This is a genomic window from Paraburkholderia madseniana (genome assembly GCF_009690905.1).
Classification (GTDB): Bacteria; Pseudomonadota; Gammaproteobacteria; order Burkholderiales; family Burkholderiaceae; genus Paraburkholderia; species Paraburkholderia madseniana.
This window is the reverse complement of record NZ_VOSW01000023.1, coordinates 1-102,160: the sequence shown is the minus strand read 5'-3', so window position 1 is coordinate 102,160 and position 102,160 is coordinate 1. Positions and strand designations below refer to the sequence as shown.

The window sequence follows — 102,160 nt, the reverse complement described above, 5'->3', positions numbered from 1 at the left end:
CCGTCGCCTCGCACGTGATTACGAGCGACTACCCGAAACGCTTGCCGGGCTTCATTTCGTGGTCTTCGCAATACTTATGCTCGTTCACGCGGTGCCAGTACTTCAAAGTGCCTAACACGCTCTAAGCCCGAGAGGCGCGCTTTGAAGCTTTGAAGCTTTGAATTCGGGGCGCTTGCGCGTCTCCTCTCATTCCTCCGGCAACACCGCCATCAACACATCAACAGTCCGCGCCGTCGCGCCACGATGGCGCGCGGCAAACGCCGAAGCTGCACCGCCCATCGCCAGCCGCCTTGCCTTATCGCCGAAGAGCTCGCGCAACGCCCGCGCCAGATCAGCCGGATCTTGCACCTGCACCGCCGCACCCGCCGCGACCGCATCCGCAGTCGCTTGCGTGAAGTTGAACACATGCGGCCCGATCAGCACCGGCACCCCAACCGCGCATGCCTCAATCAGATTCTGCCCGCCCAGCGGCAGCAAACTCCCACCGATAAACGCCAGATCCGAAGCCGCATAGTAAGCGCCCAACTCGCCCATCGAATCGCCAAGCAGCACGTTGACGTCAGAAGGCAAAGCAAGCACACCGCCGCCTATAGCTGAAGCAGCACCCGACGCCACCGTCGCAGCAGGCGCCCATATCGAACGCCGCTCAAGACGCAAACCAGCCTTCTCGACCAGCCCCGCCACTTCATTAAACCGTTGCGGATGACGCGGCACCAGAATCAGCAACGCATCCTCGATACCCAGCGCCGCGAACGCCTGCAGCACCAGTTCCTCTTCGCCTTCACGCGTACTCGCCGCAACCCACACAGGCCGCGTGCCGATCGCCGCACGCCATGCATGACCACGCGCCGCCAATTCCGGCGGCGTGCTCATATCGAACTTCAAATTCCCAAGCACCGCGACATTACGCGCACCGAGTGCAGTAAGCCGCTCCGCATCCGACGGACTCTGCGCCAGCACTCGCGCAAACCCGCCGAACACATCCTTGGTCGCATGGCCGAACTTGGCTGCGCGCTTATACGAGCGCGCCGACATCCGCGCATTGGTCAGCACCAGCGGCACGTCCGCGCGACGGCATTCGTCGATCAGCGTGGGCCACACCTCGGTTTCCATCACCAGACCGAGCGACGGCCGCCACGCCCGCAAAAACCGCCGCACCACGTGCGGCATGTCGTACGGCAGATAACTGCGCAACACGCGGTCGCCAAAAATTTGCTCGCCGGTCGCGCGGCCACTCGGCGTCATATGCGTCAAAAGAATTCGCGCATCGGGACGCGCCTTCATCAGCGCATCGATCAACGGTTGCGCGGCACGCGTCTCGCCCACCGACACCGCATGCACCCAGATCAGCGGTGCATTGTCTTCCGGCAGCCGACCTCGCGAGTATCCGAAACGCTCGGCGATATGCTCACGATAGCCACGCTCCTTGCGCGAACGAATCAGCAAGCGCAGCACGGCAAGCGGCGCGACGATCCACCAGAGCGCGTTATAAATCGCCCTCAGCATCGGGACTCCGCACGCCCGAGCGTGAATCCGAATGCAAGCGCGCGTTTCACCGCACGATCGAAACAGACAGCGGCGCTCAAACGAGAGCCCTGCCCTTCAGGCGCTCGAGAATGCCGAGCGGTGCGCAGTCCGGCTGCGCCATCGCCTTGACCGGCAGGAAGAAGGTCTGCTCCAGCATGAACTGGCCGGACATCACCGCATGCGAAGTCTGGTCGGAGAAACACACCCACACGCTACCCGGCGGAAACGGCATGGTCTCCTGCGGGCTCGACTTCTGATACTCGAGATCGGCCTTCATGCCGTCGTGGAGATTCAGCATCAAATGGTCGTATTCGCTGCGCGGCGACTTGGTCACATGCAGCAGATTCAACAGCCACGCCGAGCCCGGCATCTGCGGTTTGATGCGCGGCAGGAAGCGCTTGGCCATATCCTCGAACGGTTCGCCGACGCGCCACACGCGCGGTGCGCCATGCGGATTCACGTTGGTGAACACGCGCAGAATGCGCTCGCCGTAATTCGGCCGCGACGGAAAGGCGTCAACATGCAGACGGCTGTCGTCCTTACGCCAGGACGTCTCGCGCCCTTCCACCTGATGCAGCCGCAGGCTCGTCGGCGCGACGCGCAACCTGCCGTTGTATTCAGGAAAGAGCCCATCGACCAACGTACGCGCGTTGGACTGATAACGCGCGATCAACGCGCGCACCGCCGATTGCGTAACCGCATCGCCGGCCACGCCATGCAGCGCGCCGCCGTTCGGCTCAAGACTGATGTTCTTGCGGCTCGGATCGGCCAGTGCGGGATCGAGCAAGGCCTGTTCGCCGCCTTCGATGGCAAAGCTCAGGTTCGGAAAGTACAGCACCTTGCCGCGTTCGACGCCGGCCAGCAGCATCTCGCGCGGCACGGACAGATTACGTCCGTGCCAGTCAGCGTTCGCTACTTCGATGATCTGGGTTTCGTTCATGGTCGCCCTTGAAAACGGATGGAGCGTAAGGCGAAGCACACCGCATTACAGCGCTACAGCATTAGAGTAGGCCGAAACCGGCCAGCGCGGACTTCACTTCCTGCAGCGTGGGCGGCTTGCCGGCCGTGCCGAGATTGACGACGTTCGGCGACCAGTAGCCGCCCGTACGCCATGCGGTGGCGAAATTGTACAACTCGACTGTCGGCCGCTTCAGCGCCGCCGCAATGTGAACTAGACCTGTGTCAACGCCGACTGTCGCGGCGGCGCCTTCGATCAGGCCGACCACCGCCGGCAACGACAGCTTGGGCGGCACGATCGCCGCACCGCCGAATTCCTTCGCCAGACGCTCGCTGGTGACGCGCTCTTCCTCGCTGCCCCACGGCAGCACGATCGACGCGCCGCGCCGCACCAAAGACTGCCCAAGTTCGATCCAGGCGGTGTCGGGCCACTGCTTGTCGGCGCGCGAGGTGGCGTGCACAAACACGACGTAAGGCACCGGCAGATTCAGATTCGCTTCCGACAAAGCCAGCGCCGCGCGCCCGGAGTCGATGCCGAAGTCGATCTCGTCGGTGGGTTGCGGCTGCGGGTCGTCCAGCGCCGCGGCCACCAGTTGGCGCGTACGCTCGACCACATGGGTGCGCGGCTCGATCGGCACGCGTTTGTCGTAGAAGAAGCGCACCGGCCATTCGAAGCCCGCGCCGTCGGTACGGTTCGCGAGGCCGACCAGCGGCCCGCGCGCCATGCTCGCGACCCACGCGGTCTTGATGAGCCCCTGGCAGTCGATCACGAGGTCGTAGTTCTCGGCGGCGAGCGCGCGGCGAAACGCGCTGATCTCGCGCCAGTTGTCGACCGAGAGGATGCGCTTGCGCCAGCGCCGCAGCGACACGGGAATCGCCCGCCGCACGCCGCTGACGAGCCCCACGAGGCCCACGAAGCTTTCTTCGACGAGCCAGTCGATCTGGGCCTCGGGATGGCGGCGTCGGATGTCGGCGATCACCGGCATGTTGTGAACGACGTCGCCCAATGACGACACCCTCACGATTAGTATCTTTTGCACGCTCAAGTGTGGGAAAACCGGCTATCCGGCCCGAAGATGCTATGAAAGGACGGCAATTCTATCGCGACACAGGTAAATGGCATGAAAAAACGCGGCGCGGTAAGTGAAACCCGCGCCGCGTTCGACAGCAACCGCGGTTCACGAAGAACCGCGCCGCCGCTGGAGCTTTTAGAACGGCAGCTTCGCGTCCGGCTTCTCCGCCATGATTACGCGGCGGAAGTCTTCCTGGATGCGCTTGAGCGCTGCGTCGCTATCGGCTTCGAAACGCATGACCACCACCGGCGTGGTGTTCGACGAGCGCGCGAGGCCGAAGCCGTCCGGGTACTCGACACGCAAGCCGTCGATCTTCACGACGTCGTCCGCGCCGGTGAACGTCGCGTTTTGCTGCAAACGCGCGATCAGTTCGAAGTTTTCGCCTTCTTCGAGCTTCAATTGCAGTTCCGGCGTGGAATTCGAGTTCGGCAGCGTGTTCAACAGCTTGCTCGGATCTGCCACACGCGTCAGGATTTCCAGCAGCCGCGCGCCCGTGTACAGGCCGTCGTCGAAACCGTACCAGCGGTCCTTGAAGAACACGTGGCCGCTCATTTCGCCCGCCAGCGGTGCGCCGGTTTCGCGCAGCTTCGCCTTGACCAGCGAGTGGCCGGTCTTCCACATCAGCGGTTCGCCGCCCTTCTCCTTGATCCACTTGCCCAGATTGCGCGTGCACTTCACGTCGTAAATGATCTGCGCGCCCTTGTTGCGCGACAGCACTTCTTCGGCGAACAGCATCAACTGCCGGTCCGGATAGATGATCTGGCCGTCTTTGGTGACGACGCCGAGACGGTCGCCGTCGCCGTCGAATGCGAAACCGATTTCAGCGTCCGTTTCCTTCAGCGCGCGGATTACGTCCTGGAGGTTTTCCGGGTGAGCCGGGTCCGGGTGATGGTTCGGGAAGTTGCCGTCGATTTCGGTGAACAGTTCCACCAGTTCGCAGCCGAGCTTCTTGAAGAGCTTCGGCGCGAGGCCACCAGCCACACCGTTGCCGGTGTCGACCACGATCTTGATCGGGCGTGCGAGCTTGACGTCGCTGGTGATGCGATCCAGATAGGCGTCGGCGATGTCGTACTCGGTGTACGTGCCGCTGCCCGCAGAGAAGTTTTCGTCGACGATGCGCTGATGCAGCGCGAGGATCTGCTCGCCGTAAATGGCCGCGCCGCGCAAGACCATCTTGAAGCCGTTGTAGTCAGGCGGATTGTGGCTGCCCGTCACGACGATGCACGAATCGACGCGGCGCTCGCCGCCGTCGAGCTGCAACGGCACGCTGGCCGCGAAATAGCCGACCGGTGTCGGCACCATGCCGACGTTGACTACGTCGACGCCAGCCGCACGCAGACCGTCCGATAGCGCCTGGATCAGATCGGGACCCGAGAGGCGGCCGTCACGCGCCACCACCACGGCGTCGCCGCCTTGCGCCCGCACTTCGCTGCCAAAAGCGAGACCGATCGAACGCGCTGCGTCAGTGTCGAGCGTCTTGCCGATCACACCGCGAATGTCATACGCCTTGAAAATAGATTTGGAGATCATGTTGGCTCACTTGCGTGCAATGGAAAAATTTGACCGGCGTATTGCCGAGGGATCGGTAAAACTACCTGCTAAACCGAGCGATGCGCCCTTGCCGGAAGCGATCCGGTTCCAACTTATAATTGCGCCTTTCGGACATGCCCTAATAGACATCCATTCTAATGCTTAGACGCCCTGCTTTTGCAATGTTGCCGCGACAGTCGGCCAGGTGGGCTGTTACACATTGCGCCCTGGCGCACGTTGCGTCCCCCGCACAACACATGCAACACCTACAACGCGTGCAACCGCATAGGCGAGTGTCCGCCGGATGCTGACGCTCAAACGCTTCGCCAATCCGGACGTCACGCGCGCCTTCACCAACATCGTCTGGCTCGGGCTGGAGCGGCTCACGCAGATCGGCGTGGCGATCGCCATCAGCGGCATGCTGGCGCGCTACTTCGGGCCTGACACCTTCGGCAAATGGCAGTACGCGAACACGCTGCTGCTGGTGCTGTCGCCGATCACCTGGGTGTGCGGGGCGGAAATTCTGGTTCCCACCATCGTCGGCCGGCCGCCAAGTCAACTGGGTACGGTGCTCGGCAGCGCCTTCGCGCTGCGCTTTTCGGTGTCCGTGGCGGCGCTGCTGCTCACGTGGCTCGGCATCGCGCTGCACTTTTTCGACCCGCTGGTGGGCGCCATGCTCGCCGGCCTCGCGGTGACGATGCTGTTTCGCGAACCGTTCGTTGGCGTGATCAATGCGTGGCTGCAAAGCATGACGTACAGCAAGCCGCAGTTGCTCACCAGCATGAGCACCGCGGTGCTGAAGGCCGGTGTCGTCTATCTGATGGTGCGCGCAATGGCAACGCCCGCGCGCTTTGGCTGGCTGTGGGCGGTCGAATCGGCGGCCATTGGCGCGGTTCTGCTGATCTATTACACCGGCCGGCATGGCGGCAAACTCGGCTGGCACCTCGATCGTTCGCTCTTCAAGCACTTCGCGACCGCGGGCACGGTGTTCTGGATCGGGCTGATCTGTATGTATCTGTTCCTGAAACTGGACCGACTGATGCTCGAGCGGGCCATTTCTTTCGCCGACCTCGGGCGCTATTCCGCCGCGCAGCAGTTGAACGAAAACTGGATCACGCTCGCGCTGATGCTTGCGCAGACGATTGCGCCCGCCTTTGTCTACCGCGTACAGGATGCCGCGCAATTGCGCCGCAACGTGTGGCGGCTGACCGCCATGACTGCCGCGCTGATGGTAAGCGGCGCGATCGTGCTGGATTTGCTGGCGGGTTTCATCATCCGCCGCGTGTTCGGACCGGACTTCGAAGGCGCCATCGAGATTTTCCGCTGGGCCGTGTGGCTTTCCGTGCCGGCCGGCATCGAAGCGATCGGCAATCTGATCGTGCTGAAATATCAGGCCAAATTCGTGTTGCTCTCGAAGTGGCTGCTGGCGCTGGCCGTTGCGTTCGTGGTCAATCTGCTGGCGATTCCGCGGCTTGGCGCTTACGGTGCGCTGGTGGGCCTCGCGGCCGGTTATCTCGCCGCCGCGTCAGTTAATCTTTATTACATTCGTTTCAAATTGCGCCCATGACGAATTCATCCGCCGCCGCGCAAATGTCTCTCGACGACGTCGCCGTCCTGATGCCGGCGTACAACGGCCAGGCCGACGTCGACCTCACGCTGGCCTCGTTCAGCGAAAGCGCGTTGATCCATGTATTGATCGTCGACGACGGCAGCACGCCGCCGATCGTCGCGCCGGCGATCGCCAACATGAAGATCGAAGTGCTGCGCATGCCGCAGAACGGCGGCATCGAGCGCGCGCTGCAAACCGGCATCGACGCCCTTGCGCAGCGCGGCTTTCGCTACGCAGCACGCATCGACGCGGGCGACCGCAGCGTGCCGCAGCGCCTGGCCAAACAACGCGTGTTCATGGAGTTGCATCCGCAAGTGGCCGGCCTCGGCATGTGGACGCAGGTCGTCACGCGTGAAGGCAAGCCGCTTTTCATGCTGACGCCGCCCGCCGAACCGAACGAGATCCGGCGCCTGCGCTTCTTCCGTTCATGCCTCGCGCATCCTTCGATGATGCTGCGCATCGACGCAGTGCGCGCGGTCGGCAACTATCGCGCTGCGTATCCTTCCGCCGAAGACCTCGATCTGTTCGTGCGCCTGATGGCGCGCTACGACTGCGCAAACCTGCCGGAACTCGGGCTCTACTACGAGCTGAACGAAGGCGGCATCAGCGCGACCAAACGGCGCCGCCAGGTCAGCTCGACGCTGCGGCTGCAACTGCGCTACTTCAACGTCACCAATCTGTACGACTGGCTGGGTCTCGCCAAAAATCTGCTGCACTTCGTGACGCCTTACCGCGCATTGCAGCGGGTCAAACGCACGCTGCTCGCGCCGCGTGCGGGCCATTGATTCCGTTATGCCGTCATTCACCCTGTCATTCACCGTCGAGCCCGTTCCCGCATGAAGCCTGCCTTGAAATCGACACCCGCGCTACGCATTACACTCGTCTGTAACACCGCCTGGGCAATCTATACGTACCGGCAAGGGCTGATCCGCACGCTGGTTGGGCGCGGCGTCGACGTGACGGTGCTCGCGCCGCGCGACCGCACGTTCGAGCTGCTCACCGCGATGGGCTGCCGCTGCATCGAATTGCCGGTGGCGTCGAAAGGCACCAGTCCGCGCGAGGACCTGCGCACACTTTTGTCGTTGTATCGTTTGTACAGAAACATCCGCCCGCACGTTGTGTTCCACTACACGATCAAGCCGAACATTTACGGCTCGGTCGCCGCGAAACTGGCGGGCGTGCAGTCGGTGGCGGTGACGACCGGGCTCGGTTACGTGTTCATCCAGCACAGCCGCGCAGCGCAAGTCGCCAAGAAACTGTACCGTTTCGCCTTCCGCTTCCCGCGCGAAATCTGGTTTCTGAATCGCGACGACCAGGCCGCGTTTGTCGAGCAGAATTTGTTGGTGCATCCTGAGCGTGCGCGTCTCCTGCACGGCGAAGGCGTCGATCTCGAACAATTCGCCTTCACGCCGCTGCCGGAGCGGACGGAATTCAAGTTCGTGCTGATCGGGCGGCTCTTGTGGGACAAGGGCGTGGCCGAATATGTCGAAGCCGCGCGGCGCTTGCGTGAACGTTATCCTCAGGCGCGGTTCCAATTGCTCGGCCCGGTTGGCGTCGACAATCCGAGCGCAATCACACGCGAAGAAGTGGCCGCGTGGGAGCAGGAAGGCATCATCGAGTATCTTGGCGAGGCGCACGACGTGCGGCCTTTCATCGCCGATGCGGATTGCGTCGTTCTGCCTTCCTATCGCGAAGGCGTGCCGCGCACGCTGATGGAAGCATCGGCGATGGGCCGGCCGATTGTTACGACGGATGTGCCCGGCTGCCGTGAAGTGGTGGCGGACGGCGTCAATGGATTGCTGTGCGAAGTGCGCAATGCCGCGAGTCTCGCGGAGAAGCTGGCGCAGATGCTCGACATGAGCGGCGCCGAGCGCCGTGCAATGGCAGAACGCGGCCGACAGAAAGTCGCGAAAGAATTCGACGAACGCGTGGTCGTCGAAACGTATAAAGACCTGGTGCAGAAAATGACGGGCGTTTTACTTTAACGGAGTAACAGCATGACCACGAAGGGTACGATTCTGGTAACGGGCGGCGCAGGATTTATCGGCTCGCACACATGTGTCGAACTGCTCAACGGCGGTTACGACGTCGTGGTAATCGACAATCTCGTGAACAGCAACCGCGAATCGTTGCGGCGCGTGGAGAAAATCACGGGCAAGGTCGTGATTTTCTACGAAGCCGACGCACGCGACGAAGCGGCGCTCAACCGTATTTTCGACGCACACGCGATCACCGGCGCGATTCACTTTGCCGCGCTGAAGGCGGTGGGCGAATCGGTCGCCAAGCCGATCGAGTACTACAGCAATAACGTCGGCAGTTTGCTGACGCTGCTCGGCGTGATGCGCGATCGCAATGTGAAGCAGTTCGTGTTCAGTTCATCGGCGACGGTGTATGGCGTGCCGAAGAGCTCGCCGATCGACGAATCGTTTCCGCTGTCGGCGACCAATCCTTATGGGCAGTCGAAGCTGATTGCCGAGCAGGTTTTGCGTGATCTGGAAGTGGCGGATGCGTCCTGGCGGATCGCGACGCTGCGCTATTTCAATCCGGTTGGCGCGCATGAGAGCGGGTTGTTGGGGGAGGATCCGGCTGGTATTCCGAATAACCTGATGCCGTATGTGGCGCAGGTTGCTGTCGGCAAGCTCGAGAAGCTGCGGGTGTTCGGTGGCGACTATGAGACGCCGGATGGCACCGGCGTGCGGGACTATATCCACGTTGTTGACCTGGCGCGTGGGCATCTGGCGGCACTGGATGCGCTGGTTAAGCGTGATGCCAGTTTTGTGGTGAATCTCGGGACTGGGCAGGGGTATAGCGTGATCGACGTCGTCAAGGCGTTCGAGAAGGCTTCGGGGCGCCCTGTGCCTTATGAGATCGTGGCGCGGCGACCGGGTGATGTAGCTTCGTGTTTTGCGGATCCGGCGGCGGCATTGGATGTACTCGGCTGGCGCGCGGAGTTTGGGATCGAGCGGATGTGTGCCGATCACTGGCGGTGGCAGGCGGCGAATCCGCACGGATTCGCCTGAGTCGATTTCGCCTGAGTCGATCAAAGCTCGGCGGCGGCGCGCTCTTGCAGTTGTCATGCAAAGCGCACGGGGCGTGCCGCCATTCTTGAGCACGGGCGTGACTCAATGCTTCGTCTTATGCTTGCGCTAAGATGGGCATCTACAAAAATAAATCTGAGGGAGGAAGTGAGACCATGAACATTCATCCAGTGATTCTTTGCGGCGGAAGCGGTACCCGACTTTGGCCGATGTCGCGAGGCGGATACCCGAAGCAGTACCTCAGATTGACCGGCGAAAACACGTTGGTTCAACAAACTGTATTGCGCCTGCGCGGCATCAGGAACGTTGCGGCTCCCATCGTCGTCACGAACAATGACCAGCGCTTTCTGGTCGCTGAACAGTTGCGACAGGTGGATATTGCACCGGCATCGATCGTACTGGAGCCTGTCAGCCGTAACACCGCGCCGGCCATTGCGGTTGCCGCGCTGGCAGCGATGCGCGAATCCGCGGAATCCATCCTGCTCGTTCTGCCATCGGATCATGTCATTACCGGCGAGGCGGCGTTCGTCGAGGCAGCCGAAGCCGCGGCTAAGATCGCCAACGACGGTTATCTGGTCACCTTCGGCATTGCACCAACTGAGCCGCACACCGGTTATGGCTACATCCGTGCGGGTGCACAGCTTGACGGCGACACCCATGCGTTCGCGGTGGACGCATTCGTCGAAAAACCGGATGAGGCCACGGCGCAGCGTTTCCTTCGTGAAGGAGGTTACTTCTGGAACAGCGGCATGTTCATGCTGCGGGCTTCGACCCTCATGGAAGAACTGCGCCTTTACGAGCCAGAAATCGCTGCACAGGCAGAACTGGCGCTCGACGGGGCGCAGCTCGACAACGACTTCACGCGCCTCGACGCTAAAGCCTTCGCCGCCTGCCCGAACATTTCGATCGACCACGCCGTGATGGAGAAAACGAAACGCGCAGCGGTCATTGCCACAACGAACCTCGGTTGGAACGATATCGGCTCATGGACTGCGCTTGCTGACATTGCAGAACACGATGCTCAGGGCAATTCACTTCTCGGCGACGTCCTCACCGAGGCGATGAGCAACTCATACGTGCGCGCGGAGCATCGACTGGTGGCCGCCATCGGTCTCGACAATGTCGTCATCATCGAAACCGCTGACGCCGTACTGGTCGCCAATCGGGACCAGGTGCAGGACGTCAGGAAAATCGTTGCCCAGTTAAATGCGGCGGGCCGCCACGAGTCAGTCACGCATCGTCGTGTGGCACGTCCCTGGGGCTCATACGAAGGCATCGACAGCGGCGATCGCTTCCAGGTGAAACGCATCGTGGTCCGCCCTGGCGCGCAGTTGAGCCTGCAAATGCATCATCACCGTGCCGAGCACTGGGTCGTTGTGAAGGGCACGGCACTCGTGACGAACGGTGACAACGAGATCATCCTGACAGAGAACCAGTCGACCTACATTCCACTTGGAATCACGCACCGCCTGAAGAACCCGGGCAAGATCCCGCTCGAGTTGATCGAAGTGCAATCCGGCGCCTATCTTGGCGAAGACGACATTGTGCGATTCGAAGACACATATGGGCGGGCGGAAAAGGCATAACGCCCATAAGAATCTGACAACTCAATAAGGCGTTGTCACATCAAGGTGTTCGCGTCGCAGTAGTGCGATGGACGGAGCTTTCCTTAAAGGCGGGACGGATTCTGGGTAAGCCCGGTGAAACGATGCCACGCAGCAAGGCGTTCGCCGGGTTGTTTGCGCTGGAGGCTCAATTGAAACCGGATATACCCGCGAACGGCGCAACTGATGATGGCGCCCGGGAATCGATGGCGATAGTACAGTGACGTGCTTGTCTTCATCGCATCACGCTACCAGCTTGACCGGTTACCGTGACACCGCCGCTCGCCGTCCTCGAACTCATCCACGATCTACGCGAACGTATCACCTGAGATACCTCTATGAACCCGTGTTTGAGGACCGGTCGGCATACCCCGGCGGGAGGGTCTCGACATGCGAATCGGGCGCCTGCCTGACGCGGACGACGAGAGACCACACGGCCTGACGTACAGACTGTTTTATGGTCGGGATGGCGAGCGAATCATCGGTTACGACAATGGGCGGGCAAAGGCAGAGCACCGGCATTATCGGGACCGCGAAGCGCCCCGCGCCTTCACCACAGTCGAACAGGTGGTTGCTGACCGTATAGATGATGCGGAACGCGAAAGGAGCGGGAAATGAACAAACTGAATGTGCATGCAGGCACCCTGCGCGATATGGGCGACCGCTTCATCAATGCCTGGAATCGCGCGGAGGCAGGTGATGACATTAAGGCGCAGCACGTAACGTTCTTCACGTGGGAAGCGCTGAGCGCGGCGCTCACGCCCAAGCGTCTGGAACTGCTGCGCCATCTGCACCGGGAAGGCGCGAAAAGCATCAGCGCCCTCGCGAGGACACTGGAGCGCGACTATAAGCGCGTCCATGAAGACGTCACGGATCTGGAAGCAGCTGGACTGATCGTGCGTGAAGGCAATCGGCTGAGCGCACCGTGGGACACGCTGGCGACAGACGTAGCATCATGACAAGGAGCGCGGCAGCGCGTCCTGGCCGGGATATCCCGGCGACGGGAAGCCGGCCTCAAGATGGCCGGCTACTTTTTTGTCAACCAGCAAACCGTCCGTGGAGCAGCACGGATCGTGCCGCCCTGCCGGCGCATTGACTCAGGGTGCTGGTTACCGGCCAGCGTCGTCATCTGATCTGCTAACCGTCGGACTGCCCGCAGGAGCGACTGATGACGAGGCGACTCAGCATGACGACGCGACGGGTCGCTGATTGAGGCAGGCGCATAGTGGTAACGGGGCAACCGGCTGGGAAAATGCCTGATTCTGCACGAGCCCTTAGCGCTGACGGGCTACCACCGGCAGGACGTGATGTGTCGCTTTTTTGCGACACTGGCTCGCGCGCTCTTGCCTGCCGGCGTATTTGTATGATTGAATTACCCTTATCGCAGTACCCGTATTACGTCGCCTCTCATCAGGCAGTTTCACCGGTTCCCGCCCGCTGCTCAGGGCTGAATCGTAATGGTTTGTGCGATGGTCATTTTGTCCATCCTTGTGAAATGAACAAGTGGTCGTGGCTTATCTGACGATCACGGATCATGAAAGTAAAAGCTGTGTTGTTACGGCTGATTGACCAGGAAGATTGCAGCAGTCTGCCGGCGTGTTTGCGTGCGCAGGTTCTGTCTGCAGTATCTTTCTCAACAAAATGGACGCGAAAGACATAGCCATGTGGCTCTTCAACCGTCCAGACGGGAAGTTCGGATATCAGGCGAGCCGCATGCATATGCGGTGAGCATGTATTGTTATGGCTGGAGCCATCCTGCCTGACAGCGTATCCATAGGACTCACCAGACCGCCTGCATCAGCCGCAAGGCTGCACTGTTTTCTGCGGTCGATAAACTCTTCATTTTAATCAGGCATGATTCACCGGTTCCCGCCTGCTGTTCAGGGCTGAATCGTAATGGTTTGCGCGATGGTCACTTTTGTCCATCCTTGCGAAATGAACAAGTGGTCGTGGCTTATCTGACGATCACGGATCAGAAGTAAAAGCTGTGTTGTTACGGCTGAATGACCAGGAAGATTGCAGCAGTCTGCCGGCGTGTTTGCGTGCGCGGGTTCTGTCTGCAGTATTTTTCTCAACAAAATGGACGCGAAAGACACAGCCATGTGGCTCTTCAACCGTCCAGACGGGAAGTTCGGATATCAGGCGAGCCGCATATGCGGTGAGCATGTATTGTTATGGCTGGAGCCATCCTGCCTGACAGCGTATCCATAGGACTCACCAGACCGCCTGCATCAGCCGCAAGGCTGCACTGTTTTCTGCGGTCGATAAACACCTCATTTTAAACTGTAATATCACGTTCGGTGCAGCCCATAGCTGCAGTCAGGATAGTCATACGTTGCTGTAAGTCACCGCTTTCGCGGTGCCGCGACTGACCGTCCGGCTGCCCTGCTTCGAGCCCCGCCTCGCACCCAGCGTCTACACGCCGTTACTGGCATTCTCCGAGCCCCAATCGCAAGCAACCACTCCTGACCCAGGACACGTTGTATGCATTCCGTGCAGATGTCCTGCGCGCACCCGCGGCTCCCTCCGACTCCCAGCAGACATTGCACTGAGAATCTCAAACCGGATCTCGCCGGTTCTCCCAACTTAACTCCAGATTCCCCTGCACATCAGCTACCCATCAACAGCAACCGCAATCCCGGACGGCAGTGCGCTTCGCCGCAGCCCGGGGAGCGCCACCTCTGCCATTGGCATCCGTGGCCCCAACGCAAATACCTGCGAAGTCCGCGCCCAGAGCTGCACCTGATTTCCGCTGGATGAGTATGCCCACCCAGCTTTGCCGCGGAGTGACTGATGACCACTTGCATGCTGCCTCGCCCGCTTCACCCGCTTGACTCGCTTCATCCGTTACACAAACACCCGAGCCACACCGCACCGCACAGTGCAGTGCAGTGCAGTGCAGTGCAGTGCAGTGCGAGGATTGCTGACTGACGATAGCTGTGCGTTTCCCCGCACAGATACGCATGGGCCCGCCCGTGCAATCTCAAAAGGAGCAGAAAAATGAGCTGGCATTCAAACTATATGCACGAAATCGGGTGCGGCAAGCGTAGAGCCCAAGGTGCCTTTGCGAGTCATCGCAACACGATGTGCGAATTCACTGCATTCGCCCGCTTCATACGAACTCTCGGTATCAAGCCCAGGCGCGTGAAGGACACACCCGAGTTCGCAATCCTCCTCTATATCCAGCACTGCGTCGCGAGGGGTGTTGCGCCGGGGACAGTGCGCAATACGGCCACGGAAATCCGGTGCGCCCTTAGGCGCGCCGGCCGCAATATTGACTATCTGACCAACGCCGCGATGGGAATTTCTTCGCGCGACCGCAACGGCCAGAAAAGGGCGTTACTGCCGTCTGAAGTCGATGCGTTCGTCGCGCGCGCCGCGCGATTGAACATGGGGTTCGCATTGCTGCTTCTGCTGCAGCGCCTGCTGGGCCTCCGCCGACTCGAAGCGCTGCGCAGCGCATCGGACCTTCAACTCTGGCTCGACTGCATCACTGCCGGTGACCACACCGTCCTAGTCACCCGCGGCGCAAAGGGCGGCAGGCGGCGAACGGTCACGATCCTCATGCAACGGCGCGAAGAAACAATCCGGGTCCTACGTTCAGCTGTTCAGTACTGCAATGCGAATGGTGGCCAACTGATCACGGGCCGCCGCAACTCGCTTGAGAGCGCCCTGAACAAATTGAAGGCACTCTATACCGCCATCGGCATGACGGGACAGACGTCGTCGCATGCAGCACGTTATTCGTACGCACAGGACAAGGCGCTCGAATACCTCCAAAGCGGCATGGATGAACACGCGGTGCTCATTCATGTGAGCGCCGATCTTGGGCATGGACCATCCCGTCAGTCCTTCACGGCTCGCGTGTACCTGCGTGGAATTCTTTCGCATTTTTCGAGAATCATGCAGGGAAGCCGTTTTATGGGTTGCGCACGATACCTGAGCGAAGTCTTGAACGACCTGCGGAGCCCGAATTCCACCGAAAAGACGCGCAGAAAGTCTCGCTGGACAAGAAAATGAAACCGGTGAGTGATAGTACACGTGTGCGATGCGACATCGATTGCAATTCGCATTATATGGAATCCTCTTCAACCCAAGCCGGACAAAATCTACTGGGAGCACCGCAGTTCACTTTCAGGAAAACGACGCACCCGGCACTAACGTGCACTACCTTTCGTTTGACCTTACCAACCACATTCACGCTATCCACCCTCAACCCCAGAGCCTATTCCTATGCATTACCCTGACCTGAAACAGCAGATCGAGCTCATTGTCAACTCTTACTCGCGAGACGGCCAGTTCGCCCGGCTGATGAATCCCGCGTGGGAGACCTTTGAGGCGTTTATCGCAAGCCAGCACGCCGCTGACCTGAAGAGCCTCGATGAAATCCCGACGTCGCTATTCGCGCCGTTCGTCGCACACTGCGAGGCTTCGCCGATGCCCGACTCACAACTCATCATGGTGCTCGCGGCAGTGCGCACACTGCTGGTTCTCGCAGGTCGCGATCAGCGCGATCTTGCCGGTCTGGTCGCCCCGCGCAAGCGCAAACGTGTGAAAAACGCCGACAGCGGTGCCTATCAGTTTGAATATTTCCCCAAAGACTCTGGCGCGAGCCCGGAAAACGTTGCGGCGGACACCGGGAGCACGAGGAACAGCACGAACGACGAACCTCACTAGCGATGAAATGCGATGACTTTGGCTCCCCAGACATCAGGACCCGCCATGAAAAGTGACACCGCCAATTCCTGCGCCCGGGGGCCGCCGGGCCCGATGGCTATCGACAGCGCGGCATTAAAACGACGTCCCGGCGAGTACATTGACCATCGCGGCGCTCCCAGCCAGAAGGGGCGGGAGCCGGCGTCAGGTCTGTCGCCAACAATCCACCTTCCACACTGCTACAGATGAAACCACAATACATTCTTCTCACCGCACCGAGCACTACCGATAACCTCGAAACGGTCTGCTCGCTGGCGCAGGCACATTTCGGCGGGCAGGTAGTCACCGTCAGCAATCAGCGTGGCAGCAACGCAAATGCTGAACCCGACACACACCGCTTCACACCTGCTCGATTCGAGGAAAGCTACAGGAAGCTTAGCTGCACATCCGGCCGCGCTATCCTCTGCATTGCCCCCTCCGGCTTCGATGCACTGTGCGAATTTGCATGTCAAACGCCCGGAACGCTCGGCGACCTCCACAGCATCGTCATCACACTCACCCCTCGCGATGAGTCCCAGCGTGGTGCGATCACACAGATCGCGAAGCTGACCGAGGCGGGCATGGTGCCTGGGCAACTGCGCATTCTGCGCACCGGTGTCCCGGCCATGAAGTCGGGTCAGGAAAGCACGGGGTGGTTCGAGACCCTCGATACCTACCTCGCCCAGAACCCACAATTCATGAACTGCACCTCGAACGCAGTCATTCAGGAATCCAATGTAGTCTCGGCGCTGGAGCGGGCCCACTTTGCGATCGGTGACGCCATGCGGGAGTCCGTCAACTATGAGACGTTGCTGGCTGAGGCTCACAGCCAGGGCGCGGGCGAGGGTGAGCTGGCCGGGCTGGTCGACCGGATGATTCTCCAGAGGCGATTCCAGGCACTCAAGCCTGCGCTCACGCGAGCGCTCGACATGGTGCTGCCGCAGGCCATCCCGTCTGTGGCCTCCCACGAGCAAGCTGGCGAAGAACGGGCTGCCAAACCGGCCGCCAGCGAAGTCGCGCCGGAGTCAACATCGGCGGGTCACTTCGCCGACGAACCACAGGGTTTCAAGCCGGTGTAGTTCCGCTCACTTACCGGCGCGAAACATGTGAAGTGAGCACGTGCGCCCTCGCGGATGAAGCAAATCCGGAACGCATGATTTTTCCACGTTCTGGACTATGGGTGACGTCGTTCCTGTCACAGCTACTGACCCACAGGATTGCCCGCGAAACGTTGCTCGTCCACCGCGATCATCTTTTGAGGCTCGCGGTGGATGGCGACAATCATGATGGCAATGCGCAATGCGACCAGCCATGCAACTTGACGCTAGCCATCGGGGCGCTATCCATCAAGGGCGTCGCATCCAAGTCCGTCACGTCGGTTCAGATCCCGGGACGCGCAGGAGCGGCGCCATAGGTGGACGATCGTGAAAGGTGCACCGTTGGTACTGAAAATGAGGATGCGGCGAGCGCATGAGATGGGTCGGCGTGCGAATGACGCAGAAGGGAACTCGGGAAGAGATGGGCAGAAGAAACCCGTGCGGCGAGCCGCCCACACCGTCCCGGGTGTGGGCGCAAAGCGGATGGCAAACTACAGCCTATTTTTTAGGTTCGTCAGCCATCGCGCGACGACAACCAGCGGCTGGACATCATCAAGGAATACGACAAGACATTCTGGATAGCGCGGCGGCAGGCAGCTTCGAGCCGGTCGCGCCCGTAGTCCTTGCCCATGCGCAGCACCGCCCAGGCAGGTGCGATAGGCTTGTTGCGGGTGCTTGCGAGCGCCCAGCAGATGCTGAATGACGGCCGCCGTGTGCGGACCGATGTCGGCCGCCCAGTTACGCAGCCGATCCGGATCCCAGCCCTTGGCGACAGCCAGGTGCTCCGGCGGCATGTGCACGTCGATCGTGGTGTGGTACCGACGGCGAGCGCTTTTGCCGTGAGCGGCAATGCGCTGGCCGCGATGGAAAATCTCGACGGTGTTGGCTATGTGACGCATGTCGACCTGTTCGCGCGCATAGCGGTACGGGGCACCGAGTAGTAGTGCTGGTCGAGCTCAACGTGATAGTCCGACGCGTGCGACCTGCCACTCCGCGTACTGATAGCGCCGCTCGGGCAGCGGCCTGAGTGCGGGACAATCGATCTCGTCGAAGACGCTGCGGCGGGAGCCGGGCAATTTCTTGAGGGACCGGTTGTTCAGATCGCTCAGCAACGCGGCGAACGCCCGGTTGGCCTCGTCCAGGCTGGGCGGCGACAATTGTCCTGGCCGGCGACGACGATAGGTCCGATCGGCTCGGCGTCTGGCAGGCGCACTTCGCGCATATGATCGCAGCAAGACTGAAACTCTCTTCAGGTAGTACTTTTCCTACACGGTGATGACCAGATCGGTGTACCTGGACAGATGGCCGTCCGAAGTCACCAAACGTAATGGTTCCGACAGAGCCTGTGCGACCAGAAGCCGGTCGAACGGATCGCGATGAATGTCCGGCAGATCGCGAACCATCGCCGCATGAACCGCCCGCACGGGCAACTCCGAAAAGCCGCTCGCTTCGATCTCGGACACCAGCAAGTTCACGTCCACGTCGAGCTTGCCAAGCCCTGCCTTGATCGACGCCTCCCAAATACTGGCGCTACTGACGAAAACATCGTCCGCGTCCAGTATCAGCTTGCGTGCCGCTTTGGTCAGCTTGCGGTCGTCCGTGACCGACCAGAGGAAAACATGCGTATCGAGAAGCAGTCGCATCAACGGCCCTCGAATGCTGCGATGACGTCATCGGGTAGCGGCGCATCGAAGTCTTCCGCGATCCGAACCTTGCCTTTCAGGCCGCCGAACCGGCGCACCACCTTGGCCCGCTCCATCGGGACCAGGCGCGCAGCCGGTTTGCCGGCCTTGGCAATCACAATTTCCTCGCCGCTGGCTGCGGCATCGACCAAGCGCGAAAACTGCGTCTTCGCTTCATGAATATTGACCGTTTGCATAACTGCTCCTAGTGGACTAAGCCCACTTTAGTCCACATTGTTCCAGTGGTCAATACGTTCCGGTATCCAGCACGCAAGGGATGTGCGCCGACGAGTCGGCGTAACTCACTCATGCCAAACGGCCGTGGGCCGGCAGCAGGCGGCCAGTTTTGGCCGATCGCGACTTATCCTCAAAGCGGTCGCCCGGCCTCTACGGGGGTATGACATTGCACTGAACCGGAGTTTTGGCACAAAAAGGGAGTTCGGATAACCAGGTTAGCCGCCTTCAAGTGCTCGCCAAATGATTCGTGCCTGCGTTCAAAGCCAGGATATTGGTCTGAGAGGCGATCCCCTCGATCATGCCGATGATCTCGGCCACCTTGCGCGATGACTCGGTGATTCCGTCCATCGTTTTGGTGACGCGCGACACCACGGCGCCGCCACGCGTCACCGTAACTGGCGCGCCATGCGCAAAGGTCGGTGGTATCAGTGACCCAAGCCACCGACCTCCGCAGTGTTTAGAGTCGCAGGAAGCTTCGCCGGGGGCGAGGGGGTCCCAAAAAGCTTTCGTCCTCGTCGCAACATGGTCACCTCGCCTGTCACTGCAGCCACATGATCGCGTTTGTCGAGATGCCATCTCCCAGAGCGTTAATGAGGTCGCGTCTTGAATCGAATTCCATGAACCAGCCCAAGACGTTGCCATGAGCGTCACGCGGAAACAGACACACCGCCCAGTGCGCCGGGTCGCGTACGATCCCGTCCATCCCGTCGCCGCCCTGGGGAGCACTGACGAGGTACAGACCATCTACTTCGATGAACGCACCGGAGGGCAGCTTCCCGTCCGCCGGAACCGACTGATACTCGAGACGGCTGATTCGCATGGTGCCCGATTCATGGAAAGCAAATACCATTTCGCATGTGTCCGTGTTCAAGACTGCGCCACCCTGTGTTCAGCATGCGGGAATTGCAACCGGATCCTGATGCCATCGAACTCGAACAGGTAACGTGCATCCCGATCGAGGTCGATGATTTCTGACTCGAGAAGCGCTTCGAGATCGTGTCCTGCCATCGTCCTGCCACGCTTGAGACGCATGGCAATCGCCTCCGCCGTCATCGGTCCTTCGTCGTGCAGCAGCAGCCGGATGATCTCCATGCGTTTCGCAGTAATGGTCCTCAGCAACCCCTCTAACTCATCGAAGAATATGCATGTTGAATCGGGGTGTTGACCGTCGAGGATTGCGTCCATACGCTCTTGCATGGCGTCAAACGAAGTGGTCTCGAGGATAAGAAGTCGCACCGTCATTCCTTCTCTATAGGGAGATGCGCGCCGCTGGTGGCGCACATCGTGACGATATCGCGCCAACTCTGGAGTGCAAGGCGACACGCTTCCGGTACTGTCTTCAGCCCAGGGCGAAGCTGCTGCGCAACGCGGTACGCACATCCTCCGCGGTGATCACCGCAGTGCCTTCGCGTAGGTGCCGCACCGCTGCGGCGTCAATGGTTCGCTGCAACACCGCGTCAGCATCCGCAATCGAATGGCCTTTCAGGCCGGCGACAGCGCAGTCCATCGTGTGGCGTGAGATGGCGAACACGTCGCCCGCCATGATCCTGAAACGCATGCGGACGTAGGACGCCAGGGCTTCATGCCCTGGTACCGAGAACGCGACCTTCTCTTCAAGTCGCCCGCCACGAAGCGCAGCCAGGTCGAGCGCGTCCTGATGGTTCGTTGCGCAGATGTACAGAACGTCCGGCACCCGCCCGTGCGCACCGTCCAGTGTCGTCAGCACCTTGTTTGTGACCGGGGCGACGCCTGACATACGGCGCTCGCCCAGCACATCGTCCGCCTCGTCGATGAAGATGATCGCGGGTCGCAGGTCCTTCGCGTCGCTGACGAGCCTGTCCCACGCGCAAGGGTTCGCGAGCAGTTCGGCTCCCGTCGTCTTCAGGAACGCGTACCCACTGGCTTTAGCGAGCGCCATGGCCGCCTGTGTCTTGCCAGTACCCGGCGGCCCGTAGAACAGCACGCCGCGCGGCAAGCTTCCGCCGAGCCGCTCGAGGCCGTAGGCGTGTCGCAGCCTGAAGGCGAGATCATGCAGATCGTTGCGCGAGACATCCGGCATGATGATTTCGTCGATCGACTTCACGTTTTCAGGAAGCCTGCCTTTCGAGCCCTGTAGGCGTCGCATCGCGCGCATCGCAACATCGAAGCTCAGGCTGCCTTCGCCGATGACGCCCTCACGACGCATGTCAGCCAGCTCGCGCCCGACCGATGCGAGCCGTGCGGCGCTGAATCCCTCCCAGCGCGCTGCGAGATTTGCGAGCATCGGTGCGGTGAGCGCATGGAAACCCATTGCTTCGCCTACCGAGCGACGGAGTAAGGCCTTGCGGGCTTCGAGATCTGGCGGGGGCGCTTCAACCTTGAAGTCAAACCGGCCTTCGCGAATCGCCGCGCTATCCAGTGCGGCGATGTTGTTTGTCGCGGCGACCAGGACGATTCGCGTGCCGCGCAGGCGTACGATCTCAGTGAGCATCACATTCGTGAGGTCCCGGTCCATGTGGTGTGTTCCGTCCCCGCGGGGTTTGACGTAGCTATCAAATTCATCGATGAAGAAGACCCCGTGGCCGAGCTCCAGTGCCTGGGCGAATGCAGCCTTGACCTTCGCCGGCGTCTCATTGATCCACTTGCTTGCGACCGAACCGTAGTCGAGCGCGAAAAATGGCACGCCCAGTTCGCCTGCGAGCGCCTCCGCAAACATGGTCTTGCCGTTGCCGGGCTCTCCGAACAGGAGGATGCCGTTGCGCGCGCGCTCCGGATTTCCGATAACTTCGCGTGCGGCACCCAGCAATCTCGCTTTCGTCTCAGCCATCCCGACGATCTGGGAGAAATCGAAACGCGGTTGCGCGACGAGTTCGTCAAACCTGTAGCCAGGTTCAGCGGCACGAACCGGCTCAGGGGCGGACGCAGGCGCTGCTGGCTGCGACGGCCGCGTCGGTGACGCTGCTCCGGGAGGAAAGACAGCCTGGAAGTAACTGTCGCGCCAGGCGTCGGGGATGTTTGCCCTGCGGGTTGACGGCGAGAGCGGATGGGCCCGTCGGTACAAGACGCGTGCCACCAGCGCGAGCACCAGACCCCCGACGAACGCCGTCAGCCATGGGTGATCCAGATGGACAAGAGATTGAAGCGCCGCCAGCCCGAGCATGAAGAGGGCGATGCGCCGAACGAAGTGATATCTGTGATACAGGAACCAGAACAGCGCCGCCAGCGCGACAGCGACGCCCAGTATCAGGGGGCGGTTTCTGGCATGCATCAGCTTCCCTGAAGCGAGTTCATGCAGGATCGCATGTGCCCAGCCATACAGCGCTGTCGCAAGCACGAAATGCAGGACAAGTCCGGATACAGAACGGACAAGGTGTCTCATGGTTGCTCCTGGTAAAAGTGGAAAGGACGTCCGCTGGTCAGCGCAGCCACGGCTGTAGGAATTCCTCGCACGCCTCGTGAATGATCCTGCGCACGACCTCTTCCCACTCGTGCCGCGTCCAATACATCGTGAACAGCATCTCGATGCCTAATATCGTCGCACCGGTCCTGATCATCGACATCAAGGCGGACACGGCTCCGTATGCGGCGGAGCCGAAGAGCAACTGCAACTGCTCTGCTCCCCACACCGCGGCAAAACATGGGACTAGCACCGTCAGGTACGGACCAGCCAGGCCGATGGCACCCAGGGTGTTCAATAGCCAGTGGAAATACCACGGGATTTCTGCGTAAGCCGGGTCAATGAAGTTCAGACGGGACTGAGGACGATTGCTCTGCATGACGTTTCTCCTTGATGAATGGGACAGGTGGTTCGTTCAGATGCGAAGAACACAGACCCATCGTCGCGCACGAAAAGGCGGATGCAAGTCGGCGAATCGGGACGCGCAGGAACGGCTCTGTGGATGGACGACCGCGAAAGGCGCACGGTGAGCGGATATTGGAGATGGAGACGCGGCGTGCGCACGCGAAGGATCGCGGCGCGGATGACGCAGAAAAGAAACTCGGGAGGGGACCGGCGGAAGGAATCGTGAGGCGAGCCGCCCACACCGTCTCGGGCGTGGGCGTAAAGCGGATGGCAGACTACATCTTATTTTCTACTACGCAGCCATCGCGCGACGACGACCAAGGGCTGGACGTAATCAAGGAATATGGCAAGACATTCTGTCCAGAAGACGTGCCAGTAGGATCGAAGGTTTCCCATGTGTGTTTCCTCGCTTGAATTGGTGAGAATCATTGCGTGGCGCGACAGCTAACGGGGTTGTCCGTCGCACGTCTTCTCACAGCGTTCGAGACAATCGTGCTGCACCGCGTCCGACGTTGACAGTGCGGGAGGGGAATGCGCGATCCATAAGCATATGGCGACGACGCCACTGCTCAACGTCGCCGTCGCGATGGCGAGCAATGGAAGACCGATATTGCCGTTGTCGCATGGAAAGAGATATTGAGCTAGTTTTCGTAAAATATTCATTCGGATTCCATTTTATTGAGTGTTGAAGTGAGACTATTGCGCGGCGGAAGAGACAGATAACCGACGCAATGCCAGTCTCTCTTCTGAATAACTGAACGCAAACGTCACGAGTGCGTGTTGCCGAACGCCTGATTTCAGATCAGCAAAGCACGCGGCCGGATAAAATGAACCTACTTTTTGCGGCTGCAGGTCAGGCGGCACGCTACGGCGACTGGTAGTTTGATGCACTCCATGAAGAGGGCGAGATACTCGCCCCAGAACACGCGCCGGTATCTGTGGATATTGGTCATCGGGTTACCTCAATAGTGACGCACTGCAAGGCGCGGTCCAGTGATGGAAATGAAGATCGCGTTCCTTAATCGTGAGCGCCGCGCGGGCTAAACGAAAGTCGTCTCTTCACCCGCCTGCCGCTCACTTTGCTCAAGGCAAGCGCCGCGTGTCATGTGCCGATTGATCAGTGACGGTGGCGCATTCGTCACCCGGCAGCCGATAACGGCGACACGACGGACAAGCCGCCGTAGCGCACGATGCTCCTGTCGGGCGGAAAGAGATGTTCAGCAAGTCGTTTTTTCATTTTCGTGAGGATCCCAGTCTGGTTGATGTTGGTTAATGACCGTGAATCTGCTGATACAGCCAGCGCACAATCGCGAGCCAAGTGTCAGGGAAAATTCAGCGAATGCAGGAAGACGCCGCCTTTACACGATGAGCCATCGGGCACAATGCGGAAACCGAGGCTTCGCGGCGTTGAAGGCAGTCGGCGGATCGCCGCGAGGCCTATCGAGCTCTACCGCAATAACCTCGTCAGTCTGCTGACCTTGCTCGACGTGATGCGCGCTCGATGTGAAGCAGTTTGTGTCCAGTTCGTCAGCGACCGTTTATGACGTGCCGAAGAGCTCGCCGGCCGATGGGTCGTTTCCGCTGTCCGCGACCAATCCATATGGGCAATCAAAGCTGATCGCCGTGCAGGTGCTGCGCGATCTGGAAATTTCGGACCCGAGCTGGCGGATTGCGACGTAGCGTTACCTCAATCCGGTGGGCGCGCATGATGGTGCTTTGATCTGCGAAGATCCGGCTTGGATTCCGAACAATCTGATGCCGTATGTAGCGTAGCTGGCGTTTGGCAAGCTCAATAAACTACGGGTTTTCGACGGCTAGAATGAAACGTCGGATGGCACGGGCGGGTATAACTATATTCACCTGGCGAATGTGGCGCGCGGACATCTGGCCGCGCCGGATGCTCTGGATGCTCTGGATGCTCTGGTCAAAGCGTGACGCTAATTTAGCAACCTCGGGCACTAGTCCGCACCCTGGCGGCACCTGGCACGGCGAGTGCACGAAAGTAAGGTCGACGCGTTGAATCGGTTCGGCGTTTCACCTCAACAATTCAGGTTCGAAGACAGGCTCGGACAGCGATCAACGCCCGCGATGCCGTGCGCCCGTTCAAACAATGTCATACTCTGGTACAGCTGTTCAGGTGCACGCTATTGCCTGCACAATTGGCGCGAGGCGCCGCTCCAATGGCGCATGCGGCCGCGATAGCGTTTCTCTGGACGACGCCGACGTGTGCGAACGCGCACTGGCTTCAATCTGCGACGTTTCCCGAGTCGCTGGCGATACGGAAGCCGGCTCATACGCTCCAGCCGAGCGCGAATTCGCCGATGCCAGATTGCAAGCACTTCCGGCGGAATGGATGCGGCGATATAACCCGTTACGCCAGCGTCTGTCACCTTGATGACCTCCGCGCCGTTGGAATGAAAGATGAAACGTTTGATTTCCATTTTGTGGTCCTATGAGAATGGCGATCCGTCGCCACGGTGCGCAGCTTGCGAAATTGCCCATTAAGTCAGGAGATCTGATGCCTACGATCTAGCTGCTGCCGCTCGGTCCACCTACGTCTTCGACGCAAGGACAGGTCAAGGATCACATGGGGTCCCCGAAACGCAAGTCGGGGCTCGCACTTGGATGAAGGAGCGGAGCTGCGCGATACCGTGAAGTGAATTCCGGATTGACAGTCAGGGAGCCTCCGGCGATGACAAGGCATTCTCACTTGCCGCACTTCGTCACGCCCTCTAGCGGCCTTTACGAGAAGAACATCACCCCAAGTGCATCAATTAGCGCTCGCGCAAATACTCCGGCCAGCGAGCATACGTTGAGTCGGCGGGTGCCTTACGCGTCACGGATCTAATGTTCTCGATCGGCATCCAGTGCGCGCCGCATTCGAGCTGGGAAACGATATCCCAATATTCGTTCTCGATCGCGAGGCACTGGGCTGCGCGCGCACCATCCGTAATGGCGTAGAGTCGCCATTGGGCTGGCCACTGGCTCTCGCCTTCCAGGCGGAAGCGCAGTTGCCCATCGATAAGGATGTTGAAAATGCCTGGACGGTCAGCGACTGCTTGAATGCGGTCCGTGTACCGCTGGCGAGTTGTTCGCCCAGTTGAGAAGAGACGGCGAGGAGGCAGTGACATGGAAATCTCTGTAGATTGAAGAAGTATCCTCAGTCTCCTATGAGCACTTCGTCATGCAAGCGGGGAAAACGGTCGAATAAATGTCCGTTTGCCTGGCGCTCCGCCATGTTCCAGAGATGTTGTGTGCGTCACCGACAAATCGCCGAGGTTTGGATCCGACGGCGCGTGATTCTGTCAAACGATGTCTTTGCAGTCATGGCTCAAGCAACATCGGCAAGTAGAACGACCTCTACTGAATTGCGAGGCCCCGTCGCCGGCCCTTCCAGCGATTTCGTCGCCGGAGTCACTTCTTCGACGGACGCCGCATTGCGCTGCGCGAGTTCGTCGATCTGGGAAGCGGCCCTGTTCCCCGGTCGTTCCCGTCGCCCTACCCCAACGCGGACGCCTCGGTGCCGTCCGTCGCGCGGGTAGCGTCATCGACTGCGCTCATGGTTTCGTGAATCGTCCTCGGCGCTTTGGACAGGAGCGATGCGGTCCGACATCCTCGCCGCCGAGCCCGAGCGCGGCGCGCGACTGCGCAGTTCCGCCCACCACCGCGAGACCGCGCCGCGTTCACCGGCAGGCGCCGCTTTCGGGCTGCATTCGAGGCCAGAATACCGGCTTGGCAGAGTGGCGTCAGAACTTAAATGGCCTGAACAGATGAGATGCTTTTAGGTAGCGATGCACGACTGCGACTACCGGAATCCAATGACGCTCGATCAAGTGTGGTCAACACTGACGGGTTCCCATCAAGCCGAAACACCGCGACGGCGTCGCGCAAGACGGCCGCCTGTTCTTCCAGCGATTTCGCCGCTGCCGCAGCCTCTTCGACGAGCGCGGCATTGTGCTGCGTAACTTCGTCGATCTGCGAGACCGCCTTGTTGACCTGCTCGATCCCGTCGCTCTGTTCGAGCGCTGACGCCTCGATCTCATTCATGACGCCCGTGACGCGTTGAACCGCGTCCATGGCTTCGTGAATCGTCTTCTGAGCGTCGGACACGAGCGATGCCCCCTGTTCTACCTTGGTGGCAGATTCGCCGATCAATTCCTTGATCTCCTTCGCAGCCGCGCCGGAGCGCTGTGCGAGGCTGCGCACTTCCGAGGCGACAACGGCAAAGCCGCGCCCCTGCTCCCCCGCGCGGGCTGCCTCGACGGCCGCGTTCAAGGCGAGGATATTGGTCTGAAACGCAATCCCCTCGATCATGCCGATGATCTCGGCCACCTTCTTCGACGACTCGCTGATCCCATTCATCGTCTCAGTGACACGCGACACCACGGCGCCGCCACGTGTCACCGTATCCAGTGCGCCCTGCGCCAACAAGTTCGCCTGCTTCGCGTTGTCGGCATTCTGCTTTACGGTCGCCGACAACTGCTCCATGCTCGCCGCGGTCTGTTGAAGTGCCGCCGCCTGCTGCTCGGTGCGCGACGACAGGTCTGCGTTGCCCGAGGCGATCTCATTCGCGCCTTGCGTAATCGCCGTCGTGCTGCCGCGCACCTTCGCCACCGTCTCGACTAGGCCGTCGCGCATCTTCGTCAGCGCGCTCAACAACTGGCCCATTTCGTTGCGCGACTTGCTTTTGATTGCGATCGTCAGATCGCCCGCGGCAATGCGCTCGAAGTGCTTGATGGTTGCATTGACCGGCTTGATCACCGCCGCCGACAAACCAACCCGCGCCATCACGCCGATCACGATAGAAATCGCGCCGATCCCCGCGAATAGCAACGTCGCAAGTTGGGAACGCTGCGCCGCCGTCTCGGCCTGCTTACGCTGGCTGTCCGTCTGCAAGCGCTGCAGCGCGTCGATGGACTTCGAATAGGTCGCGTAGAAGGCATTCGCCGTTTCGCCCTGGATGTTGCGGAAGGTATTGAAGTCGAAGTCGGTCAGCGCCTTGAATTCAGGCTCGATCGCCTTATCGACGAGCGCGCTGCGCGCCTGCTCGACGTTCTGCGCGAGCTTCTTCTCTTCCTCGCTTGCGAACGGGCCGGCCATGTAATTGGCGAAGTCATTGTTCGACTCGACCAGCACCTTATGCGCGGCCGGCAACAGGTCGTCGGTCTGCTTGCCGACGCTGAAGAGCGTCTGATAGGAGCCAAGCGCGAGCTGCACCTGCAGCAGCTTCTCGGAGCTCGCCTTCAAGTGCGACAGCGCCACGGCGCTGTGCTGCGTTTCGTCGAGGCTGCTATTCGCGAGCTTGAGCGCGCCGTAGCCGACACCGATCACGGTCAGCAGGAAAACGACGAATACGCTGATCACTAGCGTCAGGCCGCCACGAATGGTGATGTTGTTAAGCATTGGGTCTCCGGAACGTCTCATTGATCGGCGGCGAACCCCGTGATGCGTCGGCGATCGTCTTTTTCGCCGGCAACTTACACTTCACCGCATCCATGTTAACGACCTGCCGGAGACCTCGTTAAATAGGTGGAATCCATGACAGGCAAGACTTTGCGGACGATTGAAGCTTCACTATCTGGGATTTTCCGCGTGTTCGGCGCAAACGCTGCTTTTCAGGACGCCATGCGTTTCGTTTGTATAATTCGGCGTCTTCGCTCAGGCCCACTTTCATGCTTAGTTTTGCGCTCGGCTTCCTCGTTTCACTGCTGATCACGCTGTTGATCGTGCGCTATGCGCATTTGCATGAAAAATTCTCGACCGATACCGATCTGGCCGGCGTGCAGAAATTCCATGTGCGCCCGGTGCCGCGCATCGGCGGGGCCGGAATTCTGGTCGGCTTGATCGTGTCCGCCGTGCAGTTGCATCATGCGTATCCCGCCGTGTCAGGCGGCATCCTGGGGCTGATCGCGTGCGGCATGCCGGCGTTCGGTTCGGGATTGGTCGAGGATCTGACCAAGCGCGTCTCACCGCTCGCGCGGCTCGTTTGCACGATGGCGGCCGCCGCCCTCGCCTACTTCCTGCTGAATATCGCCGTGACGCGCATCAGCGTGCCGCCGCTCGACTTCCTGCTCACGTATGCGGTGATCTCCTGCGCGGTCACCGTGCTGGCCGTCGCGGCGCTCGCCAACGCGATCAATATCATCGACGGCTTCAATGGCCTCGCTTCGATGGTCGCGTTCATGATGTTCGCTTCGCTCGCTTATGTGGCGTTCCAGGTGTCGGATCCGATCGTGTTGTCGGCGTCGTTCATGATGATGGGCGCGGTGCTCGGCTTCTTCATCTGGAATTTTCCGGCGGGGCTGATCTTTCTTGGGGACGGTGGCGCGTATTTCATCGGCTTCATGCTCGCCGAGCTGTCGATCATGCTGGTGATGCGCAATCGCGATGTGTCGGCGTGGTATCCGGTGCTGCTTTTTATGTATCCGATCTTCGAGACCTGCTTCTCGATCTACCGGAAGAAGTTCATTCGTGGGATGTCGCCGGGAATTCCCGATGGCGTGCATCTGCATATGCTGGTTTATAAGCGGTTGATGCGCTGGGCGGTGGGGGCTAGAACGGCGCGGGAGTTGACGCGGCGGAACTCGTTGACGTCGCCGTATCTTTGGTTGCTGTGTCTGATCGCAGTTGTGCCGGCGACGTTGTTCTGGCGGCATACGTTGCATCTGTTTTGCTTTGTGGTGGTGTTTGCGGCGACTTATGTGTGGCTGTATATGAGTATCGTGCGGTTTAAGTCGCCGCGGTGGATGGTGGTGAGGAAGGGGAAGCGGTAATTAAAAAAGGCGCCTGAGGCGCCTTTTTTATCCATGACAGCAGAACTCACCAGTGCGAGTTCTAGGAAGCTCGCGTGACCGATGTGGTGTTGCCGACACTTCGCAACGCTGGTGCGGTAGCCGGTTGATATTCCGGCACCCAACGGCGTAGATCGCGACGTACCTCGTCGTCGCTTAATACGCGATGCTGCATAAGCCACGGCAACAACTTGTCCAACAGATCGTCTGATACCTCACGCGCACGTGCGGTCCGCAACTTAGGATGCGGCGTACGTGTCGTCGTTTCGTCGCACGCCAGCAGTTCTTCGTAGAGCTTTTCGCCAGGCCGCAGACCAGTAAACACGATCCGGATCTGCTCCTCGCTAAAGCCGTACAAGCGAATCAAATCGCGAGCCAGGTCGACGATCTTCACCGGCTCGCCCATGTCGAGGATGAATATCTCGCCGCCATGTCCCATGCTCGATGCTTGCAGCACAAGCTGTGACGCTTCCGGGATGGTCATGAAGAAGCGCGTGATCTCCGGGTGCGTGACCGTGACAGGGCCGCCCTTCGCAATCTGCTGCTGGAACTTCGGAATGACACTGCCGGCGCTACCGAGTACGTTCCCGAACCGAACTGTCTCGAACTGTGTACGCGAGCTGGTCTGCTGCAAAGCCTGACACGCCATTTCCGCCAGGCGTTTGCTCGCACCCATGACGTTAGTCGGATTGACTGCCTTGTCGGTCGAGATCAGCACGAAATGCTTCACGTCGTGACGAATCGCCGCGCGACCTACCCGATAGGTGCCGAGCACGTTATTACGCACGGCCTGCCATGCGTTTTGCTCTTCCATTAGCGGGACATGTTTATACGCGGCCGCATGAAAGACGATGTGCGGCGTGTGACGCGACATCACCTGATCGAGCAGCAGCGAGTCCTTGGCATCGCCAATGATCGGAATCACCGACACGCCTGAAAAACGCTCGCTCAACTCTTCAGTGAGCCGATAGATCGCGAATTCAGACAGGTCATAAGCAATGAGTTGAGCCGGCTGGAAGCGCAAGATCTGGCGGCACAATTCGGAGCCGATAGACCCGCCTGCGCCGGTAACCATCACAATCTTGTCATGCAGCAGTGCTTCTACATGGGGCGTATCGATAGTGATCGGATCGCGGCCCAGCAGATCTTCGAGGTCGATCTGTCGGACGCGCGACAAAAACGCCTGGCCTTGCGTGACGTCGGTCAGCGCAGGCAACACGAGCGCACGTACGCCGGCGCGAACACATAGCGTCGCTACGCGCCGCTGCACGTCCATCGTGGCGGAAGGAATGGCAATGATTGCGTATTCGGTCTTCAGCGTCTCAGCCAATTGCGGCAATTCGCTTATCGACCCAAGCACTTTGTAGCCATAGATCTCGCGTCCGTGCTTTGAAACATCGTCGTCGAGTAGGCCGACGAGACGCCATTCGCTCGAACGCGACAACTCGCGGGCGAGACTCGCGCCCGCGTTGCCAGCACCCAGCACAACGACCGGCTTACCCTGTGCAACGAGCCCACCGTACAGATAAAACTCTTTGGTCGCACGGTAGAGCGCGCGTGATCCGCCCATCGCGAGAAACAGGAATAGCGGCGACACCACCAACACCGAGCGCGGCACGATCGGCATAGGTTGGACCAGCACCGAAACAACCATGGCGACGAGCGCCCCAGCGATGACTGCTTTCGATATACGTAGGAGATCCGGCAAGCTCGCAAAGACCCACATGCCGCGGTACAAGCCGAAGATACGGAACATGATGCCGTATGTCGGCAGGACCCAGAGGAGCGAGTGCATCGCTCCGACCCGGAAGTCGTCCGGGACCAGGCCGTTAAAGCGGATGACGTACGCGATCAGCCAAGCGGCGGCGACTGCGCATAAGTCGAAAAGGAAAGCGCTGAAAGACAGCCAGGTGGCCTTGTTTCTAAGCATCAGCGTCGTACCTCAGTTATCGGACAGTGTTGATTGGAAACGACGCCAGCGCATATCAACCAAAGCGCCTGCTGCACAGAGGACGGCGATCCAAACGGCCAGCACACACGACTGAAAAATCACTGAGCGGCCAAGTGCATGAATAGCAAGCATTATGCCAGCTACCATTAGTACATACCACGTCAAAGCTGTCCTGGCGTGCCCGACTCCGGAGCGCACCATACGTTGATAGTAGTGCTCGCGGTGCGCTTGCCAAAATCTTTCGCCGCGCAGCAGCCTCCGAGCAAGCGTGATCGAGGCATCAGCGATGAACGGCGCGAACACCAGGATCGGGAACCAGACGGGCCAGACTCCTCCGCGCCAACCCCAATAACCAAGCGCCCCAGCAAGAAAACCCAGCGAGATCGATCCAGCGTCACCGAGAAAAATGCGTGCCGGATGAAAATTAAACAACAGGAAGCCGAGCGCGGCACCCGAGATCGCCGTCGCTGACCACGCCAGTTCCGGCAAAGGATGATCGCTAAGCAGCGCACCGGCCGCGTAACCGGCGAAGCCGAACAGCGCCATACCGCCCGCCAGACCGTCCGCGCCGTCCATAAAGTTGTAAAGGTTAACTAACCATATCATCAAAAACGCAAGAATTACCAGGCTCCACCAGGGGGCGTCGGCGGGAAAAAGTACAACCAACCCGACCACGGCAATCAGATGCGCGGCGAACCTGATCCTCGCAGGCAATCCGCGCCGGTCGTCGATTTGCGAAACCGCCGCCAGGAAAGCAGTGCCGAGAGCGGCATACCAAAGGCTCGGCGCCAGCAGCAAGGTCGCCGCCACGGCCACCGGCACAATGCCCCAGCCGCCGACGCGCGGCGTCGGCACGACGTGTAGTGAGCGGTCGTTAGGGATATCCGTAGCGAGCCGCCAGGCCATGCCAGTTTGGAGCAGTGCCCACAGGATAGCGACGCATGCGCATGCCGCGCCAAGGGCGACTAAGGTTACGGCAACCCACGTAGGGAAGGTCGAAAGGTACGTCAACATGCGCGCCCTCAATGCGTGGATCGATACCAACGGGCGGTTTCGGCCAGCCCCTCGTCGGTGGAATAGGGCGGTTGCCAACCGAGCGTCGTGCGTATGCGCGTGGTGTCCAGCTGCAGAGCGCCGACCAGCCGGTCCACGTGCGCCGAGCGGCCTGTCAGCCGACCTGCGAGATGCAACAAGCCCAACGGCACCGGCAACAAGCGCGCGGTCTTTTGCAGATGCCCAGCGAGCGAACGAGCCAGCTCGGCGACCGTCGGAGCAGCGGCGTCTGCGACGTGAAAGCATTGGTGCGCTGCGCGCGGATCTACCGCACAGTGCATCAGGGCGTCTGCAAGGTTCTCGACATAGATCAGGCTGCGCCGCGCGTCGATCGAAGCTAGCGGCAACGGCACCCCCTTCCAGACCGCGTCCATCAAACGCAAGAAATTGGCGCGTACCTTTGGCCCGTACACCAGCGGCGGGCGCACGATCACGACATCCAAGCCGGACTCTTCGCCGTAGCTCGACAGCGCCTGTTCGGCAGCGAGCTTCGAGCGCCCGTATGCGTCCTGCGGCATCGCTATATCGTCTTCGCGTAACGGACGGCCCGAATCACCTTCGGCCAGCGCCTTAACGCTGCTGACAAAGACAAAACGCCTCACACCATGGCGCCGTGCGGCCCGTGCAACGCGAAGCGCGCCGTCAACGTTGGTTGCGCGAAACGCTGCGTCCGGATCAGCAGAATCTTCGCGCATCACGTGTACTCGCGCCGCCAGGTGCACGACGCAATCCACTTGCAACGTGGCAGGCCATGTCGCGTCGACGTCGGCGAAATCAACGCTGGCATCGACCCACTCGCCCACACCACTTTCAAGCTGCCCTGCACGCCTGACAAGGCCGGTGACCGTGTGTCCAGCGCCAAGCAATGCGCGGCATAGCGCATGACCGACAAAGCCGTTGGCCCCCGTGACGAGCACATGACTCATAGCCACTTCCACCCAAACCGGTTGAAGAACCGGAAGGCTGACGCGGCGAACATCCGGATGTGCGCGGGGCCTTTGCGGGCCGCCCCGCCACCGTGGTGCAGCACGCGCACGACGGGCAGATAGGCGATGCGGGCGATTTCGTGTGTGCGCAGGCTCAGGTCGTAGTCCTCGAAGTAAAGAAAGTAACGGGGGTCGAAGCCAGCGAGTTTTTTGAGCACGCTCGTACGAAAAAACATGAAGCAGCCGCTGACAATGGGGGGATCCCAGACGATGTCGCGCTCGTTGATCAGGTCGTGCATCTCGTAGCGCGCCAGGCGCCGCGCGAAGAAGCGGCGTAAGCGCGCAGGCAGGAAGCCGCGTACGAAGAGGTCTAGCAGCGTCGGATAGCGGCGGCAGAGGTACTGGATGTGCCCTGCTCCGTCGGCGATGCGGGGGGTGAGCAGACCAACTTGTGAGTGGCTTTCGAAGAACTCTACTGCACGTATGAGCGCCTGCCGGTCGAGATCGATATCCGGATTGAGTACAAGGTGATAGCGGCTCGCTGCGCGCTCGATGGCCAGATTGTGGCCGCGACCATAGCCGACGTTGCCGTGCCCTGCAATGACCACGCAGGCTGCGCCATGCGCGCGCAGAGCGTCTAAAGCAGCCGTCATGTCAGGCAGTCCACCATTGTCGACGAGACAGACGTCCAGTCTGAATTCGGGGTGCGTTGCTCTGAGCGACTCGTAAGCGGCGCCAAGGCTTTTCAGCGTCTGCGCGAGATGCTGCACATCCGGCCGGTAGACGACCACTGACACGGAGAGAACTTCAATCTCGTTGCCCGGTTCACGCGTAGTTTTCATGTGGAAAATGCGATGTGTCTTCTAAGCGACACTTTATTTATGAGAAACGGCCATATTTCGATCCGCAAGTGTGCGGAAAATGCTGGCATTCGGCAAGCCGGTTTTCGGTTTGTTACGTTGGACAACGCAGAACTCAGCATTTTCGAACGACTGAGCATACGTCGCATTATGTATCGGTAACATCGCCCGATTTTGAAGGCGCAAGAGCAAAAGGTTGCAGCGCTTCCATTTGCAGCCTTTGACTTGAGCGCATTGAGCGCAGACGGTTAGCCACACGCCTTTCAATGCGCTACGGCTGGCGCACGTTACACCACTTTCGGGAAGTGACGAACACGTTTTTTCTGGACGCAAGCGTGCCGAGGAGTGGCTCCCAACACGGAAAATCAAGCCTGATACGTCGGCATGTACCGCACCGGCAGGATTTGGCACAATGCCGCATTTCTCACGCTGACGCCTCCCGGCGCCGGCAAACGTTTCTACGCGACTGCGAACGTCATCCAGAACATTATTGCTTGAAGGATTTCCATGGCGAATCTACCTATCGTGCCCGTCATCCTTGCTGGCGGTTCCGGAACGCGTCTGTGGCCTCTCTCCAGAGCGCTATTCCCGAAACAATTCCTGCCGCTGACTGGCGAGCGCACCATGCTGCAGGAGACACTCGAACGGCTGGATGGTATTTCGGGACTCCGCAGCCCGATAGCAGTCTGTCACGATGACCACCGGTTCATCGTCGCGGAACAGCTTCGTCAACGCAATTCGCGGGACGCTACCATCATTCTGGAGCCGGTCGGGAGGAATACAGCGCCCGCCATTGCCATCTCGGCGCTGCAGGTATTGAAAAATCAGTCCGACCCGCTCCTGCTCGTTCTGGCCGCTGACCACGTCATCCAGGATGTCGACGCCTTTCATCAAGCCATAGAGATGGCGGCTGAGAGCGCCGAAACGGGAGCAATGACTACGTTCGGGATTAAGCCCGTAGCGCCGGAAACGGGATATGGCTATTTGCGCGCGCAGGCGGAGGAGCAAGGACAGGTGAAGCGGCTCGCCACGTTCGTCGAAAAACCGGACCTGGCTACCGCACGAGCCTATCTGGAGTCTGGAGAGTATTTCTGGAACAGCGGCATGTTCCTGTTTCGGGCATCGGTTTATCTTAAAGAACTCGAAAGGTTCGCACCGGACATGCTGAAAGCATGCCGTGCAGCATTGGACAAGGCCACGAATGATCTGGACTTCGTGCGGCTCGACGTGGAAGCATTTAGCCAATGTCCGGAGGACTCCATCGACTACGCCGTCATGGAGAAAACGGACAATGCGGTAATCGTCGCGTTGGATGCCGGCTGGAGCGATGTCGGCTCGTGGTCGGCGCTGTGGGACGTCGCCGACAAGGACGATGACGGAAACGTCACGAAGGGCGACGTCATTGCGCTAGAAAGTGAAAATTGCTTCTTTCAGTCGTCGGGCGGGAGGCTGGTCGCCGCTGTCGGACTCGACAACCTCATCGTTGTGGACACCGACGACGCCGTGCTCATCGCGAACAAAGATGACGTTCAGCACGTCAAGAAGATTGTCGAAAAGCTGAAGCAGGACGGGCGCTCAGAGGCTGTGCAACACAGGCTGGTGTACCGGCCGTGGGGGAGCTACGACTGCATCGGCCGCGGATCGCGCTATCAAGTCAAGCGAATTACCGTTAATCCGGGAGCCCGTCTCTCCGTGCAGATGCACCACCACCGAGCGGAGCATTGGGTGGTCGTCTCGGGAACTGCACGCGTCAAAAACGGAGGGAATGAAACGCTGCTGACCGAAAACGAGTCGATTTACATTCCTGTGGGAAACGTCCACGTGCTCGAAAATCCTGGAAAAATTCCGCTCGAACTGATTGAAGTCCAGTCCGGCGCCTATCTCGGCGAGGATGACATCATCCGTTTCGACGACCGCTACGGCAGACATGAAAGGAAGTGAAAGCGAACCGCGCCCGGGCGAAGCTCTCGTCGCCCGCAGGCTGATCATGTACCATACGACACTCGGCATTCTTTCGGCGGGAGAAAAATATTCTTGCGCAAACGGCGTGGGCCGTAGATATCCCACGAGGGCAATGACAATATGACTCGTTTCTTTTCGACCGCGTTCCTTAGGGAAATTTTTGCATTCGGAGTCGTCGGCACAATCGGGTTTGTCGTCGACACGGCCGTTCTTTACCTGTTGAAAGGGCATTTCGGCTTGTTTTATGGCCGGGCGGTGTCGTTTGTCTGCGCCGTATTCGCGACTTGGCTCATCAACCGCACATGGACCTTCAAAGACAAGCGCTCGTCGCTAGACGCTAAGTATGAGTTCGCCGTTTATTTGCTGCTGATGCTGATTGGCGGGGCTGTCAATTATTCGGCGTATGCGTTCACTGTCTCGAAACATCCCCTCGCGGCGGCTCACCCGATCATCGGTGTCGCCATAGGCAGCATCGCCGGCATGTTCGTCAACCTCATGACCTCCCGCATGATCCTGTTCAAACACGGCGATCCGACGGATCAGGCCGATGAACCGCTCCGCAGAAAGATGGGTTATCACTGAGCGCCCGACCGTCACCCCCGTGTCCCGCCACCGCGCTTCTGCGCACGAGAGTGGCCCGCCGTTGGTACGCACTGTCAAATACGTCTGCTTGGCGCATTCGAACGGAAACCGACTAGGTCATTGACAAAATGAGGGCTAACCTGCCGGGAAGCACCGCTCCCGGCATCGTCGGACTCAGCCGCGCGACATGGCTGGAGATAACGAACCGGAATGCTCCTGTCAGCCGCCAGCACGCTAATCGCTCTTTTCACGAAATTTAAAGACACTCCTCAAGGGAGCGCCATCTATGCATTCCACGGCCCCACAACATTCCGTCAAGCTCGCGCAGAATTCGATCGCCCCCGAACTCTCCATCATTGTCCCGACGTACAACGAAAAGGCAAATGTCGGAGAACTCGTGCGCCGGCTCAATCTGGCCCTCGGCGATATCGCCTGGGAAGTGATCTTTGTCGATGACAACAGTCCGGACAGGACATACGAGACTGTTAAGCAAATCGCTAGCAGCGATTCCCGCGTCCGCTGCATCCACCGCATTGGACGCAGAGGACTGTCGGGTGCCTGCATCGAGGGCATTCTGTCCAGCGCGGCACCGACAGTCGCAGTCATGGACGCAGACCTCCAACACGATGAGTCCATCCTGCCGAAAATGTACGAGGCGATCCGCAACGGCGCGGATCTCGTCATTGGCACACGGTACTCCGGAGAAGAAGCTTCGAGCCAAGGGCTCTCGCCAATCCGGCAATGGGGGTCAAACCTGGCGACTGGTCTCGCGCGCAAGTTTCTCCATCTCGACGTCAGCGACCCGATGAGCGGCTTCTTCATGCTGCCCAGGACACGTGTCGACGCCATCACCTCGAAGCTTTCGGACGAAGGGTTCAAGATCCTGCTCGACATCATCGCGTCGACGCCGACGCGATTGAAGACCGTCGAAATCCCATATCACTTCAGACAGCGGGTCGCGGGCGAATCCAAGCTCGACAGCCTAGTGACAGCCGAATATCTTGGACTGCTGTGCTCCAAATTGTCGGGCGGCTTTCTCCCAATCCGCTTCCTGATGTTTTTGATCGTCGGGGCCACGGGTATCGCGGTGCATCTGGCAACGCTGCAGGTGGCAACGCACGCCTTCGGATTGTCCTTCCCTTCCGCCCAGTTGACCGCCACGCTGGTCGCGATAGCGTGGAACTTTATTCTGAATAACCAGCTCACCTACCGCGATCGCCGGCTAAAGGGCATAAAATTCCTGTTCGGCATGGCAACGTTCTATGCGGTGTGCAGTCTCGGTACCTTCGCGAACGTCGGTGCAGCCAGTTGGCTCTTTGAACACGAGCCCAATCAGATCTTTGCGGGTCTGGCTGGGGCAATTCTCGGAGCGGTCTTCAACTATGCGGCGTCTTCCGCTCTGACATGGCACAAGTAAGCTAGCGGCCATAGATTCTGGTTAGGACCATCACCTTAGCAACTGCTCCAGTTCACAATGAAAAGATATGTCAACCTTGCCCGCAGAGTGATTGGCCTCGTTAGACGCGATGGCGCCTATCCCCTATTGAAGAAAAGCGTGGCCGTCTTCCGGCGAGAAGGGTTGACCGGGCTGAGAAGACGCGCTGGCAATGGCGCCATTGCCGTCCGCGACTACGCCGAGTGGATAGAATTGTACGACCGTCTCGACGAAGACGCGCTTAGCCTGATGAAGTCAGACATCGCGGCGATGTCTGCGCCACCGCGCATCTCCGTGGTCATGCCAACCTACAATGCCGATCCCTTATGGCTGGCTGAAGCGATTGACTCCGTGCGCAACCAGATCTATCCGCATTGGGAGCTTTGCATTGCGGACGACGCCTCCACGAGCCCGAAGGTACGCCCGCTACTCGAACGATACATGCAGGAGGACGCACGTATCCGCGTCGTGTTTCGCGAGAAGAATGGTCATATCTCGGCGGCATCGAACAGCGCACTGGACCTCGTGACCTCCGACTGGGTCGGGTTGCTGGATCACGACGACATCCTCGCGCAGCATGCGCTCTATTGCGTCGCGAAAGAAATTGTCCGCCGCCCCGATGCCCGGCTGATCTACTCCGACGAAGACAAGATCGATGTAAACGGGCGGCGCCACGATCCGTATTTTAAGTGCGACATGAACATTGACCTGTTCTATTCGCACAACATGATTTCGCACTTCGGCGTCTACCAGAAGCGCCTGCTCGACGAAATCGGCGGCTTCCGTGTGGGCCTTGAAGGGTCACAGGACTATGATCTCGCTCTGCGTTGCCTGGAGCGCATCGGCCCTGATTCGATCGTCCACGTCCCGCGCGTTCTCTATCATTGGCGGGTGCATCCGTCCAGCACGGCCGCGTCGGGAGATGCCAAGCCCTACGCGGTGGTGGCCGGCGAGCGCGCCCTGAATGAGCATTTCGCGCAGCGGGGCATCGACGGTAGCGTGGAAGGTCTTGCGTACGGATATCGCGCCCGCTACCGCCTGCCTGAACGGCGACCGCTTGTCAGCTTGATCATTCCGACTCGCAATGGCGTCAATCTGCTGAAGCAGTGCATTGATAGCATTCGAACCAGGACCACCTACGCTCCATACGAGATCATCGTCGTTGATAACGGCTCCGATGAGAAGGCGACGCTCGACTATCTGCATGGCCTCCTGTCCGCTGACAATATCCGCGTGATTCGCGACGACCGCCCGTTCAATTATTCGGCGCTCAACAACAGCGCGATCGCAAGCGCAAACGGAGAGATCGTCGGCCTCATCAACAACGATATTGAAGTGATCTCCGACACGTGGCTCGATGAGATGGTGTCATTGGCCATTCAGCCAGGAGTCGGCGCGGTCGGGGCGAAACTGCTCTACCCGGACGGAAAAATCCAGCATGCGGGAGTCGTCGCCGGCATGGGTGGCGTCGCAGGCCATGCGCACCGGCTGTTCCCGCGTGACAGTTTCGGATATTTTTCCCGCAATGCCCTCATCAGTTCTTTCTCAGCCGTGACTGCCGCCTGCCTAATCGTGCGCAAGGCGATCTATGAGCAGGTGGGTGGATTGAACGACATCGAGTTGGCAGTCGCGTTCAACGACGTCGACTTCTGCCTTCGCGTCAGAGAGGCCGGCTATCGCAACGTCTGGACACCATATGCGGAGCTGTACCATCACGAGTCGGCAACGCGCGGCAGCGAAGACAGTCCGGAAAAAAAGGCGCGCTTCGCGCGCGAGGTCGCCTACATGCATGAGCGTTGGGGGGACTCGCTCGAGCAGGATCCCGCCTATAGTCCGAACCTGGCGTTAGATCGTACCGATTTTTCCCTCGCCTGGCCTCCTCGGGTCGAATCGCTGTCGCACCGTCCTGCGCCGCACGAGAATAAGGAATTAGCATGAGAATCACTGTCTTCGGCGGCGGGGGGTTCATCGGATCGACGATCGTTGACCGCCTGCTCCGCGATGGTCACGAGATTTGTGTTTTCGAGCGCCCACGTGTCGGCCCTTATCGGCAGTTCGACAATCGTGAGAACGTGCGCTGGATGACGGGCGATCTCACCAGCGTGCACGACATTACGGAAGCCATTGACGGCACCGACATCGTCGTTCATCTTGTCTCGACAACACTGCCGAAAAGCTCGAACGACGATCCCATTTACGACGTGCAGAGTAACCTGGTTGCGACGCTTCAGTTGCTCAACGCGATGGTCGCGAAGAACGTGAAGAAGATCGTATTCATCTCGTCCGGGGGAACCGTATATGGCGATCCCATTTATCTGCCCGTCGACGAAAAACACCCGACCAACCCGAAGGTCTCGTACGGCATCACCAAACTGGCGATCGAAAAGTATCTGCTGCTCTATCAGTATCAATACGGGATCAAGGCAAACATTCTGCGCGTTGCAAATCCTTACGGAGAGCGGCAGCGCGTGGAGACGGCACAAGGCGTGATCGCCGTTTTCCTCGACAAGGCTCTCAGAAAACAGGCAATCGAAATCTGGGGAGACGGCACGGTCACTCGCGACTACCTCTATATCGGAGATGTCGCCGAAGCGTTCGCCCGCGCGGTTAAATACGACGGCACGGAGTCCGTATTCAATATCAGCTCAGGCAACGGCACGAGCCTGAACGAAATCATCGGCAAGATCGAAGCGATACTCGGACACCCGGTTGAGCGGACCTATCGCCCGGGCCGTCCCTTCGACGTTCCTGCCAGCGTGCTCGATAACACACTGGCACAAAGAGAATTGGGATGGCATCCCGAGGTCGACCTGGACGCGGGAATTAAACTGACGGCCGCGTGGCTACGCACCCAGATTCACGAAGGGCGATAGCCGCGGAACGAGATTGATCGCGCGCCGATAAGCGCGATCGGGTCTGCGCATAGCGTCGTATCTCCGTTGAGAAGGCATGCGCCGGTCGCGGCGAGATATCTCGCCGCGACCGGGTTTAACACGCACGTCGGACGACCTGCTCCGCATGGCCGGGCGACTCCCAATTCCACCCGAGGATTACCTTTTGTCGACGACTGTTTGGCGTATTCAGCGAACGGATGCTGTTCCGTTGCTTTTACTCTTTGTGCTGCCCATTGTCGCGGCGCTGCCGGGACTCATGGGTCTTTACGACGCAAACCCGATGCTGTATCTCGGCGGGGTCGCGCGAAACTATCGGCCCGGCCTGATGCAGGGTTTTCCATACCTCGACCCAAACAACGCTTTCACCGCGCAAGCGCTCGGCTATCGCACCGCACTGGACTGGCTCGATGGAATCGTTCCCTGGTGGAACTATTTCTCGGGTGTCGGTTTGCCACTCGCAGCCGAATATCAGCCCGCTGCATTCTTCCCACCGACGTTAATGCTGCTGCTGCCAAACGGCATGCTGTTGCAGCATATCCTGCTTCAGATTATTTCGGGCTGGGGCGCGTACGGCCTGCTACGGCAGTTGGGACTGAGTCGGCTCGCGGCCGCAACGGGGGGAATGCTGTTTGCGTTCAATGGCGCACTCGCGTGGTTCGATCACGCGCCTGCGTTGCCTGTTCCGTTCTTGCCTTGGATGCTGTGGGGGGTAGAGCGTGCGTTCGCCAAAGCCGCGGCCGGCATCCGAGGCGGATGGCGGCTGTTCGCCGTCGCGCTGTGGATGAGCGTCATCGCCGGGTTTCCCGAAACTGCGTATCTCAACGGCCTGTTTGCGTTGGCATGGAGCCTGTTGCGCCTTTGGCAAGCGCGCGGTTGCAGGCTGGCGTTCCTCACGCATCTCGCGTTCGGAGGCGTGGTCGGTCTCGCGTTGTGCGCGCCGCAGATTCTCGCCTTCTTCGAATTTCTGCCTCATGCGTGGCTCGGCGGCCACGGCGGCGGGTTCGCAAATGTCGCGCTCGATCCGGCGGCCATATTACCGAGCCTGCTTTTCCCTTATGTATTTGGGCCGATTGCCGTCGGTGGGTCGGCATGGGACCGGTTAGGGACGATATGGGGCTCGATAGGAGGCTATCTCAGTCTGATCGTGCTTGTCGTCGCGCTATACGGCGCCATACTTCGCCGCACGCCGCTCACCTCGCTGCTTCTGGCGTGGGCGCTCGCGGCACTGGGCAAATCATTCGGCGTCCCGGTGGTGAGCGCGCTGTGGAACCTGGTTCCGGGCGTCACGCAAGCGGCCTTCTTCCGCTATGCGGTGCCGACGTGGGAACTAGCCTTGATCATCCTGGCGGCGCAGGCAATCGATAACCTGCGCGAGCAGACGCACGAGCGAGCAACCCATCGGCGTCAGATTGCGATCCTTTCCGCGCTGCTGTTACTCGCTGGCGCGCTCTATACGGCATCCCTCTGGCACAACCTGCGCGAGATCGTTGCGATACGAAACGCGGCGGTAGCTTCCGTTCTGTGGGGCCTGATAACGGTGGGCGCTTTCGGCACGGTCCTGCTGCGCTACCGTCCGGCCCGGGCTGCCGCCGCGATCAGTGCGATCCTCGTTGTCGACAGCGTTCTGATGTTTTCCGTTGCGACGTTAAGTAACCCTCGCTCGGGCGACGTGGACACGGAGGCGATCAGCTTTTTGCAGAAATCCGTTGGACTGCATCGCATCTATTCGCTTGGCCCGATTCAACCCAACTACGGCGCCTACTTCGGCATTGCAGCGATCAACCACAATTACCTGCCAATCAACCAGCGATGGGTGGACTGGATAACGGCGCATCTCGATTCTCATGCGGATCCCGTCTTATTCACCGGCAACGATCGGGCTGCCGAATCAACGGTGCCGACGCCGAGCCAGGAGCTGGTTCGCAATCTCGAGAACTACGAATGGATCGGCGTGAAGTATGTGGTTGCGCCGAGCGGCGACAATCCGTTCATGGCGGTCCTCCCTAGCAAGACCGACTCGTCATCGCATTCGCCGCTGCAGATGATGCCTGGCGACACGGTGACGGGGACGTTGTCAACGGGCATGACCGACAAGCCTGTGACAATCGATCAGCTTGGCATCCTGATTGGCAACTACAGCAACACGTCGGACGGCATCCTGGCAGCCGAAATCTGCGTTGACGCCCTATGCGCGAGCGGACAGCGGGATCTGAAGGAATCCAACGATAATTCGACGTTCTATATCCCGATGACGCGTGACCTGCCGGTCGAAACCCAATCCATGATCCACTACCGCTTGACGCGTAGTGGCGGCAGCAAGCCCTTGGTGCTCTGGATGTCGGGCGTACGCTCGCCGGCCGAGGACCAGCAAATCAAGGGACCGGCGGGCGCACTGACGGGTCACGGATTGCAGGTGAAGCTCCTTGTAAAAGATGACAAGGCGCCGTTGGCCAAATCCGTGTACGCCGATCAGGTCATGAACATCTACGAACTCAACCAGCCGAAGCCCTATTTCGAAGAGCTTGGGCAATCGTGTCGCGTGACGGCAGAAGGTCGCGAACGCGTGACAGCGGACTGCTCTGCCCCATCGACGTTGCTGCGGCGCGAGTTGTTCTTCCCCGGATGGACAGTCAAGATAAATGGTTCACTTATGCCGATTACCGAGCATAAAGACCTTTTCCAGTCTATCGCTTTACCCGCAGGCAAAAGCAGCGTGGTCTTCCGCTATGAGCCGCCGCATATGATCTGGGCATGGATTGCCATGCTCGTCGGTTTTGGCACGTTGCTATTGCCCGCCATGAACAAGAAATCGCACGAAAGGAAACATCAATGAGGCCGCTCAAGATCGCAGTACTGATTCCTTGCTACAACGAGGAAGTCGCCATCGGCAAGGTGGTCCGTAATTTCAGGGAAGCCCTCCCCGAGGCGACGATCTATGTCTACGACAATAACTCCCGCGATCGGACTGCGAGCGTCGCCGCGCAGGCGGGTGCCATCGTGCGGCAGGAAACCCAGCAGGGTAAGGGGCACGTCGTGCGCAGAATGTTCCGGGACATCGATGCCGACTACTACATCATGGTCGACGGCGACGATACCTACGAGGCAGATCTCGCACCCGAGATGTTGCGCACGGCCATGTCGGGACCTTTCGATCTGGTTAACTACATCCGTAGAGAAACCGAGGACGCGGCCTACCGGGGCGGCCACCGGTTCGGCAACCTCATGCTCACGGGTGTCGTGCGCAAGATCTTCGGCAACCGCGTCAAGGACATGCTTTCGGGCTACAAGGTTTTCTCTCGACGTTTCGTCAAGTCGTTTCCTGCCTTGTCGGCCGGCTTCGATATCGAGACCGAGCTGACCATCCATGCGCTCGAACTGTCGATGCCGATTTCGCATGTCGAGGGTCCGTACCGCGGTCGCCCGGAAGGGTCGGAAAGCAAGCTGAACACATACCGTGACGGCTACCGAATCCTCAAGCTCATCATGAAGCTGATTCGGCACGAGCGGCCGATGTTCTTTTTCGGCTGCATTAGCGTACTGCTGACGTTAATCGCGTTGGTGCTGATCGAACCGGTTTTCGCGCACTACGTGGAAACTGGGCTCGTTCCGCGGCTGCCGACGGCAATCCTGTCCGTGAGCCTCGTGATCCTGTCATCGTTGAGCCTGATGACGGGCATGATATTGGACACTGTAAGCCGCGGGCGTAGAGAAGTGCGAATGCTCGCTTATTTGCAGTATTCGCCGTACGAAGCAACAGACGTGGTTGAGGAATCAACGTCGTAAAGAGCTTTAAGCAAACTCCAATCCGACGGCGCACTCGTACACGAATAAGGTTAACGTGCCGACTGTCGTCCTTACCGACGAAGGGTGTTCATAAGGCGCCGCACTAACTATCGAGTGATACTATTGGCTCAACGGGGTCCGCCTTAACGTTAAAGTCGGCGCCCATACCCACCGTGATAGCTGGTCCGAAGACGTCGTTGGTTAGCAAGTAGGCAGCACGCCCCAGAGCTTCCACCTGTCAGACGCCCAGCGGTCCGTTGCGCCCGCGCTCGGTGCATCGGTCGGCAATGGCCGCTTCTTGCTGTGATACCCGCATTACTTCGTGCGAGTCAACAGCAACCAGCGCGATGCGCCCGCTGTGGAACGATGCGGATGCGATAGAGGTGAAGGTGAATATCCTACGAACCATTGCTAAATGGTGCCGACCGAAACCGGCTTGCTTTTGGAACCAAGCCTCCTTATGTGGTTGCGAGCCGGCTTCTCGACGAGCGCCCACAGCAAAAGTGAAATCGCTATCGCAGCTATCCAATATCCCGTGCAGAGAGCGAAATCGGAGGCCCCTAGGCTGCCTCGATAGCTGTCAAATACCCTCAACAGCAGTTGATGAGATAGATACAGGGCAAAGCTCGCCTCTCCCAAAATGACAAGCGGGCGAGCAGAAATTAGCTTTGAGATTAGCCCATTGCCGAGCGCAAATACCAATATCAACAGCGGAAAAGCGGGCGCGTCGGTACATTCAACTCCAAATATGGCCCACGGCGAAGAGGCAGTGTAACCTGCGAGCCTTTCGATAAAAACGATCAAACCGATGGCACACACCTCAAGCACCGTCCACACAGCCGTCCCGCTAGGCAGCACCCACTTTCTGATTGCGTCGAAGGCCCTTGCAGTCAACATTCCAAGCAAAAACTCTATTATCCGGACAAACGGCGAAATGTAGCCAATCCCTTCAGCAGATACCGCTAGAGGCGTTTGAGGATTAATCAGCGAAACACGATATACGCTTGCCACAGCCAACACACCAAACACGACAAGGGCAACTATCGCGGACTTCCAGTGCCATGTGCTCTCCCAGCGATGACGCAACACTGGAAACATCAGATAGAAAAATGCCTCAGTAGAAATGCTCCAAGAAACCGCATTAAAACTGAAGAAAAATGCAATAATCGGGATCCAAGCGTGAATTAGGAAAATATTCACCAAGAATATTGCCACGTGATGACCATCAGTTCCACCAAAAAACCAACCTTGAATCGGAATCACTACGAGGAATGTGCCAAGCATGAACAGGTGCAACGGCCAAACCCGTGCTATTCGAGCCACATAAAATCGGCGCACGCTTCCGACACTATCGAAGTCGCGATAGGTATAACAAAGGATAAACCCCGAGAGCACGAAGAAGAAACTGACACCGAAGTCATAATGAAAATGCGGAATCCAGTCCATCGAGCGGAATGCACTCTTGCTATGTTCAATAACAATCGAAGCCGCCGCAAAAAACCGAAGTGCCGTCAAGCTATCAAGTTTCTTCATACAACTTCCAACTGGTATACGCCTGCCATGCTCATGCAGGACGGTTCTGAGCCACCGTGAATCGCTCCCCCAAGAGCAGGAACGGACGTTCCTGCAGATGATATGAGATACCGGCAAGCACTAACGTTATAAGGATGCCGACAGCAAGTCGCGCATACGAAGCCGACACGCTCCATAATTCCTTCCGACAACCACAGGCCGAAAAGGTGAAAGACATAGATGCCGTACGCAACCTTGCTGAGATATCGTAACGGCATTCAACCCAGCACTCGCGCGGCAAATTCAGACTGTTTGACGGAGAAGATCAGTGGGCAGCAGGCCGTTACCGCCTGCGGATAGCCAATCACTTCGACCGTCTCGAACAACCCTAGCGCTTCATCGATCCAGATTTCCACCCCTGCGGACAGCAGGAACGCGCTCAAAGCCAGAAACAGGTCAACACCGAAGCAGGCGAGATAGTTCTTGAAGGCTTGGACAGACCTGACGGTCGGGCCGTAAGGAAGTATGACAGACAGCGCGGCAATAGCTCGCAATCCATGTAGCAAAGGCAAGCAAAACTCGTCCTTACGGCTGGTCATCTACAGAATTATGTGAATTTTCCACATATTACCTAATTGTCGGAACACAGACGTCAGCCCCTTGGCAGGTATCCAGGCGGGACACCCACCTATCCAAGCTGATTTTTATAGAGCTTCTTTATTTCGCTGCAACGCCAGCGTTGCAAGACGCCACATTTCTTTTCCACACACCAAGATGCTGCCCCGGCCGAGGTGTTGGGAAATCCTTAACCTGCTTGAATCCTGAAGACTCCAAAGCACTTCCCATCGTAGCCAGATCCGCCCGCGGGGAGAACTCTCCATGTTGATCATTTAGCATCAGCGCGAAACACGCGGCATTTTGAGGAGACTGAGCTAGCCAACTCGTATACGACTCCAGTTTCGGTTCAAGGAGAGCCGGGTCGACTTGAACCATCGGTACCATAAAGCCGGACTTCTTGATCATCTCCAACCCAATTGAATTGACATTCAATATCATGTGACGGGAAAGGAGTAGAACTGGACCTTTATTGAAATCTTCCGTTGCCAGATAACTTGAAACCGACCTGTTCAGATCGCGCCAGGCCATCGCCTCATCACGACCCAGAATAAAATTTGGCTGATTTTCGGGCGGAAAGTCGTTCTGTTGCAGGGACATATGTACCAAGGTGCCACAATCGAGCAATGGGCCGGTCCAAGCGTCGTCACCACCAAAACCTTCGGCGAACGGCTTCGACATTCCCACACAGCGATAGAGATCCTGGTGGGCATAAGCGGCTACCGCAAAAAAGCCTACGGATAATGCGAAATATGCGACCTGAAGCCATCGCAATCCAATTGTTCCAAGCCACGTTGCCACGCAAAAAACCATGACGGTATAGATAGGTGAATCAAATCCAGTCCCCATATTTTGACTTGTCCAAAGCACACCAAAACAGGCAAGACAAAGCGCGGAGCCTGAAAGAATCAAATTACTCGTGACGCCTCTCTTTCTCCGCAAGAGCACAGACGACAGCCCGACAAGGAAAATTGGGACGATAAAAAAGAAGTGAGGCAAACGCATCTGAACAAAAATCCATCGAAAGCGCAGACTCAGATTCGCCCAGGTAAATACCCCTTGCGAATGTCCATATTCCGCTGCATGTGCACCGTAGCCAAACGAAAACAAATATCCAAATACACTGGAAAAATTTCTCACATACCAAGGCAACGCGACTATGAGAAACACAATAATCGATAACACGATATTCTTTAGTGTTTCCCGCGAAAAGCCGCGCGCGAGGTAGAGGTAAATGAGAAACGAAAAAGCAAATGCCGGCAGGAAGGCTAACGCCATCGTCCTCGACAGGATCATGCATCCGAGAGCCGCACCCACCAGCGCGGAATAGGAACTACGTCGGAAGCCGTCAGAAAGGACGAAACAAGCGAAACTGGCAAAGAAGAAAAACGTCGTTGCCGTGACAAATTGAAAACCACGGCTGAACACCACGAAGTTCGACAACGAAGCCAATAGAATGCAAGCGAGCAACGCATGCGGCAATGACGAGCGCCTAAGTACGACAAACATCAATGCCAACGTGCCAACAGCAAAGCCAACATTGCAAAGGAATCCGTAGTTTTCGTTGACTCCAAAAGCAACCATCGCCAATGATGCGACAACGGGCGCGAGCGGCGCGAAACCAAGCGGCGCGGAAAGCGCGTGCAACCAGCCGGTCCAACCACCGTATATCTTGGCTTTTGCAAACGCGACTGATAGCGCCAGGTAGCCAGACTCGTCGATATCCAGTGATTGACCAAACCGATATTTGACTAGCCAGTGCACGGACTGGTAGATAAACAATACCAACAGCGCGGCAAACAGTATGTATATAACAGCGTCACTGCGCCGAATGTTAAGAATTTTGCTTTTCGTCATTATCACATCCAGCGTTGAAGTCGTAAATCCGGCAGTCGCGCAAGCAACAAATTTCCGGGTTGCTGCAGGTTTTCACCACCCGCACCGATTTGATTAAAATCGGAGTTCCGGCAACATGTTCTCAAGCGCTAGCCCTGGTGTTCGAGATAAGCCCTGAAAACCCGATCATAGTCAGTCTGGTGATAGATCTCCTCCCATCGCGGGGAAAAGCTCTCAACCAGATTGTTATACATTTGAACATCCACAGCGTTCAATTGCTCCGCCAGCCGGATATCCTCAGCATCGACATCGGCATAACTGGAATCGGAGACCCTGACATTATGACGCGGAGAAAACCTCATACCGTTCATCGCGAACAGCAACTTGACGGATGCGACGTAGTTTTCCTGCATACCAACCCAATAGTAATTCCGCTTGATCCATTCAGCCGCATCCGTACCGTTGCTGGAAATACCCGGTGTCAGCTGACGGCAGATCCCGTTTATATTATCGGGAGCCTGAACGAGATGACGAAACGTCGGATAATTTTTCTTGAACGAAGCGTTATCCGGATGCGCGCTCGAGCTATGGTATTTATAAAAAGAGACGAGCCTGGAAATGGGATGCCGAATGAACGTCACCAACCTCGCCTGAACCAGATTCTCCTTTTCGACGATCTGGTCGTAGGAAAAATGTCCAGAAACCATTCGACACCGCGCCATACGGCGATCGTTCAACTCCAGCAAATTGCTGTTCAATATCGCCGCGTACTTCTTCCCATCAATGGGTAATTCGACTTTCGAAAAATCGACAAACACATTCTCGGAGGGCTGAAATCTTTCAGCGAGTTCCTCCCGGAAAGATGAACCCGCAGTTTTGGCGACATGGAGGAAAATGATCGGCTTTGCCTGCTCTTTCCTGTCATCGAGGCTACACAGAATAAACGCCTTAGCTCCAAGGTCAAACAAATCGCCAATCATCTCGCTTTTCCTGATATTACATTTAGTCGCCGGACTAATTTCTTGCGCCGACGTCTTTCGCCGCTGTCCAGATAAGCTGGACTTTAACCGTGATTCACCACAAAATTCGTGACACGGAAAGCGCTCACCGTCGTGTATGCCTTGGTGAATCATGCGCCGACGCTGGGATGACAGCGCCAAACCATAGTCGCCGACACGCGCCGCTGCCAGCATCTTTGCTGGCAAACCCGTATTAGACCCCGTCTGACCTCCCTTGTATAGCCACGGCGGGGTCGGTTTGGCTCGGCGGTAAGCTCCGGTAAGCAGGCTCCCGTCATCCCGTGCACCCGTATAAAACCCGGGACCGGGCCGCTATAATGACCGTTTCAATTCGGGGATTTTCCTGAATATGCAATGGCTTAAACGTGGGCTCGTCTATCACACCGATCGGGATGCCCCGGCCGGTACTGTGCGAGCCATGGTTCCGACCCCTTTGCTCATCAACGATCACACCATCCGCATTTTTCTCACCATTTGCGATGCGGATAATGTCGGACGGCCATACTTCGTTGATGTCGACGCATTGGACCCGACAAGGATCGTCGCGAAGTCAACGGGCCCTTTGATGCAAACGGGCGCGCCGGGAGCGTTCGACGAGCGGGGCATCGTGGCTGCGCAAGTGCTGCGCAATCCGGACGGAACCTTGCTGATGTACTACTCGGGTTTTGGACGTTCCGACTCTGTTCGATATCAGATATTCATGGGCCTGGCTCAAAGCTTCGACGACGGCCAGAGCTTTGTGCGGGTACAAGATTCACCGATTCTGGGACCTACCCCGGCGGAATCCATGTTTCGCTGCGCTCCGTTCGTCATGCCGACAGAGCACGGATATCAAATGTGGTACACGGCCGGTTCGACCTGGGAAATCGTCAATGGCAAAGAGGTGCCTCGCTACTCGCTGAAGTATCTTGAATCGGCCGACGGAATCAGTTGGGGTAGCGAAGGCCTAGCCTGCATGAGCTTTGGAGCGGATGAACATGGGATAGGACGTCCCTGGATCACAAAAACGCCAGAGCGCAAGTACCAGATCTACTACTCTATCCGACGGATCTCCCTCGCTGCATATCGCCTCGGTTACGCTGAGTCCGACGACGGACTTCACTGGAACCGAATGGATGACCAGCTCGGACTGGACGTTTCTCCGGGATCATTTGACTCCGACGGCATGTCCTACACCGCTTTGATAACCGCGCACAATAAGACCTACTGCTTTTACAACGGCAACGGGTTCGGTCGTGAGGGATTCGCGGTTGCAGAACTCACCACCCCTTAGATTGCACGAGCAAAACCCAGACATGAAAGGCCCTGACATGGCAGTGTTGACTCACGGAGTAACACAACGGCTTGCGTCCGAAGACGCGATCGACGAAGCGGTAGCTGAAATGCGTATCAATGGCTACACGATACTAGACAGCGGTCTTCCTGCCGATGTTATCGAAAGGCTCAAATCGGGAATCGACCGGATTTATCAGGCGCAGATTAGCGAATTTGGAGATGAGCAAGCACTCGCGAGCATCAGCGACACCGACATCGCGCGCTGTACGCTCGCTTATGATCCCGACTTCCTGACCCTCGCGACCGCTCCAAATCTGATGAAGCTCGCGACCAGACTGCTAGGCAGTGAATTCGTACTCATGCAGCAGAATGGCATCATCAATCGACCTGACCGCCAGAACTATCAGGTGAAGTGGCATCGTGACCTTAGCTATCAGCACTGGACGAGTTCGAAAACGATCGCGTTCAATGCGTTGCTATGCGTCGATGAATTCACGAACGAAAACGGTGCATCCTTTGTACTCCCTGCGACGCATCACATCGAAGAATTCCCCACTGACCAATTCGCGTCTCGCCATGAAAAGCAAATAGCGGCTCGCGCCGGATCGTTTATCGTGCTGGACGCGATGCTCTATCACCGGGGCGGAATTAACGTGTCGACCGACGTTCGTCGAGCCGTCAACCACCTCATCGGCCTGCCGTTCCTCGCACAACAGGTGAATTTGCAGACCGCACTTGAAAGCACTGGAATGCCCGCGCCCACCGATCCGAACGTTCTGAAATATCTGGGCTTTCGATGGTCCCCCGCGACGCACGCCAAGGACTGGCGGGAGCGGCGCATGCCCTCGCGCTAGATTGCGCCGCTAACCCTCCGCCTTCCCTGATGAGCTGTTTCCCTGCCCCGCAACGCAATTTGCGTTGGCGCAGACTTGCTAAACTTTGCGGGGATTTCGGTCAATCGATTCACGAATTGCGCGCTCAAGCCACTCGGCAACGCTCGTCTTCTGCTCTGCTGCGACCTTGAGCACTACCTCCTTTAGTTCGGGAGACACTCCCTCCAGCTGCCCGTAGTATCGCGAGCGCATCGTGCCACCACGACGACCGACGTGGGGCACGTCGGGGTCGATGACCGGCCCTGAAGAACACTTTTCAAAGTCGATGAGGTAGAAGCAATTCCCGAGTACCCAGCTAAGGCTGGGGTCGACCGCTGCGTGAGGAAGCAGGTCGATCGGTGCATGATGCGCCCAAAGGTAGTTGTTTGCGATCACCATGCGCCCATATTCGGTATTGGCCAACCATGGCGCGACCCCTTCGTCACCAAACACCACGCGCCTGCCTTCTTTGGTCACGCGAGTCATCTCGTGAATGGCGCCCTTGATGTCGTCGAAAAGATTGATGCCGCCAAAATGAAAAGCTGCGTCGAAGAAGTCGTTTTCGAACGGCAAGCTGCCCGCATTGCAAACAGAAAGACTCGTGCGAGCAAGTGCGTCTCCCCCTTTCTCGGCGAGCGCCGCATGCGTAGCGACGACCATTTCGGGTGCAAGATCAGACGCATAGACTCGGCCAGTAGGGCCGACTGCATCGAGCGCAGCCAATACATCGTCGCCGTTTCCACAACCGGTGATAAGCACATGCGCGCCATCCGAAACACGCAAACGGCGAATCAAATCGTTTCGGAATTCTGTCTCGTCTACTCGGAAGGTACGGAACATCCACGAGAGAAAGTTTCGGTACACTTGGCGCGCACCTTCAAAATCGTACATCGCAAGGGAAGTCTGCCCCCCCTCTTCAAGCGTCCCGGCGTCGCGAAAATCGGGAATCGGCACATCGCTGTCGAGTCCCGAAAGGAATTGATGTATCCGCCCTGCTCCAGCGAGCCCTTCTGCCTGGATAACCAAACTCGAATGATCGTAGGGTGACACATAATTTTGTAGGGCTGCATACGCGTCAACATCGTGACTCATAGCGTAGTCTCTCAAGTAATGTAATCAGTGTTCGAATATGCGATATCGTGCCTAGTCCGAAACTCGCGACCAAGTCAGCCATTTTGGAATCACCCAGCGATCGGGACGGGCCTGACCAACGCGACGACCTCGTTGACATATCGCTCCATGTCGAAGCAGTCGGCGAGGTGCATCGAGAGCTGCGAGGCCACTTGCGATCTTAGGTCGGCAGAAAGAAGCAATCGGCTCGCTTTCTCAGCCATATCCTCGACGTCGAGGTAGTCCGCAATACATAGGTCTTTCAAACCAGCGCGCTCCAGAAACGACACAATTCCCGTCGTCTTGTCGAAGCAAAGCAAAGGCTTGTTGAAGAACATGGCATCGATTGCGACATTCGGCAAGGGATCAAGCCTTGAGCTCAGCAGGAAAAGATCCGACAACTCGTATGCCGTTTCGATTTCGGTCGTCTCATCGATGATCTCAACAGATCCGGTCAAACCGGCGCGCATGATCTGGTCTTCCAAGTACACCGAATATGCGGCATCCTTTCTTGGCTCATAGCCCTGACCGATCCAGACGAACCGGCATTGATCCTCGCCGACCTTCGATAAGATCTGACGTGCGCACTGCAAGAACAGGTCGACGCCCTTGCGATAGTTCACCGAACCGGCACCGAGTACCACATATTTCCTCGAATGCTCAACGTCAGGCCGCAAGATTGAACGCAGCCTTTGCTGTTCCATTAGCGCGGGCTCATCCTTAACGCGCTTGCCCGGGATGCTGGAACGCCCCTGAGGCAAGACGTGAATCTTCTCCGGCCTGTAGTCGTCGACGAAGCGAACCGCATCCTTGTAAGTGATTTCCGAGGAAAAGACGACTTGTTGCGGAACCGTCATCATGGTCTTGAAAAGCGATGGCGGATCGGGATAACAGGACGCGAATTCGTGAATCAGGCTCACTGTGGGAATCCCGGCTTTCCCCAGCGGCTCGACGACCAACTGCGACTCGATGCTATTTACGATGGCAAAAGCGGGCTTGAAGCAGCGCACCAGGCTCTCGACAACGTGCTCGGCATGCATGCCGCTGAAGCGCGCATAATGTGCCGGCACATAGGAAATAGCGAGTTCCTCAAACAGTGCCTCGAGCATGCCCGGCCCAAGCGAAAGCACGACCACGTTCATGGAGCGGGACAACACCTCCGCCATGTTATAGACGAGAACGGGCGCGCCCGTCAGCGAACACTCGTGAGTCACAAGCAAAACAGTTTCGCGTGCGGGATCGAACGCCTTGTTCTCGGCATATTTGAGCGGCGGGAATCGGTAGATTCTTTTTTCAGCACGGCCGTGATCGATATAGTGCTGAATGGGATCGACACCCGCGTCGCGAACATCGACATTCAGCTTCAAGTAAGCGTCCGGGTCGAAGTCCGACGGCGCCTCTATTCGCTGAGCACCAATCGTTTGACTATCTTTTTTAAATAGACTCTTGAATATTTTCACCTGGTTCACACCAAAACAAAATGTAACGGATTTGAGAATGACACAATCTGGAGCAATTTTATTTTTTGAGCATTACTGCGATTCGATTCCTGGCTTTCCATTTCCATGACAGCCGAACGAATTCGTCCCGAAGTTGGCGAGAAATGGCCTCCTGCTCTAGAAGGGATGTTTCTGCCTTCTCTTTTTCGCGCATCAGCTGCTCAATAACCGCTTGTTGCTTCCCGATCGTCTCGATATGCTCTTCATACCCTGCAAGAAGTTTCTTCCATTCGCTGAATATTCTGTTCTTTTCAGATTCGAGCTTCGCCATCGCCAGCTCCCGCTGCTGCCTGGCATCCAGGTAGTTTTGCAGAGAGTTCCCATGGTAGGTACGCAAAGGCGGAACCTCAGGTGCCTCATTCGCCCCCTTGGCAAAAGCTTTTAAGAAAGCTTCCTTCGAGTAGTAATACTCGAAATGACTCAGCGCGAATTCGCCGTGTTGTTTCAGTAACGGCTCGTTCCATTGCTCGAAAATACGAATAAGCTCCTCGTATCTTCTCCACGTGTAACTATCAGGATAGGTGAGTTCGCATCCACCATGAAACCGGGAGCGGTATGACTCATGCGTGACGACGGGAACGCCGACAGACATCGCTTCAATCAATGCTTTTCCACCACCAAGAGGGAACGAGCTGACATACACATCCACCGAATATTCAATCAGCGCCCTCGACAGCGAAGGAACCCACTCGATGTGGATAAAGCGATCACGACTCACATTCTCGGCATCGAGTGTCTCGTAGATTTTTTGCAGAAACGCTTCGGGCAGCTCCCCGATGTGCACGTGGTAACCGTGCGAGGCATTCAGGATGCAAGCCACCGCGCGTTCATAGGATACAGCGTACGATCCCGACTCGAACTTCGACGCTCGCCCGCATGAACAGCTCGTCAAGGCTCCGCGCTCCAAGAATCTCGTCTTGCGCTCTGACGGTCTGACAGCACTGAGTGGCCAATAACGCTGTTGGACCACTCCGATCTCGTTCCTGCACAGTTCATACGACATGTTGTGCAGATCGACATGCTGAAATGCTTCGCACGTCACACCGAGCGACAAATGATGGTCGCCGTGGTGGATATAGTATCGGTTGATGGCGCCTGGAAAGTGGGCCGCCACGATGGATACGACGTCCTGATTGTGACCCAACGTCAAAATGGTCGAGGGATTCCATTCGCCAAGTTTCGCGGCCAGTGCATCCAGTTTGCTTTCGAGCCCCGTGGCGGTCGCGATAAACACTTCACAGCCGAGCAGGGCCTCCCACTCATGGATCGTGGCGTGATCAATGCGGTTGAACACATCTGTCAAGGCGACACGCACCGGGCCCTCGAACAGTTGGAGGGCCAAATAGTCCTTGATCAGTTCGGCATGCCCACCGGCTCTGACCAGTTCAGATGCCAGAATGACGGTGCCTCGCCCCTCGCTCACACGCTCATAGTGATTGCTATAGTAGGCGTCCGCGAGCATGCGACACAAGGTATCGAGCTCACGACTCGCGAAAACGACTGCGATGGACTCCGGGTCGTTGATGACGTGTTCAACAAACAACTTGATGCGTACCATCGCATCGCCATATTGCGACTGGGAAATACATTTCACGACGGATTCTTGCAATCGGTCGAGATCAAGATCTTGCATTACTCGAAATCCGCGATGATTTCACAAACATACGCTGCCTGCTCGAGCGTCATATGAGGGCCGATCGGCAGACTGAGCTCCGTCACGGCCATTGCTTCGGCAATGGGAAAGGCACCCTTTTCGAACCCGAGGAACCGGTATGCCTGCTGCAAATGAGGAGGAATGGGGTAATGGATCAGCGTCTCGATACCAGCCTCCTTCAGCCTTGCCTGCAACGCATCGCGTCGCTGCGAAAAGACGGGAAACAGATGCCACGAAGATGTGCAATCCGGATGCGGAATAGGCACTCGCACATTCGCGTTTTGCAGGTGGCGCTGATAGAACTCGGCAATTTCTGCGCGACGCTTGTTCCAGTCCTCCAAATACGGCAGCTTGACGGCAAGCGCCGCGGCGTGGATGGGATCGAGCCGGCTATTCACCCCACACAACTCGTTGACGTATTTCACTTTGGAACCATAGTTCGCAATGGTCCTGATCCGCTCAGCGAGTTCAGCGTCGTTAGTCGTCACGCCGCCCGCATCGCCGAATGCGCCAAGATTCTTACCAGGATAGAAGCTCCACGTCACGGCGTCGCCGTGGCCGCCAATTAGTTCGCCGCGGTAGCGGGCACCGTGTGCCTGAGCGCCATCTTCAAGGACGCTAACGCCCGTGCGGCGAGCCAGGTCCAGGATCGGCCCCATTTGCGCCGGCTGCCCGTACAGATGCACGGGCAGAATGACCTTGGTCTTGCTGGTCATAGCCTGCTCGATAAGTTGCGGATCGATATTAAGGGTGTCCGCGTCGGGTTCGACAGGCACAGGACGCGCACCGCACTGCGAAACAGCCAGCCAAGTCGCAATATAGGTATTGGAAGGAACGATGACTTCATCCCCTTCAGACACCCCCATCGCCATCAGGGTGATACGCAGGGCATCAAGACCGTTGCCGACGCCGATCGCAGACCGGGTACCCGTGTACTCGGCAAACGATTTCTCGAATCGCGCGACCTCTTCTCCGAAGATATACCAGCCGGAATCGAGAGCTCGGGCAATGGCCTGATCGAGGTCGGGCTTAAGCTCTAGATAGGCGCTGCGAACATCAAGAAATGGCACTTTCACAATTGTGTTCCTTACTCTCGAATAAAATCGCCTCAGCCGGAAGTTCCGCATCAGATAGCGATTGGCGATGCAAAAACCGATGCCAGCACATCGCTTGAACGACACATCGGCCCTACCGACTGCGAGCGATCTCCGCCTTTGCCAAGGGACCGTGGGCTGAATCGTCTACCGCCCTTGGCTCGCAGGAAAACTCAACGAGAACGGATGGCAGCAAGATATTCGTCGTAATCCCGATAATAGTCAGACTCGTTGAACTCCATTGACGCCAGGACTAGGCACACCGATCCGGGGTCGAAATTCATCTCGGCCGCCCAGATCATGGGTGGGATATGCAACCCTTGCCACGGACGATTCAGGTGAACCATCTTCTTTTCCGCCCCGTCATCGAGCGCAACATCGAAACTGCCAGACAGGCAGATTAGCAACTGGTGCAATTGCTTGTGCGCATGCGCGCCACGAGCCGCCCCGGTCGGAATGTCGTACAAGTAGAAAATTCGCTTGATGTGGAAGGGGACATGACGGCCACCTTCAAGGAAAGTCAAATTCCCCCGCGGATCTGCGATCTTGGGGAAATTAAGAATCTTGCAATCAGAGACCGACATTCTGAGCACCTAATAAATCGACATCGTAATACTCGTGCACGGCGCCCCCACCTCCGTACTCATGCTTGTACTGGTAGAGGTTTTCATTCAGAACCGTGCCCTGACACTCGTTGCTCGTACCGAAGTCGAAATACCGGACTCCGGCCACTGTTGCCTCGGCAATGGCGTGATCGAACACTGCATCAAGCGCAGACACAGAATAAGCAGCCTCGCTCGCCGCAATATATTGCGCGTGCCATGCCGTGCGCGTTTTAAACACCACGACCCCTGCCACGACATGTCCACCGATTGTGGCGCAAAACAGCTCGATCATCCCGGGAAAAAGCCCGACTAACCGCTCCATTTCTTCCGCACTGTGAACGGGAGCCGCGTTGTGCTTGCGAGCCAGGTTATCCGTCAGCACTCGCCACAATGGCCGCACCTGCTCCGCGCCTGCCTGAACCAGAACCGACTTCAGCGCTTTTTTAAGCCCGCGCCTGCGGCGCTCGGACGGCTTGGCGCGATCGTGCAGCTCGATCGTGCACGACAAGTCGCAGCGCGACCGCTGTGCGCCAATCCGGAACAAGGCATAAAGATCGTCCTGCGCCGGCCGAATCTGGTACACATGGGGAACCACCTTGTACCTCAGCCGTTCGTATCCACCCGCCCGATAATGCTTCAGTAGTTGCCCCAATGCCTCGATCATCTTGGCACCGCACAGGGCGCCGTCATGGACAATGCCACCGTAGGTAATACCAGGATGGCTAACGACCATCGAGCGATCAACGGGAGACACAGCGGCAGGAAACACGCCGACGATTACGTCTGCCTGCATGAGCACGGCAGAGGCATCCGTAAAGCGGTCGCCATGGTATGCGAGGAATCGGCGCGTGTGCAGAAACGTGCTATTGACCGCGTTCGTACAGAACGTATCCCACGCTTCCGTCAGCGACGGTTTATAGCAATTCACGTCGATGGTCACGAGATCAACCCCGCGTCGCACGAACCCCGTTTGCCAAAATGACTGGCGCTACAAAGTTTGCGTCCATGGAGTCCACAGAGTAAGTCCACGTCATTGCACCTTATGTCTTTACCTTGAAAAATCGTCGCGCGGATACCTTCGCTGCATCCGGCTGCTCACCCTTGAAAATGCAATCAGGATCCGTGTCCTTAAGGATATTGACTCCGACGCCAAGCCAATTGTCGGCACCGACGACGACATTGTTGGCAAGTGCGGAATTCACGCCGATGAATGTGTTCCTCCCGACCGTGCAGAATCCAGAGATCACCGCATGCGAGGAAATAAAGCAATTGTCCTCGACCACCGAATGATGACCAATGTGATTCCCGCTCCAAAGCACCACGTTGTTGCCAATCTTGACGAACGGCTGGATCGTGTTGTCTTCAAAAACAAAACAGTGTTCGCCGAGGACCACATTAGGCCACACGAATGCTCGACTACTCACGTAACTGGCTGGTCGGTACCCTTTTGTCTTTGCCATATCGTAAAAGCGAGTCCTCAGTCGGTTGAGCTGAGAATAGACGAGCGCCGCGTAGAACTCGACCTCTGCTGGATCGAAGAAACTTTCGACCTCCTCAAACGGCACGACAGGCAAGCCAAACAACTGATCGCGCCCAAGGAATGCCGAGTCGACGGAGAATCCAACGACTTCATATTCCGAGTCATGCGTGAAGCACTCGTAAGCGACCTCCGCGAAGGCACTGTCGCCGAGAATGACCAGCTTTTTCGTCTTCGTCATGTCGTGCTCTCAAGGTCTGACAATGAGGATGTCCTCGCGCCGGTTAGCCATCGGAAGCGCCGGATCCTGGGGCAACACATAGGCATCGAACCCTTGGGCGCGCGCCCGCTGGACGAGCGACATCACGACGGCATCGTCGATCTGATCGTGCTCGACCTTATTGAGTTCGACGACGGGCGCCTCATCCGTCTTCATGTAATCCTTGTGGAATCGCACCCCCGTTTCACTGAGAAAAAAACGCTTGCGCTTCGAGATGTTGGGTATGTCACCGATCAGCATCTGCCCGCCGGGCGCCAGCAACGACAGCGATGCGTCAAGAAAGCGGAAGAAGCTGGCATCGACGAAGACGTAGTGCAGCACGCTGTAGCACAAGATCACGTCGACCTTGCCAGCCTGCTCCGCAATCCAGTCCCGGCATTGCGGATACATCGCGTGCACCTTTTCAATGAAGGGTGCGTCTTCGAGGAGGTTCAACATTTCCTGACTGTCGATCAGCGTCAAGGGATGACCTTTCGCCGCGCACAGATCAATCAGCATCCTGGGCAAGTCGCTGCAGCCCGGACCGATATCGACAACTTTGCGGCCGTCCGTCTTCAGGTTGGTCAGCTTTGCACAAATGTCTTCGAAGATAGCCGCTTCGTAGCCTTGACGATATGAGTCAGGAAACCCGATGCGCTCATATTTGGACATCGACTCGTCCTGCGCGAAGCGCCGAAAATCATCGAAGCCAATATGTTCAAACGGATTGGGTGACGCCATGCTCATTCCTTTACCAATGATACGTTCGCTTTACGCTGCAATGCCCGCGCTAAGTTCCTTGATTTCGAACGCGACATCCTGCCAGACCATAGCCGGGAAGATATTCTTAGCATTCGAGCCAAAGGTGCTTTGAAATACTCGCGCGTTTTCCAGCACGTCGAGATATTGATGAACCTTGTTCTGCTGAACAATGTTCTCGACTCCGACATTGACGGTATATCCACCTTGAGCCAGCGTATTGACGCCGGCGATATCAATGCAATAGGTCTTGCCCGCTTCGAACGACGGCATATCGACGTGGGGAAAGTTGGAATTCATGGCCCCAACGATCTGATTCCCCTTGAAGTCGCGCAGGGAATATCCGATGGCCGGACGTTCAATATTGGTGTTCGCCCTGACAATCACTCTAAGCTTGTACGGCTCGTGCAATTCAAGCAATTCCGTTCTGCATCCGTGCTGATCCATCAGCGTGACGTCCAAAATGGTAGCTCGACCGTCTCCGTAGCGGCTGTGACCGTCGAGGAACGCCACCGATTCTTGCGGGGTGGCATCCTGAACGAAGTCCTCTTCGACTTGAGGCTCGGCCTCAACAACTTTGCCTCTCGAAATCCGATTGATCTCAAGATTCATCTCGCCGACGTAAGCCCCGACCACTTCTTTAGGATCCCCATACGCCACCGTCCGCCCCTGCCTCAGCCACAGCACCTTGCTACAGATATTGCGCACGCTGCTCATATCGTGGCTCACGAACAATACCGTCGTGCCACGGTCCATCAGCTCGCGAAGCCGGACCATACACTTAGCCTGGAATGCAAGATCGCCGACGGCCAGTGCCTCGTCGACGATCAAAATGCTCGGATCCATGCTCGCGGCGATCGCGAATGCAACACGCACGTACATGCCTGACGAATACATCTTGACAGGCTGATCGATGAACATGCCGACGTCCGCGAATGCCACGATGTCGTCATACCGCGCTTCGATTTCCTGCTTGCTGAGCCCAAGCAGCGTCCCATTCATGAAAATGTTTTCGCGCCCAGTGAACTCCGGGTTGAAACCGGCGCCCAGTTCAAGCAAGGCGGCCACGCGGCCGTTCACTTCGACATGGCCCTGCGTCGGGCTTAAGGTGCCGCAAATCATCTGCAGCAGTGTGGATTTGCCACTACCGTTGCGACCGATGATTCCGACCGTCTCGCCCCTCTTCACTTCGAAGGACACATCGTTGAGTGCCCAAAACTCGCTGAAGTAGTGCTTTGGCTGAGCCCCGACCAGCCTCTGAACGCGCGGCATCACGAACTGCTTCAGCCGGTCACGCGGCGTTTCGTAGATCTGATAGCGTTTGGCGAGATGATGGACGCCGATGGCGATATCGTCAGAGGACATCGGCGAACCCCTTTCTTGTCTTCTGAAACCACGCATAGCCCGCCCACGCAACGATACACGCTGCAATCAGGTAGAGCGCAAGCCCCAGCCAGTTAGGCATCTTCCCCCAAACCAGTACATCGCGCGACTGCTCGATGATGAACGTCAGGGGGTTGGCCATGATGAACGGCTGAAAGCGCGGCGGGACCGAGGTCACGGGATAAAACACGGGCGAAAGAAACATGAGGACCGTGGTCAGCAGTGAAATGGTTTGCCCCACGTCGCGTAAGAAAACGCCGAGCGAAGCAAGAATCCACGCCAAGCCCAACGTGACAATAACCAGCGGGAGTAGCACGAGTGGAAAGAACACCACCGTCCACGCGAGGCCGCCGTTGAAAATGAGGATTGCGCATAGCAGCACTGCCACACTGACGCAACCGTGGAACAGCGCCGCACCCATTGCGGAAACCGGAAGCACTTCAATCGGAAACACGACTTTTTTCACGAAGTTGACGTTCGCGACGACGAGCGAGGGCGCGCGGTTAATCACCTCTGAAAACAGGTTCAGCACGATTAGCCCGACAAACAGCAGCACAGCAAATTCGGTCTTGCTCTGCACAGCGCCGGCACCGCCCCAACGAGCCTTGAACACCTCGGAAAACACGAAGGTATAGACCGTCAGCATGAACAACGGCTGGACAAAAGACCATGCCAGTCCCATTGCGGAACCTTTATAGCGGCCAAGCACCTCCCGCCGCGTCATCTGCGCGATAAGCTGGCGGTTGCGCCACAGCCCTGCAACTAAGGAAACAGGCCCGCAAGGTATCGCCGCGTGAGGGTCAACCGTCCGGGTCGTCGGCACGTTCATGCGTAACACTCCAATGTAAACTCCTTCAATGCGTGACGGACGGTGCAACGCGAGCGCTTTGCCCGCACCGTCCATCATGCTCGCCTTGTCATAAAGTCGCCCAGCACGCCGAACGCGAGCAACGTCGCAAGCGAATGGCCAGGCGTCGTAAAGTCAGTGGCGTCCCAGCCGACCAGCCCAGCCGTCTCGCAGGCCTCGCAAGGCCATCATGATGTGCTGCGAGCGCTGGCCGGGGAAGAACGAATAGACCACAAGCCTAACGGGAAGCTTGACCAGCTCCGTGGTTTTCCAGCTCCACGGCACGTATGACCGCTTGAGCAGAGCGATGACATTGCGAAACTGGTAATAGTGACGCAACGGCCCATGCATCGGATACAGGCGTCCAAAAATGCGCACGGGCTCTGCGCCAAGTTCGTGCCGCATACGTATCCACGGTAGCCCCAGAATGCGGTAACCCTTCTGCTTTGCCCGTACACACCACTCCAGATCGACGAAATCAATAAAAAGCGCCTCTTCCATCGACCCCACATCGGACCAGTAGCGCAGATTGATACAGGAGCCAGATGTAATCAGAAAATCGACATCGATTGGCTCGTTGCCTTCAGGCGCCAGCCGTTCGAGCTTCCAGTGACGAAATCTCACGAACGGTGCGACGCCACCGAGACGCGGGTCATCGTACGCAGGCCCGACAAGCGCAACCCGCTCGCCCGATTCGTTAGACCTAGCGATTTCCGCAGGAAGATCCGAAAGCAGCGTGGCCGATGGATCACTGTCCTGGTCAAACAAAAGCGCCATCTGGGCGCCTGCACGCCTCAGCGCCTCGATTCCCTGATTCAGCGCAGTTGCAATGCCAGCGTTCTCGCCGTTCGGCAAATACTCGACTGCTTCCGACAGCCCAAGACTGGCAGCCGAGCGAATGGCGGGGGTATTGTCGACAACGACGCAGCGCATCTTCGACGCGAGCCGATTAGCTCGCTCGATGCACGCTTCGTCCGGATTGAAAAAAACGACTACCGCACCGGCACGGGGCGCAGTCGGCGCCTGGCTCAAGGTGCCGCCATGCATAGCTGCAATGCTTCACGCCAGTCGGGGGCACGCACACCGAATGCAGCGGCAAGCTTGTCATTCGACAAAGACGAATTAGCAGGCCGACTTGCCGGCGTCGGGTAGGCGGACGCCGGAACGGACTTTACGACCGGCTTGCTGTTCAGCGCAGAAAACTTGAAGATCTCTTCTGCAAAGCCATGCCACGACGTGACGCCCGTGGACGTCAAATTATAGATGCCTGAGTGCTCGCGCCACCAAGCCTCCTCATTCGACGCAATCGACTGGCTCAGCACATGTGCCGTAGACGTTGCAATCGTATTCGACCAGGTAGGCGCGCCGAATTGATTCGCGACGACGCTCAACTCCTCCCGTTCCGAGCCGAGCCGCAACATTGTCAGAAGGAAATTCTTTCCGCGCATGCCGTACACCCAACTCGTGCGAAAGATGAGGTACTCACCTCCGACGGCGGCAATCGCCTGCTCACCGGCAAGCTTGCTACGTCCGTACACGTTGATGGGATTGACGACGTCGCTTTCGACATAAGCGCCGTCTTTCGTACCATCGAATACATAGTCCGTCGAATAGTGCACGAGCGGAGCGCCAAGACGCTTCGCTTCCTCGGCGAGCACTGCGGGCGCTTCGGCGTTGAGCCGCATTGCAGTGTCGACATCTGTCTCCGCCTTATCGACAGCCGTATAGGCAGCCGGGTTCACGATCAGTGAGGGCTTCAATTCCCTCACCACGCGGCGAACCTGATCTAAGTCGGCGAGGTCAAGTTCACTGCGACGAGGCGCGATGACTTTGCCGAGACCCTGAAGGCTGCGAGCCAATTCGAATCCGACCTGGCCGTTTACGCCTGTCAGCAAAATTGTCCGTTGCTCAAACGCCGTCATATCATCCTCACGCAAAGCGTTCTGCTTCGCTCAACCGCTTTCCGGCCGCGTCTTTCGCAGCCAACACTGGCTCGAAATCGATCGGCCACTCGATGCCGATTTCAGGATCGTTCCACACGATGCTACGCTCGTGCTCCGGATACCAGTAGTCGGTGGTCTTGTAGAGGAACTGGGCCGTTTCCGACAATACCACGAAGCCGTGAGCAAACCCAGGTGGGATCCAAAGCTGCCGGTGGCTGTGGCCGGACAGCACCACGCCTTCCCACTTGCCGAAATTCGGCGAGCTCTCGCGTACGTCGACCGCGACGTCAAACACTTCGCCCTCGACCACGCGCACGAGCTTCCCCTGCGCATGCTGGATCTGGTAGTGCAGCCCACGCAGCACGCCCCTCGCGGAACGCGAATGATTGTCCTGCACGAACTCGACACCCGGCTCGACCTTCTCAGCAAACTCCCGCGCGTTGAAACTTTCGAGGAAAAAGCCCCTTGCATCGCCGAACACCTTCGGCTCGATGATCTTGACTTCAGGCAACGCCGTAGCGGTTACTTGGATGGCCATGCAACTTGATCCGTAAGAAGGTTTTGCAGATACTGCCCGTAGGCGTTCTTCGCGAGCGGCTTGGCCAGCGCAAGCAATTGCTCACCGTCGATCCATGCCTGCCGGTAAGCAATCTCTTCCGGACACGCGACCACCAGACCCTGACGCTTTTGCAACGTCGCAATGAACGTCGCCGCTTCGATCAACGAATCGTGCGTGCCCGTATCGAGCCACGCATAACCACGGCCCATGATCTCGACATTGAGCGCGGCGTTGGCCAGATAACGCGAGTTGACGTCGGTGATTTCGAGCTCGCCACGCGGCGACGGCTTGATGTCCGCCGCGATATCGCAGACCTGCTTGTCGTAGAAGTACAAGCCGGTAACCGCGTAGTGCGAGCGCGGCTTGGCCGGCTTCTCTTCGATCGACAACGCGCGGAACTGCTTGTCGAATTCGACGACGCCATACCGCTCCGGATCGTGCACGTGATACGCGAAGACGGTAGCGCCTTCGTCTTTCTCGTTCGCACGCTCCAGTTGCTTCGCGAGATCGTGACCGTAGAAGATGTTGTCGCCGAGAATCAGCGCCGACGGATCGTTGCCCACAAAGTCGCGGCCGATGATGAACGCCTGCGCGAGACCGTCCGGCGAAGGCTGAACCGCGTACTGAATGTTCATGCCCCACTGGCTGCCGTCGCCGAGCATGGCTTCGAAACGCGGCGTATCCTGCGGCGTGGAGATGATCAGCACATCGCGAATACCCGCCACCATCAGCGTGGACAGCGGGTAGTAGATCATCGGTTTGTCGTAGACCGGCAGCAACTGCTTGGAGACGACATGCGTGATCGGATACAGGCGCGTGCCCGATCCGCCCGCGAGAATAATGCCTTTGCGCGCCATTGCCGTGCCCTTACGCGCGCTGCGCGTAGTTGGTCTCAACCCACTTCCGATACTCACCCGAAGCGACTTCGTCAGACCACGCCTGATTGTCCAGATACCACTGAACCGTCTTGGCGAGGCCGGTCTCGAACGTCTCAGCCGGCTTCCAGCCCAGTTCGCGCTCGAGCTTGCGGGCGTCGATCGCATAACGGCGGTCGTGGCCGGGACGATCCTTCACATAGGTGATCTGGTCGCGGTACGAGGCGCCTGCCTTCGGACGCAACTGATCGAGCAGGTCGCACAGCGTATGCACGACGTCGAGGTTCTTCTTTTCGTTCCAGCCGCCAATGTTGTACGTCTCGCCCGGCGTGCCGCGCGCGAGTACTTCGCGGATCGCGCTGCAATGGTCGCCGACATACAACCAGTCGCGTACGTTCTGACCGTCACCGTACACCGGCAGCGCCTTGCCGCTGAGCGCATTGGCGATCATCAACGGAATCAGCTTTTCAGGGAACTGGTACGGGCCGTAGTTGTTCGAGCAGTTCGTGGTGAGCACCGGCAGACCATACGTATGATGGTAGGCGCGCACCAGATGGTCGGAACCTGCCTTGGTGGCCGAATAAGGGCTATTCGGCGCGTACGGCGTGGTCTCGGAAAATTGCGGATCGGTAGCGGACAACGAACCGAACACTTCGTCGGTCGAGACATGCAGGAAACGGAACGCGGCCTTGTCGGCCTCGCCAAGCGTATTCCAGTACTGACGGGTGGCTTCGAGCAGCGTGAAGGTGCCGACCACGTTGGTCTGCACGAAATCAGCCGGGCCGTGAATCGAGCGATCCACGTGGCTTTCAGCGGCAAAGTGCAGCACGGCACGCGGCTTGTGCTCGGCAAAGAGCGCATCCATCGCCGCACGATCGCAGATATCGGCCCGCACGAACACATGCCGGGGATTGGCCTGTTGCGACTTGAGCGTACCCAGATTGCCGGCGTAGGTCAGTTTGTCTACGTTCAGCACCGATTCGTCCGACGCATCGAGCCAGTCGAGCACGAAATTGGCGCCGATAAAGCCGGCACCGCCCGTTACCAGGATCATGAATTTCCCTTCTAGATGTTGGCGGCGGATCGGAATCGATTCACCGATCTACGCACCCCGCGTGGTGGAGTCCGAGTTTTTGTCAACGCCCGGCGCCGCCCCTCGCACAGCGGGCAGGCGCTCAAACGCCAATCTTATAAAGCCCTGATTATAAAGCCGCCCGGGGCAAAAACTAGAACCCTAACAACTTGAAACAGCTTGACAAGTTCGGTTTCCGCTGACTACCGAGGGATAGTTTGACGGCGAGCGCCGCCTCCAGAGGGCACCGGCGCAAGGGGGCTGAACCGGCCGGCCACATAAGCGGGGTAGCGACGTTGCGGTGTCGGCCGAGCGGACCTACTACACAAGATAACGGCAGATGCCCGCAGATACCGCCGGTTGCGCCTATTAAGCCGCCAACATCCACCGCAACGTATCCATAAACGGAATCGCCTCAACCTTCGGCACCAGCGAGCGCAGCTTGGCCGGCGACCCAGCCAGCATCTTCACGTCCGTTTGTCGCACGAAAGCAGGATTGACCTGAACCTCGAGCTCATGCCCGGTCAGCTCACTCGCCGCCGACAGAATTTCCCGCAGCGTGTACGGCGTGCCGGTACAGACATTGACCGTTTCAGCAGCGGCCTCCGAGTCAAGCAAAGCCTCATAAGCGTTCGCCACGTAACGCACGTCCGAAAAATCACGCGCCACATCGATATTGCCGAGCTCAATCGCAGGCTCGCGCCGCGCGAAATGCTCGACGATCTTCGGCACGAGGAAGTTCGATGTCTGCCCGCGGCCCGTGTAGTTGAACGGCCGCACGATCAAGATGGGCAGCCGGTCGAACCAGGTCCGCACCATCGTTTCCATGGCCGCCTTGCTGGCGGCGTAGTGATTCACTGGCGTGACGGGGAAGGTCTCGTCGATGGCGTCGCTGGTGACATTGCCGTAAACATTCGCGCTGCTCGCGATCAACAGCTTGCGGGGCGTATGGCCGACAGCCGCACAGGCCTCCAGCAGATTCAGCGTGCCGATCACGTTGACGCGGTAAAAGTCGAGCGGATCGTTATGGCCCACGAAGCTGATCGCCGCCAGATGCACGATGTAGTCGGGCCGCGCGGTTTCGATCACGCGCCGGCAGGCGTCGGGCGACGTAATGTCGAGTCTGAGGCGCGTCGGCGTTTCGGGCTCGTTGCGCCCGGCCACTGTTTCGATCACGGTCTGGCCGCGGCCGAGCAGATTGTCGACCAGATAGCGGCCCGTGAAGCCACTCGCCCCGGTGACGAGTGTGCGGATAGGTTGATTCGCATGAAAAGACGACATGCTTTCTCCGTTCACGAGGGTGATCCTGTTGTGGTGCAATATCGCGCGCGGCCCTTGCGGTGCGCCTGACGCCCCGGGAATGCCACTTGCTGGCCGCTCCCGACGGCGCTTGCCACGATATCCGTGCATCAAACGGGCTATTATGTCACGCTAATTTGCTGCACCGCCCAACGCGGCACGCCTTGTTCGTAACCGCGTGTATCGAACTGTACCGACTTCTTGATGACATCCTCCACCGCTTCCACCGTCGCTTCTCCTGCCGCGTTTAGTGCCGGATCTAGTGCCGTTCCGCAGCCGCACCTGCTACCACTCGCTTTCGGCGACCTGCAAGGCTGCCGAAAGCCGTTCCAGCAACTGCTGGCCAAAGCCGCGCCGCCCGAAGGCACGCCGCTGTGGTTCGCGGGCGACCTGATCAACCGCGGCTCCGAATCGCTCGCCACGCTGCGCGACATCATCGCGCTGGGAGACCGTGCGGTGCCGGTGCTGGGTAACCATGACCTGCATCTGCTGTCGGTGTCGGCGGGGATTCGCAAATCGAAGAAAGGCGACACGATCGACGACATTCTCGCCGCACCGGATGCCGCCGATCTGCTCGACTGGGTCCGCCATCGTCCGATCGCGCATTTCGATAACGGCATGCTGATGGTGCATGCGGGCGTGTTACCGCAATGGGATGCCGCCCTGACGATGGAACTCGCCGACGAATTGCAGCGGGCGCTGCGCGCGCCGAACTGGAAGGAAACGCTCGCGGGACTCTACGGCAACGAGCCGAATCGCTGGACGCCCGGCGTCAAGGGTATCGAGCGGCTGCGCCTGACGTGCAGCGCATTGACGCGCATCCGCTTCTGCAATGCCGAAGGCGCGATGGATTTCAGCAGCAGCGCAGGTCTGAATTCCGCGCCGCCGGGCAACATGCCGTGGTTCGACGTGCCGTCGCGCAAGACCGCGGACATCACGGTGGTGTTCGGCCATTGGGCCGCGCTCGGCTTGACCTTGCGCGACAACCTGATCGGGCTGGATTCCGGCTGCGTCTGGGGTGAGAAACTCTCGGCCGTGCGCCTTGCGCAGAATCCCGCGGAGCGCACGCTGACCCAGGTCGACTGCGAGGCGTGCGGCACGCCAGGCGGCAACTAAGCCGCCCCGTTAAGCCGACCGGCCGGACTGATCGACGGGTTCGATCAGCGCCGACGAAGCGTTGGAAGCGTCAGAGGCGTTGTGCGTGTAGGGCGCGTTGTACGGGTCGGCCGATGAAATCGACGCCGCGATGGCAGCACCGGACCTCGTCATGCCGCCCTGCATCTCCCGCAACGCCGCTGCAATCACCCCTTCCGCTTCCGCCGCCAGCGTGCGCCGATCCGCACCCGGCGCGAGCGGCGCGCCGACATACACGTGCGCGGTCAACGGCCCGCCGCTCAACAGCATGTTCAGCGAATCAGCCAACGTCAGATCGTCGATATACGCCGGCGCGGTGGACTGCCGGCCCTGCGCATCTTCATACATGATGCACAGCGGCTGCACCGGCGCCGAGGCCGACACGGCGGCCTGGAACATATTCGCGTGAAACGGCAGTAGCGCCAGACCGTTCGTCGTCGTCCCTTCAGGAAACACGCACATCAGCTCACCCGCGCCCAGGCGGTCGGCCAGCTCATGCATGATCCGCTTCGCATCGCTGCGCTTCTCGCGCTGGATGAACACCGTGCCCAGTTGCTGCGCCAGCCAGCCGACCACCGGCCACTGCCGGATCTCGGCCTTCGAGACGAACGGCGTAGGCCGCCACGCATTGATCACGTAGATGTCGATCCACGAGATGTGATTGGCGACCACCAGCGCGCCGCGGTCGAGCCGCGCGCTGTCGTTATGCACGACGAGCCGCATGCCGCATAGACGCAGCATTTTCAGCGACCATTCGCGGTTGAGCGTCTGCCGCCCATCCGCACCGGCCTTGGAAAAGCGCGTCCCAACGATCCACATGCCGTGCAGCAGATGGGCGACGAGACGGGCCTTGCGTAACGCGAGCTTCATTGTCTGAGCTTTCCGTAACTGGGCGATGCCGCGAATATTAGCGCTGTTCGAACGCGACGTGACCGGACACGATGGTCGTCCGCACGCGCGCCGGCAGTTCATAGCCGAGGAACGGCGTGTTGTGTCCCTGGCTCTTCAATGCACGCGGCTCGACGCGCCAGTACGCGTTGCGGTCGAACACGCAAAGATCGGCGACGGCGCCCACGGCGATGCGGCCAGCCGCCTCCAGCTTCAGCACGTCGGCCGGCGCCGTGGTGATGCGGTTCAGCGCCTTGGCCAACGGCACGCCCGCTTCGTCGGCCCATTTGACTGTTAGCGACAGGAACAGCTCCAAGCCTGTCGCGCCCGGCGTGGCTTCGGCGAACGGCAGCAGCTTTTCGTCGTCGTCGACCGGCGTGTGGTCGGAGCAGATCGCGTCGATCGTACCGTCGACGAGGCCCGCGCGGATCGCTTCGCGATCACGCTGCTGGCGCAGCGGCGGATCGAGCCGGAATTGCGCGTCGAAGTAGCCGATATCGTGGTCGATCAGATGCACATGGTTCACGGTAACGTCGCACGAAACCGGCAAGCCCTCGGCCTTGGCCGCGCGCATCAGCGCAATGCCTGCCGCCGACGACACATGCGACAGATGCACCCGTGCGCCGGTCACGCGGACCAGTTCGAAGATCGTGTGCAGCGCGATCGTCTCAGCCGACACCGGTACGCCAGACAAACCGAGCCGCGACGCCAGCGCGCCGCTCGCGGCCACGCCGCCCTTGCCGAGATAGGCATCGACCGGACGCAACCACACGGTGTAGCCGTAGGTCTTCGCGTACTGCAACGCACGCATCAGGACCTGCGTGTCGACCACCGGCACATCGGCCTGCGAAAAACCGATACAGCCCGCTTCGGTCAGCTCGACCATCTCGGTGATGACCTGGCCTTTCAGGCCGACGGTCAATGCGCCGAGCGGATACACATGCGCCTGGTCCAGATTGCGCGCGCGGAACTTGAGCATCTCGACGAGGCCCGGTTCATCGAGCGTCGGATCGGTGTCCGGCGGACACACGAGACTCGTCACGCCGCCCGCGAGCGCCGCGGCCATTTCGGATTCGAGCGTCGCTTTGTGTTCGTAGCCCGGTTCGCGCAAGCGCGCGGACAGGTCGACGAGGCCCGGCACGATATGCAGGCCTTTAGCGTCGATCGTCTTCGCTGCGTTGAAATCAGCAGGCGCGTTGCCGATGGCGACGATCTTGCCCGCTGCGATAAAAATGTCCTGCTGCTGTTCGGTGCCCGCTGCCGGATCGATCAGCGTGCCGCCTTGAATGTGAATCTTCATGCGCTGCCTTAATGTTTAGCCAAGCGTTCAGCTAAGTTCTGCGTGTCTTGTCGCGTGTGCTGGTGCGTGTGTGATCGCGTGCCGTGGTGAGATCAATCGTGATTGCCCGCGACGATTCCCATCACCGCCATGCGCACCGCGATGCCGAACGTCACCTGGTTCAGAATCACCGATTGCGGACCGTCGGCCACCTGGGAATCGATTTCGACGCCACGATTCATCGGCCCCGGGTGCATCACGATCGCATCGGGTTTGGCGAGCGCGAGGCGCTCCGGCGTCAAACCCCAGCTCTTGAAGTACTCCTGCGCCGACGGCAGCAGCGCGCCGCTCATCCGCTCGTTTTGCAGACGCAGCATGATGATCACGTCGACGTCTTGCAGGCCTTCGTCGAGGTTGTGGAACACGCGCACGCCCATTTGCTCGAGACCGCCTGGCAGCAACGTGCGCGGACCGATCGCGCGCACTTCCGGCACGCCGAGCGTGGTCAGCGCGTGAATGTCCGAACGCGCGACCCGCGAATGCAGAATGTCGCCGACGATCGCCACGCGCAGATTCGTGAAGTCCTTCTTGTAGTGGCGGATCGTGTACATGTCGAGCAGACCCTGGGTCGGGTGTGCGTGACGGCCGTCGCCGGCATTGATCACGTGCACGTGCGGCGCGCAATGCTGGGCGATCAGGTACGGCGCCCCGCTCGATGCATGACGCACGACAAACATATCGGCATGCATCGCCGAGAGGTTGTTGATCGTGTCGAGCAGCGACTCACCTTTGCTCGTCGACGAAGCATTGATGTTCAGATTCAGCACGTCGGCCGACAAACGCGTTGCGGCGATCTCGAAGGTCGTGCGGGTGCGCGTCGAGTTCTCGAAGAACAGGTTGAACACCGACTTGCCGCGCAACAGCGGCACCTTCTTCACTTCGCGATCGGTCACGCTGACAAACTGGTCGGCGGTATCGAGAATGTGATTGACGATCGCCTTCGGCAAACCTTCGATCGACAACAGATGTTTCAGCTCACCGTTCTTCGTGAGCTGCGGATTGCCCTTCAGGAAGCCATAACGGAAGCGCTCGGTGGCGCTGTCGGCGGAATCCTTCGGAGTCTGGGTGGCGGTGTTCATCCTTCTGCGCGGGAAACCTCGGCCTTCGGGCCGGGGAGGGATAGCCCGGGCTGCGTAGCAGCCCCTACTCCCGCTTCTCCTTTGTGAGTTGCCATCCTTGAGTAGCCATAGCCGTCCGCGCGCTGCAGCACCCGGCAATAGCGGTGAGCGACGCCCTGTACGACCTGACCATAGGTTTGAATGTTGAAACTGCCGGTGGCGCGCACGGCAACGCGGCCACGGTGCGTGCCTGCTTTTCTGCCCGAGGGCACTTCGGCCTGCACATGGTCTCCCGTTCCGAACCCGTGCACGCGCTTGGAGCGCATCAGATAGCCCCGCGGAAAACCGTACCTGTCCCGTCGTGTGCGCTGATAGCTGCCGCGCCCAGTGCACTTCACCTGCAAGGTCGGTTTGCGCCACGCCACGACGGCCGAAACCTCGCCCACGCACACTGCATCCAGCGCATGCGTCTTCGGGATGCCAAGCTGGCTACGGTTGTATTTCGTTCGTCCGCCGGAAGCGGTTTCGACCGGAAGGCCGGTGGCGCGCAAGGCATTGACCAGCGCCCAGCGGGTCGCATTGACGGCCGAGGCATCCTTGAGCGGGCGTCGGACCTGGGCCGTGATGCGCGCGAGGCGCGCCTTGTCCTTCACGAAGACGTCGAACGGCTGCGCGGCCTTGCGGATGTTGCAGGGTACGCAGGCAATTGCCAAGTTCGAAACCCGGTTCGAGCCGCCGCGTGCACGCGGCACCAGGTGCTCGATGTTGAGCGGCACGTTCTGCACGTCACAGTAGCAGCACTTGCGCGTCCACTTCTCCAGCAGGTACTCACGCAGCTCATACCCGAACAGGGTTCCCTGCTGGTACTCGATGCCGGTGACTTCTGGATTATCGAGCGCCTGCATGTCGAAGCGCACAAGTTCAGTGCTCGCCGCCGTTATCGGGGCCCAATGCTGGAGCCGCTTGACCCAGGCGAGCGTCGTATCCACTCGATGTTGCAAAGATGGCGCGAGCCATCCTGCAGGCCGGGTACGGTTCAGAAAGCGCGGTGCGCGGTAGCGCAGGGTGCCGCGTCGACGGCGACGCATAGCGCGCCGCGCGGTGAGCGCCTCGCTGATTTGCCGGCCGCGATGCACCAGCTCGAACAGGTTGAGCACCACGGCGCCGCGATGGATTTCTCCCGTCGAGGCGCCGTCCTGTTCAGTATCGCGGACCAGCGCAAGTCCGGTGGCCTTGCTGCCCGGGTCCAGCTTGATGCGCAGGGGTTGCGCGACACTGCTGTGAAGCTCGCGGTCGACGAGCCGGATAGCGAAGGGCATGAAGCGATGAACGCGCGCACGCCCGCGCGCGAGCAACAACCTCGCGCGCTTCTCGCTGCACGGCATCAACGGCTTGCCCGACCTGTCCAGAACGAATACCGCCAACTGCAGCTCCTTGTGTTCAACCGGAAAACGTCCGGCGCGTTGCCCTTACGGGCCTGGTGACGGGCGCCTTGCGGCGCCGCTCCCCTCGACCATGTTGTGCAGCAGGGGGCGAGAAAACCTGCCGGTCGCAGCCCGTTTCGTGCCTACCCGGGGCTTGTCTGCTGCTGCGACTTCCAGAGCGCCAGACTCAGGAAGCATCTGGCGGTGGGTCTGCTGTCTCCTGCACAACGGTGCGTCTTGCGACGGATGGTCTGGTCAACCTCAGACTTGCGGATTGCTATCCCACAAGCCTCGGCCTTTAGGCCGGGGTGATTGACGGTGTACCTGCTTCAAATACGGGCTTCAACGTAATCAGGGTCGATGCGGACTGCTTGCGATGGTTTTGGGCTACGTCGGCCCTTCGCGCGAAACGCGGTGGCCGTCGGCCCGAAACCTTTGTGCCGGGCCAATTGCCCAATACGGAGTTCGAAACGCGGCGAACCGGGTACGGTGTTGCACAACGCGAGAAGCTCCGTTCAATCGACGCGTGCCTCGGTGTGAAAAGAGAAACGCGGATGGCCTGCCGCGCCGCCCTCTTCGCGGACGAGTACGAGCGTTGCATCGGCCAGCACATCCACCACGCCGCCGACAAAACGCGCCGCCACTGGCAACTCGCGTCCACCGCGATCGGCGAGCACCGCCAGTTCAACCGATGCCGGACGGCCGTAGTCGTACAGCTCATTCAACGCCGCGCGAATCGTGCGGCCGGTGTACAGCACGTCGTCCACCAGCACGATGCGGCGTTTGTCCACGGAAAACGGCAGCGAGGTCGGGCTTGCCTGCGAGTGCAGGCCTTTTTTCGCGTAGTCGTCGCGATGCAGCGCGACATTCACCACGCCGAAGCTCGGCGCCTTCAGATCGCGCGCGAGGCGCTCGGCGAGCCACGCGCCGCCGCTGTAGATGCCGGCCAGCACGGGGCCATCGGCAGCGCTGAAGGCGTCGCCATACGCCGCGCGAACCTGTTCGAGCACGGCGCGATAAAGCGCTTCGGCGTCAATGGAACTCATGATCGTCGGAAAGTCCGTCTAGATATTGCTGGAGGATGATGCTGGCGGCTTCGGCGTCGAGCATGTCGGCACGCCCGTTGCCGGCGCGGATTTCCGCCTTCGCCTCGACCGATGAATAGCGCTCGTCGATCCATGTCACCGGCAGATTGAATCGGCCATTCAGTTGATTGCCGAAGCGCTTCGCGAGTTGGGTCATTTCGTGCGGCGTGCCATCCGGGTGCATGGGCAAACCGACCACCAGCGCGTCCGGCTTCCACTCGGCGATCAGCTTGCCAATCGCCTCGAAACGGTATTCGCGGCTGCGGTTCTGCACGATCACGAGCGCCCGTGCGCTGCGCGTGAGCGAGTTGCCCACCGCCACGCCGATCCGCTTTTCACCATAGTCGAACGCAAGCAGCGTCGCCTCACGTCCGGCCGCCAGGCTCATGCGTGACCTGCTTCGCCCGACAGCATCGACAGTGAAATGCCGAGCAGCGCGAGCGCAGCTTCCAGACGCTCTTCGGCAGGCACGTCGAAAACGATCTTCGGGTCGGCTTCAACCGTGAGCCAGCCGTTCTTCGAAATCTCTTCTTCGAGCTGACCCGCGCCCCAGCCGGCATGGCCGAGCGTGAGCAGAAAACGCTCCGGACCGGTGCCGCTCGCGACGGCTTCGAGCACGTCTTTCGACGTGGTCATCTCAAGCCCGCCTGGCACCGACATCGACGACGTATAGGTATTGCCGTCTTTCGGATCGTGCAGCACGAAGCCGCGCTCGGTTTGCACCGGGCCGCCGAAATAGACGGGCACATGGAGAAGGGGCTCGATCTCGAGTTTGAGATCGATGCGACTGAAGAGCGCTTCAAGGTCGATATCGGTCGGCCGGTTGATCACGAGGCCGAGCGCGCCGCGCTCACTGTGATCGCAAAGGTAGACCACCGTTCCTGAAAACGTGGGATCCGCCATGTTTGGCATGGCGATCAGGAACTGATTGGTCAGATTGATGCGATCGGTACTCTTGGACATAGTTCGGATTTTAGCAAAGACGGTGCAGGATGGCGGGCTTTGAGCGCGGAACCGCGACGTGCGCGATGAACTGCGCCGCGAGCCATCGACGGCGAATCAAGTTGCACTCTATCACGCACGCGGGCCTTGTCCATGGCGCGCTCAGCGGTGTTGACGACACGCATATCGCGTGCCTCCGGGTTCGAACATGGCTCCTCGCTGTTGACAGCAGAGGATGGGCGCCGGTGCGCAGGGCATGCTGCTGATTGATACCGCAGCCAGCAGTTCAGGCGCCGCCCTGCTCGATCGAACGCGTCAATGCGACCAGTGCAGCGTTGCTGCCTGTCGGCGCGACGCCCGCGGCAACTTTGTGCAGCATCGCACGCAACGCTTCGGCGGCCTGCTCGAGCGTACTCGCCGCCGGTGCACCGACGATGACGTGGGCGCGCACCGCCGGCGTCGATACGCCGGCGTGCGCGCGGCGGCGCCACGCGAGCCCGAGCGCATCGGCAACCAGCGCCACGTGGCCGAGGCCCAGCGCGCACGCGGCGGCACCGAGCCGGTAGGCGGCGTCGCCCGCCTGCAACGCTTCGCTCGGATCGGCTTTCTCGGGCTGGTCGGCCGCGCGGGCGTGCTCGGTCAGCGCAGAAATCGAGGCATCGGCCGTTTGCAGGAAATCTTCATACGCGTGCGAGTTGACGGTTAACACGCCCAGCTCGCGCGTCAGCGTGCTACGGGTCGCGCTGACCGCCTGCGCCTGCACGGCGCCAGCTTCCCAAAGCATTTCGGATGCCTGGGTGCCCGCGACGTGCCAATCGACCGTCAAGCCATAGTCGTGCAGCACTTCGACCTGATCGGCGTCTTCCGCTGCAGCGCCGAACAGCGCGTAATCGCGCCACAGTAGCGCCAGCGTCGCACGCACCAGCGAACGCGGCGCGCGCTCGATGCCGTGCGCATGATCGGCCAGGGTGAGGTTGCAGCGCGCGTAGAAACGCCGCGCGTCGGCATCTCCGGTGGCGCGGCCGCTGACGCGTAGCGCCTTGGCGCAAGCTTTCGCGAGGCGCCAGAAATCGTAGGGATCCGGGCCGGTGAGTTCGGTAAAGACGGCATCCAGTTCGTCGAGCGCCGCGTTCGTGAACGCCAGCGCAGCACCGCTGCTATCAGGTTGCGAGCGCAACACCGGCAGCAGCGCGCGCTCGTAGCGCGCCCGCAAATGGGCGAGTTGATCTGCGGACTGGTTATGCAGCGACACCGGCGGCACCGGGCGCGCGCTCAAGGCGAGATCTTCGAAAGCGACGGCCGAACCGGGCGTGTGCTCCGACAGATGGGCACAGAGCGCGTGATAGTGGTTGAACAGCGTGGGCGAACAGGACAGCTCGCGCAGATTGTGGCGCTCGAGCGCCGCGCGGAAATCGTGCAATGCCGCGCCGAACACAGGCCGCGCGCTGTCCGCGTCAGCCGGATCGCCCTCGGCCAGAGGCGAGAGCCGCACCAGCGCGTCAGCGAAGCGCTGCGCGCTCAGCCAGCCGGCTTCGCGCAACGCGTGCGACGCGCGCAGCAGCGCTGAGGTGCTCTCGCGGTGTTGCTCGAACGCCAGCAACGCCTCTGCCAGCGCCAGCTCCGCGGAACGGACAGCGCCGCCGCGCGGATTGGGCAATGCATCGAAGGAATCGGGTGCAGCGGATCGAAGAGTCATGGGCAGGCGACAGGAAGCTGACGGGCCGCCGCTCGGCGCTGCACGAGAGACTGATCGGCTAACGCGCGAACTAGCGACAGGACAATGACAGATTACCGCTGCGACACGGTGCAACCGGGGACGTTCCGCACCGCCGCGTAGGGACTGCGCTCCGGGCGCATGAACCGCGCTCGATCCGGCCGACGCCGCCTGCAAAACGCCGCGCCGCAGGCACGCGACATGGCGCTCAATTGGACACCGCCGTTTGCCCCTCGGACCTCAGATCTGGACCATCTCGAAGTCTTCCTTGCGCGCTCCGCATTCCGGGCAGGTCCAGTTAATAGGAACGTCCTCCCAGCGGGTGCCCGGCGCAATGCCTTCGTCCGGCAAACCGGCTTCTTCGTCGTAAATCCAGCCGCAAATCAGGCACATCCAGCTTTGATATTCCATTCTTGTGTCGCGTCGTAAAGTCCGGGTAAACGGGAGCCATGATGGTACCGTGTTGCCGCCCCAATGCCTAGCAATCAGAAACGCGCAATCCTAGCGTGCGGCGGCCTTTGGCTAGAGGGTTGCGTCGGTTTGGCTGGCGCTTGCGCGTAGGGTCGCGCCTGGCTGCCGCTCACGCGCTGCTGGCTTGCGGCAATGCGCCGAAGACTGCGAAAAACCGCCTTCATAACGGTTTAGGCCGCATAATTGAGCCGATTGCGCACCCTCTGCGCCTAAATACAGCTCCTTTTTGTAAATCTTCATGCCCAGCGATACGCCTCCGATCGTCCTCACCTTCGGCCTTTCCGATCCCACCGGCGGCTCCGGCCTGCAAGCCGACCTGATGACCCTTGCCAGCATGGGCTGCCATGGCGTCTCCGTGCTCACGGGCTATACCGTGCGCGACTCGGCAAGCTGCGACGAAGTCACCGGACTCGACCCTGAAGTGGTCGCGACCCAGGCTCGGATGCTGCTCGAAGACATGCCGATCGCCGCGTTCAAGGTCGGCGCATGCACGCGCGCGGAAGTGGTGAGCGCGATTGCCGAGGTGGTCGCCGATTACGACGACATCCCGCTGATCCTCGCCCCCGATTTCACGCTCGACGACGAACACGTGCTCGCCGCCGACGAACTGCGCGAAGCGATCGCTGACCTGCTGGCGCCGCAAACCACCTTGCTGGTTGCCGATTCGACCACGCTGCTCGCTCTCGCCCAGCCGGACGGCGACGCCGAGGCGCCGAGCCTCGACGCGGCGATCTCGCATCTGCTGTCGCAAGGCTGCGAATACATTCTGTCGACGGAAACCGGCACGCACCGGCTCGTCAATACGCTGTTCAGCGAAGACGGCCAACTGCGCCAGGATATGTGGGACCGCGGCGCCCATCGGATTATGGGCATTACCGACACGCTCGGCGCCGCGATTGCCGCCTTGCTGGCCAACGGCCAGGACCCTGCGGAAGCCGTGCGCGAAGCGCAGGAGTATCTGTATCAGGCGATGCGCAACGCATTCCGGCCAGGCATGGGCGCATATCTGCCCGATCGCTTCTTCTGGGCCCGCAGCAGCGACGACGACACGCCGCCTGCAACCGGCAAGGATGCGACACCGGGCGAAGCACGGCATTAATTTGACGACTCGAAGCGTCTGCTGCGCGAGCAGCAGGCGCCCGGCAAGCGTTTCCACTTTAGCCGCGGCCCGACAAGCCTAATAGGCTGACGAATACAACGTGCGCGAAGCACGCGTAATACCGGACGACCTAACCCCTTGCCCCAAAACAAAAAACCCGCATTTCTGCGGGTTTTTTGTTTTGGGAAGCACGCCTCGCGACGCACTTCCCCATGTGTTTCCAACTGAGCCTCAAACGAGGCCCAAGTGAGGCTCAATCGGAAATTACATGTCCATGCCCATGCCGCCCATGCCGCCGGGCATACCGCCGCCCATCGGAGCATCTTCCTTCGGCAGTTCGCAAACAGCAGCGTCGGTGGTCAACAGCAGGCCAGCGACCGAAGCTGCGTTTTGCAGCGCCGTGCGCGTCACCTTCGTCGGGTCCACGACACCTGCGTCAACCAGGTCGACGTACTCGCCGGTTGCAGCGTTGTAGCCGTAGTTGCCCGTGCCAGCAGCAACAGCCGCCACCACGACGCTGGCTTCTTCGCCACCGTTCGTGACGATCTGGCGCAGCGGCTCTTCCATCGCGCGCAGCACGATCTTGATACCTGCGTCCTGATCGGCGTTAGCGCCCTTCAGGCCAGCGATTGCCGTACGTGCACGGATCAGTGCGACGCCGCCGCCAGCAACGATGCCTTCTTCCACAGCCGCGCGCGTTGCGTGCAGTGCGTCTTCGACACGTGCCTTCTTTTCCTTCATTTCGACTTCGGTCGCAGCACCGACCTTGATCACTGCAACACCGCCAGCCAGCTTGGCCACGCGTTCTTGCAGCTTTTCACGGTCGTAGTCCGACGTAGCTTCTTCGATTTGCGTGCGCACTTGCTTCACGCGCGCTTCGATCGTTGCACCTTCGCCAGCGCCGTCGATGATCGTCGTGTTTTCCTTGCCCACTTCGATACGCTTCGCTTGACCCAGCTCAGCCAGCGTTGCCTTTTCGAGCGTCAGGCCGGTTTCTTCAGCGATGACTTGACCGCCGGTCAGGATCGCGATGTCTTCCAGCATGGCCTTACGACGATCGCCGAAGCCCGGAGCCTTGACAGCAACCGTCTTCAGGATGCCGCGGATGTTGTTCACAACCAGCGTAGCCAGCGCTTCGCCTTCGACGTCTTCTGCGATGATCAGCAGAGGACGGCCAGCCTTGGCGACTTGTTCCAGGACCGGGAGGAGGTCGCGAATGTTCGAAACCTTCTTGTCGTGCAGCAGCACGAACGGGTTGTCGAGCACGGCAACTTGCTTGTCCGGGTTGTTGATGAAGTACGGCGACAGGTAGCCGCGGTCGAATTGCATGCCTTCAACCACGTCCAGCTCGTCTTGCAGCGACTTGCCGTCTTCAACCGTGATCACGCCTTCCTTGCCGACCTTGTCCATCGCTTCAGCGATGCGGTCACCGATCGACGAATCGCTGTTTGCCGAAATCGCGCCAACTTGAGCGATTTCCTTGTTGGTCGTGCACGGCTTGCTGATCTTGCGCAGTTCTTCGATCGCTGCGGTCACAGCCTTGTCGATACCGCGCTTCAGGTCCATCGGGTTCATGCCCGATGCAACGTACTTCATGCCTTCGCGGACGATCGACTGAGCCAGAACCGTTGCGGTCGTGGTGCCGTCACCTGCGTTGTCGCTGGTCTTGGAAGCGACTTCCTTGACCATTTGTGCGCCCATGTTCTGGAGCTTGTCTTTCAGTTCGATCTCTTTCGCGACCGAAACACCATCCTTCGTGACCGTCGGGCCGCCGAAGCTGCGTTCCAGGACAACGTTGCGACCCTTCGGGCCCAGCGTGACCTTCACAGCGTTCGCGAGGATGTTCACGCCTTCAACCATCTTGGCACGGGCGGAATCACCGAATACGACGTCTTTAGCTGCCATCTTCTAACTCCTTGAATTCTTTGGGATATGACCGGGAAAAGTAGCGACTGGCGCTTACTTTTGCACCACGGCCATGATGTCTTCTTCGCGCATCACGAGCAGTTCGTTGCCGTCGACCTTGACGGTCTGGCCTGCGTACTTGCCGAACAGGACGCGGTCACCAACTTTCACGTCGAGGGCGATTTGTGCGCCTTTGTCGTCACGCTTGCCCGGACCGACTGCCAGAATTTCGCCTTGATCCGGCTTTTCTGCTGCGGCTTCGGGGATCACGATGCCCGACGCGGTCTTGGTTTCTTGATCCAGACGTTTGACGATCACGCGATCATGCAAAGGACGAAGGTTCATACATACTCCTCTCTTGATTGAGACTGAAGAACGCTGAGAAAACCCGGCTGGCTGCGCCAACCGGCGATGTTGTTAGCACTCTCGTGCAGCGAGTGCTAATTATATGGACGGGTGGTGACAAATTCAAGAAGGGATGTCGCTTTGACAGTTGTCGAGATTCGCTTAACTTTGAACTTTGTTCACTTAAGTTTGAACTCGCAACGTACATTCAGACACGGCGATGGCACGAACTTTCCATGACAAACAATGACTTAGGATCGAAATCGCTACTCTGCAACGTTCCGCGTGCCGCACGAAACCGGACCTTTTCTGCCAACGTGCGGTCGCGAAACTTAGCGATCAACGTTCAATTCAGGGGTAAACCCTGAAAACATCATGTCCTCAGTCACGCTCTGGAAACTCGAAAAACATGATGCGGCCAGCGGCCGCCATGCTAGCGCTCTCTGAGTCCAGCGGCTCCGGGTTCAGTTGCTCGATCAATTCATCACCGAGCAATGCGATAACGACGGCGCAAAGGTACACCCTGCTGGGCTGCCTGATCAAACAGGTATAGACACAATTTGACACACGACGCACCGTACTCGGATATCACAGACGCTTTGCGCGAGTTCTTTACCGAACAACGTACATGTCTACCTAGACCATCGTCGCGAGCGGATTAAAGATCAAGCACTAAACGTCGTGACAGAGAACGCGAGCAACAAGGTGTAAAACGGTCGTTCCGAACATGTTCCTCGTCTGTAAGATAGACATCTCGATGATCCGGGTCGCCTGCGAGAACCCGAGTGAGGCAAGTGCCGCACACTCCAGCCTCGCATGACACTGGCAAATCGATGCCGTTCTCGCGTAGGACTGCGACCACCGATTTTTCTGCCGGCACCGTAAATATTCCGCCGCTGCGAGCCAGTTCAATCTCAAAACATTCAGCGTTCGGCGCCGCCACTGGAGGCGAAAAGTACTCGTAATGGATCCGCTCTTGCGTCCAACCGGCAGCCTTAGCCGCATCGACTATCCAATTGATGAAACCCGTTGGTCCACAGACATAAAGATGCGTCCCGTGGCTTTCGTGCGCAAATACCTTCTCGAGTGCTGGTCGTGGCTTGCCCGTTTCATCATCGAGATGAAAACGAACACGATCGCGAAAAGCCGATGCAGTGATATGTCCGGCAAACGCCATCCTATCTGCTGACCGGCCATAGTAATGAAAAGTAAAATCGCTGTCGCTCCGGGAAAGCACTTCCGTCATGCACAAGATAGGGGTGACACCAATTCCACCGGCGAACATGAGGTACCGTTCAGCAGACGCCAGCTGAAAATGATTCCGGGGCGCACTGATGTGAAGGATGTCGCCCTGCTCAACCAAATCATGCACTGCCATCGATCCACCGCGAGAATTGGGATCGCGCAATACGCCGATACGGTAGTGGTATCTTTCGCCCGGATGATTGCATAACGAATATTGACGGACGAGACCACCCGGAAGATGGACATCGATGTGGGAGCCAGCCGAAAACGCAGGCAGAATATCCCCGCGAGCATCGGCAAGCTCAATACTACATATATCTTTCGCCTCCACCCGCTTGCGCACAACTCGGACGGCGATTGTAGAAACTGTCTGGTTCATTGTATTTTCAGTCTGCAGACGACGCCAGCCGACCTCCGGAGAGAACCGGCCGGCAGGATTTGGTCAAGGACGTTCCCATCAGCCCAATGCGGTGAGCGGTCGCTCTACGGGATTGGGCGTCATTTCGCCGTGAATCATCTTCTCGAACATCCGGCGCCCGGTCACGCAAACCGCGTCGGCTCTAACAAGAACCTCCGAAGTCGACCGACTCTTCTGGATCATTTCCTCAATATATTCGGAGGCCATGACGTCTTCGGGTATCACGCGGTTCTTTTGATAGTCGAACAACTGCTGGGATACGCTGCGATCACTGCTCCACGACTGGCCCGCCGCGAAGAAATAGTTGGTGCTGTGACGGGTGGCAGGCGTCACGGCGTGATAAACCCGCAATGAACCCAAGAGCTCGCCCGGAGTGGCATCGGTTTTCTGCGGAAGAGAAATCTGAGTACCACCAACATGCAGGCACGGCAATAACAATTTGAGTCCCTGCACCCTGTCCACCTTGCCACTGAAATGCAGGAACCGGGAGAAGAAGTCGGGAATGTCGACGTTGCGCTGCGCATAGACACTGGATACCCAGTTCGGGCCCGTTTTGACTTCAGGAACCGTGTCCTGTGCGCCACCGCCGCTTCCGAAGCTGGGCATGTGCAGGTATCCGACATGCGTCAGATCAAACAGGTTGTCATGCAAAAGCATGTACCGACCCGCGACAAGGTTATAACCACCGCTAACGATCAGATGATCGCCATCGCCAAGACCGAGTTCATCCTCGCTCGGGATCAGGCTTTCGTCCGCCAGTGCTGGATCACCCATCCAGATCCAAAGCCACCGCCACTGCTCAACAATGGGATAGGAGCGGACCCGGCAGGCTGCCGGTACAGCGGACTGGCTCGGGATAGCGGCGCAACTGCCATCGGGCCGAAAAGTGATGCCGTGATAACCGCACTGAATGTTGTCACCGGAGACGCGGCTTCTGCCCAGCGGAAAGCCGCGATGTGGGCAACGCCCTTCAAGAGCGACAGGCTTGCCGCTCTCCGTGCGGTAAAGCGCGACAGGCTCGTCGAGAATCCAGCGCTCCATCGGCTCTCGCGTCACCTCCTCAGACCATGCCGCTATGTACCATTGGTTTCTGGCTGCAAATAGACCATCGGGCAGTGGATACATTTGAGTCCGTCTCCTGACTAATTAGTTTGTTCCGGTTGCGCCGCGCGGCGACCACGTACAGAAGACAGTTGCTCACAGAGTCGGGGGCTTCCGCGTCGCAACCGAGCCGTGCAGGTAACGTTGCCAATTGCCTCTCAAGCCTGCTGCAACTGTCGACCGCCCATATGGTCCGTGTTTAAGACACACAAGGGAAATCGTCAGTAGCGATTGCAGCTATAGCGCCGACTTATGCGAGCGACACGCTGTTGTTCCGGAAGGAGGCTGGACACTACCTGTAATGGACCCTACAGCCACAGTGTGAAAATCAGACGGGCAGGAGAAGTGAGCGGCTTGGGCTCGCAACGATGAAACATATAACGCCGGCGACCCGAATCCCTGAATCGCATGTGGGTGCCGCGTAGGCAGACACACCCAAAAGTCACTCGTATTCCAGCCGTTGGCGCCCTGCCTGCAGTTCTTGTGCGGCCGATTGAAGAACCGCCCGGAACCACCGATGCCCCGCATCGTGGTCGTTCCTCGGATGCCAGTAGACGTGCTCTTCGAAATCAGGAACTTCAAACGGAAGAGGTAGTGTCCGCACACGCTGCGCACCGCGCATGGCGATCAACTTTTCAGGCGCCGTCGCGATCACTCCAGTTTGGGCAACGGCGTCGAGTGTCAACTGAAAATTTGGGAACCATGCCCTCACCCGCGGCTGCTTCGGTTGTCGACGCAACGCCTGCTCGCTAATAGACACTGTTTGGCCCGCAAAGCGGGTTTCAACGTAGGGGAGTTCGCAAAGCTCGTCGAAACTTATGGTGTTGCCTACGGCGCTGTTGTCATTCGCGACCGCAAGCACCAATCGATCCGAAAACAGGTCCGCCGAGGACAGCGGTCCATTGAGATTGACTGGTTCCATCAGCAACCGCTGGGGGATGGCAATTGCGATGTCGATTTGACCGTCCACAAGCCGCGCGAACGTATCGGAGAATAGATCATCGAACTGAACGCTGACCTGTGGGGCAACCTTACCCAGGTATCTGATAACGGGGATTGCTAGAAGATCGCTGCAGTAAGTGGACGCGCACACGCGGAAAATCCGCTGCGCCTTCGCCGGGTCGAAATCCTCAGCACCGTTGGTAAGCGTCCGAATTTCGAACAGAATGTTTTTGACCGGCTGTGCAAGTGTACGTGCACGCGGCGTCAATTCGAGCCGTCGCCCCACCTTTTCCAGCAATGGGTCCGAAAAATGCCAACGCAGTTTCTGAAGCGCAGCACTCATGCCCGGTTGCGAAATGTTCATGCGTTCAGCGGCGCGCGTAACATTTTTCTCGCTGAGCAGGGCGTCGAGCGCGAGCAGAAGATTCAGATCGAGACCCCCAAGGTGCACACCTGTCTCCAGTCAGATTAGCTTTTCATTGTGCGCTGCATGTCAATTGAACAAAATATAGCAAGCTACGCAGAGTCCACGGCCTTCGCTGCGAGAGGCGCCGTACGAACTGCCGGAAGCATATGCTCGCAATTCGCCCGCAGAAAAACTTTACGACTGTCTCTCCTGCCTCACAAATTCGACCAACCGCTGCAGCGCACCGATTGCCAAATCCAGCGAAATTCCATCCGACAGTATGCCGTTCACGACTTTGCCGCCAATGCCCCCCAGAGCAACTGGGGGCATGATGATCTGACGAGACAGCGTGGAGGCAAATAACTGCTGAAGATGGACGTGCGCCCGCACCCCTCCATACAGGCTGGGAGAGGCAGTAATACACACTACCGGCTTGTCCTTCAATACCGACTCATAAGCCGGCCGGGATGCCCAATCAATGGCGTTTTTCAGTACCGCCGGCAAACCATGGTTGTATTCAGGCGTGACGACAAGCAACCCGTCACACTCGCGAATCCTCTCCTTGAATGCCGTGACTGCCACCGGCCGCGTCTGTTCATCATCCAGATCCTGGTTGTAAAACGGCAAAGAACTAATTGCTGCCCGCTCCACGCGCACGTTATCAGACACATGGTCAATCAGCGTCCGCAGTACGGCCGTGGAGTAAGACTGCGCTCGCAGGCTGCCGCAAACTGCCAGCAAAGAGACATGAGGGTTCGTGTTCATCAGGTGAAGACTCCTCTTTTTTGCTAAAAATTTGTTCACTATGCGCGAAGTACCATGACAGGCGTCGAGTGCAAAAATATCAACTATCTCCGTTTCCAAAATGAATGGAGTCCGAAATTGTCAATCAGCGCGCCGTCCGTAACGTAACAAACTCTTCAGCAAGCGTCGGATGCACACCAAGCGTCGCGTCAAAGTCAGCCTTCCGCGCCCCTACCTTGAGAGCAATTGCCAGCCCCTGAATGATCTCCGCGGCGTCGGCCCCCACAATATGAGCCCCAAGCACCCTGTCCGTCTTTCCATCCACGACGAGCTTCACAAGGGCGCGCTCTTCGCGCAATGAAAGCGCTGCCCGCATTGGGCGGAAACTGCTCCCGTATATCTTGACGTCGTCAAACTGCGCTCTCGCTTGCTCTTCGCTAAGCCCGACAGAGGCCGCTTGTGGTTGGCTGAATACAGCAAATGGGACGTTGTTATGCGAGATCGCGCGAGATTGCTCCCCGAACACTGTATCCGCAAACGCATGCCCCTCATGAATCGCGACCGGGGTCAGCTTGAGCCGATTGGTGACATCGCCCACGGCATAGACATGCGGGTTGGTCGTGCGAGAGAATTCGTTCACCTTGATCGCACCGTCTCCGTCAACGCCGACTCCAACCGTATCCAGGCGTAGCCCGCTAGTGGCACAGTGACGGCCGGTGGCAACCATCACCGCATCTACCTCGCACACCGATCCATTCGACAGATGAACGGACAGCGCGTCTCGTGCGCGTTCCACCGCCGTCACGTCGACACCAAGACGAAGGTCGACACCGGTACGTGCTATTTCGTCCGCGAGGTGGAAACGGAGTTCGTCGTCGAACCCACGAAGAATCTGGCTCCCACGATGCAGTTGAACCACCTGCGTACCCAGGCCATTGAAGATGCCTGCAAACTCACATGCGATGTAGCCTCCCCCGACAATCGCCACGCGGCGCGGCGCGTCCCGCAAGTTGAATACTTCGTCTGAGGTCACCGTGAACTCTGCTCCGGGCACGTCAAGCCGTGCGGGCGTCGCACCCGTTGCGAGAAGAATGACCTTCGCAGTAATCACCTCGCCATTCAGGCGGATCCGATGCGGCCCATCCAATTCCGCACGGCCACTGAAAACCGCAACCCCAGACTTATCGAGCAAGCTGCGGTAGACGCCTTCGAGTCGGTCTATTTCCTTGTCCCTCGCCGCGACCATGGCAGCCCAGTCATGAACGTATGATCCGAGCGTCCAGCCATACCCTCTCGAATCCTCAAAGGCGCTCCTGAACTGTGATGCGTACATCATGAGTTTCTTGGGCACACAACCACGAATCACACATGTTCCGCCAAGCCGGAAAGCTTCTGCGATGCCAACCCTCGCCCCATACCCTGCCGCCACGCGACTCGCGCGGACGCCGCCTGAACCACCGCCAATGACAAAAAGATCGAAATCGTAAGTCTGCATGCGCTTGCTCTCTGTATGCGTGAATGGCTCAAATCACGAAGTTGGGCCACCGGGCCCTTCCTCTTCCAAACCCAATCGACTTCATAACATGGACTTTCACCCGGCAACGTATCGTCGCTCCCAACATGATGGGCATGCGTATTCCTACATTCAAGTTGATGATTTGAATCCGGTTCATTCAAGCCATGAATGGCGATGGCACACCATGCTGCTGTTCATCGCGAAAATCTGAGCTCATATCAGCGGCCAACCAACTTGTGTTCTTGTGTTCCCTCCCCCTTATAGATTGAGAGGAAAGGTGAACTCAATCCAGGCCCGATCGCCCTTCGGCCGATTCCTGACGTCGAACTCGTGTTGCCATTTAAAAACGATCCCGGAATCACGTGTGAAATTGAGCCGGATCTGCGGACCGATAGCGTATGCTCTTCCGCGAAACCCATTCCCGCCCACTGGCGCGCCGTTTTGGGTGTCATTGGTCACTTGTTGCAGGACGTAGCCCTGCACCCCAAGTTGAAGCTTCGGCAGGACCGAGTACCCAGCAACCCAGTCCAAGACGACCAGATTCCCCGAGTGGTAACCGTCTGCGTGATTGGGCGAATTGATTTCATAGCCAAGTGTCGCCGAGAACTCAGAACGTGGGAACGGAACGGCTGTCACCTTCAGGGCAGGAATGAACGCATAGGTATTCGATCCCGTGTTGACCAAGCGCGATGCCGAATACGAACCTATCGGCAACACGAAATCCAGTGCGAGCAAACCAAAGAAAGTCTTATCCGGGTTGGAGTATCCAATATTCAGACTGTGAATCGTCAGATCCCCGAAGCCCCATCGGTTGGCACTTCCAAAGGGCAGAGTCGTCCCAGCATGAACGATAGGCAGGGCGAACCCGGATGTGAAAGTAACCGGCCCTAACGTTTCTCCCCATGTGTGCAATACGCGCGGCGCCATTGCGAATACATTAACCTTGAAACCCGGGATAGCGCTTCCGCCGTTCTGGCCGACAAACCGGCTCGCTGTATAGAACGTCGAGTAATCGTAGAACTGCGTTGTGCCTGGGGCGGGCACAATGGCATTCAAAACGGTATCGATCCCAATAGGATAGCTCTGCAGTCCATTTTCGGTGGCGTAGGCCTTTCCGGAAAGGCCAAGCACCCCGAACAGAACCGCTGCCTCCAGACTTTTTCTCCAACGCATAATCGTCTCCAAATATATATAGTCATTTTTAATCCGATCTTTCATACTCGTTCTTTCTTATATTTATAAGTAATGCAAAGTTTTTTCCGTTCTCCTTCTCCTAATCTGTGACTGCCTGATTGCCCCGCGCGCGCGCCCGACACCACCGGCATATCCGTTAATTGCGTAGCCGGGATCGCGACGTTGACGTTATCCGAATCGCGCTGTAGCTCTTGATGCCCCGAGCGGTCGGCACGTTCTCCAATATTTCGTCCTCGCCTTCGTCAAAACAGTGAGGTCAAAATTCTTCGAATCTCAGGCGGTGCGCATTGCCGGTCGTTCCGGGCCCGGCGGGAATAGGCGCCACGCCCCGTCCTGATGACGAAAAAAGAACAGTGCGATCGGGCCTGCGGCTCTCATTGTCTCGACGCATACATAGCATTCGCGTCTGGATCGTCTGTTCCGGAATTCCGTAACCCGAACACCCTTCGCAGGATCAGGAGCTAGCCAGTGCTCCACCATCACGCGTAGCGACCTTTCCGTACCAGACATCAACTTCTCCTTCCCTTCACCTGGTGCCACGATCCTGTGTCCGCAGGCGTGACACAACCATGGCAACGCTAGTCGCATTTACCCGCTCAACTACGGTCTCCCAACCCGGGATACCGGCCCGTCTCACGTGTCCAAGATCGCAACCGCCCGGGTCCAGCCTGCCGATGCTGCGCGGATCTTGAACGGAAAGCAGGCGATCGTGAATCCGTCGGAGGGAAGTACCTCGAGGTTATGCAGCTTTTCTAGATGGCAGTAGCCCACCTGCCGACCCGCCTTGTGCCCCTCCCATATCAGCGAGGGATCACCGGTCTCGGCGAATTTCGTCTTTGTGTGCACAAACGGGGCGTCCCAGCTCCATCCGTCCGTGCCTGTGACTCTTACCCCGCGTTCAAGCAGGTAAAGGGTAGCTGCCGCGCCCATGCCGCAGCCGGCACTCACGTAATCGTCGGCACCGTATCGCTTTCCTGCCGACGTATTGATCACCGCAATTTCGAGCGGCTTCAGTTCATGGCCAATCCGGTCCAACTCCGCCTCGACGTCCTTGGGCTGGACGACGTATCCATCGGGAAAATGGCGGAAGTCTAGCTTCACGCCCGGCTGAAAGCACCAATCGAGTGGAACCTCGTCGATCGTGATAGCGCGCTTACCACCGTCCATCGTCGACGCAAAATGATAAGGCGCATCGAGGTGCGTACCGTTATGCGTGATGAGCTCGACGCGCTCGATAGCCCACGCCTCTTCGTCCGGCAGGTCCTCTGGCCGCAGGCCCGGAAAGAAGTTGACGAGTTCAGGAAGTGACCTCGTATGATCGACGTAGTCGATTTTCGGCCGATAGACTGGCGGATCGGAGACAACATCGTTTTCCAAATAGATCGACAGGTCAACGAACGTGCGACTCATTTCCGTACTCCCATTGCGCCGATTTCCGCGAACGTTTCGCTGACCCAGTCGGCGATGTAATCCCGCGTATTGCTCATGTTGTCCGCGCTGACGTGCTCAACACCCCCTTCTTTGGCCGTGAAGAACTTCAGTTCACGCTTCGGACTATTGACCGCGCCATCGTATTGCGCATGCGCGTACTCCAGAGGAATCTGACGATCTTTGGCGCCGTGCGTAACCAGAAACGGCACCGTAATCCGGTCAATGACATTTTCAAGCGTAATTCGCGGAGCAAATGCCATAAACTCGTCCAGACTCCCCTTGCCCCAAACCCATTGAACGTGCTCCCAGTAATGGGGCACTGGGCGATCGCCCTCCCGCGCCAAACGACGTTTCTGCAGCTCGCCCCAATTGAAATTCGCACCCCACGCAACGCAAAGCCGGTAGCGCTTCTCGAACGCCGCCACCCGCGGAGCGTAGTAGCCGCCAAGAGACCAGGCGCAAACACCCAGCATGTCAGAGTCGACATCACGCCGTGTCTGAAGGTAGTCTGCCACCGCACTTCCCCAGATCTCGCTTTCCACGACGGCGTGCAGTCCGCGCAGACGCAATGCCTCACCCACACCGGGCTGGTCAACCATCAGGGTCGAAACACCGCGGCGAGCCAACGCCTGCGCGATCCCTGATCCGTAGATCATTTCCTTTGTGCTGTCCAAGCCGTTAAAGTGAGCGATGCACGGTGCCGGCGTTCCATCTTTACGATCAGCCCGAACGAACAGACCTGCGAGCACCGTGCCCTGGTACGGAATTTCAACACGCTCGCAGTTTTCTTCGTGTAACTCGGTAAAACGCGAAAAACTCTCCAACATCTTTGAATAGGCGATTTTCCGCGGCGCATAGTCTCGATTCTGCATACGCTCCGCTGTCAGATAATACGTTGCTGCCCTCCCGAGCTTGGCCCCGGCGCTTAATCGCCGCCCACGTGCTTCGTCGTCTTCCGCGAGCTCCACGAGACGCTCCGCCTGGTCACACCAGGCCTTGAAAAAAGACTCCGTCCCTTCGCTATCCGGAAGCAGTGACGCCTCCACGAGTTGCCGGCAAATTACGTCGACTTCACCGATGTTTCCACCCATCCCCAATGCAAGGTTGGCGGACAGATTCCAGACATAGTTCTTGGGAAAATATTCGAGCATTTCATTCCTCTCTATCAGGGCCATGGTGTGTTTCACCATGCGCGCCAAGTGTTTCAATGGGCCGAGCTTTCGGGCTCCCTTAGAACGCCGTCTTGCCACGCCCTTTCAAGCCGAGCATTTCACGAGCTTCATCAGGCGTCGCAACGTCAAGGGATAGCTCCTCCAGAATTCGCCGTATCTTGCGGACCTGCTCTGCATTCGACGTCGCCAACTGGCCGCGGCCGAGATACAGACTGTCCTCCAGACCAACCCGGACATTCCCGCCGAGAATGGCCCCGAGCGTGACAAGCGGCATCTGGTGCCGCCCCGCGCCCAGGATCGAAAAGCGGTAGTTCTGACGACCAAAAAGACGATCGGCCGTTGTGCGCATGACGGTCAGATTCTCTGGATCCGGACCCATGCCGCCCAGCACCCCATAGATCGACTGTATGAAAAGTGGAGGCTTTACAAGCCCCTCATCCACGAAGTGCGCGAGGTTATAGAGGTGGCCGAGGTCGTAACACTCAAACTCAAACCGGGTCCCACACCCTTCGCCCAGTTCGCGGAGAATGTGACCGATGTCCCGGAATGTGTTCCGGAAAATGATGTCCTCGGTTCCTTCGACATAGGGACGCTCCCATTCGAAGCGCCATTGCTTTATCTTCCGCGCGACTGGATGAATCGAGAAATTCATCGAACCCATATTCAAGGAACACATTTCCGGCTTTGCAAGAAGTGGGTACGCAAGCCGATCCTGCAGCGTCATGCTTGTGCTGCCTCCCGTGGTGATGTTGATTACCGCATCCGTCTGCTCAGCAATGCGCGGAACGAACGCCGAGAACACAGCAGGGTCAGCAGTCGGTCGGCCGTCGATCGGGTCACGGGCGTGCAGATGCAGGATGGCGGCTCCTGCTTCCGCTGCCTCTATAGCCTGCGCGGCGATCTGATCGGGGGTCAGCGGAAGATGCTCAGACATAGACGGCGTGTGAAGCGCGCCCGTCACCGCACAGCTAATAATTACCTTGTTCACTCAACTCCTCCAGATTCAATTTCGCGGCATTGCATGGGAATTCGGATGCCATCAGTTGCCATCCTGCCCCGTTGAAAATCCTTGTATGCGCAGCCCCCAGGACGCACGAAAGCGAACTCTCCGGACGTCCCTTGGGTTCTGGAATTGCGCTAGATCGATGCTGTCGTTCCCGCCGGTGAGATGAGAGAGGCACGAACGCGCTGCGATTCTCCGCGCTGGCGTTTCAGCGGACGGAGATGCCCGCGGTCCACCGTCTGCGAGTTCGGGTCGGGTCGCGCTCAGCCAACATTGACGTCTCCTTGACAGAATCGTCTGTCGATTCCTTTTTTACTGTCTCGTGTGCAGCATCCGACACCCTCGCGAAATGCCTGCGGCGGACTACAGCGTCGCCCGGACTTCTGGCATGACCGGCACACGGTTCATGTGTGCAATCATCGAATGCGAATTGGTTTTTCTCAACTTGATTATTTGAATCTCACACATTCACCCGATGAATGTATAAGTCGCTGAACTCCACCATGATGAAATCAACGGTAGCTGGCCGCTCCTGCCTACAGTCCACCCGCATGTCGGAGCGAACAGCGACCGACCCTGGAAGACACCTGGGCGTTGCTGTGCGCTCTATCCCAGGCCAACAGCACTAGATAGCCGAGCGTTCGATTTGTATCTGAAGGTGGTGCGTTGTCTGGCATCAACGACGAAGGCGCCGTAGGAGGCTCCAACGCGATCCCTATGGTTGAAGAGCAAACGCTCGACCAAGCGTTTTATCGCGCTCACAAACCTATAGTTGCGGGCTCCGTAGGCGGTCACCTTAAAAACCACTACTAGCCAGTAGTGTCCGGAAAGTGCCTATCCATCGGATAGTTCATCTTCTTTCACGACTGCGACAAACATTCACGCCGTGAATTGGTCGCATTTAAACAATCAAGTTGAGAAACGCCTTCTCGTGACGGATCATTCAGGTACCCGTTCGAAAACAGGCGACGACCGCAAGCCGGTACCGATGCCATAGGAGACAGCAACAATGAATCCCACATTCCGTCCTCTGGATCGTATGCCTCAACGCGATCGGGGAACGACGTCACCGTTCTCCTGAAATTTTCGCGCCCGGCAGCGCTGAGACTATTTCCGTTAGTCCTCTGAGAGCACATTTCTTTCAGTTATTCTAAAGGTTCCATATGCCGATTATTGGTATCAAGTCGCTCGTTTACGGTGTTGAGGATGTCGCACTCAGCACGCGATTCTTCAGTGATTTTGGACTTCCCCTGATTGCAGGTGATGACCAAAATTCGACCTTCCAACTTGAAGAGGGATCGTCAGTCGTCATCCGTCAACTTGCAGACCCTCTTCTGCCGGATTCCGCACTGATCGGTCCGGGCGTTCGCGAAGTGGTATGGGGCGTAGACTCAGCTGACGAGCTCGACGCGCTTGTTGCCGACCTTTCGCGGGACCGCGATGTCACTACCACGCGGGACGGTGTGGCTCACTTCCTGAGCGACTGCGGTCTTCCCCTTGGGCTCCAGGTCTTCGACAGAAAATCCGTTGTCTACGCGCCTGACGCTGTAAATGCTCCCGGCGTCGTGCGGCGGCTCAATACCCACAGAAAATGGCGAACGCGAGCGCGCCCAAAAGTAATCCAGCACGTTGTCTTTGCCGTGAAGGACTTCAGGAAGTCGTTCGAGTTCTTCCGCGATCGTCTGCATTTCCGGCTCTCGGACTATCAGCATCACTTTGGTATCTATTGCCGTGCCGAAGGCAACAACTGTCACCACAACCTCTTCCTGCTCAACGCCAACCTGCCGCAGCTTGGCATGGACGGAAAGCCAAAGTTCGACCATGCCAACTTCGGCGTCGAAGATATCGACGAGATCATGACGGGGGCCAACTATATGGAACGGAAGGGATGGGCGAAGTCCGAGTGGGGACTGGGCAGACACCGCATCGATTCGGCTCTCTTCTACTACTTCCCTTGTCCTGCCGGTGGAGAGGCGGAGTACGGAGCGGACGGTGACTACATCGACGACAACTGGATCCCCCGCGAATGGCCGGTGCCACTGTTTGCATTCGCACACTACGTTCATAACCTGCCTGCGTGGCTCCAGGAACGGCCCGCCTGGGAATTTCGTTATCTGGAAGACGGGATCCTTGAGGGAGACTGATCTCCCAGTTCCAGCATACCAACCTTAATGCAATAAACGACAGCTAACAGGAGGATAACCATGCCCACGATTCGAAGGGTGCTCATCGTCGGTGCGGGAATCGGTGGCCTAACCGCAGCGATAGCATTGCGCCGCAACGGCATCAATGTCGAGATGGTCGAACAAAACCCCAACTGGTCCGTCTACGGCGTAGGCATTATCCAACCCAACAACATGCTCCGCGCGCTGGATTGCATTGGTCTGGCTCAGCAATGTGCTGAGGATGGTGCAGGATTTCCGGGATGGCGCATACATGACAAGGATGGGAATCACCTGATGGACGCGCCGTCAACCTGTGCCGCGGCGCCTGCCTATCCGGAGAACAATGGCATCACCAGACCCCGTCTGCAGAAGATCCTTTCCGATGCAGCACTGTCAGCCGGCGCAACGGTAAGCCTCGGAACCACTATCGATGCGATCCACGATGAAGGTAACGCGGTGCGCGTGACGTTTCCTGACGGAACCTCAAGCAGCTACGATCTGGTGATTGGAGCAGACGGTATCTATTCGAAGGTTCGGGAGTTGCTCTTTGGCGATAAATATCGTCCGCTTTATATCGGGCAGGCGGTATGGCGCTACAACCTGCCCCGCCTTCCCAGCGTGACATGGGGAGAAATGTTCTTTGGCCCCGATAGCAAGGTCGGCCTCGTTCCAATGGCGGAGAAAGAAATGTATATGCTTCTCGTGTCCTCGGAGCCAGGCAATCCCTGGATGGACCGCGCTCAACTCGCAGACAACATGCGCCAGCGCCTGTCAGCATACACCGGACCCGTCGCGCAACTGCGCGAGAGGATTACAGACTCAGCCGCGGTCGTCTACAAGCCCATGGAAACCCTCCTGATGCCAGATCCATGGTACCGCGGCCGCACCATTTTGATTGGCGATGCCGCGCATGCAGCAACACCGCATCTCGCCCAGGGTGCGGCAATGGCTATCGAAGATGCCGTATTGCTCGGTGAGCTATTGGGACGCGATTCAGGTTTGCAGGAAGTTCTGGACGAATTCATGCGTCGCCGGTTTGAGCGTGTGCGCTTCGTTTTCGACTCCTGCAACCAGATCTCGACATGGGAGAAGCAGGAGTGGCTAGGAGAGAACGACCCCAATGCCAAACCTGGCGAACTACTTCACAGCGCAATCCTTGAGCTGATGAACGACTACTAAACCAGCCGACAGTCCGGAGGCTAGCAGTAGTATTCGCCACCCCTCGGACTTCGATACTGTTCTTGCATGGAGACTCTAGATGACGCAAATCACCCTTCATTTCGCGCCGAATACCTGCGCGCGAGTGACCATGATCGCTCTCGAGGAGATTGGTCACCCCTACGAAACCGAACTCGTCTCGTTCGTCAGAGGGGACCACCTGTCTGAGGGTTACCGTGTGCTCAATCCAAAGGGCAAGGTTCCCCTTCTCGTCGTCGACGGAAAACCGCTCACCGAGAACGTTGCAATATTGACATGGCTAGCTCAACGATTTCCGAACTCAAACCTGCTGCCCAGATGCACCGACGCCTTCGCTTACGCACAGGCTCTGGCTGATCTGTGCTTCTGCGCGTCCGGGCTGCATCCCATCGTCACTCGGCTGCGCATTCCCCAGTATTTTTGCGATACTCCTGATGCTGCTCCGCGTGTATTCGCAATGGCGGAAGATGCAATGCGTCCCAACTTCGAACTGATCGACTCGCGTCTGTCGAAGAACGAATGGTGGTATGGCGATACGTGGTCCATCGTTGATGCTTACATCAACTGGGTCTGGTTTCGCGTCGCTGGGACAGACTTCGACACATCGCCGTACACTCACTTCGCCCGGCACAACGAGAAACTCGCCAGACGGCCTTCCGTTCAACGTACCGTCGAGAAGCATGAACACGCAGCCGATTGGCTGGCAAGCCAAGGGCTTGAGGTCAGGTTCAGCGGCGCCGGAGCCTTCCAGATCAAACATTCGACCAGCGGCGCAGCTTCGCCCTGAGACACCCACGATCTGCCAGAGAGCACGAAGGGCGGTAACAGCCTGTACAGGTTCGCCCCCAAGCTAATGCCGTCATTCACAGTAAGGACGGGCCGTGAATCGCCGGAACATCCGCTTTGTAGAGACCGCGACGAGCCGTGCTAACGCGAACTTTCCCATTCTTTAAACAGGATGTCGCGGCCTGTGGACTGGAGATGCGGCCACATTCGGTGTCCTGCTTGCAACGCACAGTGCGAATGAGAAGCGGCCTACCCGTCGCTAACGAGCGGTCGGTGCCTGAGCCTTGCGTCCCCCGCCTCTTACCTTGCCGGACGACGTCGTCGATCCGAAGGATTGCGCCACGCGCGTGAGTAGCCCCCTGAACCACGAGATGGCCGGATCCCGCTCCTGATATTTATGCCACTGCACCATCTCGACAATTTGCGGTGTAGGTACCGGGCACGGGAGTACGCGCATTGGATAAATTTCCGCCATCGCGTGGGCCAGTCTCGTCTGGATCGTCGCTACTCGGTTCGTGCCCACAATCAACCTCGGCAGCACGGCAAAGCTCGGCGCCACGAGCTCTCTTCTCCGCACAAAGCCGTGTCTCACCATGAAATCCTCTTCCGCCGACACCAATTCGCCAGAACCCCACTGGACCGCAACGTGTCCCATCGACATGTATTTTTGGCGGGACAATCTCGAAGCGATTTCCTGGTTCCCGTTCCACACTATGCACACGAATGTTTCCGCGAAGAGATTTTCCGATGGGTGGCTCTTCGAAGCGAAGAAGTCCGGTGCGAGTAACAGTTCGATTTCCCCGCGATCGAGATTCTCATGAGATTGCGTACTGATCAGACGCAGATCGAATTGCATGTTCGGCGCCTCCCTCCACGCTATCTGCAGAACGTCCGCAAGAAAGACATTGATCATGTAGTCAGAGGCCTCGATCGTCATTTTTCTGGTTGACGTGGACGGATCGAAACTCGGGCGCGTTGTCGTAATCGCCTGTACTTGCAGAAGGACATCACGTACCGGCTTTACAAGGCTCTCCCCCATTGGCGTCAACACCATGTTTTTTCCGACCTGCTGCACGAGATCGTCGTCGAAATACTTCCTTAACCGCGCAAGCGCGTTGCTCATCGCCGGCTGACTCAGAAATACGCGGTCAGCTGCACGCCCCACGCTTCGCTCGGCGAGTATCGCATCCAAGACGACCAGTTGATTCAAATCCAGTCGATTAAATCGCAATTGCAGTACCCTCCTCCAGGCTAACACCAGTATAGCGAGTGTAAACTCCCATGACTCGCATTACTTCGATGAACGGCATGACTGGAGGACTTCACGAAGACCTTGAAATAAAAAATGGTGCTCGTCGGTGATTACCCCGGCCTGCAGGATTTTCAACAGCGACTGTCGGAGTTCATGGAGAAAAGGTACAACCGGAGCCTTTGACATTCCACTCAGCGCTGGCGTATGCGTTTGACCCCGATGCGGGCGTCAATATGTATGCTGGGGGAAGAAGTCGTGGCACTCTAACTGCCTCGACGATCTAGGGCACATGACCTGATCATTCATCGTCGCGCGGGATGTCAAATCGCGGAATGTTCGACTACATCTATCAATCGCGCGACACAGCAGGTAGCGTTCATCGCACCACCCTACTCGATCACCCGAATAGCGTTGGCATCGCTCCGACAGGACCCTCGTTACAAGGCCGGCGATTTGTCCCACATGGTCACGAGGGCCCTGTCACATTGCCGGATCTGTCGCGTAAGATCGTGTGATGAAGAATGCTAAATCGCTTTATCACGGCCACCGCTTTCCGGCTGCCGTCATCGGTTGCGCTGTACGCTGGCATTGATATGACTTTGCGTGTCAATCGCGACATTGAAGAGTTGCTCTTTGAACGCGGGGTGATCGTCAGCTACGAAACGATCCGGCGTTGGGCCGACAAGTTCGGCGCGGGGTTCGCGCATCGCGTCAAGGCTGCGCGTCGCAAGCCAGGCTCGACCTGGCACCTCGACGAAATGTTCGTGACACTTTGCGGCGAGCCCTATCTGCTGTGACGAGCAGTCGATCAGCGCGGCGTAGAGCTCGATATCCTGCTGCAGAAACGCCGGGACAAGGCGGCAGCCAAGCGGTTTTTCAAGCGCGTTCTTGCCGCTTGTCCCGAGGCACCGCGCAAGATCGTGACCGACCAGCTGCGCAGCTATCCTGCGGCAAAGGCCCAGATCCCAGAACTGATCAACGTCAAGCACGTCTTCGTCAAAGCCAGTGCCCGGGTTAACAACCGCGCTGAAAACAGCCAGCAGCCTACACGTGAACGCGAGCGCCGCTTGCGTGGTTTTCGTGATCCCAAACGCACGCAAGCTTTTCTGTCGAGCTTCGGACCGATCCGGCAACATTTCGCGCTAAAGCGCCATCTACTGCGTGCGCCGCTCTACCGAAAACAACTCGGCGAACGCTTTGCCATGTGGCATCGTTTCACTGAGCTTAGCCAAAATCCGTCTGGTTTTTGAGGAAAAATCAGTCTACCGAACTACTGCGACTCCAACACTTTAATGTGACAACGCCCTTGAGAGTAGGATGCCGAATCCCATTTACCTTTTGTGAATCAGCGTATCCGCCCCCCCTTGCCGCCTGAATGGCCCTTTCCGCCTAGTCGCGATGTCGCTGGTCGCACCTTTGGGCACCTTGTCGCGCTTCAATATCGCGGCGCCGATGTGTGGCTCTGGAGGTGCCGTTGCGGCGGCCACGTGACTGCCGAGTTGGAGGCGGTAGAAGGCGGCAGAACGCGTGATTGTGGCTGCCGTGAGCAGCGTCGTGTGTGGCGGTCCCGTCCAGGCTCACCTGCGCTGCGAGGCGGTGAGGTGTTTGGCCAACTGACGACCGATCGGTACGCTGGCGATGGTTTGTGGGTTTGCAGGTGCGACTGCGGTGGTGAGGCAACATTCAGCGCCGGGCGCCTGCGACTGGGCAAGGCGCGTTCGTGCGGCCGCTGCTTCGGCGCTTCGACCGACTGACCGGCACAGTCTGTTCGACTTGGTCATGGCATGCGCGGCGTGTTTGTCCGACGCTCCACACGATGTGTGGTGGCTCGGAAGCGTGAACGACGTTCTTTGGAAGCTGTCGTCGGTGTTTAGGAATTAACCCCGGGCATGTCAACTTTATCTCGACGTTCCCAATACGACCCACAACGGCCCGTCAGCAGACTGCTCGTGAACGGCTGTAGCTCTGCCTTTTGCGGACGTTGCGCTTTCTCGCAGTTGCGGCGTTCGGCGATTCCGATTCTGAAATGATGGTAGCAATAATCAAATCACGTCTCGTTCGAAACTCCCAAAGGCTGATTGCTCAAGTGCTTCCCATGCGAAGATCTGTCCGACGGTGATACGCTTTTCGTCCGAGCAGGTCGAAAGAAACAGTCCATACCCTTCGTCTACGAACTCGTCAGAAAGCTTTTTGATTGGGTCCGCGTAGTGAAACTGATGCACGTTCCATTTCAACTGCTCGCGGGAAAAATCCGTTTTGTGCAGCGCGCACAAGTGTGCGAGGAGTAACTGGTGATAACCAAACTCTACGTGCGCGAACAGGAGGCCGCTTTTTTTGTGATACAGAAAGTGGCCGGCTGAACCCGACCGAACGTCGTCCAATGCGTCGGCAAGCTGCTCTGCGAATCCAAAGCGGGCATGCCTCCAAAGATAGCGATCCAAACCTGCAGCAATGTCGGGTCGCGGCAGTTCCGTGAAAACTAACAGAAGCAGACGTGTGATCTCCGCAGAATCTTCTGTTCCGTATCGCATATAACCTTTGCGAAAGGTGGTGCGTAGTCTTCAGTCTACCGCATACCGGCGGTTGCGTTTGGGCAGGGCCTTGGCTCCGTTTCCTTCACAGCGGGGAACACGCATCGGGGATTCTTACTTTAATTCTGGTGGGCGGATGCCGACTTCGCGCCGAAGAAATTCCGATCGCCTTTCCCGGGGAGCGCACTTAATCGCCTGACAATCGTTGACGGGCAACTTCTTATCCTGGCAAACCACGTTGTCCTCCGCCTGCCGGATTAGAACCCGGATTCCAACAGGACACCCGTCCAGCGCCGTATGATCGAGACACAAAAAATACGGGGGCCAAGATGAGCGATGCGCAAAGCATCACGTTTGAAGCGGTGCAACTCAATGACCGATCGGGGTATTTCGTGCGAGCTACGTGGCCTGACGGTTACGAACAGCAGATCACTGGCTTCACCGACGATGCCGAGGCCCGCGAGTGGATAGCCAACGATAGCCGGGGTTGGCTAGACTGGATGCCGCACCGTCCACAGCTTGGCACCTAACACCGGCTGATCCGCGCATGCTAGCAACGCCCGGCTATCGCCGAGTGCGCGGGGGAGCCGGACGAAAAAAAACCGATCCCATAAAGGATCGGCTTGGAAAGGTCCTGGTATTTCCGAGGGGAAAACGCTGCCAGAACCTGAGAGAGCGGCCGGAATGTACTCCAGGCAAATCAGATGCAGCCGACTGTTTCGGCTCTTGGTCTAATCGTTAACGACAGCGTCGCGGTTTCCTGAAGTGCTGCCGATTAGCTGAGTTATAGGGCGCGTCGCCCGCCGGTTCGTTAGCGGACGGTCGCAAGTCTTTGTCGATTGACTGAAGCTGGCTGGACCTGGCTGGACCTGGTCCGACGGCGAACTTCCGTAGGCGGTAGAGTCGAGATGTGGCGCGGTAGCGGTAGGCTCGGTTTGTCTGTTGCCGCCTCTTTCGTCTGGCGGTGCCCCAATAACCTCGCCGTAACCCCGTTTCCACATCCCGCTCATCGAACCCAGCGT

At 58.6% G+C, this 102,160-nt stretch carries 84 protein-coding genes and 6 pseudogenes; 29 read left to right on the top strand and 61 right to left on the bottom strand.

Annotated features, from left to right (window positions below; all coding sequences use genetic code 11):
• Nucleotides 1–115 (top strand): annotated as a pseudogene (locus FSO04_RS14430) (IS5/IS1182 family transposase); the annotation flags it as partial.
• Nucleotides 116–186: 71 nt separating this feature from the next.
• Here FSO04_RS14430 and waaA read toward each other — a convergent pair.
• From waaA to FSO04_RS14410, 4 genes are all read right to left on the bottom strand, one after another.
• Entirely contained in the window at nucleotides 187–1,506 is a 1,320-nt protein-coding gene (waaA, locus tag FSO04_RS14425; RefSeq protein WP_154560323.1) for a lipid IV(A) 3-deoxy-D-manno-octulosonic acid transferase, read from the bottom strand.
• Nucleotides 1,507–1,582: 76 nt separating this feature from the next.
• Nucleotides 1,583–2,467, bottom strand: a complete 885-nt coding sequence (locus FSO04_RS14420; RefSeq protein WP_154560322.1) for a Kdo hydroxylase KdoO — start codon at nucleotides 2,465–2,467, stop codon at nucleotides 1,583–1,585.
• 61 nt (nucleotides 2,468–2,528) lie between these two features.
• Nucleotides 2,529–3,530, bottom strand: coding sequence for a lipopolysaccharide heptosyltransferase I (waaC, locus tag FSO04_RS14415; protein ID WP_154560321.1), 1,002 nt, complete (start codon nucleotides 3,528–3,530; stop codon nucleotides 2,529–2,531).
• 162 nt (nucleotides 3,531–3,692) lie between these two features.
• Entirely contained in the window at nucleotides 3,693–5,087 is a 1,395-nt protein-coding gene (locus tag FSO04_RS14410; RefSeq protein WP_154560320.1) for a phosphomannomutase/phosphoglucomutase, read from the bottom strand.
• A 304-nt stretch (nucleotides 5,088–5,391) separates the two neighbouring features.
• Here FSO04_RS14410 and FSO04_RS14405 point away from each other — a divergent pair, with 304 nt between their 5' ends.
• The 5 genes from FSO04_RS14405 to FSO04_RS14385 all read left to right on the top strand — a co-directional run bounded on the left by FSO04_RS14405 (nucleotide 5,392) and on the right by FSO04_RS14385 (nucleotide 11,320).
• Entirely contained in the window at nucleotides 5,392–6,654 is a 1,263-nt protein-coding gene (locus tag FSO04_RS14405; protein ID WP_154560319.1) for an oligosaccharide flippase family protein, read from the top strand.
• Nucleotides 6,651–7,481 carry a glycosyltransferase gene (locus FSO04_RS14400; protein ID WP_154560318.1) on the top strand — a complete coding sequence of 277 codons (831 nt, stop codon included), beginning with the start codon at nucleotides 6,651–6,653 and terminating at the stop codon, nucleotides 7,479–7,481. Before FSO04_RS14405 ends, FSO04_RS14400 begins: the two co-directional genes overlap by 4 nt.
• A gap of 51 nt (nucleotides 7,482–7,532) precedes the next feature.
• Nucleotides 7,533–8,681: a glycosyltransferase family 4 protein gene (locus tag FSO04_RS14395; RefSeq protein WP_154560317.1), complete on the top strand. Its 1,149-nt coding sequence runs from the start codon at nucleotides 7,533–7,535 to the stop codon at nucleotides 8,679–8,681.
• 12 nt (nucleotides 8,682–8,693) lie between these two features.
• Nucleotides 8,694–9,716: a UDP-glucose 4-epimerase GalE gene (gene galE / locus FSO04_RS14390; RefSeq protein WP_154560316.1), complete on the top strand. Its 1,023-nt coding sequence runs from the start codon at nucleotides 8,694–8,696 to the stop codon at nucleotides 9,714–9,716.
• A gap of 173 nt (nucleotides 9,717–9,889) precedes the next feature.
• A complete protein-coding gene (locus tag FSO04_RS14385) occupies nucleotides 9,890–11,320 on the top strand; it encodes a mannose-1-phosphate guanylyltransferase/mannose-6-phosphate isomerase (RefSeq protein WP_154560315.1) in 1,431 nt (476 codons plus the stop codon).
• A 158-nt stretch (nucleotides 11,321–11,478) separates the two neighbouring features.
• On the opposite strand, the pseudogene FSO04_RS49015 reads toward FSO04_RS14385, so the two are convergent.
• Nucleotides 11,479–11,577: pseudogene (locus tag FSO04_RS49015) on the bottom strand (IS6 family transposase); the annotation flags it as partial.
• A 151-nt stretch (nucleotides 11,578–11,728) separates the two neighbouring features.
• On the opposite strand from FSO04_RS49015, the gene FSO04_RS47485 reads away from it, so the two are divergent.
• The 5 genes from FSO04_RS47485 to FSO04_RS14365 all read left to right on the top strand — a co-directional run bounded on the left by FSO04_RS47485 (nucleotide 11,729) and on the right by FSO04_RS14365 (nucleotide 17,112).
• Nucleotides 11,729–11,956 carry a toxin-antitoxin system TumE family protein gene (locus tag FSO04_RS47485; RefSeq protein WP_233464852.1) on the top strand — a complete coding sequence of 76 codons (228 nt, stop codon included), beginning with the start codon at nucleotides 11,729–11,731 and terminating at the stop codon, nucleotides 11,954–11,956.
• Nucleotides 11,953–12,297: an HVO_A0114 family putative DNA-binding protein gene (locus tag FSO04_RS14380; protein WP_154560314.1), complete on the top strand. Its 345-nt coding sequence runs from the start codon at nucleotides 11,953–11,955 to the stop codon at nucleotides 12,295–12,297. Before FSO04_RS47485 ends, FSO04_RS14380 begins: the two co-directional genes overlap by 4 nt.
• 2,041 nt (nucleotides 12,298–14,338) lie before the next feature.
• Nucleotides 14,339–15,358, top strand: coding sequence for an integrase domain-containing protein (locus tag FSO04_RS14375; RefSeq protein WP_154560313.1), 1,020 nt, complete (start codon nucleotides 14,339–14,341; stop codon nucleotides 15,356–15,358).
• A gap of 213 nt (nucleotides 15,359–15,571) precedes the next feature.
• On the top strand, nucleotides 15,572–16,015 hold the full coding sequence (locus FSO04_RS14370; RefSeq protein WP_154560312.1) for a hypothetical protein: 444 nt from the start codon (nucleotides 15,572–15,574) through the stop codon (nucleotides 16,013–16,015).
• 224 nt (nucleotides 16,016–16,239) lie between these two features.
• Entirely contained in the window at nucleotides 16,240–17,112 is an 873-nt protein-coding gene (locus FSO04_RS14365) for a hypothetical protein (protein ID WP_154560311.1), read from the top strand.
• Nucleotides 17,113–17,704: 592 nt separating this feature from the next.
• Here FSO04_RS14365 and FSO04_RS14360 read toward each other — a convergent pair.
• From FSO04_RS14360 to FSO04_RS14325, 8 genes and pseudogenes are all read right to left on the bottom strand, one after another.
• Nucleotides 17,705–18,275 (bottom strand): annotated as a pseudogene (locus FSO04_RS14360) (Mu transposase domain-containing protein); the annotation flags it as partial.
• A gap of 120 nt (nucleotides 18,276–18,395) precedes the next feature.
• Nucleotides 18,396–18,773, bottom strand: a complete 378-nt coding sequence (locus tag FSO04_RS14355) for a type II toxin-antitoxin system VapC family toxin (RefSeq protein WP_154560310.1) — start codon at nucleotides 18,771–18,773, stop codon at nucleotides 18,396–18,398.
• A complete protein-coding gene (locus FSO04_RS14350; protein WP_154560309.1) occupies nucleotides 18,773–19,009 on the bottom strand; it encodes a type II toxin-antitoxin system Phd/YefM family antitoxin in 237 nt (78 codons plus the stop codon). Before FSO04_RS14350 ends, FSO04_RS14355 begins: the two co-directional genes overlap by 1 nt.
• Nucleotides 19,010–19,301: 292 nt before the next feature.
• Nucleotides 19,302–19,460: pseudogene (locus tag FSO04_RS14345) on the bottom strand (methyl-accepting chemotaxis protein); the annotation flags it as partial.
• 127 nt (nucleotides 19,461–19,587) lie between these two features.
• Nucleotides 19,588–19,869, bottom strand: coding sequence for a hypothetical protein (locus tag FSO04_RS14340; RefSeq protein ID WP_154560308.1), 282 nt, complete (start codon nucleotides 19,867–19,869; stop codon nucleotides 19,588–19,590).
• A gap of 47 nt (nucleotides 19,870–19,916) precedes the next feature.
• Complete coding sequence (locus FSO04_RS14335; protein WP_199203030.1) at nucleotides 19,917–20,285, bottom strand: HVO_A0114 family putative DNA-binding protein; 369 nt, start codon at nucleotides 20,283–20,285, stop codon at nucleotides 19,917–19,919.
• Nucleotides 20,286–20,388: 103 nt separating this feature from the next.
• Nucleotides 20,389–22,407, bottom strand: a complete 2,019-nt coding sequence (locus FSO04_RS14330) for an AAA family ATPase (protein WP_233464851.1) — start codon at nucleotides 22,405–22,407, stop codon at nucleotides 20,389–20,391.
• A 37-nt stretch (nucleotides 22,408–22,444) separates the two neighbouring features.
• Nucleotides 22,445–22,804, bottom strand: coding sequence for a hypothetical protein (locus FSO04_RS14325; protein WP_154560306.1), 360 nt, complete (start codon nucleotides 22,802–22,804; stop codon nucleotides 22,445–22,447).
• 1,424 nt (nucleotides 22,805–24,228) lie between these two features.
• Here FSO04_RS14325 and FSO04_RS14320 point away from each other — a divergent pair.
• Nucleotides 24,229–24,750, top strand: a pseudogene (locus tag FSO04_RS14320) (NAD-dependent epimerase/dehydratase family protein); the annotation flags it as partial.
• A gap of 854 nt (nucleotides 24,751–25,604) precedes the next feature.
• On the opposite strand, the gene FSO04_RS14315 reads toward FSO04_RS14320, so the two are convergent.
• The gene (locus tag FSO04_RS14315) at nucleotides 25,605–25,961 is read right to left on the bottom strand and encodes a hypothetical protein (RefSeq protein WP_154560305.1); all 357 of its coding nucleotides are present in this window, start codon (nucleotides 25,959–25,961) and stop codon (nucleotides 25,605–25,607) included.
• Between the two features lie 622 nt (nucleotides 25,962–26,583).
• Complete coding sequence (locus tag FSO04_RS14310) at nucleotides 26,584–28,233, bottom strand: methyl-accepting chemotaxis protein (protein ID WP_154560304.1); 1,650 nt, start codon at nucleotides 28,231–28,233, stop codon at nucleotides 26,584–26,586.
• Nucleotides 28,234–28,502: 269 nt separating this feature from the next.
• Between FSO04_RS14310 and FSO04_RS14305 the strand changes: the two genes are divergently transcribed.
• The gene (locus FSO04_RS14305; RefSeq protein WP_154560303.1) at nucleotides 28,503–29,603 is read left to right on the top strand and encodes an MraY family glycosyltransferase; all 1,101 of its coding nucleotides are present in this window, start codon (nucleotides 28,503–28,505) and stop codon (nucleotides 29,601–29,603) included.
• 61 nt (nucleotides 29,604–29,664) lie between these two features.
• Here FSO04_RS14305 and FSO04_RS14300 read toward each other — a convergent pair whose 3' ends face one another.
• Genes FSO04_RS14300 through FSO04_RS14285 form a run of 4 tightly spaced genes read right to left on the bottom strand, consistent with a single transcriptional unit; the run spans nucleotide 29,665 to nucleotide 34,393 of the window.
• Nucleotides 29,665–31,551 (bottom strand): polysaccharide biosynthesis protein, encoded by a 1,887-nt coding sequence (locus tag FSO04_RS14300; protein ID WP_154560302.1) that lies wholly within the window; start codon nucleotides 31,549–31,551, stop codon nucleotides 29,665–29,667.
• Nucleotides 31,552–31,563: 12 nt separating this feature from the next.
• Entirely contained in the window at nucleotides 31,564–32,586 is a 1,023-nt protein-coding gene (locus FSO04_RS14295) for an MraY family glycosyltransferase (protein ID WP_154560301.1), read from the bottom strand.
• A gap of 8 nt (nucleotides 32,587–32,594) precedes the next feature.
• Nucleotides 32,595–33,551: a UDP-glucose 4-epimerase family protein gene (locus tag FSO04_RS14290; protein WP_154560300.1), complete on the bottom strand. Its 957-nt coding sequence runs from the start codon at nucleotides 33,549–33,551 to the stop codon at nucleotides 32,595–32,597.
• Nucleotides 33,548–34,393: a glycosyltransferase family 2 protein gene (locus FSO04_RS14285; RefSeq protein ID WP_154560299.1), complete on the bottom strand. Its 846-nt coding sequence runs from the start codon at nucleotides 34,391–34,393 to the stop codon at nucleotides 33,548–33,550. Before FSO04_RS14285 ends, FSO04_RS14290 begins: the two co-directional genes overlap by 4 nt.
• Nucleotides 34,394–34,918: 525 nt before the next feature.
• Here FSO04_RS14285 and FSO04_RS14280 point away from each other — a divergent pair.
• From FSO04_RS14280 to FSO04_RS14250, 7 genes are all read left to right on the top strand, one after another.
• Entirely contained in the window at nucleotides 34,919–36,352 is a 1,434-nt protein-coding gene (locus FSO04_RS14280) for a mannose-1-phosphate guanylyltransferase/mannose-6-phosphate isomerase (protein WP_154560298.1), read from the top strand.
• 141 nt (nucleotides 36,353–36,493) lie between these two features.
• Nucleotides 36,494–36,955 carry a GtrA family protein gene (locus tag FSO04_RS14275; RefSeq protein ID WP_154560297.1) on the top strand — a complete coding sequence of 154 codons (462 nt, stop codon included), beginning with the start codon at nucleotides 36,494–36,496 and terminating at the stop codon, nucleotides 36,953–36,955.
• Nucleotides 36,956–37,241: 286 nt separating this feature from the next.
• On the top strand, nucleotides 37,242–38,372 hold the full coding sequence (locus FSO04_RS14270; RefSeq protein WP_154560296.1) for a glycosyltransferase family 2 protein: 1,131 nt from the start codon (nucleotides 37,242–37,244) through the stop codon (nucleotides 38,370–38,372).
• Nucleotides 38,373–38,429: 57 nt separating this feature from the next.
• Complete coding sequence (locus tag FSO04_RS14265) at nucleotides 38,430–40,328, top strand: glycosyltransferase family 2 protein (RefSeq protein ID WP_154560295.1); 1,899 nt, start codon at nucleotides 38,430–38,432, stop codon at nucleotides 40,326–40,328.
• Entirely contained in the window at nucleotides 40,325–41,263 is a 939-nt protein-coding gene (locus tag FSO04_RS14260) for an NAD-dependent epimerase/dehydratase family protein (protein WP_154560294.1), read from the top strand. Before FSO04_RS14265 ends, FSO04_RS14260 begins: the two co-directional genes overlap by 4 nt.
• Nucleotides 41,264–41,492: 229 nt before the next feature.
• Entirely contained in the window at nucleotides 41,493–44,117 is a 2,625-nt protein-coding gene (locus FSO04_RS14255) for a glycosyltransferase family protein (RefSeq protein WP_154560293.1), read from the top strand.
• Nucleotides 44,114–45,067 (top strand): glycosyltransferase family 2 protein, encoded by a 954-nt coding sequence (locus FSO04_RS14250; protein WP_154560332.1) that lies wholly within the window; start codon nucleotides 44,114–44,116, stop codon nucleotides 45,065–45,067. The genes FSO04_RS14255 and FSO04_RS14250 overlap by 4 nt, the downstream gene beginning before the upstream one ends.
• A 411-nt stretch (nucleotides 45,068–45,478) precedes the next feature.
• Here the strand turns inward: FSO04_RS14250 and FSO04_RS14245 are convergent, their stop codons facing one another.
• The 4 genes from FSO04_RS14245 to FSO04_RS14230 form a co-directional block, all read right to left on the bottom strand.
• On the bottom strand, nucleotides 45,479–46,600 hold the full coding sequence (locus tag FSO04_RS14245) for an acyltransferase family protein (RefSeq protein ID WP_154560292.1): 1,122 nt from the start codon (nucleotides 46,598–46,600) through the stop codon (nucleotides 45,479–45,481).
• Nucleotides 46,601–46,857: 257 nt separating this feature from the next.
• On the bottom strand, nucleotides 46,858–47,178 hold the full coding sequence (locus FSO04_RS14240) for a hypothetical protein (protein WP_154560291.1): 321 nt from the start codon (nucleotides 47,176–47,178) through the stop codon (nucleotides 46,858–46,860).
• Nucleotides 47,179–47,296: 118 nt separating this feature from the next.
• The gene (locus FSO04_RS14235; RefSeq protein WP_154560290.1) at nucleotides 47,297–49,051 is read right to left on the bottom strand and encodes an ArnT family glycosyltransferase; all 1,755 of its coding nucleotides are present in this window, start codon (nucleotides 49,049–49,051) and stop codon (nucleotides 47,297–47,299) included.
• Between the two features lie 128 nt (nucleotides 49,052–49,179).
• Complete coding sequence (locus FSO04_RS14230; RefSeq protein ID WP_154560289.1) at nucleotides 49,180–50,010, bottom strand: sulfotransferase family 2 domain-containing protein; 831 nt, start codon at nucleotides 50,008–50,010, stop codon at nucleotides 49,180–49,182.
• 388 nt (nucleotides 50,011–50,398) lie between these two features.
• Here FSO04_RS14230 and FSO04_RS14225 point away from each other — a divergent pair, with 388 nt between their 5' ends.
• The gene (locus tag FSO04_RS14225; protein ID WP_154560288.1) at nucleotides 50,399–51,322 is read left to right on the top strand and encodes a glycoside hydrolase family protein; all 924 of its coding nucleotides are present in this window, start codon (nucleotides 50,399–50,401) and stop codon (nucleotides 51,320–51,322) included.
• Nucleotides 51,300–52,178 (top strand): phytanoyl-CoA dioxygenase family protein, encoded by an 879-nt coding sequence (locus FSO04_RS14220; protein WP_233464849.1) that lies wholly within the window; start codon nucleotides 51,300–51,302, stop codon nucleotides 52,176–52,178. The genes FSO04_RS14225 and FSO04_RS14220 overlap by 23 nt, the downstream gene beginning before the upstream one ends.
• Before the next feature lie 78 nt (nucleotides 52,179–52,256).
• Here FSO04_RS14220 and FSO04_RS14215 read toward each other — a convergent pair whose 3' ends face one another.
• The 16 genes from FSO04_RS14215 to FSO04_RS14140 form a co-directional block, all read right to left on the bottom strand.
• A complete protein-coding gene (locus FSO04_RS14215; RefSeq protein WP_154560287.1) occupies nucleotides 52,257–53,288 on the bottom strand; it encodes a class I SAM-dependent methyltransferase in 1,032 nt (343 codons plus the stop codon).
• A gap of 89 nt (nucleotides 53,289–53,377) precedes the next feature.
• Nucleotides 53,378–54,766, bottom strand: a complete 1,389-nt coding sequence (locus tag FSO04_RS14210; RefSeq protein WP_233464848.1) for a glycosyltransferase family 4 protein — start codon at nucleotides 54,764–54,766, stop codon at nucleotides 53,378–53,380.
• 58 nt (nucleotides 54,767–54,824) lie between these two features.
• Nucleotides 54,825–56,438, bottom strand: a complete 1,614-nt coding sequence (locus tag FSO04_RS14205) for a glycosyltransferase family 4 protein (protein ID WP_154560286.1) — start codon at nucleotides 56,436–56,438, stop codon at nucleotides 54,825–54,827.
• Nucleotides 56,438–57,535, bottom strand: coding sequence for a DegT/DnrJ/EryC1/StrS family aminotransferase (locus tag FSO04_RS14200; RefSeq protein ID WP_168435682.1), 1,098 nt, complete (start codon nucleotides 57,533–57,535; stop codon nucleotides 56,438–56,440). Before FSO04_RS14200 ends, FSO04_RS14205 begins: the two co-directional genes overlap by 1 nt.
• A 191-nt stretch (nucleotides 57,536–57,726) precedes the next feature.
• On the bottom strand, nucleotides 57,727–58,137 hold the full coding sequence (locus FSO04_RS14195) for a sugar 3,4-ketoisomerase (RefSeq protein WP_154560285.1): 411 nt from the start codon (nucleotides 58,135–58,137) through the stop codon (nucleotides 57,727–57,729).
• Nucleotides 58,124–59,098: a GNAT family N-acetyltransferase gene (locus FSO04_RS14190; protein ID WP_168435681.1), complete on the bottom strand. Its 975-nt coding sequence runs from the start codon at nucleotides 59,096–59,098 to the stop codon at nucleotides 58,124–58,126. The genes FSO04_RS14195 and FSO04_RS14190 overlap by 14 nt, the downstream gene beginning before the upstream one ends.
• Before the next feature lie 100 nt (nucleotides 59,099–59,198).
• The gene (locus tag FSO04_RS14185) at nucleotides 59,199–59,876 is read right to left on the bottom strand and encodes an acetyltransferase (RefSeq protein WP_154560284.1); all 678 of its coding nucleotides are present in this window, start codon (nucleotides 59,874–59,876) and stop codon (nucleotides 59,199–59,201) included.
• A 9-nt stretch (nucleotides 59,877–59,885) separates the two neighbouring features.
• Entirely contained in the window at nucleotides 59,886–60,635 is a 750-nt protein-coding gene (locus tag FSO04_RS14180) for a class I SAM-dependent methyltransferase (RefSeq protein WP_154560283.1), read from the bottom strand.
• A 30-nt stretch (nucleotides 60,636–60,665) separates the two neighbouring features.
• Nucleotides 60,666–62,018, bottom strand: a complete 1,353-nt coding sequence (locus FSO04_RS14175; protein WP_154560282.1) for an ABC transporter ATP-binding protein — start codon at nucleotides 62,016–62,018, stop codon at nucleotides 60,666–60,668.
• Nucleotides 62,008–62,865 (bottom strand): ABC transporter permease, encoded by an 858-nt coding sequence (locus FSO04_RS14170; RefSeq protein ID WP_154560281.1) that lies wholly within the window; start codon nucleotides 62,863–62,865, stop codon nucleotides 62,008–62,010. The genes FSO04_RS14175 and FSO04_RS14170 overlap by 11 nt, the downstream gene beginning before the upstream one ends.
• A 153-nt stretch (nucleotides 62,866–63,018) precedes the next feature.
• On the bottom strand, nucleotides 63,019–63,930 hold the full coding sequence (locus tag FSO04_RS14165; RefSeq protein ID WP_154560280.1) for a glycosyltransferase family 2 protein: 912 nt from the start codon (nucleotides 63,928–63,930) through the stop codon (nucleotides 63,019–63,021).
• Entirely contained in the window at nucleotides 63,912–64,805 is an 894-nt protein-coding gene (rfbD, locus tag FSO04_RS14160) for a dTDP-4-dehydrorhamnose reductase (RefSeq protein WP_154560327.1), read from the bottom strand. The genes FSO04_RS14165 and rfbD overlap by 19 nt, the downstream gene beginning before the upstream one ends.
• Nucleotides 64,806–64,812: 7 nt before the next feature.
• Nucleotides 64,813–65,364, bottom strand: a complete 552-nt coding sequence (gene rfbC, locus FSO04_RS14155) for a dTDP-4-dehydrorhamnose 3,5-epimerase (RefSeq protein WP_154560279.1) — start codon at nucleotides 65,362–65,364, stop codon at nucleotides 64,813–64,815.
• Entirely contained in the window at nucleotides 65,349–66,242 is an 894-nt protein-coding gene (rfbA, locus tag FSO04_RS14150; protein ID WP_154560326.1) for a glucose-1-phosphate thymidylyltransferase RfbA, read from the bottom strand. The genes rfbC and rfbA overlap by 16 nt, the downstream gene beginning before the upstream one ends.
• A gap of 10 nt (nucleotides 66,243–66,252) precedes the next feature.
• Nucleotides 66,253–67,314, bottom strand: coding sequence for a dTDP-glucose 4,6-dehydratase (gene rfbB / locus FSO04_RS14145; protein ID WP_154560278.1), 1,062 nt, complete (start codon nucleotides 67,312–67,314; stop codon nucleotides 66,253–66,255).
• Between the two features lie 387 nt (nucleotides 67,315–67,701).
• A complete protein-coding gene (locus FSO04_RS14140) occupies nucleotides 67,702–68,613 on the bottom strand; it encodes a GDP-mannose 4,6-dehydratase (protein WP_154560277.1) in 912 nt (303 codons plus the stop codon).
• Nucleotides 68,614–68,835: 222 nt separating this feature from the next.
• On the opposite strand from FSO04_RS14140, the gene FSO04_RS14135 reads away from it, so the two are divergent.
• On the top strand, nucleotides 68,836–69,747 hold the full coding sequence (locus FSO04_RS14135; protein ID WP_154560276.1) for a symmetrical bis(5'-nucleosyl)-tetraphosphatase: 912 nt from the start codon (nucleotides 68,836–68,838) through the stop codon (nucleotides 69,745–69,747).
• Nucleotides 69,748–69,756: 9 nt separating this feature from the next.
• Here FSO04_RS14135 and FSO04_RS14130 read toward each other — a convergent pair whose 3' ends face one another.
• The 9 genes from FSO04_RS14130 to FSO04_RS14090 form a co-directional block, all read right to left on the bottom strand.
• On the bottom strand, nucleotides 69,757–70,635 hold the full coding sequence (locus tag FSO04_RS14130) for a lysophospholipid acyltransferase family protein (protein ID WP_154560275.1): 879 nt from the start codon (nucleotides 70,633–70,635) through the stop codon (nucleotides 69,757–69,759).
• 37 nt (nucleotides 70,636–70,672) lie between these two features.
• A complete protein-coding gene (locus FSO04_RS14125) occupies nucleotides 70,673–71,953 on the bottom strand; it encodes a dihydroorotase (RefSeq protein WP_154560274.1) in 1,281 nt (426 codons plus the stop codon).
• 92 nt (nucleotides 71,954–72,045) lie between these two features.
• Entirely contained in the window at nucleotides 72,046–73,071 is a 1,026-nt protein-coding gene (locus FSO04_RS14120; RefSeq protein ID WP_154560273.1) for an aspartate carbamoyltransferase catalytic subunit, read from the bottom strand.
• The gene (gene iscB / locus FSO04_RS14115; protein WP_154560272.1) at nucleotides 73,068–74,474 is read right to left on the bottom strand and encodes an RNA-guided endonuclease IscB; all 1,407 of its coding nucleotides are present in this window, start codon (nucleotides 74,472–74,474) and stop codon (nucleotides 73,068–73,070) included. The genes FSO04_RS14120 and iscB overlap by 4 nt, the downstream gene beginning before the upstream one ends.
• A gap of 515 nt (nucleotides 74,475–74,989) precedes the next feature.
• Complete coding sequence (gene pyrR / locus FSO04_RS14110) at nucleotides 74,990–75,520, bottom strand: bifunctional pyr operon transcriptional regulator/uracil phosphoribosyltransferase PyrR (protein WP_154560271.1); 531 nt, start codon at nucleotides 75,518–75,520, stop codon at nucleotides 74,990–74,992.
• Nucleotides 75,507–75,947, bottom strand: coding sequence for a Holliday junction resolvase RuvX (ruvX, locus tag FSO04_RS14105; RefSeq protein ID WP_115782008.1), 441 nt, complete (start codon nucleotides 75,945–75,947; stop codon nucleotides 75,507–75,509). The genes pyrR and ruvX overlap by 14 nt, the downstream gene beginning before the upstream one ends.
• Nucleotides 75,944–76,522 (bottom strand): YqgE/AlgH family protein, encoded by a 579-nt coding sequence (locus tag FSO04_RS14100; RefSeq protein ID WP_020069822.1) that lies wholly within the window; start codon nucleotides 76,520–76,522, stop codon nucleotides 75,944–75,946. The genes ruvX and FSO04_RS14100 overlap by 4 nt, the downstream gene beginning before the upstream one ends.
• Before the next feature lie 265 nt (nucleotides 76,523–76,787).
• Nucleotides 76,788–78,197 carry a FimL-related protein gene (locus tag FSO04_RS14095; RefSeq protein WP_154560270.1) on the bottom strand — a complete coding sequence of 470 codons (1,410 nt, stop codon included), beginning with the start codon at nucleotides 78,195–78,197 and terminating at the stop codon, nucleotides 76,788–76,790.
• A gap of 258 nt (nucleotides 78,198–78,455) precedes the next feature.
• Nucleotides 78,456–78,626 (bottom strand): rubredoxin, encoded by a 171-nt coding sequence (locus tag FSO04_RS14090; protein ID WP_006047743.1) that lies wholly within the window; start codon nucleotides 78,624–78,626, stop codon nucleotides 78,456–78,458.
• Between the two features lie 298 nt (nucleotides 78,627–78,924).
• Here FSO04_RS14090 and FSO04_RS14085 point away from each other — a divergent pair, with 298 nt between their 5' ends.
• Complete coding sequence (locus tag FSO04_RS14085; protein WP_154560269.1) at nucleotides 78,925–79,785, top strand: hydroxymethylpyrimidine/phosphomethylpyrimidine kinase; 861 nt, start codon at nucleotides 78,925–78,927, stop codon at nucleotides 79,783–79,785.
• Between the two features lie 264 nt (nucleotides 79,786–80,049).
• Here the strand turns inward: FSO04_RS14085 and groL are convergent, their stop codons facing one another.
• From groL to kce, 11 genes are all read right to left on the bottom strand, one after another.
• Nucleotides 80,050–81,690, bottom strand: a complete 1,641-nt coding sequence (groL, locus tag FSO04_RS14080) for a chaperonin GroEL (RefSeq protein ID WP_154560268.1) — start codon at nucleotides 81,688–81,690, stop codon at nucleotides 80,050–80,052.
• Nucleotides 81,691–81,744: 54 nt separating this feature from the next.
• Complete coding sequence (gene groES, locus FSO04_RS14075; protein ID WP_007178996.1) at nucleotides 81,745–82,035, bottom strand: co-chaperone GroES; 291 nt, start codon at nucleotides 82,033–82,035, stop codon at nucleotides 81,745–81,747.
• A 658-nt stretch (nucleotides 82,036–82,693) separates the two neighbouring features.
• Entirely contained in the window at nucleotides 82,694–83,659 is a 966-nt protein-coding gene (locus FSO04_RS14070; protein WP_154560267.1) for a PDR/VanB family oxidoreductase, read from the bottom strand.
• Between the two features lie 78 nt (nucleotides 83,660–83,737).
• Entirely contained in the window at nucleotides 83,738–84,823 is a 1,086-nt protein-coding gene (locus tag FSO04_RS14065; protein ID WP_154560266.1) for an aromatic ring-hydroxylating dioxygenase subunit alpha, read from the bottom strand.
• Between the two features lie 418 nt (nucleotides 84,824–85,241).
• Nucleotides 85,242–86,192, bottom strand: coding sequence for a LysR family transcriptional regulator (locus FSO04_RS14060; RefSeq protein WP_168435680.1), 951 nt, complete (start codon nucleotides 86,190–86,192; stop codon nucleotides 85,242–85,244).
• Between the two features lie 150 nt (nucleotides 86,193–86,342).
• Nucleotides 86,343–86,912, bottom strand: coding sequence for an NADPH-dependent FMN reductase (locus tag FSO04_RS14055; protein ID WP_154560265.1), 570 nt, complete (start codon nucleotides 86,910–86,912; stop codon nucleotides 86,343–86,345).
• A 124-nt stretch (nucleotides 86,913–87,036) separates the two neighbouring features.
• Nucleotides 87,037–88,386, bottom strand: coding sequence for a glutathione-disulfide reductase (gene gor, locus FSO04_RS14050; protein WP_154560264.1), 1,350 nt, complete (start codon nucleotides 88,384–88,386; stop codon nucleotides 87,037–87,039).
• Nucleotides 88,387–88,665: 279 nt separating this feature from the next.
• Nucleotides 88,666–89,625, bottom strand: a complete 960-nt coding sequence (locus tag FSO04_RS14045; protein ID WP_233464847.1) for a SphA family protein — start codon at nucleotides 89,623–89,625, stop codon at nucleotides 88,666–88,668.
• Between the two features lie 609 nt (nucleotides 89,626–90,234).
• Nucleotides 90,235–91,011, bottom strand: a complete 777-nt coding sequence (locus FSO04_RS14040; protein ID WP_154560263.1) for a cyclase family protein — start codon at nucleotides 91,009–91,011, stop codon at nucleotides 90,235–90,237.
• On the bottom strand, nucleotides 91,008–92,183 hold the full coding sequence (locus tag FSO04_RS14035; RefSeq protein ID WP_154560324.1) for an alpha/beta hydrolase family protein: 1,176 nt from the start codon (nucleotides 92,181–92,183) through the stop codon (nucleotides 91,008–91,010). The genes FSO04_RS14040 and FSO04_RS14035 overlap by 4 nt, the downstream gene beginning before the upstream one ends.
• A 79-nt stretch (nucleotides 92,184–92,262) precedes the next feature.
• A complete protein-coding gene (gene kce, locus FSO04_RS14030; protein ID WP_168435679.1) occupies nucleotides 92,263–93,192 on the bottom strand; it encodes a 3,5-dioxohexanoate:acetyl-CoA acetone transferase in 930 nt (309 codons plus the stop codon).
• A gap of 1,178 nt (nucleotides 93,193–94,370) precedes the next feature.
• Here kce and FSO04_RS14025 point away from each other — a divergent pair.
• The 3 genes from FSO04_RS14025 to FSO04_RS14015 all read left to right on the top strand — a co-directional run bounded on the left by FSO04_RS14025 (nucleotide 94,371) and on the right by FSO04_RS14015 (nucleotide 97,356).
• Nucleotides 94,371–95,351, top strand: coding sequence for a VOC family protein (locus FSO04_RS14025; RefSeq protein ID WP_154560262.1), 981 nt, complete (start codon nucleotides 94,371–94,373; stop codon nucleotides 95,349–95,351).
• 60 nt (nucleotides 95,352–95,411) lie between these two features.
• The gene (locus tag FSO04_RS14020; RefSeq protein WP_154560261.1) at nucleotides 95,412–96,551 is read left to right on the top strand and encodes an FAD-dependent oxidoreductase; all 1,140 of its coding nucleotides are present in this window, start codon (nucleotides 95,412–95,414) and stop codon (nucleotides 96,549–96,551) included.
• 79 nt (nucleotides 96,552–96,630) lie between these two features.
• Nucleotides 96,631–97,356, top strand: coding sequence for a glutathione S-transferase family protein (locus FSO04_RS14015; RefSeq protein ID WP_154560260.1), 726 nt, complete (start codon nucleotides 96,631–96,633; stop codon nucleotides 97,354–97,356).
• 258 nt (nucleotides 97,357–97,614) lie between these two features.
• On the opposite strand, the gene FSO04_RS14010 is transcribed toward FSO04_RS14015, so the two are convergent.
• Complete coding sequence (locus FSO04_RS14010) at nucleotides 97,615–98,565, bottom strand: LysR family transcriptional regulator (protein ID WP_154560259.1); 951 nt, start codon at nucleotides 98,563–98,565, stop codon at nucleotides 97,615–97,617.
• Nucleotides 98,566–99,121: 556 nt separating this feature from the next.
• On the opposite strand from FSO04_RS14010, the pseudogene FSO04_RS14005 reads away from it, so the two are divergent.
• Nucleotides 99,122–99,857, top strand: a pseudogene (locus FSO04_RS14005) (IS6 family transposase).
• Between the two features lie 792 nt (nucleotides 99,858–100,649).
• Here the strand turns inward: FSO04_RS14005 and FSO04_RS14000 are convergent.
• The gene (locus FSO04_RS14000) at nucleotides 100,650–101,138 is read right to left on the bottom strand and encodes a hypothetical protein (protein ID WP_154560258.1); all 489 of its coding nucleotides are present in this window, start codon (nucleotides 101,136–101,138) and stop codon (nucleotides 100,650–100,652) included.
• A 329-nt stretch (nucleotides 101,139–101,467) separates the two neighbouring features.
• Between FSO04_RS14000 and FSO04_RS13995 the strand changes: the two genes are divergently transcribed.
• On the top strand, nucleotides 101,468–101,668 hold the full coding sequence (locus FSO04_RS13995; protein WP_154560257.1) for a hypothetical protein: 201 nt from the start codon (nucleotides 101,468–101,470) through the stop codon (nucleotides 101,666–101,668).
• The last annotated feature ends 492 nt before the right edge of the window (nucleotides 101,669–102,160 follow it).

Bases quoted from the DNA above. Each gene is read 5' to 3' on its own strand.
- FSO04_RS14065 (WP_154560266.1), bottom strand. From the start codon at position 84,823: ATGTATCCACTGCCCGATGGTCTATTTGCAGCCAGAAACCAATGGTAC.
- FSO04_RS14035 (WP_154560324.1), bottom strand. From the start codon at position 92,183: ATGCTCGAATATTTTCCCAAGAACTATGTCTGGAATCTGTCCGCCAAC.
- rfbD (WP_154560327.1), bottom strand. From the start codon at position 64,805: ATGACGGCGTTTGAGCAACGGACAATTTTGCTGACAGGCGTAAACGGC.
- FSO04_RS14130 (WP_154560275.1), bottom strand. From the start codon at position 70,635: ATGAAGCTCGCGTTACGCAAGGCCCGTCTCGTCGCCCATCTGCTGCAC.
- FSO04_RS14370 (WP_154560312.1), top strand. From the start codon at position 15,572: ATGCATTACCCTGACCTGAAACAGCAGATCGAGCTCATTGTCAACTCT.
- FSO04_RS14420 (WP_154560322.1), bottom strand. From the start codon at position 2,467: ATGAACGAAACCCAGATCATCGAAGTAGCGAACGCTGACTGGCACGGA.
- FSO04_RS14325 (WP_154560306.1), bottom strand. From the start codon at position 22,804: ATGCAGAGCAATCGTCCTCAGTCCCGTCTGAACTTCATTGACCCGGCT.
- FSO04_RS14285 (WP_154560299.1), bottom strand. From the start codon at position 34,393: ATGAAAACTACGCGTGAACCGGGCAACGAGATTGAAGTTCTCTCCGTG.
- FSO04_RS14020 (WP_154560261.1), top strand. From the start codon at position 95,412: ATGCCCACGATTCGAAGGGTGCTCATCGTCGGTGCGGGAATCGGTGGC.
- FSO04_RS14260 (WP_154560294.1), top strand. From the start codon at position 40,325: ATGAGAATCACTGTCTTCGGCGGCGGGGGGTTCATCGGATCGACGATC.
- FSO04_RS14240 (WP_154560291.1), bottom strand. From the start codon at position 47,178: ATGACCAGCCGTAAGGACGAGTTTTGCTTGCCTTTGCTACATGGATTG.
- ruvX (WP_115782008.1), bottom strand. From the start codon at position 75,947: ATGAGCCTGGCGGCCGGACGTGAGGCGACGCTGCTTGCGTTCGACTAT.
- rfbA (WP_154560326.1), bottom strand. From the start codon at position 66,242: ATGGCGCGCAAAGGCATTATTCTCGCGGGCGGATCGGGCACGCGCCTG.
- FSO04_RS14280 (WP_154560298.1), top strand. From the start codon at position 34,919: ATGGCGAATCTACCTATCGTGCCCGTCATCCTTGCTGGCGGTTCCGGA.
- FSO04_RS14100 (WP_020069822.1), bottom strand. From the start codon at position 76,522: ATGTCCAAGAGTACCGATCGCATCAATCTGACCAATCAGTTCCTGATC.
- FSO04_RS14315 (WP_154560305.1), bottom strand. From the start codon at position 25,961: ATGTCACTGCCTCCTCGCCGTCTCTTCTCAACTGGGCGAACAACTCGC.
- FSO04_RS14140 (WP_154560277.1), bottom strand. From the start codon at position 68,613: ATGTCGTCTTTTCATGCGAATCAACCTATCCGCACACTCGTCACCGGG.
- FSO04_RS14405 (WP_154560319.1), top strand. From the start codon at position 5,392: ATGCTGACGCTCAAACGCTTCGCCAATCCGGACGTCACGCGCGCCTTC.
- FSO04_RS13995 (WP_154560257.1), top strand. From the start codon at position 101,468: ATGAGCGATGCGCAAAGCATCACGTTTGAAGCGGTGCAACTCAATGAC.
- FSO04_RS47485 (WP_233464852.1), top strand. From the start codon at position 11,729: ATGCGAATCGGGCGCCTGCCTGACGCGGACGACGAGAGACCACACGGC.
- FSO04_RS14365 (WP_154560311.1), top strand. From the start codon at position 16,240: ATGAAACCACAATACATTCTTCTCACCGCACCGAGCACTACCGATAAC.
- groES (WP_007178996.1), bottom strand. From the start codon at position 82,035: ATGAACCTTCGTCCTTTGCATGATCGCGTGATCGTCAAACGTCTGGAT.
- FSO04_RS14165 (WP_154560280.1), bottom strand. From the start codon at position 63,930: ATGCATGGCGGCACCTTGAGCCAGGCGCCGACTGCGCCCCGTGCCGGT.
- FSO04_RS14295 (WP_154560301.1), bottom strand. From the start codon at position 32,586: ATGTTGACGTACCTTTCGACCTTCCCTACGTGGGTTGCCGTAACCTTA.
- FSO04_RS14070 (WP_154560267.1), bottom strand. From the start codon at position 83,659: ATGAACCAGACAGTTTCTACAATCGCCGTCCGAGTTGTGCGCAAGCGG.
- FSO04_RS14310 (WP_154560304.1), bottom strand. From the start codon at position 28,233: ATGCTTAACAACATCACCATTCGTGGCGGCCTGACGCTAGTGATCAGC.
- FSO04_RS14175 (WP_154560282.1), bottom strand. From the start codon at position 62,018: ATGTCCTCTGACGATATCGCCATCGGCGTCCATCATCTCGCCAAACGC.
- FSO04_RS14250 (WP_154560332.1), top strand. From the start codon at position 44,114: ATGAGGCCGCTCAAGATCGCAGTACTGATTCCTTGCTACAACGAGGAA.
- FSO04_RS14185 (WP_154560284.1), bottom strand. From the start codon at position 59,876: ATGACGAAGACGAAAAAGCTGGTCATTCTCGGCGACAGTGCCTTCGCG.
- FSO04_RS14120 (WP_154560273.1), bottom strand. From the start codon at position 73,071: ATGAACACCGCCACCCAGACTCCGAAGGATTCCGCCGACAGCGCCACC.
- FSO04_RS14055 (WP_154560265.1), bottom strand. From the start codon at position 86,912: ATGAACACGAACCCTCATGTCTCTTTGCTGGCAGTTTGCGGCAGCCTG.
- FSO04_RS14025 (WP_154560262.1), top strand. From the start codon at position 94,371: ATGCCGATTATTGGTATCAAGTCGCTCGTTTACGGTGTTGAGGATGTC.
- FSO04_RS14095 (WP_154560270.1), bottom strand. From the start codon at position 78,197: ATGACTCTTCGATCCGCTGCACCCGATTCCTTCGATGCATTGCCCAAT.
- FSO04_RS14090 (WP_006047743.1), bottom strand. From the start codon at position 78,626: ATGGAATATCAAAGCTGGATGTGCCTGATTTGCGGCTGGATTTACGAC.
- FSO04_RS14300 (WP_154560302.1), bottom strand. From the start codon at position 31,551: ATGCTTAGAAACAAGGCCACCTGGCTGTCTTTCAGCGCTTTCCTTTTC.
- FSO04_RS14125 (WP_154560274.1), bottom strand. From the start codon at position 71,953: ATGAAGATTCACATTCAAGGCGGCACGCTGATCGATCCGGCAGCGGGC.
- FSO04_RS14135 (WP_154560276.1), top strand. From the start codon at position 68,836: ATGACATCCTCCACCGCTTCCACCGTCGCTTCTCCTGCCGCGTTTAGT.
- FSO04_RS14085 (WP_154560269.1), top strand. From the start codon at position 78,925: ATGCCCAGCGATACGCCTCCGATCGTCCTCACCTTCGGCCTTTCCGAT.
- rfbC (WP_154560279.1), bottom strand. From the start codon at position 65,364: ATGGCCATCCAAGTAACCGCTACGGCGTTGCCTGAAGTCAAGATCATC.
- FSO04_RS14230 (WP_154560289.1), bottom strand. From the start codon at position 50,010: ATGATTGGCGATTTGTTTGACCTTGGAGCTAAGGCGTTTATTCTGTGT.
- FSO04_RS14225 (WP_154560288.1), top strand. From the start codon at position 50,399: ATGCAATGGCTTAAACGTGGGCTCGTCTATCACACCGATCGGGATGCC.
- FSO04_RS14355 (WP_154560310.1), bottom strand. From the start codon at position 18,773: ATGCGACTGCTTCTCGATACGCATGTTTTCCTCTGGTCGGTCACGGAC.
- waaA (WP_154560323.1), bottom strand. From the start codon at position 1,506: ATGCTGAGGGCGATTTATAACGCGCTCTGGTGGATCGTCGCGCCGCTT.
- FSO04_RS14270 (WP_154560296.1), top strand. From the start codon at position 37,242: ATGCATTCCACGGCCCCACAACATTCCGTCAAGCTCGCGCAGAATTCG.
- FSO04_RS14235 (WP_154560290.1), bottom strand. From the start codon at position 49,051: ATGACGAAAAGCAAAATTCTTAACATTCGGCGCAGTGACGCTGTTATA.
- groL (WP_154560268.1), bottom strand. From the start codon at position 81,690: ATGGCAGCTAAAGACGTCGTATTCGGTGATTCCGCCCGTGCCAAGATG.
- FSO04_RS14245 (WP_154560292.1), bottom strand. From the start codon at position 46,600: ATGAAGAAACTTGATAGCTTGACGGCACTTCGGTTTTTTGCGGCGGCT.
- FSO04_RS14305 (WP_154560303.1), top strand. From the start codon at position 28,503: ATGCTTAGTTTTGCGCTCGGCTTCCTCGTTTCACTGCTGATCACGCTG.
- FSO04_RS14275 (WP_154560297.1), top strand. From the start codon at position 36,494: ATGACTCGTTTCTTTTCGACCGCGTTCCTTAGGGAAATTTTTGCATTC.
- FSO04_RS14040 (WP_154560263.1), bottom strand. From the start codon at position 91,011: ATGAGTCGCACGTTCGTTGACCTGTCGATCTATTTGGAAAACGATGTT.
- FSO04_RS14000 (WP_154560258.1), bottom strand. From the start codon at position 101,138: ATGCGATACGGAACAGAAGATTCTGCGGAGATCACACGTCTGCTTCTG.
- FSO04_RS14400 (WP_154560318.1), top strand. From the start codon at position 6,651: ATGACGAATTCATCCGCCGCCGCGCAAATGTCTCTCGACGACGTCGCC.
- FSO04_RS14195 (WP_154560285.1), bottom strand. From the start codon at position 58,137: ATGTCGGTCTCTGATTGCAAGATTCTTAATTTCCCCAAGATCGCAGAT.
- FSO04_RS14375 (WP_154560313.1), top strand. From the start codon at position 14,339: ATGAGCTGGCATTCAAACTATATGCACGAAATCGGGTGCGGCAAGCGT.
- FSO04_RS14340 (WP_154560308.1), bottom strand. From the start codon at position 19,869: ATGCGAATCAGCCGTCTCGAGTATCAGTCGGTTCCGGCGGACGGGAAG.
- FSO04_RS14410 (WP_154560320.1), bottom strand. From the start codon at position 5,087: ATGATCTCCAAATCTATTTTCAAGGCGTATGACATTCGCGGTGTGATC.
- FSO04_RS14290 (WP_154560300.1), bottom strand. From the start codon at position 33,551: ATGAGTCATGTGCTCGTCACGGGGGCCAACGGCTTTGTCGGTCATGCG.
- rfbB (WP_154560278.1), bottom strand. From the start codon at position 67,314: ATGATCCTGGTAACGGGCGGTGCCGGCTTTATCGGCGCCAATTTCGTG.
- FSO04_RS14265 (WP_154560295.1), top strand. From the start codon at position 38,430: ATGAAAAGATATGTCAACCTTGCCCGCAGAGTGATTGGCCTCGTTAGA.
- gor (WP_154560264.1), bottom strand. From the start codon at position 88,386: ATGCAGACTTACGATTTCGATCTTTTTGTCATTGGCGGTGGTTCAGGC.
- FSO04_RS14045 (WP_233464847.1), bottom strand. From the start codon at position 89,625: ATGAAAGATCGGATTAAAAATGACTATATATATTTGGAGACGATTATG.
- FSO04_RS14330 (WP_233464851.1), bottom strand. From the start codon at position 22,407: ATGAGACACCTTGTCCGTTCTGTATCCGGACTTGTCCTGCATTTCGTG.
- FSO04_RS14170 (WP_154560281.1), bottom strand. From the start codon at position 62,865: ATGAACGTGCCGACGACCCGGACGGTTGACCCTCACGCGGCGATACCT.
- FSO04_RS14215 (WP_154560287.1), bottom strand. From the start codon at position 53,288: ATGAGTCACGATGTTGACGCGTATGCAGCCCTACAAAATTATGTGTCA.
- galE (WP_154560316.1), top strand. From the start codon at position 8,694: ATGACCACGAAGGGTACGATTCTGGTAACGGGCGGCGCAGGATTTATC.
- FSO04_RS14380 (WP_154560314.1), top strand. From the start codon at position 11,953: ATGAACAAACTGAATGTGCATGCAGGCACCCTGCGCGATATGGGCGAC.
- FSO04_RS14385 (WP_154560315.1), top strand. From the start codon at position 9,890: ATGAACATTCATCCAGTGATTCTTTGCGGCGGAAGCGGTACCCGACTT.
- FSO04_RS14205 (WP_154560286.1), bottom strand. From the start codon at position 56,438: ATGCAAGATCTTGATCTCGACCGATTGCAAGAATCCGTCGTGAAATGT.
- FSO04_RS14015 (WP_154560260.1), top strand. From the start codon at position 96,631: ATGACGCAAATCACCCTTCATTTCGCGCCGAATACCTGCGCGCGAGTG.
- FSO04_RS14395 (WP_154560317.1), top strand. From the start codon at position 7,533: ATGAAGCCTGCCTTGAAATCGACACCCGCGCTACGCATTACACTCGTC.
- pyrR (WP_154560271.1), bottom strand. From the start codon at position 75,520: ATGAGTTCCATTGACGCCGAAGCGCTTTATCGCGCCGTGCTCGAACAG.
- FSO04_RS14350 (WP_154560309.1), bottom strand. From the start codon at position 19,009: ATGCAAACGGTCAATATTCATGAAGCGAAGACGCAGTTTTCGCGCTTG.
- FSO04_RS14180 (WP_154560283.1), bottom strand. From the start codon at position 60,635: ATGGCGTCACCCAATCCGTTTGAACATATTGGCTTCGATGATTTTCGG.